Here is a 115,343-nt window from a genome sequence, read left to right on the forward strand (position 1 = left end):
GTCCGCCAGCCGGAGGGTCAGCGCCACGGCGTCCGGCGTCCTCCCGCTCGCCGACACGGCTTCGACGGCGCCGCCGAGCTGCCGGACCAGGCTCGCCTGGTGCGTGCCCTGGTCGAGCAGGACTCCGCTGGACGGTCCGGTGCCCCGACGCCAGCCGTCGCGCACCCACACGCCGTCGACGCGGTAGGCGCGGGTGGCCAGGATCGCCAGCACGGCACCGACTTCCCCGGCCTCCAGGGCCGCGCGGGCGTCGACCACGGCCCGCAGGTGCGGGTAGTTCTCGGCCACCGCGAGGACGAGCCCGCCGTCCGCCGCGGCCTCCACCATCCACCGCGCCTCCGCCAGGGTGGTGGCGACGGGCTTCTCCACCAGCACGTGGCAGCCGGCTTCCAGCGCCTCCAGCACGACCTCCGCGTGCAGGTGGTGCGGCACGCGGACGTCGACCGCGGTGGCGCCGGTCGCCCCGAGCGCTTCGGCCAGGGTCGCGAACGGCGCGGCCCCGGTCACCGCCGCGACCCGGCCCGCCCGGTCCGGGTCGGGGTCGACGACGGCGACCAGCGCGGGCGCTCCCGGTCCGCTGTAGACGGAACGGGCCACTATCTCGCCCATCGCGCCGCACCCCACCAGGGCGATCCCGGTCACGAGCCGCTCACCGCGAACCGGTCCGCCGGCAGGCCCGCGACGCCCGTCCGGACCGCGAAGACCTTGCCCGCGTGGGGTTCCGCCGCCGACCGCTCCGGCGTGAACCCCTCCCGCGAGGTCGTCACGAACAGCACCGACAGGTCCGGGCCGCCGAAGCAGCAACTGCTGACCTGCGTGGCGGGCACGTCGACCCGTGCCAGCACCTCACCGCTCGGGCTGAACCGCACCACCGCCGACCCGCCCCACAGCGCCACCCACAGGCACCCCTCCGCGTCCACGGCCATGCCGTCCGGCGCGCCGAGCGACGGGGCTATCCCGAACGCCGTCCTCCGGCCGACCAGTCGACCGTCCGGGTCGACCTCGACCAGGTCGACGCGCCGGGTGGGCGTGTCGACGTAGTGGAACGACTCCGGGTCGCGCCAGGCGATCCCGTTGGAGATCGTCACGTCGTCGAGCACGCGCTCCGCCCGGTCGCCGTCCAGCCGGTACAGCGACCCCGCTCCCGGCGTCCGGTCGTGGGCCATGCTGCCCGCCCACATCCGGCCGAGCGGGTCGCAGCACCCGTCGTTCATCCGGGTGCGCCCGCCGTTCGCCCGCTCGGGTTCGGCCAGCGCCCGCACGGAGCCGTCGACGCCGAGCCGGGCGAAGCCGAACTCGCTCGCGACGACCCAGCCGTCGTCCGGGGACGCGCACGGCACGACCGCGCCGACCGCCTGCCCCAGCCCGTGGGTGGCGATGACGTCGAGCCCGTCGGACGACCACCCGGCGCGGCGCACGAGACCCGCGTAGAGGTCCACCCACAGCAGTTCCTGGCGCACGTCGTCCCACAGCGGGCCCTCGGCGTGCTCGGCGCGGTCGTCGAGGACGGCTTCGGCCTGGTAGGTCGGCATCTCGTTCCTCCCCTGGGTGCTAGCCGCGCAGGCGCAGCGACGTGTACGAGTTGGCCGGGAACGTGTAGGTCAGCGTGGTGCCGCCGGTGAGCCGGGCGGTGGAGTCGTGCGGCACGACGTTGTCCGGGTTGCCCGCGGTGTTCACGCCGTTCGGCCGACCGTCCAAAGTGGTCACCGCGGCGGTGTCGGCGCGGAACCCGTCGAGGCGGACGGTGTAGGTCAGCGGCACGCCGGTGGCGTTGACCACGTCGATCGACAACTGCCTGCCGTCGGCGCTGGCCAAGGCTGTCGCGTTGACCAGCGCGTCACCGCCCGTGAGGTCCGCGCGGACCACGTCGGGCAGCCACGAGTCCGCCTTCATCCGGTGCACGTGGTACGGCGGCTGGCCCCAGACCTGGTTCTGGTTCAGGAAGAGCAGCCCCTGGTTCCAGCCGTTGTCGTTCTGCCCGTCCACCTGGAGCGCGTTGGCCGACGACACCACGTCCACCTTCGGTCTGCGCTGCAACGCGTTGATCGTGTACGCGTTCGCCAGCGCTCGGGCCAGGTCGTGCCGGTCGGCGTTCAGCTCGAACACCACCACGTGGTAGTCCGCGCCGGGGCTGATCCGGCCGAGCTGGTCGACGTAGCTGTCCAGGGCGCGGATCTGCGACTCGACGCCGTCGGTCTGCTGCGTCCACAGGTGGATGTCGAAGTCGACCACCGCGCCGTAGGCCTTCGACAGGTCCAGGATCTTCCGGTGCGCGGCCAGGGTGTTCACCTTGCCGCCGCCGGTGAAGTCGTACGGGTCGACGATCACGTCGCTGTAGGAGAAGTCGCCGACCACGAGCCGGATCGTCGGGTCGTAGGTCCAGACGACGTCCGCGAGCGCCTTGAACTTCCGCCAGTACTCCTCGTCGACGGCGTTCTCGTTGCCGAGCTGGATCCGGCGCACCGCGTAGGGCGCGGGGTGGCCGTCGGCGACGCGGCGCGCGCCCCACGTCGACCCCGCGGGCCCGTAGAGGTACTGGAGCAGGTCGGCCACGTCCTGCGGGGTCTCGTCGATGTTCAGCGACGGCACGGCCTCGATCCCCATCGCCTCGCCGAGCTGGAGGAACTCGAAGATCCCCCAGCCGTTGGACTCGTACGGGTACCAGAAGCCCTTGGTGACGGGCCGGTGCACGGGGTCGCCGATCATCGACTTCCAGCGGTACTCGGACACGTCGCCGCAGCCGCTGTTGGCGCAGCCGCCGAACCGGATGGCCCTCAACCCCTGCCGCACCATGGCGTCGACGACGTCCTTGCGCGCGTGCTGGCCCTGGAACCGGCCCCACGCACCGGGTTCGAGGAACACGTGGCCGATGTCCGCCGTGCCCGGCCGGGTCAGTTCGACGACGAGCCTGCCGTGCGCGTCGGCCGCGTTCGGGGTCAGCGTGAACGTGGAGGTGCGCCAGCCCGCGCCGGACGCGCGCACCTCGGTGCGGGCGTAGGTCTCGCTGCCGTCCGCGTTCTCCAGCGCCACGGCGACGGTCTGGTCGGTGCGCAGCACGATCGTTCCCTCGTAGGGCTTCCCGGCCACGAGACCGAGGCCCTGGCGGTTGAGCCCCCGGTTCTCCACGCCGACGCCGCCGCGCCCGGAGGCGAACCGGATCCGCTGGGACTGCTTCCCCTTGAACGGGGCCGAGGTGTCGAGGGAGTACTCACCCCGTGCGCCGCCCCTCGACGTCGCCCGCCACATCCCGCTCACGCCGGGGTCGTAGGCCGGTTCGGCGAACGCCTCGCCGAACACCATCTGGCTGTAGAGACCGCCGTAGATCTCGTGGTTGACGTCCTCCAGGCCCGCCGCGACGTGCGTGCGCGGCACCTGGCTGACGACCTGGTCCGCGTGCACGGTCAGCTCGCGGACCAAAGCGGTCGGCACGAGCTTCCACGTCTGCCCGGTCCGGCCGTTCGCCCGGCTCCAGAGCTGGGTCTCGGTCCCGGCCGCGGTCCGACCGTCCTTGGTGGACATCAGCCGCTCACCGGTCCCCCGGTTCGCGATGGTGGCGGTGCCGCCGCCCGCGTCGTCGATCCGCCACTGCTGGTCCGGGTAGCCGCCCAGGTAGTCCCACAGGTGCACAACGGCGCCGTCGCCGGAACCGCCGTTCACCGTGGACAGGGACTTGCCGTTGCCGTCGTTGACGATCCGGCGGAAGCCGTCGCCCAGGTCGACGATCCGCCACAACTGGCGGCGGTCACCCGCGTACGGGTCGATCGTCATCACCGGGTCGCCGCCGGACCCGGTGGCGCCGAGGACGTGACCGCTGGTGGCCTCGACGAGCGTGTAGGTGGTCTCCGGAGCGGCCGTCGCGACCGCCGCTCCGCTCACGACCAGCGCGGCCACGAGCGCCGCGATCAGGTGACGTGGCATGGACTTCCTCCCCCGGTTCACCGCCGGTCCCGTTCGGCCCCGCGGCCGCGCAGCCGGTCGGTCACCACGGCGACGGCGAGCACCGCGCCGAGCACGATCTGCTGGTAGTAGGGCGATACGTGCAGGATCACCAGGCCGTTGTTGATGAGGACGAGCAGGATCGCGCCGAACGCGACGCCGAGCACCCGGCCGACGCCACCCGCGAGGCCGACCCCGCCGATGACCGCCGCCGCGATGGCGTTCAACTCCCAGCCGGTGGCGATGCTGGGCTGGCCGACGGTCAGCCGGGCCGTCACCAGCACGCCGACGGCGGCGGCGCACGTGCTGCTCACGACGTAGGCGAGGACCACCCGGCGCCGGGTGCGGATGCCCGCCAGGCGCGCGGCCTCGGCGTTGCCGCCGACCGCGTAGAGCTGGCGGCCCTGGTAGGTGCGTTCGAGGAACAGCCAGGCCAGGACGCACGCGCCGAGGAACAGCAGGGTCGGCACGGGGACGCTCGCGATCCGGTACTGGGCAATGCTGGTGAACACCTCGCCGACGCCGTCGATGGGGAAGCCCTCGGTCAGCGCGAGAGCCGCACCGCGGGCCGCCACGAGCGTGACGAGCGTCGTCACGAACGGCGGGACGCCGAGCACCGTCACGGACAGGCCGTGCACGACGCCGATGGCCGCCCCGGTGACCAGGGCCAGCGCGATGGCGACCACGTCGGGGAGTCCGGCGTGGACGTTCAGCCACGCCGACCACACGCCGGACAGCGCCACCACCGACCCGACGGACAGGTCGATGCCGCCGGTGATGATGACGAAGCTGACGCCGAGCGCGAGCAGCCCGTACTGGGCCAGGTCGACGCCCATCGTCTGGAGGTTCGACACGCCCGCGAAGTTGCCGTTGGCCAGCGCGAACACCGCGAAGACCACCACGACGGCGCCGACGACGCCGATCTCCTTGCCGCGCAGGAAGGTACCGCCGAGCGCGACCCGCGGTGGCGGTGGTTCGGTCAGGGACGTGGTCACGGTGCCGCTCCTTCCGAGTTCGCCGCCGTCATCAGCGCGTGCTTGCTGTAGCCGGAGCGCGGGATCGTGGTGACGAGCCGTCCGCGCGCCAGCACGGCGGTGCGGTGGGCCAGCCGCATCAGCTCCTCCAGTTCGGAGGAGGCGATGACAACGGCCGTGCCGCGCGCGGCGAACGACTCGACGAGGTGGTAGATCTCGGCCTTGGCGCCGACGTCCACGCCGCGGGTGGGTTCGTCGAGCAGCAGCAGCCGGGGTTCGGTGGCGAACCAGCGGCCGAAGACCGCCCGCTGCTGGTTGCCGCCGGACAGCGTGCCGATGGGCTGTTCCTGGGTGGCGCAGCGGACCTTGACCGACTTCCGCACGTCCTCGGTGAACGTCCGCTCCGCGCGCGGGTCGAGCCAGGAGCGGCGGGCGAGTCGGGGCAGGGCGGCGAGGGAGATGTTCCAGCGGACCGGCGCGACCGGCAGCAGCGACTGCCGCTTGCGGTCCTCCGGCACCAGTCCGACGCCCGCACGCACCGCGTCCGCCGGGTGCCTCGGCGCGTAGGGCTGCCCGGCGAGGGTCATCGTGCCGCCGGTGGTGCGCGCCGCGCCCATCAGCGCGTGGACGAGGCGGCTGCGCCCGGACCCCATGAGCCCGGCGACGCCGAGGATCTCGCCGCGGCCGACGTCCAGGTCGAGCGGGCCGATCCCGGCCGCCTCCAGCCCGCGCACGGTGAGCACGGACCCGGCGCCCGGCCGCGGGGGATCGCCCTCCACCAGGACCTCGGCCTCGTCGCCCGCCATCGCGCGGATCATCGCCCCGGTCGTCGCCTCCTCGGGCGACAGGTCGGCCACGAGCCTGCCGTTGCGCATCACGAGCACCCGGTCGGCGATCTCGCGGACCTCGTCGAGCCGGTGCCCGATGAAGATCACCGCCCGGCCCTGCGCGGCGAGGTCCCTGGCGACGCGCAGCACCCGCCGCGACTCGACGGGCCCGAGCGCGGACGTGGGTTCGTCCAGCACCAGCACCCGCGGGTCGCGGCCGAGCGCCTTGGCGATCTCCACGAGCTGCTGCTGCGCGACCGACAGCCGCGAGACGGGCTGGTCGAGCAGGACGTCCGCGCCGATCAGGCCGAGCACCTCCGCGGCGGCGCGCTCGGTCGCGCGGCGGTCGAACACCACTCGGCCGGAGCCCGCCCGGCGGCCGAGCATCAGGTTCTCGGCCGTCGACATCTCCCCGACCAGCGGGAACTCCTGCGACACGGTCGCGACGCCGAGTTCCTGCGCGTGCGCCGGGTCGCCGTTGCGCAGCTCCCGGCCCGCGAGGTCCACCCGACCGGCGTCGGCCGCGGTGGCGCCCGTCAGCACGCGGACCAGGGTCGACTTGCCCGCCCCGTTCTCGCCGAGCAGCGCGACCACCTGCCCGGCGGCCAGTGACAGCCGGTCGACGCGCAGCACCTCGACGGTGCCGTAGGTCTTGCGCAGCCCGGTGGCCTCGACCAGCGCCGTCACGAGGTCACGCCCAGCTTCACCAGGTCGTCGAGGTAGGTGGTCAGGTTCTTCGCGGTGACCAGGCCGATGCCGGAGCTGAGCGTCGTGGCGCCGTCCTGGTCCTCCAGGTAGGGCTTGAGCAGCGCCGCCGTGGCGTCCTCGCCGAGCACCTTCAGGGCGGTGAGCAGGTACACGCCCAGGTATCCCTGCTGGTACGGGCGTTGCAGGACCATCGCCTGGATCGTGCCGTCGCGGACGAACTCCACGGTCTTGGGCTCGGCGTCGTCCGCGACGACCTTCACCTTCCCGGCCTTGCCCGCGGCCTTCACGGCCTGGCCCGCCGCGGGGCCGTCGTAGGACCACACGGTGTACATCCCGGTGAGGTCGGGATTCGCCTGGAGCGCGGTCTGCGCATTCGACAGCGCTTTCGACGGGTCGGCGTCGTCGTTGAGCGTGTCGACGATTTCGATTCCACTCCCCTCCAGCGCCTTGGTGAATCCGGCGATGCGCTGGATCGCATTCGCGGCGGTGAGGGAACCGGTCAGAATGGCGACCTTCCCCGATCCGCCGAGCAATTTCTTCATCGCTTCCCCTGCCTGCCGCCCAGCCTCGGTGTTCGGCGTGCCGAGGTACACCGTCGGCTTCGGCGTGCCGGACAGCGGCGAGTCGATCGCGACGACGCCGATGCCCTCGCCCTGCGCCGCTCCGACCGGTCCGCGCACGGCGGCCGGGTCGACCGCGGAGATCGTGTACCCGTCGACCTTGTCGGCCCGCAGGGTGTCCAGGATGGACAACTGGGTGTTGAGGTCGCCACCGGCCGGAGCCTGGAAGTTGGCCTGGACGCCCAACTTCCGCGCCGCGTTCTCCATCCCGGCGCGTCCCTCGGACCAGTACGCCGACGGGCTGTTGATCACCATGGCGACCCGCACGCCGCTGACGTCCTTGCCCTTCAGCGCGGTCTCGATCGCCCCGGCCAGCTCGCCGAGCTTCGCGTCGTTGAACGCGGTCGAGCCCTCCAGGTCGACCGGCGCGGCCCCGGTCCCGCCCGCCGCGTCGTCGGCGGCGGAGGTGCACCCCGCGAGGAGCAGGAACGACGCGGCGGTGATGGCCGTGGCGGTTGTGCGGACGCGACTCCAGATCATGTCGAACTCCTTTGTTGCACCATGCGCACACCCTTGTGCGAATTGAGCACGCTGGGGCGAACAGTGCGCGGGGCCCCGGTGGCAGTCAAGATTTTCGGGGTTATTCACCGCCCTTGTTGCGCCCTGTGCACATCACCATTCCGCGAAAGACCCATCAGGGTGGTTCCAGGTCGGTGTGCGCCACTGCCCGCCGCGCTCGTGGGCCTCCCGGACGGACGCCTCGTCGATCTCCACCCCCAGCCCCGGTCCCGTCGGGCGGTCCACGTACCCGTCGGTGAACGTGAAGACCTCCGGGTTCGCCACGTGGTCGAGCAGCTCGGCGGTGCGGTTGTAGTGGATGCCCAGCGACTGCTCCTGGATGAGGAAGTTGGGCGTCGCGAAGTCGACCTGGAGGCACGCGGCGAGCGCGAGCGGCCCGAGTGGGCAGTGCGGCGCGAGGACGGCATCGAACGTCTCGGCGAGCGCGGCGATGCGCCGGACCTCGGAGATCCCGCCCGCGTGGGCCAGGTCGGGCTGGACCACCCGCACCCCGGCCTGGAGGACGGGCAGGAAGTCCGTGCGGGAGAACAGCCGCTCGCCGGTGGCGATCGGGGTCGCGGTGGACTCCACGATCCGGCGCAGGTTGGTGTGGTTGTTGCCGGGCAGAACGGGTTCCTCGACGAACAGCGGTGCCAGCGGCTCCAGCGCCTCGATCAGCCGGGGCGCCGCGGCGGCGCCGACCCGGCCGTGGAAGTCGACGGCGAAGTCGCGCCCGTCGCCGAGTGCCACGCGGACCTGCTTCGCCCGCTCCACGACGGCCGTCACGTCGGCCGCGGTCGGGATGGGCGGGAACTGCGCGGTGGCGTTCATCTTCACCGCCGTCATCCCCGCTTCGCGCTGCGCGTCGGCCGCGGCGGCGACGTCGTGCGGGGAGTCGCCGCCGATCCAGCCGTACACCCGGACCCGGTCGCGCACGTGGCCGCCGAGCAGCTCGTGCACCGGCACGCCGTGCAGCCGCCCGACGATGTCCCACAACGCCTGGTCCAGGGCCGCGACCGCAGAGGACAGGACTCCTCCGCCGCGGTAGAAGCCGCTCTTGGTGAGGCGCTGCCAGTTGTCCTCGATCCGGCGCGGGTCGGCGCCCACGAGCTGTTCGGCCAGCGCCGCCACCGCGGCCCCGGTGACGTCGGCGTACCCCTCCAGCCCGCCCTCGCCCCACCCGCACACCCCGGCGTCGGTCGACACCTTCACGAACATCCACCGGGGAGCCACCTGGAACGACTCGACCTTCGTGATGCGCATACCAGCCCCTTCGCTAGAGTATGATTAATCATACTTAAACTGGAGGCGATGTGAACCCTCTCGGCTCGGGCCTGCACGCGCGGGTCGTCGACGCCCTCGGCAGCCGCATAGCCGACGGCGGCATCCCGCCCGGCTCGGTGCTGTCGACCGAGGCCGTCGAGCGGGACCACGGCGTGTCCCGGTCGGTGGTCCGCGAGGTCGTCCGCACGCTCACCGGGCTGGGCATGGTGGAGGCCAGGCAGCGCGTGGGCACGACCGTGCTCCCGGTGTCGTCGTGGGACCTGCTGGACCCGCGGGTGATCGCGTGGCGCGACAACGGCCCCGACGCCCTGCGCCAGCTCGACGAGCTGATCACGCTGAGGGAGGCGCTGGAGCCGGTGGCGGCCCAGCGCGCGGCGGCGAACGACGACGGCTCGACCGCGACGGCGCTGCGCGAGCACCTGGCGCTGATGGAGACCGCGTTCCGGGCGACCGACCCGCGCGGGTTCGCCGCCGCCGACACCGCGTTCCACGAGGCGCTGCTGCGCGGCGCGCGCAACGACGTGCTGAGCCAGCTCGTGCAGACCGTGCTCGCCACGCTGCACGCCCGGTACTCGGGCCACCGGCTGTTCAGCGACGACACCGCGGACTCCCTGCTGCGGCACCGCGACCTGGTCGACGCCGTCGAGAGCGGCGACCCGGCGCGGGCGGAAGCCGTGTCGCGGGCGCTCGTGCGGGCGGCACGGGTCGAGGTACTGGGCGAAGGGGAGCACTGACATGACGCCGTTCGACCTGACCGGCAAGCTCGCGCTGGTCACCGGCTCGCGGCGCGGCATCGGCCTCGCCATCGCCCGCGCCTACCTGGCCGCGGGCGCCCGCGTCGTCCTGAACAGCCCGGACGCCGGACGGCTGGCGCCCGTCGCCGCCGAACTGCGCGCGCTCGCGCCTCCGGAGACCGTGCTGACCAGCGCGTTCGACGTGACCGACGAGTCGGCCGTCGAGGAGGCGGTGGCCGCGCTGACCGCCGAGCACGGCTGCCCGGACATCCTGGTCAACAACGCGGGCATCCAGCTCCGCGGCCCGCTGACCGACCTCCCCCTCGCCGACTGGAAGCGCGTGGTGGACGTCGACCTGACCAGCGCGTTCATCGTGGGCCGCACGGTGGCGCGCGGCATGGTCGCCAGGGGCAGCGGCAAGATCATCAACATCTGCTCGGTGCAGAACCACCTGGTGCGGCCCACCACGGCGCCGTACGCGGCGGCCAAGAGCGGCCTTGGCGGGCTCACCCGCTCCATGTGCGCGGAGTGGGCGCGCGGCGGCCTCCAGGTCAACGGCCTCGCGCCGGGCTACCTCGACACCGACCTCAACGCGAGCCTCGTCGACGACCCCGAGTTCACGGCGTGGATCACCTCCCGCACCCCCGCCGGGCGCTGGGGCCGCGTCGAGGACGTCACCGGACCCGCCGTGTGGCTGGCCTCCGCCGCGTCGGACTTCGTGAACGGCCAGGTCGTGTACGTCGACGGCGGCCTGACGGCGGTGATCTGAGTGACGGCGACCCCGGTGGGCCGCGCCCTGACCGTGCTCGGTCCCGGACGGCTGGACCTCCGCGAGTGGCCGGAGGTCGAGCCGGGCCCCGGCGACGCCGTCGTCGACGTGGCGTACGGCGGGATCTGCGGCTCGGACGTCCACTACTGGCAGCGCGGCGAGGTCGGCGAGTCGGTGCTGCGCGACCCGATGGTGCTCGGCCACGAGGTGGTCGGCACGGTGCGCCGCGCCGCCGACGACGGCTCCGGGCCACCGGAGGGCACCCCCGTGGCGGTCCACCCGGCGCAGACGTGCGGGACCTGCCCGCACTGCCTCGGCGGCCTGTCCAACCTGTGCCCGGAGCTGCGCTACCTGGGCAGCGCGGCCCGCCGCCCGCACACCCAGGGCGGGTTCGCCGACCGGCTGGTCGTCCCCGGTGCTCGCCTCGTGCCGGTGCCGGACGGGCTCGACCTGCGCACCGCCGCGCTGGCCGAACCCGCGTCCGTGGCCCGGCACGCGCTGGCCCGTCTCGACGCCCTCGCGGGCCGCAGCGTGCTGGTCACGGGCGCGGGCCCGATCGGGCTGCTGACCGTGGCGCTGGCGCGGATCGGCGGAGCCGCCGAGATCGTCGTCACGGACCTGTTCGCGCGACCGCTGGAGGTCGCCCGGCAGGTCGGTGCCACCCTCACCGTCCCCGCCGGGGAGGACCTGCCGCAGGTCGACGTCGCCCTCGAGTCAGCGGGCTCCCCCGCCGCGCTGGCCGCCGCGCTGCGGGCGCTGCGGCCCGGCGGCACCCTCGTGCAGACCGGTCAGCTCCCCGCGACGGGCACCACGGCGCCGTTCCACCTCGCCGTGACGCGCGAACTCACCCTCACCGGCTCCAGCCGGTTCGCGGGCGGCCTGGCCGACACCCTCGCGACCATCGCCGCCCACCGGGCGCTCTTCGCCCCGGTCGTCTCGGCCGAGCACTCCCCCGACGACGCGGAGGCGGCCCTCGCCGTCGCGGCCGACCCGGCCACGACGAGCAAGGTCCTGCTGCGCTTCGGCTGACGCCAGACGCCCGGTCAGGTCTTGGGCGGCGTGCCGGAGAGGAAGTCGTCCAGCACGACCGGGGTGAGGCCGTCCTGCCGCGCGCGGGTGAGGAACGCCAGGTAGTCCTCGGCGAAGGTGGTGCGGAAGTGCATCAGCACGATGTCTCCCGCGTTCAGCTTGTCGCCCGCCTGGAACTGCACGACGCCGTCGTTGACGGACGCGGTCCACAGGACGATCGCGCTCATGCCGCAGTCGGCGGCGGCCCTGCGGGTGGTGAGGTCGTGGTTGCCGAACGGCGGCCGGAACAGGGTCGGGCGGGTGCCGAAGACCCCGGCGAGGAAGTCCGCGTTGCCGCAGATCTCCTGCTTCTGGGTCGCGTACGGCTTCCCGGAGAGGTTGGGGTGGGTCCCGGAGTGCGCCTGCACCGACACCTTCGCCTGCCCCTGGAACGGGGTGAAGTAGTCGCCGTGGCCGTCGACGTACTTGGTGTTGAGGAACAACGTCGGCCGCACTCCGGACAGGCGGACGAGGTCCAGCGCCTGCGGGTGGCGCACCGCGCCGTCGTCGATGGTGATGAACACGTACGGCTTGTCCGTCTCGATCCGCCGGACCACCGGGGCGAGCCCGTCGGTGGTCGGCGGCACCTGCGCCTGGGGCGTGCCGAACGGGTAGGGCTGGGTGAACACCGGCACCGTCACACCACCGGGGCCGGGCACGGCCGTCGGCGGGGTCGTGGTGGTGGTCGTCGTGGTCGTCCGCTCGACCGGCTGCGCCTCCGGGGTGACGGGCCGCTGGGCGCAGGCCACGAGCACCACGGACAGCACCGCCCCGAACAAGGGCATGAACTTGCGCACTGGGAAACCTTCTGCCGATCGTCCCCGGAGGGCTTCTACTGCGGTGGAACACGCACGGGACGTCCCGGCGGTTGCTCGTTGAGGTGTTCATCGCAATCCGGGCAATCGCCTGCCGGATCCGCGGACCGCTGCTAGGCCGTCGTGGCGATTGACACCGACACCCCCGAGCAGCACTCTGGGAGCGCTCCCAGTCGCCGACCTGTCACCGAGGACATCCGACGATGCGCACACGCCTGACGGTCCTGCCCGCCCTGGTGCTCCTCGCCGCACAGCTCGCCGTACCCCGAGCGGGAGCGGAGGCCGACCCCGGTGTGACCGTCGCGGTCAACGCCCGAGCCGGGCTGGAAACCGTCAGCGACACCGCCGTCGGCGCCAACCACGCCATCTGGGACACCACCCTCGGCACCCCCGAGGTCGCCGACCTGATGAAGGGCGCGGGCGTCCAGGCCCTGCGCTACCCCGGCGGCTCGTACTCCGACATCTACCACTGGCGCGACCACACCGCGCCCGGCGGCTACGTCGCCCCCAACACCGACTTCGACCACTTCATGGCGGGTGTCCGGCGCGCGGGGGCGAAGCCGATCGTCACCGCCAACTACGGCACCGGCACGCCGCAGGAGGCCGCCGACTGGGTGCGCTACGCCAACGTCGAGAAGCGGTATGGCGTGCGGTACTGGGAGATCGGCAACGAGCTGTACGGCAACGGCCACTACGGATCCGCGTGGGAGGCCGACGACCACCCGGAGAAGACCCCGGCGGAGTACGCGACCATCGTCAAGCAGTACGCCGAGGCGATGAAGGCCGTCGACCCGACGATCAAGGTCGGCGCCGTGCTGACCACTCCGGGCGACTGGCCGGACGGCATCGTGGCGGCGGGAGACGCGGGCACGTGGAACGAGGTCGTGCTGTCGATCGCGGGGCCGGTGGTCGACTTCGGGATCGTGCACTGGTACCCGACGGGGTCGACCGGCCCCGAATCGCTGTCCAAGACGAACCGGATCGCCGACTTCGTGCGGATGACCCGCGAGCAGGCCACCCGGTACGCGCACAAGGACCTGCCCATCGCGCTGACCGAGGTCAACACCTCGTACGGGATGAACACCCAGCCGGGTGCCCTGTTCGCGGCCGACGCCTTCGCGACCCTGCTGGAGAACGGGGTGTTCACCGTCGACTGGTGGAACGTCCACAACGGACCGACGAGCTTCTCCACGATCGCGGGGCAGCCCGACTACGCCGACTTCGGCCTGCTCTCCAGCGCCGGGTGCCTGGCCGACGGCACGATCTGCCAACCGGCCCTCAACACGCCGTTCGCGCCGTACCACGCGCTGGCGATGACGTCGCGGTTCGCCGGACCGGGTGACCAGCTCGTCCAGGCCGCCGCGTCCGACCCGCTGGTCAAGGTGCACGCCAGCCGCAAGCGCGACGGCGGGCTGGCGGTCCTGCTGGTCAACCAGGACCCGGACGCCGCCAAGCCGGTCACCCTGGACTACACCGGCTACACGCCCGCCGCGAGCGCGCGGGTCCTGAGCTACACCAACGGCGCCACGGGCATCACGACCACGACCGGCGGCAGCGCGACCGTGACGCTGCCGCCGTACTCGCTGACCACGCTCACCTTGCGCCCCAAGGCTTCCACCGCCGCGCCGAGCACGCCCGCGCGGCCCACCGCCGCGGCGGTCACCGACCGCGAGGCCACCCTCACCTGGACGCCGACCTCACCAGGGGTGAAGTACGAGGTGCACCGCCAGGTCGGCACGACCACCGAGCAGTGGGGCGAGACCACCGGGACGTCGTTCACCGTCCACAACCTCACCCCCGGCACGCGGTACACGGTCAACCTCATCGCCCGCGACAACGCGGGCCGCGTCTCCTGGTCCTCCCCGCCTGCCACCTTCACCACCACCACCCCGCCCACGTCGACCTGCGCGGTCACGTTCACCGACACCAACGACTGGGGCAACGGCTACGTGGGCGCCGTCGACATCACCAACACCGGCACCACCTCACTGGACACCTGGACCCTGGCCTTCACCTGGCCCACCACGTGGCAGCAGGTGACCAGCGGCTGGAACGCCACCTGGACCCAGACCGGCACCGCGGTCCAGGTCGCAGGCACCGCCCCCCTGGCTCCCGGCGCGACCGCGAACACCGGTTTCGTCGGCGCCTACCAGGGCCCCAACGCCCCGCCGACCACGTTCACCCTCAACGGCACCCTCTGCACCACGCGGTGACCGGGGCCGGGGGTCACCGCCGCACGACGTACCAGCCCGCGCGGTCGAAACCGTCGACCCGGCCGCCGTCCTCGATCAGCCCGGTCAGCACCGCCCGGACGGCCGCGCGCCAGCGTCGTGCCATCTCCGGATCGGTCGCGCGGAGCCGTTCGACGTCACGGGGCACGGCGACGAGCGAGGTCGTGCCGTCGAGCCGTCCGGGGACGGGGCCGCCGTCGGCGGCGATGTCCAGCGCCCGCACCGCTCCCGCCGTGATCTCGGCCGCGAGGTCGACGCCGGGGGGATCGCCCGCGCACGCGCGGACGACGGCCGGGTCGTGGAGCGGCCAGCGCACGAGGAGCCGGTCGGAGTCCTGGTCGCCGTTGATCGCGTCGGCCATCGGGCCGTAGAAGTTGGTGAGGTACTCGGTCGGGCGGGCGGCGAGCTTCACCAGGTTGAAGCAGGCGTTGCGCGCCACCAGCGGGTCGAAGGTCCAGACGATCTCGGCGAGGTCGCGCTCCACCGCCCACGCACGCTGGTGCAGCTTGAGCGCGAACCCGACCCCGCGACCCGCCGCGGCCGCCGAGACGCCCGCGATGTGGCTGTGCAGCGCGTGTCCCCCAGGGGCGTGGACGAACCCGACGCAGGCGCCGACCAGGCGGTCGACGTCGAAGGCGCCCGACACGTGGTTGCCCGCCTTGGTGAACGCGCGCAGTAGCTCGATCGTCACCGGCGGGTTCGCGGCCCGGCCCCAGATCGTGGCGAACAGGTCCACCACCTGGTTCAGCTCCGCGAGGTCGGCGAGGTCGCGGACCGACACCCCGGCGGCCCGCGCCGCGACGGCGGCGGCACGGGCCGGTTCCGCCACCGCCGCCCTCGTGCCGGTCACGACGTCCTCGTCAGGGGGCGGTCGTGCGCCACCAGCTCCTCGACCAGCGCGCGCAGCAGCGCGGTCCGGCCCACCAGCTCGTCGACCAGCACGTGCTCGTCGGCGGCGTGGGCACCGCCGCCGACCGCGCCGAGGCCGTCGAGGGTCGGGGTGCCGACGCCCGCGGTGAAGTTCCCGTCCGACGCGCCGCCGACGGACGCCGAGCCCGGCACGGGTAGTCCCAGGCGCTGCGCCGTCTCCCGCACCCGCTGGTGCAGCGCCGCCGACGCGACGGCCTCCAGCGGCGGCCGGTTCACCCCGCCCGCCACCTCGATCAGCGCGCCGGGCAGCACCGGCGACAGCGCGGTGATCGCCCGGTGGACGCGTTCCTGCTCCGCCGCCGTCCTGGCGCGCACGTCCACCGCGAACGACCCCGCGGCGGGGACCGTGTTGGTCGTGGTGCCGGCGCGGGCCGAGGTCGGCGTGACCGTGGTGCCCGCCTCCTGGTCGGCGAGCGCGCTCACGGCCAGCACCTGGTGCGCCAGCTCCAGCGTGGCGTTCACGCCCTTCTCGGGTTCGAGCCCGGCGTGCGCGGCCCGCCCGGTCACGCGCACCTCGTACAGCGAGACGCCCTTGCGCTCCGTCTTGAGGGCGCCGCCGTCGGCCGACGCCTCCAGCACCAGCGCCGCCACCGCCGACCTGGCCTCCTCCTCGATCAGCTCGCGGGAGCTGGGCGAGCCCAACTCCTCGTCACCGGTCACGAGCAGGGTGACGCCGTCGAGCCCGGCGGCAGCGTGGAACGCCATCACCAGCCCGGCCTTCATGTCGAAGCAGCCCGGCCCGCGCAGCACCCCGTCCTCGACGGTGAACGGGTGCGCGGCCAGCGAGCCGAGCGGCCACACGGTGTCGTGGTGGCCGAGGAGCAGCACCCGCGACGGCCCGGTACCGAGCCGCCAGCGCAGGTGCGTCCGGCCGTCCAGCACGATCCTCTCGGGCGTGACGCCGAGGCGCGCGGTGCCGACCCGCGCGACGACGTCCGCCGAGCGGGCCACGGCGGCCAGGTCGGAGGAGGGCGACTCGCACTCCACGAGGACGCGCAGGTCGGCGAGCAGCTCGCCCAGGACGTCCGCCATCAGGACGACACCCGCGGCGTCGCCCGCACCCCGAAGTGCACGTACCGCTCGCCGGTCGGCAGCTCGTAGAAGGTGACCGGCGCCCACGTCTCCGCCTCCGGCGGTTTGACCGCGAACAGCGCCGGACCGGCGGGGACCAGCGGGTGCTCCTCGACCGGGTCCGGCAGCAGCGCGGCGATCGGGCCGGTGATCGTCGTCCGCAGGATCGGGCCGTCGGGGCCGTCCTCCACCTCCATCCGCACCCCGGACCGCTCGTACACCCCGAGGTACGGGGTCGCGTCGACCTCCACCGGTTCCGCGGGCGGCGCGAACGGTCGCGGCATCGCGACGTCCGCCACCTCCGCGAAGATCTCCCGGTACAGGTCCTCGTAGAGGTCGCGGGTGTGGCCGCCGTTGGTGAGCAGCGCGACGGCGAGCCCCTGCTCGGGCAGCACCCGCAGGAACGCCGCCTGGCCGATGGTGTTGCCGTCGTGGCCGATCAGCCGGTGACCGTCCCAGCCGAACCGGATCCAGCCGAGCCCCCACGAGTCGCCGAGGACGAGCTTGTCCGGCAGGTCCGCCTGGTGGGCGGTCATGGCGGCGGCGCTCTCCGCGCTCAGCACCTGGGTGCCGTCGGCGGCCTGGCCGTCGAGCAGGTGCAGGCGGGCGAAGGCGAGGACGTCGGCGACCGTGGAGGTGACCAGCCCGGCCGGGCCGAGCGAGCGGGGCAGGCCCCAGGCACGGGCCGGGGCGAGTTCGCCGTCGCGCTCGTCGTGGCCCACCGCCGCGGCGAACAGCAGCGCCTCCTCCGGCAGCGTCACGGTGTGCTCGAGGCCGAGCGGGGTGAACAGCCGGTCGCGCATCGCCTGGTCCCAGGTCTTCCCGGTGACCTTCTCGATCACCCGGCCCAGCAGCGAGTACCCCGAGTTGCAGTAGGACCAGGTCGCGCCGACCGGGTGGTTCTGCCCGGCCTCGCCGAGCACGTCGACGTAGCGCTCCAGGCAGTCGTCGCCGCGGCCGGTGTCGGTGAACACGTCGCCGTCGATGCCGCTGGTGTGGGTCAGCAGGTGCCGGACCGTCACCGACTTGGTGATGTCGGGGTCGGCCAGCTTGAGCTCGGGCAGCACGTCGACGACGGGGGTGTCGAGGTCGAGCAGCCCCTCGTCGACCAGCGCCATCACCACGGTCGCCGTCCACACCTTGGTGATCGAGCCGATCTGGAACAGCGAGTCGGTGTCCACCGGGGCGCCCGTGCGGACGTTGAGCACGCCGTGCGCGACCTCGACCAGCTCGTCGGCGGTCCCGCCCGTGCCGAGGCGGAAGACGCCGAGTTGCGCGCCGGGCACCTTGTGCCGCTCGGCGAGCCTGGCCAGCCGCCGCTGCCAGTGAGCGGCGTCGATGGACGCCTTGCCCGCGCGGGCGGTGTGCTGCTCCAGCCAGTCGAGGACGCGGTGGTTGAAGTCGAGCCGCTGCGACGGCGGGCCGAGGAGGATGAACACGTGCGAGGCGTCCGGGTAGACGACCAGCCTGGTCGGGACGCCCTGCTCGCGCAGCGCGGTGTGCCACTGCTGGGCCTGGCCGACGGGGCAGGTCAGGTCGTCCGCGCCCGCGATCACCAGTGTGGGCGTGCGGACGTCGGTGACGCGGGTGATCGGTGACATGGCGGCGTAGTTCTCCGGGTCCTGCCACGGGGAACCGCCGAGCTCGTACGCGCTGAGGAAGCCGCTGTCGTCGCTGGTGCCGCCCATGCTCACCAGGTCGCTGACCGGGCCGCCCGCGACCGCGGCGGCGAACCGGTCGTCGTGGCCGGTCAGCCAGCACGTCATGAACCCGCCGTAGCTGTAGCCCGCGACCGCGAGCCGGGCCGGGTCGGCGAACCCCTCGGCGACGAGCTGGTCCAGCGGTTCGAGGAAGTCGTTCGCGTCCGCGACGCCCCAGGCGCCCTGGACGCCGTCGTAGAACGCCTCGCCGTACCCGTCGCTGCCGCGCGGGTTGACCAGCAGCACCGCCCAGCCGCGGTCGACCAGTTCCTGGTGGTAGAGGTGCACCTCGTCGGCGCTCCCGTTCCACGCGTTGTGCGGGCCGCCGTGCACGTCGAGCAGCACCGGCCGCGGGCCGTCGTGCGTGGGGTCGTGCATCAGCCACGCCTGCACGTCGGTGCCGTCGGAGATGGTGAACCACCGCTCCTCGCGGGGGTGCAGGTCCGGTGCCGCGCCGTGGTCGGTCAGCACGGTCTCCGCGCCGGTCCCCAGGTCCACGACGGCGATCTCGCCGAACGTCGAGGGGGTCGTGAGCGCGATGGCCGCGCGCCCGCCCGCCACCGACAGCCCGGACACGACCCGTCCGGCGCCGTCGACGACCGGGCGGGCGTCGCCGCCGTCGGTGGCCACCGACCACAGGTGCGTGCAGCCGCGGTCGCGGAGGCAGAACAGCACCCGGCCCTCGTGCTCCTGGGGCAGGCCGCCGGGGTAGGCGGTGCCACCGGGCATCACGTTGCGGTCCAGGGAGGCGGTCAGGTCGGTGACCTCGCCGCCGTCCAGGTCGACGCGGTGCAGGCGGGCGTGCCCGACCGGGTCTCCCGCCCAGCCGACCACGAGCAGCGCCGACCCGTCGGCGGTCCAGCCCGCGGTGCTCGCCACCCCGTCGGCGAACGCGACCGCGCGCGGCCGGGCGTGCGGCTCGTCCACACCGAGCAGGTGCACCGGGGTGCGGTGGCGCAGGTCGCCGTCGGCGCCCGCGCGGCGGGTGAAGGCGAGGGTCGTGCCGTCCGGCGACCAGGCCGGGGCGCCCGCGCTGTGCGGTCCGTCGGTGAGCTGCCGGACCGCGCGGCCCGCGAGGTCGAGGACGTGCACCTGGGTGCGGACCTGGCCGAACATCCCCTGGCCGTCGACCTGGTAGTCGAGGCCGTCGGACACCATCGGCCGTCGCGGGCCGCCGGACGTCGGGTCGACCGGCGCGGTGAACGCGAGCCTGCGGCCGTCCGGGGACCAGCGCGGCGCGCCCGCCCCGAGCGGCAGGTCCGTCACCAGTTCGGGCTCACCTCCCGCGGCGTCGAGCACGGCGACCTGCCCGGCGCGGAGGAACGCGAGCCGGGAGCCGTCCGGCGACCAGGCGGGCGCGGCGTCGTCCGGGCCGGAGCTGACACGGCGGGGTGTGCCGCCGTCGGTGGCCACGACCCACACCTGGTCGACGTTGCGGTCCTGCTCGACGTCGAGCGTCCGCAGCACGTAGGCGATCCCGGTGCCGTCGGGCGACAACACCGGTTGCGACGGGACCACGACGCCCGCCAGGTCCTCGATGCGCGTCCGTCGGCTCATGACTGGCTCCTTGGCGTGGTTCGTCCGGGTACGGCGGCGAGCAGTTCGCGCGTGTAGTCGTGGGCGGGCTCGGTGAGCACCCGCGCGGCGGGGCCCTGCTCCACGAGCCTGCCGTGCCGCATCACCGCGACGTGCGAGGCGACGTAGCGGACCACCGCGAGGTTGTGGGAGATGAACAGGATCGTGAGGCCCAGCTCGCGCTGGAGCTCGCGGACCAGGTTGAGGACGGCGCCCTGGACCGACACGTCCAGCGCGGAAGTGATCTCATCGGCGATGACCACGCGCGGGCGGGCGGCCAGCGCCCGCGCCAGCGCGACCCGCTGCCGCTGCCCGCCGGACAGCCGCGACGGGACGGAGCCCGCGCACACCGGGTCCAGGTGCACCAGCTCCAGCAGCCGTTCCACCTCCGCCCGGCGCTCGGCGCGCGAGCCGCCCGGCGGCATCGCCTCGGCCACGCTCTCGCCCGCCGTCATCCGCGGGTCGAGCGAGGAGTACGGGTCCTGGAAGACCATCTGGAGCGGACGGGGCCTGCCGCGGGTCGGCACCGGCGCGCCGCCGAGGGTGATCCGGCCACCGGACAGCGGGGCCAGGCCGACGGCGGCCCTGGCGAGCGTGGACTTGCCGGAACCAGACTCGCCGACGAGCCCCACCACCTCGCCCTCCGGCACGGTCAGGCTGACGCCGTCGACCGCGGTGGTCCGGCCGTAGCGAACGGTCACGTCGTCGAAGCGCAGGTCGCTCACAGGGACTCCACCGTTTCCACCAGGTCGTCGGTCTCGTGGACGCGCGGCAGCGGCTCGCCCGCGTGCCAGCACGCCACCCGGTGCCGCCCCGAGCCGTGCCGCTCCGGCTCGGCGGCCAGCGGCGGGTCCTCCGCCCGGCACCGGGCGTCGGCGAGCGGGCACCGGGCGGCGTAGGCGCAGCCGGGCGGCGCGTCGGCCGGGCTGACCGGGCGGCCGGGGATCGTCGCGAGCGGCTTGGTCAGGTCGGTGGCCATGTCGGGCACGGCCTCGACCAGCGCGCGGGTGTACGGGTGCCGGGCGGCGGTCGCCAGCGCGGCGGCGGGCAGGTCCTCGACGACCCGGCCCGCGTACATCACCAGCACCCGGTCGCAGACCTCCCCGACCACCGTGACGTCGTGGCTGATCAGCACCAGCGCCACGTCGTCGGCGTCCCGGATCGCGGCCAGCAGGTCGAGCACCTGCTGCTGCACGGTGACGTCGAGCGCGGTGGTCGGCTCGTCCGCGACGATCAGCGCGGGCTCGCCCATCAGCCCCATGCCGATCATCGCCCGCTGGCGCATGCCGCCGGAGAACTCGTGGGGGTACTGCCGGACGCGGGAGTCGGCGTCCGGGATGCGGACGGCGGTCAGCCGGTCCACCGCGCGGGCCATCGCCTCGCGGCGGGTCATCCCCTGGTGGTGCGTCGCGACCTCGGCCAACTGCGCCCCGATGCGGCGCGTGGGGTTGAACGAGGTCATCGGGTCCTGGAAGACCATGGCCAGCGAGGTGCCCAGCAGACGGCGGCGGACCGCCGTGTCCGGCGCCAGCAGGTCGTTGCCGAGCAGGTCGAGCCGCGAGGCGTCGACCCGGCCGTGATCCGCGATGAGCCGGGTGATCGCCAGCGCGGTCATGGACTTGCCGGAACCCGACTCGCCGACGATGCCGACGGCCTCGCCGCGGCGCACGTCGAAGGACACCCCGCGGACCAGCCGCACCGGACCGGACGGGCCGGGGAAGGTGACCTCGAGGTCGCGGACGTCGAGCACCACGTCCGGGGCGGACGTCCCGACGTGCTCGTCGTGGCTCGTCGGCTCCGGCCTCTTCGCCGCAGCCGTCCGGGTCGCCGCCGCGCGCAGGCCGATGCCGACAGGGACGCCGAGTCCCTTCGCGACCGACTCGCCGAAGAGGTTGAAGGCCAGGCCCGCGAGGAGGACGGCCGCGCCGGGTGCGAGCGCGGCGGACGCGTTCACGTAGATGGCGCTGATGCCGTCGTAGAGCAGGCGGCCCCAGTCGTAGGCGGGCGCCTGGACGCCGAGGCCGATGAAGGACAGGCCCGCGAAGGACAGCAGCGCGTTGCCCGCGCCGATGGTGGCGTTGACGACCAGCGGCTCGGCGATGTTCGGCAGCACGTGGCGGAACAGGACCCGGACCCGGCCCACGCCCGCGATCCTGGCCGCGGCGACGTAGTCGCGCGCCGCGACCCCCGCCACCAGCGTCTGGGTGAGGCGGGCGAACGAGGGGGCGCCCGCGAGTCCGATGGCGAGCACCGCGCCGGTCGCGCCGGTGCCGAAGATGACCGCGAAGAACAGGGCCAGCAGCAGTCCGGGGAAGGCGACGGCGGTGTTGACCGCGGCCGTCACCAGCCTGCCGCCGCGCCTGCCGAGCACGAACGGCGCCGACCCGAGCAACAGGCCCGCGCCCACCGCGATCACGATGGCGATCAGGGCCAGCAGGATCGACAGCCGGGCGGCGACGAGGACCCGCAGGAGGATGTCCCGACCGAGGTTGTCCGTCCCCGCCCAGTGCTCACCCGACGGCGGGGCCAGGATGTCGTTGGTGTCGACGACATCCGCCCCGCTCCCCCACAGGACCGGTCCGAAGCAGGCGAGGGCGAGCACCGCGACCACCAGCACGGTCGCCGTGAGGCCGAGCGGGGTGCGGACGACCCGCGACCAGCGTCCGTGCATCCGTCAGTCCTCCCGGATCGTCGAGCGGGGATCGAGCAGGGCGAGCGAGACGTCGACGACCAGGTTGGTGATCAGCACGCCCACGCCGTAGACGAGGACGATCGCCTGCACCACCGGGTAGTCCTTGGTGAGGATCGACTGGACGATCGTGCTGCCCAGTCCCGGCCAGGCGAAGACGTTCTCCACCAGGACGGTGCCCGCGACCATCGAGCTGAGCAGGAGCCCGCCCAGCGTCAGCGCCGCGGTCACGGCGTTCGGCAGCGCGTGTCCCAGGTAGACGGTCCGCGCCGGGAGCCGCTTGGCGCGCGCGGTGCGGACGAAGTCCGCCTCCAGCACGCCGACCATCTCGACGCGGACGATCCTGGCGAGGATCGCCGCGGGCCCGATCGCCAGCGAGAACACCGGGAGCAGGTACGCGGCGGCGGTCTCGTCGCCCGCCACCGGGAGCAGTTCGAGGCGGATCCCGAACACGTAGATCAGCGCGACGCCGATCAGGAAGTCCGGCACCGTCGCCACGACGACGCTGGTCGTGGTGAAGGCCAGCTCGGTGCGCCGCCCGTGGCCGCGCCGGGTCAGCACGCCCGTGGCGACGCCCAGCGGGATCGCCACCACCACGGCGGCCACGAAGGCCAGCAGCGCCAACGACAACGTGGCCGGGAGCCGCTGCGCGACGACGTCGGACACCGGGAGCTGGGACGAGATCGACGTCCCGAGGTCGCCGGTGAACAACCCCTCCAGGTAGCGCAGGTACTGGGTGAGGATCGGGTCGTTCAGCCCCAGCGCCTCCCGGCGCGCCTCGACCAGCGCCGTGGGCGCGGTGGGGCCGAGCGCGCCCCGGACCGGGTCACCCGGAATGAGGTGGATCATGGCGAAGGACGCCGTCACCAGCACCCAGAGCGAGACCAGCAGCCGCCCCAGGCGTCTGACCGCGAACCGCGCCCACGGTCGGGGCCGGGGCCCCGACCGCTCCGCGGGTGGGCTCGGGGCTGTCGACGTCACCGACATGTCCACCTTCCTCCGTCGCTACTTCGCCAGCACGCGGATGCTCGTGGGGATGAGCTGGCCCGGCACCTCGAACTCGGCGCCCTTGCCGAACATCCGCGCGAGCTTGGCGGCGAACGGCACGATGTCCGCCTTCTCGATCAGGCCGGATTCCGCCGCCAGCCAGGCCTCGCACCCGGCGACACCGGGGATCGCCATGGCCGCCGCGACCGCCTTCTCGTAGTCGGCGTCGGTGATGGCGGCGAAGTTGGTGCCCGCGGGGGCCGCCGGACCGGACAGGAACGGCACGAGCTGGTCCGGGCTGCTGACGTTGAGCGAGACCCAGGTGACGTCCCAGTCGCCCGCGCCGAAGATGGTGCTGGTCAACGTCGTCTCGTCCTGGCTGCGCGCGGTGGCCTCGACGCCGACCGCCTTCCACTGCTGCACGGCGAGTTCGGCCGCCGCGTCACCGGCGCTGCCGTTGTTGTTCTGGTACAGGAAGACCAGCGCCAGCGGCTTGCCGTCCTTGGCGCGCTTGCCGTCGCCGCCCGCCTTCCAGCCCGCCTCGTCGAGCAGGGCGGCCGCCGCCTTGACGTCACCCGCGGGCAGCGCCTTCGACACGGAGTCGCCGGGGCAGGCGACCGGCTCGTTCGCGGCCAGGGTGGTGGCCGCGGTGCCCTTGTCCGACGTGAGCACCTTCCGCAACTGCGGGAGGTCCAGCGCCTGCGTCAATGCCTTGCGCACCTTGGGATCGCTGGTGACCCGGCCCGCGGCGTGGTTGTACCACTGCTCCCCCACCAGTGCCGGGGTGTCGGCCGAGAACAGGCCCGCCTTCTCCAGCCGCTCCGCGTCCGGGCCGGCGATCTGGGCGCCGTTCAACCCACCGGACAGCAGCAGGTTCGCCGCGGTCGTCTCGTTCTGCACGACCTTGACCACGACGGTCTTCGGCAGGCCCTTGGTCGCGGTCGTGGCGCCGTTGGGGCCCCACGTGTAGCCCTCGCGGACCGTGTAGGTGTAGTGGTCGCCCGGCGCGGCCTCGGTGAGCTGGTACGGCCCGGTGCCCGCGGTGGCCGTCTTCAACGCCGAGCGGTCCGCCATTCCCTTGGGGCACACCATGGGCAGGTTCGCCAGTCCGTTGAGGACGAACGGCGCGGGCTGGGCGAGCGTGACCGTCACGGTGCCCTTCGCGTCGTCGCCGACCGAGGTGGCGCCCGGCGGGAAGAACGTGCCCAGGAAAGGACTCTTGTTGTTCGGGTCGGCGACGAAGTTGAGGTTCGCGGCCACGTCGGCGGCGGTCAGCTTCGCGCCGTCGGCGCAGGTGATGCCCTCGGCCAGCGTCAGCGTGACCGCGAGGTCCTTGGCCTCCCAGGTCTTGGCGAGCCCGGACTTGATCTCACCGGTCTTGCCGTCGACGCTGAGCAGCGGGTCGTAGGCGAACTGGGTGACGGTGAACAGCGTGCTGCCCGCGCCCATCTGCGGGTCGAGGCTGCCGGGGTCCGAGGAGACCCCGAGGGTGAAGGTCCCGCCGTCGACGACCTCGGCCTTGCCGCCACCGGTCGAGGCGCCCCCGCAGCCGGCGAGCGCGGCGGCGACCAGGCAGAGGGACAGGCCGTAGGTGCCTGCTGTGGTCCGCTTCATGGGAACTCCAATCGGTAGGTGCCCCGGTCTTCAGACCTGCCACGAGCCGATCCGCGGACGGCGTCGGGAACGGTTCGGTACGAAGCGGACGGGCTCTGTCGATCCACATCCGCAGACCGGATAGTCTGCGGAACGTGTCGGTGAAGGTGGTGAAACGTGCGTACCGCTATCGCTGCTATCCCGACGAAAAGCAAGCGGTGGAGTTGTTGCGGACCTTCGGCTGCGTCCGGCTGGTGTACAACCGGGCGTTGGATGCCCGCACCACCGCGTGGCGTCAGGAACAGCGGCGGGTCGACTATGAGGACACTTCGGCGTTGCTCACCGCGTGGAAGCGGACCGACGAGTTCGGATTCCTGAACGAGGTGTCGTCGGTGCCGTTGCAGCAGTGCTTGCGGCACCAGCAGAAGGCGTTCGCCAACTTCTTCGGCAAACGTGCCGCGTACCACAAGTTCAAGTCCCGCAAGAAGTCCCGAGCATCGGCGGAGTACACGCGATCCGGGTTCCGTTGGCGCGACGGTGAACTGACCCTGGCGAAGATGGATGCCCCGCTGGCGGTCGTGTGGTCGCGTCCGCTGCCCGAGGGCACCGAGCCCTCGACGGTGACGGTGTCGCGCGATCCGGCCGGGCGGTGGCACGTGTCGATCCTGGTCGAGGCCACTGTCCACCAGTACACGCCGCTGAAGGCGGTTGTCGGTGTCGACGCCGGACTGACCTGTCTGGTGGCCCTCTCGACCGGGGAGAAGATCACCAACCCGAGACACGAGGCACGGGAACGGGTCGCGTTGGCCCGTGCGCAACGGAACCTGGCACGAAAGGCCAAGGGCTCGAAAAACCGGGCCAAGGCCAGGGTGGGAGTCGCCCGCGTTCACGCCCGGATCGCGGACCGGCGGCGGGACGTGTTGCACAAGCTGACCACTCGACTCGTTCGTGAGAACCAAACGATCGTGATCGAGGACCTGGCAGTCCGCAACATGCTCGGCAATCGAGCGCTGGCCCGCGCGATCAGCGACGCGTCCTGGTCGGAGTTCCGATCCATGCTGACCTACAAGGCCGACTGGTACGGCCGCTCCGTGGTCGTGGTGGACCGGTGGTTTCCTTCCAGCAAGACGTGCTCGCGCTGCGGGCACGTGCTCGACACGTTGCCCTTGGGCGTGCGGGAGTGGACATGCCCCGGTTGTGGCGAGGTCCACGACCGGGATGTCAACGCCGCACGGAACATCCTGGCCGCCGGGCAGGCGGTCGTCGCCTGCGGAGACGGAGTCAGACCAAACCGGCGCTAGCAGTCGGTGGGGCATCTGTCGAAGACCTCCCTTCCGGGGAGAAGGAAACAGGAACTGTTCGCCGTGAGGCGGGCGGAGATCTCCCTGTCCAAGACGGGGAGAGGAAGTCAAGGCGGTTCCGATCCGTGCGTTCGGGTGGATTCGTTGGGAGGGGGTGTTAAGCGCCTGCGCGGCGCACCGCGCGGCCGAGGTGCAGGTACAGCGCGTGGCCGGTGCCGTCGTCGCCGAGGAAGGCGTGCGGCATGTGCATGCCGCGGTCGGCCTCGACCGGGATCAGCATGTCGTCGCGGTAGTGGACGAGTTCGGTCCGCTCGACCTTCCCGCCCATCTCCACGTAGAGGCCCTTGGGGATCTGCTCGATCCAGATCCGCTGGTCGGCGTCCTGGCTGACGGTCAGGTCGAACACCGACGCCGAGTACGTGCCGGTGAACCGCTCGGCGTCGATCGACTGCGGTTCCACGGGCGGCGCGGGGAGCGCGGGCAGCGCGACGTCGGTCAACTCGGCGAACACGTGGCCCACGATGTCGTGGTGGAGCGCCATCGCGTCGCCGCCGTTGGTCAGCAGCGCGACGACCAGCCCGGACTCGGGCACGATCCGCAGGAACGCGGCCTGGCCGATCGTGTTGCCGTCGTGGCCGATGATCGGGCCGTCCGGCGTGTCGAACCGCTCGAAGCCCAGCCCCCACGAGGTTCCCATGAGCCCCAACTCGGGCAGGTCCACCTCCCGCTCGTGCATCCGCGCGGCCGTCCCCGCGGCGAGCACCCGCGTGCCGTCCGCGGCCTGGCCGTCGTCGAGGTGCATGCGGGCGAACGCGACCAGGTCGCGGGGCCGCATCGCGAGCATCGAACCCGCCGGGGCGTTCGACCGCGCCATCGCCCACATCGGCGCGGGCACGTACCCCGCGCCCGGCTCCTGCTCGACGTGGCCCACGGCGGCGCGGAACATGATCGCCTCGTACGGGCCGGTCGCCGCGTGGGTGAGGCCCAGCGGCGTGATGAGGTGCTCGCGCAGGCACACGTCGTACGGCTTGCCGCGCACCACTTCCACGAGCCTGCCGAGCACGCAGTAGCCCGCGTTGTTGTAGGAGAACCGCTCGCCGGGCGGGAAGAGCTGCGGCACGTCGTGCAGCGTCGCGACGTACTTCTCGACGCAGTCGTCGCCGACCCCGGTGTCGATGAAGATGTCGCCCTCGAACCCGGCGGTGTGGTTGAGGAGCTGCCGCACGGTGATCCGCTCGGTGGCCGACTCGTCGGCGACGCGGAACTCGGGGAGGTAGGCGCGGACCGGCTCGTCCAGGTCGACCGAACCCTCGTCGACCAGTTGCAGGACCAGCGTGCTGGTCCAGAGCTTCGTGATCGAGCCGATCTGGAAGACGGAGTCGGTGGTCGCCTCGACCCCGGTCGCCCTGCTGAGCAGACCGGCGGCTCCGTCGACCACCTGGTCACCCTGCCGCACGGCCCACGCCGCGCCGGGAACGTCGTACTTCCGGAGCAGCGACGGAAGCCGCTCGTCAAGCCACGTGTGAACGTCGTGGAGGTTGCCCATGCACCGGAATGCTAGGAACGAAGCGGACCGCTGTGTTCGTCGTCACGACCGAGTAAACGGCCCCGGCTTGGTCGCGGACGACGAGTCGAGCGTCGGCAGGGCACCACGACGGCGCGCGGCGACCACGTCGGACCGCGTTCACCTCAGCGCGCTCTGCGCGGCACCGAGGACAGGACGCGGAGTTGCAGCATCGCGGCGAAGCGGGCCTCGGTGTCGGTGAGGTCGAGGTCGCCGATCTCCGCGAGGCGCCGGAGGCGGTAGCGGAAGGTGTTCGGGTGGACGTGGACGGCCGCGGAGGCGGCGATGACGTCGCCGAAGGCGTCGAGCCACGCGCTCAGGGTCTCCACGAGGTTGGCCGTGTGCTGCTCGTCGTAGGCGATCAGCTTGGCGATGGCGCCGGTGGGGCGGTCGCGCTGGGCGGCGGCCAGGTCGCGCAGCTCCAGCACGAGCGCTTCCACGTGGACGTCCGACAGGCAGGCGGTGCGGCGGGCGCCACCCGCGCGCAGGACGCGCAGGACGCGGTCGGCGTTGGCGCGGGCGGGCGGCAGGTCGGTGGTGTCGACGGCGACGGGGCTGACGGCGATGACGGCGCGGGTCCGGTCGCCGACGCGGTCGAGGAAGTCGGCGGCGACGCTGAGGGCCCGGTCGTCCCCGTCGGCGGTCGACGGCACGAGCCCGTAGGTGACGTCGCCGATCAGCGCGGTCGCGCAGCGGGGGTGCAGCGCGCTCAGGTGCATCGACAGCGCGTCGCCGAGCCGCTGGCGTTCGGTGGCCAGCGCGGCTTCGGTGGCCGTGGTCCCGCCGGGGTGCGTGGTGGCCATCGCGAGGACGACCACCGGGCGGCCCGCCAGGCCCAGGCGGTCCAGCGCGTCGCGGGCGCCGGGCCCGCCTTCGAGCGCGGTGCCGAGCAGGTCCGTGCGCAGCCTGCGCTCCACGTCGGCGCCCGCGCGGATGCGGAGCATGTGCAGCGCCACCAGCCTGGCCGCGTCGACCAGGGCCGTGGCGCGGTCGGTGCCGAGCGGTTCTCGCACGGCCGCCCAGATCGAGCCGAGCACCTCGTCCCCCGCGCGCACGGCCACGGCGACGCGCGGCAGCGACGACTCCGTCACCGGCTCGATGTACACCGGCTGGTCGGTGCTGTACAGGTCGTGGAACACGCCCCGCTCGACCAGCACGCGCGCGTACTTCTCCGGCACCTGGCGGCCGAGGATCGTCTCCACCCGGCCCGTGTCCGCCTCGTCCTGCCGACCGGAGAACGCCAGCACGCGCGACCCGCGGTCCTCGATCGTCACCGGCGCGTCGAGCAGGGCGCCGACCGCGTTGGCCAGCGCGAACAGGTCGCCGGACGGCATGCCGCCGAGCGTCTCCGGCCCCAGTCCGCCGATGTCGTCCTCGGCGAGCAGCGCCCGCAGCATCGCGGCGAGCTGCGCCCACGACGCCCCGCGGGTCAGCCCGAGCAGCGCCACGCCGGACTCGTCGACCGCCGCGAGCACCTCCTCCGACACCGGCACGGGCGCCCGCACCACGAGTCCCACGGCGGTTTGCCCGCCCGCCGCGCGCAGCAGGTCCGCGATGTCCTCGGACGACCCGAGCCCGACGCCCAGCACGAGCGCGTTCGGCGGTGGCGGCGCGTCGTCCAGCGGGTCGTGGATCGTGACGCCGCCGATGGCGCGCGCCCGGTCCGGATGGCCGTGGACGAGTTCCAGCAGCGTCGCGCCGAGGTCGTCGAGCACTCGGCCGAGGCCGGTGTGGGGTCGCGGGGTCACCCCACGAAACTAGGCCCATCCGCGCGGCGGGACTTCGTCCGCGCGGACGAAAACCTCTCTTTCACTCGTCGTGGTGGATGAATCACACGGGCAGCCACTCGGTGGAGGTGGTCACCTCCGCCAGTCGGTCGGGCAGCGGCTCCACGCCGAGGCCCGCCCCGGTGGGCACGGCGAGGTGGCCGTCGTCGAGCACGAACGGCGTGGTGATGTCCGTGCGGTAGAACCGGTCCGAGGCGGACGTGTCCCCCGGCAGGGTGAAACCGGGCAGCGCGGCGAGCGCCACGTTCGCGGCCCGGCCCAGCCCGGTCTCCAGCATCCCGCCGCACCACACCGGCACGCCGTGCGCCACGCACACGTCGTGGATCCGCCGGGCCTCCAGGTAACCGCCGACCCGGCCCGGCTTGATGTTCACGATCGCCGCCGCCCCCATGGTGATGGCGGCGGCGGCCGAGCGCGCCGAGGTGATCGACTCGTCGAGGCAGACCGGCGTGCTGATCACCTTCGCCAGTTCCGCGTGCCCGAGCAGGTCCTCCTCCTCCAGCGGCTGCTCGATCAGCAGCAGGTCGAACGCGTCGAGCCGGGCGAGGTGGCGCGCGTCGGCGACGGTGTAGGCGGTGTTCGCGTCGACCTGGAGCAGCACGTCGTCGCCGAACCGCTCGCGCACCGCGCGCACCGGCTCGACGTCCCACCCCGGCTCGATCTTCAGCTTGATCCGCACGTACCCCGCGTCGAGGTACCCGCCGACGGCGTCGAGCAGTTCACCGATGGAGTCCATGATGCCGACCGACACCCCGCACGGGACCCGGTCGCGGGTGGCGCCGAGTTCACGGGCCAGCGGCCGTCCCTCCGCGCGCAGCTCGGCGTCGAGGACGGCCATCTCCAGCGCCGCCTTCGCCATCCGGTGCCCGCGGAACGGCTCCAGCGCGGGAGCGACCGAGTTCGCGTCGAGCCGTCCTCGCGCGCCCAGGGCGGGGACCAGGAACCGGGTCAGCACGTCGGCGGCGGCGTCGACGTACTCGGACGAGTACAGCGGGTCCGACATCGCTACGCACTCGCCCCACCCCTCCGCCTCGTCGGTGACCGCGCGCAACAGCAGCACGTCCCGCGCGGTCTGGGTGCCGAACGACGTCCGGAACGGCGCCACCAGCGGCAGCCGGACCCGGCGCAGTTCCACTCCGGTCAGCTTCATGAGGTGCCTTCCCCGTTCGTCACGACGTACCAACCCGCCCGGTCGAACCCGGTGACCCGAGCCCCGCCCGCGAGCGCGGCGCCGAGAACCTCGCGCACCGCGACCCGCCACTCCTTCGCCGCGCCGGGATCGGCCGCGCGCAGCGCCTCGACGTCGCGCGGCACGGCCACCAGCAGCGTCCCGCCCTCCAGCGACCCCGGCACCGGCGCGCCGTGCGGCGACCGCCCGAGCGCGACGACCGCGCCCCGCGACCGCTCGGCCTCGGCGTCACCCGGACGGGGTCGGCCCGCGCAGGCGTCCACGACCGCCGCCGAGCCCAGGTCCCAGCGGAGCAGGATCCGGTCGGTGTCGTCACCGCCGTTGATGCCGTCGGTCATGTCGCCGTAGAAGTTCGCCAGGTACTCCGCGGGCAGGGCACCCAGCTTCGTGATGTTGAAGTGCGCGTTGCGCGCGACCAGCGGGTCGAAGGTCCACTCGACCTCCCCCATCCCGCGGTCCATCGCCCACGCGCGCTGGTGCAGCTTGAGCGCGAACCCGACGTGCCTGCCGAGCGCGCTCGACGCCACGCCCGCGACGTGGCTGTGCAGCACCCGCCCCGCGGGCGCGCCGAGGAATCCGACGCAGGCGCCCACGAGCGCGGGCCCGTCGTACGCGCCCGACACGTAGTTGCCCGCCTTGGACAGCGCGCGGAGCATCGCGGTCGTCACCGGGGGGTTGTCCGGGGACGGCCGCCAGATCCCGTCGAAGAGGCGGTAGACCGCTTCGAGTTCGGCCATCTCGGTCACGTCGCGCACCACGACGCCCGCCGCGGTGGCGGCGGTGACGTGGGCGCTCTCCTGGTCGTTCACAGGGACAATCGTCGCGATCACGTGGCTCTCCGTCATGGTCCGCGCGGACCAGCCGCGGCGTGCGAGTTGGTCGTGCCCGACCGCCTGGTCCACGTCAGTCCACCTTCGGGGTCGCGCGCACACCGAAGTGCAGGTACCGCTCGCCGGTCGGCAGCTCGTAGAACCAGACCGGCGCCCACGTGCGCACCTTCGGTGACCGCACCAGGAACAGGTCGTCCCGCACGGCCACCATCGGGTACTCCTCCGTCGTCTCGGGCACCAGGTCGGCCAGCGGGCCGGTGACGGTCGTGCGCAGCACGGGCCCGTCCAGCACCTCCAGCCGGGCGCCTGCCCGCTCGTACGTGCCCAGGTGCCGGGAGACGTCTACGGAGACGGGTTCGGCGGGTGGTTCCAGCGGCGCGGGCACGGCGAGGTCCGCGAGTTCCGCGAAGACCTCGCGGTACAGCTCCACGTACAGGTCGCGGGCGTTGCCGCCGTTGGTGAGCAGCACGACCGCCAGGCCCTCGTCCGGCAGCAGCCGGAGGAAGGCGTTCTGCCCGATCGTGGTGCCGTCGTGGCCGATCAGCCTGCGGTCGTCCCAGCCGAACCGGATCCAGCCGAGCCCCCACGAGTCGCCGAGGGTGAACTTCTCCGGCAGCTCCACCTGGTGCTCCGCCATCGCCGCGGCGCTCGATCCGGCCAGCACCCTCGTGCCGTCGGGCGCAAGACCGCCGGTGAGGTGCAGGCGGGCGAACCCGAGGACGTCCGCGGCGGTGGAGGTGATCAGCCCGGCGGGCCCGACCGACCGGGGCAGGCCCCACTGGGGCGCCGTCGTCAGCGTGCCGCCGTCGTCGACGTGCCCGACGGCCGTGCGGTGCAGCAGCGCCTCCTCGGGGAGCGTGACCGTGCGCCGCAGGCCGAGCGGGGCGAGGATCCGGTCGCGGAGCGCTTGGTCCCACGTGCCGCCGGTCAGCTCCTCGATCACGCGCCCGGCCAGCGAGAAACCGGAGTTGCAGTAGGACCAGGTGGCGCCGAGCGGGTGGTTCTGCGCCACCTCGCCCAGCAGCGCCACGTACTTCTCCAGGCAGTCGTCGCCGCGCCCGGTGTCGGTGAACACGTCGCCGTCGATGCCGCTGGTGTGGGTCAGCAGGTGCCGCATGGTCACGCTCTTGGTGACCTCGGGCTCGCCGAGCCGCAGTTCCGGCAGCACCTCGGAGATCGGCGCGTCCAGGTCGAGCAGGCCCTCGTCGACGAGCTGGAGGGCGAGCGTCGCCGTCCAGACCTTCGAGATCGACCCGATCTGGAACAGCGAGTCGGTGGTCGCCTCGACGCCGGTGCCGGTGTTCAGCACGCCGTGCGCGACCTCGACGAGCTCGTCCTCGCCCGGCCCGCTCCCCTGACCGAGCCGCAGGACGCCCAGCACGGCGCCGGGGACGTGGTGGCGTTCGGCCAGCGCGTCGAGCCTGCGCTGCCAGTGCGCCGCGTCGATCCGGGCGCGGCGCGGCCCGGCGGCGGCGCCCGCGTACCGCTCGACCCAGTCCACGACCCGCCGGTTGAAGTCGATCCGGTGCGACGGCGGGCCTTCGAGGATGAACAGGTGCGAGCCCTCCGGGTAGAGCACCAGCCTGGTCGGCACGCCCTGCTCCCGCAGCGCCGCGTGCCACTGCTGGGCCTGGCCGATCGGGCAGCGCACGTCGGCGGCGCCCTGCACGACCAGCGTCGGCGTGCGCACCCGGTCGACCCGCGAGAACGGCGACAGCGCCTCGTACCGGTCCCGGTCGGACCACGGCAGGGCTCCCAGCTCCAGCTCGGCCAGGAAGTGCCCGACGTCGGCCGTGCCCGCCATGCTGGTGAGGTCGCTGACCACACCGCCGGTCACCGCGGCGGCGAACCGGTCGTCGCGGCTGGTGAGGTAGCAGGTCATGAAGCCGCCGTAGCTGTACCCGGCCACGGCCAGCCGCCGCGGGTCGGCGACGCCTTCGGCGACGAGCTGGTCGAGGGGTTCGAGGAAGTCCTTCGCGTCCGCCTCGCCCCAGGCGCCGAGCGCCGCGGTGTAGAACTCCGAGCCGTAGCCGTCGCTGCCGCGCGGGTTGACGAGCAGCACGGTCCAGCCGAGCGCGGCCAGTTCCTGGTGGTAGAGGTGGGCTTCGTCGGCCGCGCCGTTCCACGCGTTGTGCGGGCCGCCGTGGACGTCCAGCAGCAGCGGGCCCGCGGTGGTCGTGTCGCCGATGAGCCACCCCTGCACGGTGGTGCCGTCGGAGATCGTGAACTCCCGCTCCACGCGGGGGAACAGGTCCACCTCGGTCAGGGTGCCGTGCGAGGTGCGCACGGACTCGGCGCCGGTGGCGAGGTCGAGGGTGACGACCTCGCCGAGGGAGTCCGGCGTGGCCAGCACGACGGCGACCGTCCCGCCCGCGGTGGACACGCCCGCGACCACCCGGCCCGCGCCGGTGAGCACCGGGACGGGCTCGCCGCCGTCGACGGGCACCGAGTACAGGTGGGTGCAGCCGCGGTCGCGGACGCAGAACAGCACGGCGCGGCCGTCGTCGACGAGTTGCGGCAGCGCACCGGGGTAGGCCGGGCCACCCGGCATGACGTTGCGGTCCAGCGGGCCGGCCAGGTCGACGGCCGCGGTGCCGTCCAGCGGCACGCGCAGCAGACCCGCGTGGCCCGCGAGCGACCCCTCCGTGCCGACGACGAGCAGCGCGTCGGCGTTCGCGGTCCAGATCGCCGGACCGCCGTACCCGTCCAGCAGGCCGACCGGCTCGGTGGTGCCGTCCGCGAGGTCCAGGACGTGGACCGGCGCCCGGAACACCAGGTCGCCGTCCGGCGCGGTGCTCGCCGAATACGCCAGCCTCGCCGAGTCCGGTGACCAGGCCGGGGCGCCCGCGTGCCAGTCGCCCGCGGTGACCTGCTCGGTCTTCCCGCTCGCCACGTCCAGGACGTGCAGGTGCTGCCGCATCGTGCGCAGCAGGCCCGCGCCGTCGGCCTGGTAGTCCAGCCGGTCGGCCACGACCGGCGCTCCGGCGCGCCGGGCGCGGGCCCGGTCGTCCTCGCCGTCCACGGCGTGCAGGTCGACGGGGGCGCCGAACGCGATCCGGGTCCCGTCCGGGCTCCACACCGGCGCGCCCGCGCCGAGCGGCAGCGACGTGACCCGCTCGGCCTCGCCGCCGTCCGCCGGGAGCAGCCACACCTGCGCGGGCCCGTCCTGCGCCCGCAGGAACGCGATCCGCGTCCCGTCCGGCGACCACGCGGGCGCGGAGTCCGCACGCCCCCTGGTGAGCCGACGGGGTTCCCCGGTGCGGGCGCCGACCGTCCACAGCGACCGGACGTTCCGGTCCGCGTCCGCGTCGACCGTGCGGAGCACGTAGGCGATCCGCTCGCCGTCCGGCGACAGCGCGGGCTGCTCCGGCACCGCGAACGAGGTCAGGTCGTCGATGCGCTGGCGTCGGGTCACCGGGGTCTCCTCGGGTGCGCGGAACGGGTCGGTCGGGCTCCACCGCGGCGCCCGACCTCCGATGCTGTCGGGCCGGGGCCGCCGGGAGTTCGTCCGCGCGGATGAATCGGACCGGCCCGCGCTGTCGGCCCGCACGGCCGAGGAGTGGCGAAGGGTCGGGCCTGCCGCCGTTCGGGTGAGGAACCGCGTCCTCAGCGGAGGCTGTAGCGGAGGTGGGTGACCGAGTGCGTGGGGCGGACGTCGACCTGGACGAGCCCGGTGTGCGGCACGCCGTCGAAGAGCCGTTCGCCCCGGCCGAGGAGGACCGGGACGAGGTGCAGGCGCAGTTCGTCGACCAGGCCCGCCGCCAGGTACTGGTTGGCCGTGGCCGCGCCGCCCGCGATCGACACGGCCCGCCCGCCCGCGGCCTCCCGCGCCCGGTCCAGCGCCTCGTCGACGCCGCCGGTGACGAAGTGGAAGGTCGTCCCGCCCTCCAGCGGGATCGGCTCGTGGGCGTGGTGGGTGAGCACGAACACCGGGCCGTGGTACGGCGGTTCCGCGCCCCACCAGCCCGTCCAGTCGGGGTCCCACGGGCCCTGGCCGGGTCCGGCGAACATGTTGCGGCCCATCACGAACGCGCCCGCGTCGACGACGGCCGCGTTCTCCCGCGCGTGCAGTTCGGGTTCGTCGAACTTCCACCGGTGCAGCAGGATCCCGCCTTCGCCCAGCGGTGTGTCGGGCCGCTGGTCGGGTCCGGCCAGGAAGCCGTCCAGGGAGATCGCCAGGTCGCAGTACACCGTGCTCATCGGTTCTCCCACTCTGCTCGACCCCCGAGAGGGCCTTCGGGGCCCGGTCAGGAGCGGAAGGGGTTGAGGTCCTTCAGCGAGTCCAGGAGCGGGGGCAGCCACCCGAGGACCGCGTCCCGGAGCGCGGGCACGAAGATGATCACCGCGATGACCAGCGCCACGTACGGCGCCACGCTTCCCCTGCGCTTCGACGCCACGCACACCCCCGGATCCGTCGTCCCGACCAGCATGGCACGGGACCCGCCGTCCCCGCCTCCGTCAGCTCCGGACGAGCGACCTCCGGACCAGGCTCTCGCCCGCGGCGACGACGGCGTCCTCGGACGGGCGCGGCCGCCACCCCAGCACGCGGCGAGCCTTCTCGTTGGAGATCTTCTTGGCGTGGCCGAGGTCGGGGACGACCGAGCGGAACTCCTTGGAGAACAGGGAGGCGATCCGCACCACGACGTCGGGCACGGACCGGCTGGGCACCCGCTTCGCGGCGTCGCCGAGGTGCGCCCTCAGCGCGGCCCCGATCTCCTTCATCGCCATCACCGGACCGCTGGAGAGGAGGAACCGCTGCCCCGCCGCGCCGGGCGCGGTCATGGCCAGCACGTGCGCGGTCGCCACGTCGCGCACGTCGACGATCGGGAACCACAGGTTCGGGTAGCCCGGCATGGCCCCGTCGAGGCTCCGCTGGACGATGTGGTTCGCGCCGGAGACCTCCCCGCCCATCACCGGCCCCATCACCGCGACGGGGAGGAGCGTGGTCAGCTCCATCGCGCCGCCCTCGGCCGCGACGAAGTCCCACGCGGCGCGCTCGGCGAGGATCTTGCTCCGGCCGTAGGCGTCGACGCCCGGCCCGTCGAGGACGGACCAGTCGTCCTCGGTGAACGTGCGGTCGGTGTGGGGGTGGCCGAAGCCGACGGCGTGGAACGCCGACGTGAGCACGACCCGCTTGACGCCCGCGTCGCGGGCCGCGCGCAGCACGCGCACCGCGCCGTCGCGGGCCGGGCCGATGACGTCGTCCTCGTCGGCGACGGGTCCGATGTGGACGGGCGACGCCACGTGCAGCACGTAGTCGCACCCGCTGACGGCGTCGGCCCACCCCTCGTCGCGGGTGAGGTCGGCGGTGGCGAAGCTCAGCGCGTCGCCGTTCACCATGCCCGCGTCGGTGAGCACGGCGCGCACCGCGCTCTCGCGCTCCGGTGACCGCACGGTGGTGCGCACGAGGTACCCCTGGTCGAGGAGGTGGAGGACGCAGTGCCCGGCGATGAAACCGGACCCGCCGGTGACGAGGACTCGCTGCTGGGTGGTGGTCATGTGGTCGCCCCGCTGATCGGTGTGGTGGTCTTGGTGCCGTCGACCACGATCCGGCCCGCGACCGGGCCGAACCAGCGCCCCCTCCAGCCCGGGGTCCGGCAGGGCCCCGGCACCGGGTCGTCCCCGCCCCTACCGTGGGCGCATGACCGAGGAGCCGAACCTGCTGGGCGCCTTCCTCCGCGCCCGCCGCGAACTCGTCACCCCCGAGGAAGCGGGCGTCCCCGTCCACGGCGTGCGGCGGGTACCGGGCCTGCGCCGCGAGGAGGTCGCCATGCTGGCGGGCATCAGCGCCGACTACTACCTGCGGCTGGAACGCGGCCGCGACCGCAAGCCGTCGGTGCAGGTGCTCGACTCGCTCGCCCGCGTCCTGCGCCTCGACGACGACACCAGGGCGTACCTGCTCGGTCTCGCCGCCGACCGGCCCCGCCGCGCCCGGCGCCCGCGCAGGGAGACCGTCCCGACCGGCGCGGCCAAGCTCGTGGCGCTGCTCCCGCTGCCCGCGTTCATCGAGGGCCGCTACTTCGACGTGCTCGCCGCGAACCCGCTGGCGACGGCCCTCTCACCGCGCCTGGTGACGGGCGGCAACCGGCTGCGGGACGTGTTCCTCGACCCGGCGGAGCAGGCCCTGTTCCCGGACTGGGAGAGGGCGTGCGCCGGGCTGCTCGCGGGCTTCCGCGAGGCGGTGGGCACCGACACCGACAACCCCCGCTTCATCGAACTCGTCGGCGAACTCTCCCTGGCCAGCCCGCTGTTCCGCAGGCTCTGGGCCCGTCACGACGTGCGCCACCGCGGCGGCGCGACGGTGCCCTTCACCCACCCGCAGGTGGGCGAACTCCTGCTGAACCGGGAGAAGCTCCTCATCAGCGGGACCGACGGCATCATGCTGGTCGTCTACCACCCCGACGCGGGCACGGACGCCGCGGACAAGCTCGCCCTCCTCGGCTCCGCCGCGCTGGAGCCCGCTCCCTCCCCCCGCCAGACGGCCGCCGAGCAGGGCCGACGCGCGCCCTGACCGTCGGCTTCCCGGTGGGGGTCAACGCCCCGCGGGCGGGAAGAGCACGTCCAGCACGTGGGTGAGGATGGCGGCGGACTCGGCGGTGGGGGCGACCGCGGCGCGCAGGGCGAGGCCGATGCCCAGCGCGCCCAGCAGCACGACCGCCCGTGGCAGCGGCATCGAGGGCTCCAGCCCCAGGCGCTCGGAGTGCGTGGTGAGCAGGGCGACGACCTGGTCGTCGTGCCGCTGCTGGACGGCGGCGACCCTGGCGGCCGTCTCTGGGTGCCGCGCCGTCGCCGCGAGCACCTCGGCGGCGACCGCGCTCCAGGTGGCCGCTTCCTCGTCCAGCAGGCCCGCGGGGAACAGGGCCGCGACCAGCTCGTCACGGGTGGTGGCGCGGGCGAGGGCTTCCCGCAGCCACCCGAGGTGGGCTTCGGCGTGACCGTCGACGATCGCCAGCCACAGGCCTTCCTTGCCGTCGAAGTGCTTGTACACGGCGCCGCGGGTGTACCCGGCGTCCGCCGCGATCTCCTCGACCGTCGCCGCCAGGAACCCCCGGCGCAGGAACACCTCCCGCCCGGCGCGCAGCAGGTCCTCGTGGGTGCGCCGCTGCTGCTCGGCGCGGGTCAGCCTGGCCATGCCCACCTTTTCAGTAACGGACTGTTTCTGGATACACGACGTTACTGTACGGTCGGGAGCATGGACTTCCTGGGGGCCGTGGCGACGCTCGCCTGCCTGCCCGTGAGCCTGGCCGTGTTCGCGTGGTTCGCCGCGCGGGCCCGCCGCCAGGGCGGTGGCCACTCGCTGATGGCGCCGTTCGAGGACATGTGGGATCCGGGTTCGCACCGGACGCACATCGAGGTCCAGGTCCGGCACGACCGGCGCGCCCCGGCCCCGGCACCCGGCGATCCCCCACCGCCGTGACGCCGCCTCACGGGGAGGCGGGTTCCAGCACGATCACCGGGATCTGCCGCTCGGTGTAGGTCGCGTAGTTCGCGTACGGCCGGTAGATCGCCACCAGCCGGTCCCACAGCGCCGCCCGCTCGTCGCCGTCGGCGACCCGCGGCTGGACCCGGCGCCGCTCGCCGCCGGGCAGTTCCACCTCGGTGGTCGCCATCGCCATCAGGTTGTGGAACCACGCCGGGTGCGCGTCCGTGCCGCCCTTCGACGCGACGACGACCAGGCGCGGCGCGTCGTCGAGGTAGATCAGCGGGTTGGTGCGCACCTGCCCGGTCTTGCGGCCGACGTGGTCGAGGAGCAGCACGGGCGCGCCCAGGAACGTGCCGCCCACCCGACCTCGGGTCTTGCGGAACAGGAACTTGTTGAACCGCGCGAACTGGCGCTGGAACTTCCAGTAGCGGGACGTCGACGGGGGTGGTTTCGGCATGCCGCAATGCTGGCAGAGTCCGCCAACTGTCGTCAACTGACAAAAGTCACCGCACGACTCTTGGCGCACGCTGCCGGCCACCCGTATCGTGGCCCCGTGGAGAAGCCCGGCCTGCGCGAGCGGAAGAAGCTGCGGACGCGCGAGGCGCTGACCGACGCGGCGTACGAGCTGTTCCACGCCAACGGCTTCGACGCCACCACCGTCGACCAGATCGCCGAGGCGGTCGAGGTGTCGTCGCGGACCTTCTTCCGGTACTTCACCTCGAAGGAGGACGTCGCGCTCTCGCTCGCGGACGAGCAGGTCACCGAGATGCTCGACGGGTTCGCCGCGCAGCCGGGTGACGTACCGGTGCTGACCGGCATGCGGCGGGCCGCGCTGGATGTCCTGCGGGCCCACGGACCCGGAGCGTCCACTTCGGACCAGGACCGGCACCGGCGGATGCGGGACCTGATCGCCGCCAGTCCGACGCTGATGGCCGCGTGCCTCGAACGGGGCGCCGCCCGGCTCGACGAGGTGGCCCGGCTCGTCGGCGTGCGGATGGGCGTCGACCCGGCGACCGACCCGCGCCCCCACCTGGTGGCGTCGGTCGTGCTGTGCGCGATCCAGACGGCGGTCTCCGCGTGGCGCGCCACCGACCGGGACGCGTCGGACTCCGAACTGGTCGGGCGGGCGTTCGACCTGCTGTCCGGCGGCCTCGACTACCCGGCGGCACGTCCCCAGCCCTGAGTGCCGCGATTCCTTTCCACACCAGCACTTCCCCGCACGACCACTCCCCAGGACACCCCTGCGCTTGCTAAGTGGCGGGCCCCGCCGTATCGTCGCGACCAGATAAACGGTGGACCCCGCCGTTTAAGCGACGAACCCTAGGAGCACTCGTGTCCGCACAGTCCGCGCCCGTACTGGTCACCGGCGCCACCGGCAGGCAGGGCGGCGCCACCGCCCGCGCCCTGCTCGCGGCGGGCGTCCCCGTCCGCGCCCTGGTGCGCGACCCGGAGAGCGACCGGGCCAAGGCCGTCGAAGCGCTCGGCGTCGAACTGGTCGCGGGCGACCTGCTCGACCGCGACTCCGTGGTCCGCGCCGCGAAGGGCGCCCGCGCCGTCTTCTCCATCCAGATGCCCGCCTTCACCGGGCAGGGCTTCGACCACGACGGGGAGATCGCCCAGGGCGTCAACCTCGTCCAGGGCGCGAAGGCCGCCGGGGTGGAGCAGTTCGTGCACACGTCCGTCACCGGCGCGGGCCAGCACACCGAGACCCCCGGTTGGGACGCGGGCCGCTGGAAGTCGCTGGAGCACACCCTCGGCGCCAAGGCCGCCATCCAGGACGAGGTCCGCGCGGCGGGCTTCGCCCGCTGGACGCTGCTCAAGCCGGGCTTCTTCATGGAGAACTTCCTGCCGTCACTGGCCTTCCTGTTCCCGCGCGGGGTCGAGGGAGGCCTGGTGAGCGTCCTGAAGCCCGAGACCCGCCTCGGGCTCGTCGCCGTGCACGACATCGGCGTGGCCGCCGCCGCGGCCGTCGCCGACCCCGAGCGGTTCGACCGCGTCGAACTGGAACTGGCGGGCGACCAACTGTCGATGGCCCGCATCGCCGAGGTGCTCTCCCGAGCGCTGGGCACCCCCGTGTCCGCGCCGGACATGACCGAGCAGGAGGCGCTCGACGCGGGCATGCCGGGGATGGGCGCCACGCACGAGTGGATGAACGTGGCCGAGCAGCCCGCCCGCCCGGAGTACGCCAGGGCGCTGGACATCCCGCTCACCAGCTTCGAGACCTGGGCGCGGGAGCACATGCGGGCCGGCGCCTGAGCCGACCCGCCGATCGGAGGACGACATGACCCCCGTCACCGCGAGGCTGGCGCGCTTCGAGCGCGACCACGCCACCGATCCGGGACCAGCGCTGGACTCCCTGACCGCCGACCTCGGGGCCGCGCGCGGCCCCCTGGTCGAGCGGGTGTCGCCCACCGAGGTCGACGTGACCTTCGTCCACGTCGCCGACGTGGCCGCGGTGTCGCTCCGCACCAAGCTGCTCCGCCTGCCCCAGCACCGGGAGGCCGAGCCGATGAGGCGGATCGCGGGCACCGACGTCTGGCACCTGACCGTGCGGGCCGACTCCGACACCGCCGTGGTGTACGGGTTCCTGCACGATCCGCCCGCCGAGTTCGGGTCCGCGGCCGAACTGCTGGCCGTGCACCTCGACGAGGACCGCGCGACCGCGCACCGACTGGCGCTCGAAGCGGCGAGCGCCGCCGACCCCCACAACCCCGACCGGATGCCGTGGGAGCTGGTGGTCGGCGCCGAGGACGTGGTCGACTCGGTGCTGGCGCTGCCCGACAGCCCGTTCACCCCGCTGCCCGACGGCGGTCCACCGACCGAGGTCGACGAGCACGAGTTCGACGGCAGGCGGGTCGGCGTCTACCAACCGGTGGGTGCCCGTCCGACCGACGTCCTGCCGCTGGTGGTCCTCCTCGACGGCGAGGTGGCCCTGCGCGGCGGCATCCACCGCAGGCTCGCCGCCGCCGTCGCGGACGGAACGCTCCCGCCGCTGCGCGTGGCGTTCTGGCACAACAGGACGCTGACCTCGCGCACGACGGAGTTCGCCTGCGACCCCGCGCTGGCCGAGGCCCTCGCCGACGGCCTGCTCCCGTTCCTCGGCGAGCGCTACGGCCTGCCACCGGAGCCGTCGAGGACGGTCGTCGCGGGGTTCAGCCTGGGCGGCCTGGCCGCCGGTCACGTCGCGCTGACGAGACCGGACGCCTTCGGTGCCGCGCTGCTCATGTCCGCCGCGCTCTGGTTCACCCCGGAGCCCGGCACCGAGCCGGACGGCTGGCTCGTCCGCCGGTACGCCGAGGCACCCACCCGTGACACCGCTTTCCACGTCACGGTGGGGCGGCTGGAGGACGTCCCGGTCGGCCTGCCCGGAACGGCGCCGGGCACCACGTGGGTCAGCGCCGCCCGGTCGTTCCGCGACACCCTGCGGGACAAGGGTTACGACGTGCGCGGCTACCGGGAGGTGCCGTCCGGCCACGACCTGGTCAACCTCCACCTGGCGGTGGTGGACGGCCTGGCGGCTCTCCTGGCGTGACCTCGGCCGGGGGCGTTCCACGACGCGGTGGAACGCCTCCGGTCAGCCGGGGTCCAGGACGCGCTTGAGGAAACGCCGCGTCCGCTCCTCCCGTGGATCGCCGATGACCCGGGCGCTCGGTCCCTTCTCGACGATGACACCGCCGTCCAGGAACAGCACCTGGTCGGCCACCTGCTCCGCGAAGCGGATCTCGTGGGTGACGATCACCGTCGTCCAGCCGTCCGCGGCCAGGTCCTTGATCACCGCCAGCACCTCGCCCACCAGCTCGGGGTCCAGCGCCGACGTCGGCTCGTCGAACAGCACCACGCGGGGCTTCAGCGCCAGCGCCCGCGCGATGCCGACGCGCTGCTGCTGCCCGCCGGAGAGCTGGAACGGGTAGGCGTCGCCGCGGTCGCCGAGCCTCACCTGGTCGAGCAGGGTCCTCGCGTCGGCCACGGCCTCCTCGCGGGGGCGCTTCTGCGCGACGACCGGGCCCTCGATGACGTTCTCCAGCACCGTGCGGTGCGGGAAGAGGTTGTGGGCCTGGAACACCATCCCGCTCTGCGCGCGCAGCAGGCCGCTCGCCCGGCGGCCCGCCTTGCCCGGTGGCAGCGCGGCGAAGTCGACCTCGACGTCGTCGATCCCGATCACGCCCCGGTCGGGCGTCTCCAGCACGTTGAGCGAGCGCAGCACCGTGGTCTTGCCGGACCCGGACGGTCCCAGCAGGACGGTGGAGGTCCCCTCGCGGGCCTCGAAGTCGATGCCGCGCAGCACCTTGTTGTCGCCGAAGGACTTCTCCAGCCCGCTCACCCGGACCCGTGCCCGCTCGGCGTTCCGCTCCGTCGTGTCAGTCATGTGGCCACGTACCTGTCCAGTCGGGTCTCCAGTCGTTTCTGCGCGGCGGAGAGCCCGACGCAGATCACCCAGTAGTACAGCCCGGCGAAGGCGTACAGGGCGAGGAACTCGTTGCTCTCGGCCGCCGCGAGCTGCGATTCGCGGAACAGTTCGGTGAGCAGCACCACCGAGCCCAGCGACGTGTCCTTCAGCAGCGAGAGCAGGGTGTTCGACAGCGGCGGCACGGCGGTCCTCGCCGCCTGCGGCAGCACGATCCGGCGCAGCGTGAGCGAGTAGCCGAGCCCGATCGTCGCCGCCGCCTCGAACTGACCCTTGGGCACCGCCAGGATCGCCGCGCGGACGACCTCGGCCGCGTAGCCCGCCACGTTGAGGCTGAACGCGATCACGGCCGCGGTGAACGGCGGGAACTTCAGCCCGATCTGCGGGAGCCCGTAGAAGACGATGAAGAGCTGGAGCAGGAGCGGCGTGCCGCGGATGATCGAGATGAACGCGCGGGCCAGTCCCGAGAGGATCCTGGAGGAGGAGATGCGCGCGAGCGCGACGACCAGTGCGAGGGCGAGGCCGATCGCGAAGCTCAGCAGGGTCAACGGGATCGTGACCTTGACCAGCCCGACGAGCATCGGCCACGCGGTGCTCCGCAGCACCTCCCACGTGCCGCGGTGGCCGCGCCCCTCGGACAGGTCGGCGCTCCCGCCGTCCGGCACGGAGACGTCGGCCTTGAAGTACTTCCGCGAGATCCCGGCGAGGGTGCCGTCCGCCTTGAGCGCCGTGATGGCCCGGTTCGCCTGGTCGACCAGCGCGCTGTCGTCCTTGCGGAAGGCCAGCACCTGCTCGCTGAGCTCCTCCCCCGCGTTCCCGGCGATCTCGACGTCGTCGGACCCGGTGCTGGCGAGGTAGTCGAGCACGGCGATGTTGTCGTTGACGATCGCGTCGACCCGTCCCTGCGCGAGCAGTTCCGCAGCCTGCGCGAACCCCTCGACGGCCTCGACGTTCGCGCCCGCGTCCCGCGCGACCTTCGCCCAGTTGCTGGTGCTCGACTGCGCGGTGGTCTTGCCCTTGAGGTCCGCCAACGTCTTGACGCCGTCGTCACCGGTGCGCCGCACGACCACGCCGTGGGAGTAGGTGTCGGTGTCGGACAGGCCGTACTTCGACCGGCGCTCGTCGTTGACCGAGACCTGGTTGGCGATGACGTCGATCCGGCGCGCGTCCAGCGCCGGGAAGATGGTGTCCCACTGCGTCTCGACGAACTCCAGCTTCCACCCGGCCTGGTCGGCGATGGCCTCGACCACCTCGATGTCGTAGCCGCCGAGCGCCTGCGTCCGGGGGTCGTGGAACGAGAACGGCGGGTAGGTCCCCTCGGTGCCGACCCGCACCACCGGCTGCCCGGTGTCCCGCGCGGACGCCGCGGCAACCTGCGAGGGCGCGACGAACACCACCAGCAGGAGCAGCACCACGCCCCTGAGCACACGTCGCATCAGCGACCCCTTCTCCAACCACGGCACCCGGAAGCCGGCACCGTGGGGGGAGAGTAGTGCGATCGGGAGGCGCGGGCCCGGTGATCCACTGTGCGGGACGGGAGCCGGGAAGTCGGGCCGAGTTCTTGGTGGTACCGGCCTCCACCGTGTAAAGGAGCCGGCGGCCACGACCAGCGCGATCACCTGGCAGGGCGCACGCCGTTCGGTCCACGGAGGACGGTCGAATCCGATCAGGTGTTACCGGAGGAGCGTCATTCCCCCGATTCGGCTACGGAAATCACCGACGCGCCCACCAAGCGGTGATCACCACTGGGCCGATCAGGTATTCCCGAACACTTTCGACATCACTTCCCACCACCCGCGAATTACCCACGAGCGCTGCGGTCGAGTGGCGTTCCACGTGCCCCGAAAGTGTCATTGCACCAACGGCGAGCCTTGATATCTTCGATCAAGCGACATCGACTCCGGGAATTCGCCACCGACCGCCGACCGAAATCCGGTTTCCCTCGCACGCCTATCGATTGGTGGCTCCACCCGTGACCGCGACCGAATCCGACACAGGGTCGGCTCGACTCCTGTCGAGCCTGAGCAGGGCCGCCGCGCGCACCCTCGCGACGACGACCAAGTCGGTCCCGCAGATGCAGGGCGTCTCGTCCCGCTGGCTGCTGAGGCTGCTCGCGTGGAAGGACGTCGACGGCGGCACGTACCGGGTCAACCGGCGGCTCAGCCACGCCGTCGGCGACGGGCGGGTGGCGTTCGAGAGGGCGGGGTCCGCGGTGCGGGTCGTGCCCGCGGAACTGGCGGAACTCCCGCCGCTGCGGGGGTACGCCGACGGCGGGGTCCTGCCGGAGTTGGCGCGGCGCTTCACCCAGCGGGAGTTCGGGCCGGGCGAGGTGCTCGCGGAGTTCGGGCACCGGGCCGCCGAGGTCGTCCTGATCGCGCACGGCAAGGTCGCGAGGTCCGGCCCCGGCGCGTACGGGGGCGAGGCGGCGCTCGGCGTGCTCAAGGACGGCGACCACTTCGGCGCGGAGGTGCTGCTCTCGGCCGACGCGATCTCGGAGTTCACCGTCAAGGCGATCACCGGGGGCACCGCGCTGGTGTTGGCCCGCCGGGACTTCGAGGAGGTGCTGCGGCGCTCCGAGTCGCTGCGGGCGTGGGTGCGGCGCGCCCCCGAGCCGGGCGCGGCGGTGAACGCCGTCGGCGAGTCCGAGGTCGCCGTGGCGTCCGGCCACACCGGGGAACCGTTGCTGCCCAGGGCTTTCGTCGACTACGACAGCTCGCCGCGCGAGTACGGGCTGAGCGTGGCGCAGACGGTGCTGCGGGTGCACACCCGCGTCGCGGACCTCTACAACCAGCCGATGGACCAGTACGAGCAGCAGCTCCGGCTCACCGTCGAGGCGCTGCGCGAGCGCCAGGAGCACGAGCTGGTCAACAACCCGGACTTCGGCCTGCTGCACAACGCGGACCCCGCCCAGCGCGTCCCGACCCGCTCCGGGCCGCCGACCCCGGCCGACTTCGACGCCCTGCTCTCCCTGGTGAGCAAGGAACCCGGCTTCTTCCTCGCCCACCCGCGCACGATCGCCGCGTTCTTCCGCGAGTGCACCAGGGCGGGCGTCTACCCGAACGACACCGGCGAAGACGGCCGAGACCGGCTGTCGTGGCGGGGTGTGCCGATCTACCCGTGCGGCAAGATCCCCGTCAGCGCGGGCCGCACCAGTTCCGTGCTGCTGATGCGCACCGGTGAGGAGAACCGGGGCGTCATCGGCCTGCGCCAGGTCGGGCTGCCGGACGAGTACGAGCCCGGCGTGTCCGTCCGCTTCACGGGCGTCTCCGACCGGGCGATCTCCTCCTACCTCGTCAGCACGTACTACTCCGCCGCCGTCCTGGTGCCGGACGCGCTGGCCGTGCTCGACGCCGCGGAGGTCAGCCGCGAGGACTAGCTCGCGGTTCCCGCCCCGCTGCGCGTTTTCCACACCCCCGAGGAAAGGATCCACTCCTGTGACCGCTGTCAGTGCCGCTCCCGCCGAAGTCCTCCGCACCGCCTACCAGAAGTCCGTCGCGTCCTACTGGAACGCCGAGCAGGACCCGGTGAACCTGCGGCTGGGCGACGTGGACGGGCTGTACCACCACCACTACGGGATCGGCGAGGTCGACCTGTCCGTGCTGGAGGGCCCGGAGGCCACTCGCGAGGCGCGGATCATCGCCGAGATGCACCGGCTGGAGACGGCGCAGGCGGACGTGCTGCTCGACCACCTCGGCGACATCCGGCCCCACGACAGGCTGCTCGACGCCGGGTGCGGCCGGGGTGGCAGCAGCATCATGGCCAACCAGCGGTTCGGCTGCGAGGTCGACGGGGTGTCGATCTCGCAGAAGCAGGTCGACTTCGCCAACGACCAGGCCTCGCGGCGGGGCGTGTCCGACAAGGTGCGCTACCACTTCCGCAACATGCTGGACACGGGGTTCGAGACCGGGTCGCGCCGGGCCATCTGGAACAACGAGAGCACGATGTACGTCGACCTGGTCGAGCTGTTCGCCGAGCACGCGCGCCAACTGGAGTTCGGCGGTCGGTACGTCACCATCACCGGCTGCTACAACGACGTGACCGGCGGCCGGTCCAAGGCCGTGGCCCAGATCGACCAGCACTACACGTGCAACATCCACCCGCGCAGCGCGTACTTCAAGGCCATGACGGCGAACGGCCTCGTGCCCATCTCCGTCGTCGACCTGACCGCGCAGACGATCCCGTACTGGGAGCTGCGGGCCAAGTCGTCGGTGGCCACCGGCGTCGAGGACCCGTTCCTCACCGCGTACCGCGAGGGCAGCTTCCACTACCTGCTCATCGCCGCCGACCGCGTCTGAGATCGTCGCGGCCGAGGCACTGGAGGAGCTGGAGTCATGCCGGACCCGCACCACACCCTGTCCACGTTCACCGGTCTGGGCACCTCGGCCGCGCGGTTCGCGGCCCGGCTCGGGAGCGACGCCGAACTCGGGTCGCGCCATCCCGAGACCGGGCCCGATCCCGCGTACGCGCTCCGGTCGTGGGGCGCCGGGACGGCGTCGCCGCTGTACTGCCCGCTGCCCGAGCGCGTCGACGACGTCCTCGGGAAGGAGGTCGACCGGCGGCTGGCCGACTGGGCGGTGGGGTGCGGGTTCTCCGAGGAGGAGGCCGAGCAGCTCGGGAGGGCGGAGTTCGGCAGGCTGGTCGTGCTCGCCCACCCGGACTGCGACGACCCGGACCGGCTGCTCATCTCGGCGAAGCTGAACGCCGCGTGGTGGGCGGCGGACGACCTCTACGCGGACGACACCGCGCTCGGGGCCGTCCCCGCGGAACTCCCCCAGCGCCTGGCGCTGGCGATGGCCGCCATGGACCGGCTGCCGGACGCGGGCGGGTTCAGCCACGACCTCGACGAGGCGCTGCGCGAGGACCGGGTGCTGGTCGCGCTGCGGTCGGGCGTTGACTACCTGGCGCGCTACGGCAGCCCCGCGCAGGTCCAGCGGGTCTGCTACTCCACGTTCGCGATGTTCGTGAGCTGGACCGCCTACGCGGCCTGGAAGCACAAGGACGAGCAGCCGCCCGCGTGGGAGTACCTCGCGGCCCGGCAGCACGACAGCTTCTACACGTCCATGACCCTCATCGACGTGCTCGGCGGCTACGAGCTGGACTCGAACGTCTACTACGAGCCGCACGTGCGGCGGGCGGCGATCCAGGCCGGGACGGCGGCCGTGCTCGTCAACGACCTGTTCTCGGTGACGAAGGACCTGGCGGACGAGAACCCGCCGGGCAACATGGTGTTGCAGATCGCGGCCGAGCGGGACTGCTCGATCGAGGAGGCGACCGAGGCCACGGTGGAACTCCACAACGGACTCGTCCGCGATTTCCAGGCCCTGCACCGGAAGCTCCAGGCGTCGCCCTCACCCCAGGTGCGGCGGTTCCTGCGGGGGCTGCGGGCGTGGATGGGCGGCGGCTTCGAGTGGCACTCCACCAGTCCGCGCTACCGGACCGGGGAGTGAGTCGAGGGGTGTGGCCCGGTCGATCGTCGACCGGGCCACACCGCTGTCAGGCGCTTTCCGCCGCGGCGGCGCGTCCGGTCTGCCTGCCGGTGAACAGGCAGCCGCCGAGGAACGTCCCCTCCAGCGCGCGGTACCCGTGCACACCGCCCCCGCCGAAGCCCGCGACCTCACCCGCCGCGTACAGGCCGGGGACCGGTTGTCCCGTGGCGCCGAGCACGCGCCCGGACAGGTCGGTCTGCAACCCGCCGAGGGTCTTGCGGGTGAGGATGTTCATCCGGATGGCGATGAGCGGGCCCGCCGACGGGTCGAGGATCTTGTGCAGCGAGGCCGTGCGCGCGAGCTGGTCACCGCTGTAGGCGAGCGAGTTGCGGATGCCCATGATCTGGACGTCCTTCGTGAACGGGTTGTCGACCTGCTGGTCGCGCGAGGTGATCTGCCTGCGCAGCGCGTCGGCGTTGACCAGGTTGCCGCCCGCGATCCTGTTCATGCCCGCGACGAGGTCCGGCAGGGAGTTCGCGACGACGAAGTCCTCGCCCCTGTCCATGAACGCCTTGACCGGCGGGGGTGTGCTGTTGAGCAACCGGCTCGCGAGGTAGCCGATGAGGTCCTTCCTGGTGAGTTCGGGGTTCTGCTCGGACCCGGAGAGCACGAACTCCTTGTCGATGATCTTCTTGTTCAGCACGAACCACGAGTACGGGTGTCCGGTGCGCTGGATCAGCTCCAGGGTGCCGAGCGTGTCGTAGCTCGGCAGACCGGGGTTGGGGAGGCGGCGGCCGGTGGCGTCGAACCACAGCGACGAGGGCGCGGCGAGCACGCGGATCCCGTGGCCGGGCCAGATGGGGGTGTGGTTGGCCAACCCCTCGGTGTAGTGCCACATCCGGTCGGGGTTGACCAGCCGGGCCCCGGCCAGCTCGCTGATGGCCAGCATGCGCCCGTCGACGTGCGCAGGCACGCCGGTGACCAGGCGGGTGGGCGGCGTGCCGAGCCGGGCGGGCCAGTTGCGCCGGACCAACTCCTGGTTGCCGCCGATGCCGCCCGAGGTGACGATGACCATCGGGGCGTACAGCTCGAAGTCACCGACCTTCGTGCGGGAACTCGGGGTGCCGCGCGCCGCGCTGCTGGGTTGCAGGACGCTGCCGCGCACGCCGGTGACGGCGCCGTTGGTGGTGATGAGCCCGTCGACCTGGTGGCGGAAGCGGAAGGTGACCAGGCCCCGCGCCACCGCGGCGCGCACGAGCTTCTCGAAGGGTTCCACCACACCGGGTCCGGTGCCGAGGGTCAGGTGGAAGCGGGGCACGGAGTTGCCGGGTCCGTCGGCGAACTGGCCGCCGCGTTCCGCCCAGCCGACGATGGGCACCCAGCTCACGCCGAGCCTCGCCAGCCACGCCCGCTTCTCCCCCGCGGCGAACTCCAGGTACTTGTCGGCCCACTTCGCGGCCCAGTGGTCGGCGCCCAGCGGGTTGTCGACGCCGCGGTCGAAGCCCGCCGTGTTGAACCAGTCGCCCCTGGCCAGGTCGAGGGAGTCCTTGATGCCCGCCAGCCGCTGCTCGGTGGAGTCGATGAAGAACAGCCCTCCCAACGACCAGAAGGCCTGACCGCCGAGGCTCGCCTCGGGTTCCTGGTCCAGCAGCAGGACCCGCCTGCCCGCGGCGGCCAGTTCGGAGGTGGCGACGAGCCCCGCGAGACCGGACCCGATGACGATCACGTCGGCGTCGACCCTCGGCGCGGCGGAGGCCTGCACCAGGCCGAGGGTGTTCATGGTGGTGGTCGCGGCGATGGCGCCTCCGGCCGCGAGGAGGTGGCGTCGGCTGATGTTCCTGCTGCGAGGTGAACTCATCGTTGAGCCCTTCAGTGGAACGGGAGGTGTGGCTGGTCGGCGGCGGCGACCGCGGGCTGGTCCGGACGGTTACTGTCGAGTAGTCACGTAACCAGTGAGGGCCCGGCCGGGGATAGGGTCGTGCCACCAATCGCCGTCGATCCCGTTGTGCCCCATCCACAACGACGTCCCGGAGGTGCCGTGCGGGATCACCGGATGACCGAGATCGCCCTGCGCGTCATGGGCGCGATGGCCGCCGACGACGGGGTGGTGGCGAGGGTCGTCGAGGCCGCGCGGGAGAACTCCCCCGAGGTCGCCCGCCTGCCGGAGGCGGAGAACCGCAGGCACATCGCGACCCTGCTCGCCGAGGGGGCGGCCCACCTCGAACGGGGGGACGGCGACTTCTCCGCCGCCCGAGCGCTGGGGGCCGACCGCGCGGCGCAGGGCGTCTCGATCGCGGGCCTGCTGCGCGGCGTGCACGCGGGCCGCGCCGAGGTGATCCGCGCGGGCGTGGAGTTCGCCCGCGCGACGGGTGTCGACGACACCTCGATCCTGGACTTCATCGTGGACGTGGACTCCTACGTCGCGGCGGTGGAGCGGCACATCATCAGCAGCTACCACACCGCCGAGTCGCGCCTGACCCGTGACCTGAACACCCAGGTGCTGCGCGGGCTGCTGGTCCAGGACAGCGCTCTCCCCGACCCCGTCGAACTGCACCGGGTCGGGCTCCACCTCGGCGGCCGGTACCACTGCGTGGTCTCCGAGGTGACCGACCCGAGCCACGCCAGGGCGTTGGAGCAACGCCTGCACGCCTTCGGCGGCGTCCACGGACTGGTCGAGGGACGGCTGGCGGGCGTCAGCCACCACCCGCCGTCCTGGCCGGACGACGACGCGCCGCTGCTCGTGGTCTCCCCCGCCCTGCCGGTGGCCGCGCTGCGCGGGATGTACCCGATGTGCTCGCAGGCCCTCTCCGTCGCGTCGGCCCGAGGAGCCCGCGGCGTCCACCGGCTCACCGACCTCGCGGCGGAGACCGCGCTGGCGTCCCACCCGGCGATGGCGGACACCCTGGCCGACGAGTTCCTGCACGCGCTCAACCCCAAGAGCGCCTTCCACCACGAACTGGTCGCGACCGCGCTGTGCTACCTCGACCACGGCCGCCGGATCGGCGCCACCGCGGCCGTGCTGCACCTGCACGCCAACACCGTCCGGTACCGCCTGGACCGCCTGGTCGAACTCGCGGCCGTCGACCTGGGCGACACCGCGCACCCCCACCGCTCCCACGTCCTCACCACCCTGCACACGTGGTGGGCGCTGCGCACCTGGATCGACCGCGGCACAACAGGTTCGTGACGGCAGCGCTCACGCCGACGGCGGTTCGCCCCACCGGCCGGTGTCGGCGAACCGCTCCAGCGCCGCCGCGGGCGCCGCCAGGTCCCAACCCCTGGCGGCGACCCAGCCGTCGTCGTAGTAGGTGTCCGCGTACGGGAGCCCGGAATCGCCCAGCACCATCACCACCGCCCCGCTCTCGCCGCGCTCGCGCATCCGCGACACGAGGTGGAACGCGCCGACCAGGCAGGCCCCGCTGGACGGTCCCGCCACCCACCCGGTGACGGCGCGCAGGTGGCGCGTCGCGGCGACGCTCGTCGCGTCGGGGACCGGGATCACCAGGTCGACCACCGAACCGTCGAACGGGGCCTCGATCCGCGGCCTGCCGATGCCCTCGACCTTGGAGGGCATGCCGGTGGCGTAGTCGTCGCACCCCGTCGCCCAGCCGGGGAAGTAGGCCGAGTTCTCCGAGTCCACCACGGCCGTGCGGGTCGGGCTCCCGGTCCGGCGGAGGTGGCGGCCGATCGCGCGCGAGGTGGCGCCGGTGCCCACGCCCGCCACGATCCACGCGGGCGCGGGTCCGCCGATCCGGTCGAGGTCGCGCAGGATCTCGGCGGCCAGGTTCTCGGGGCCGTCGCGGTCCACCGCCCCGCCGAGGTGCTCCAGGTGGTCCAAGTAATGGCCCCCGGTGTCCGCTGCCAGTCGTCGGGCCCGGTCGTACACGGCCAGCGGCGGGTCGACCGGGTGCCACCGCCCGCCCCGCTCCTCGATCCGCGCCAGCTTCGCCCTCCCGGTCCGCCGCGGGACCACCGCCGTGAACGGCAAACCCAGCAGCCGTGCGAAGTGCGCCTCCGCCACGGCCAGGTTCCCGCTGGTGGCCTCGACCAGCGGCGTGCCCTCGTCGATCAGCCCGCGGTGCAGCGCGTCGACGAGCAGGCCGCGGGCGAGCCCGTGCTTGAGGCTGCCGGTGGGGCGCGCCGACTCGTCCTTGACGAACAGGCCGACGGAATCGTCCCCCGGCAACGGGAACCGCCGCAGCGGCGTCGTCCCCTCCGCCTCACGCGTGGCGTCGAGCGTCTCGATCGCCGCTCGCGCCCAGTCGCTCACCGGTGTGCCGCGCACGGGTGCCTCCCATCGTGAGATCCCTACGCGCCACCATGCCGGCGCGCGGTCGGTGACCGAACTCCGTCACGCCGCGGGGCGGCCGAGGTGTCCCGTGCCCGGTTCCGGTAGCGCAGCGGCGATTCCCCCACCTCTCGCTTGAACGCGGTGCTGAAGGCGCTCTCCGACGCGTAGCCCAGTTCGACCGCCAGCGACCCGACCCGGACGTCGCGGTCCCGGAGCGCGCGCTGCGCCAGCAGCATCCGCCACCGGTTGAGGTAGGCCAGCGGCGGCACGCCCGCCGCGGCCCGGAAGCGCTCGGCGAACGTCGTCCGGGACATCGCCGCGGCGCGCGCCAACTCCTCCAGGCCCCAGGACTTCGCGGGGTCGGCGTGCATGAGGCCGAGCGCGGGCCGGACCCGCTCGTCGGTCAGCACCTGCAGCCACCCCGGCGGCAGTTCGGTCTGGTCGACGTGGGCGCGGAGCACTTCGAGCAGCAGGAGCTGGCAGTGCTGCCGGATCGCGAACGCGGAGCCCACGCGGTTCGCGGCCACCTCGTCGAACAGCCGGTGGATGCTGCCGCGCAGGTTGACCCCCGAGCGCGCCGCCGCCCGGACGTGCCCCAGCGGCGGGAGCGCTTGCAGCAGCAGTTCCTCGCCGATCGGGTTGAGCTCGACGCGCCCGCCGATCATGACGTCCTCCGGACCGTCGAGGCGGGTGACGGCGAAGTCCGCGTCCGGCACGACCACGCGGCGCGGTCCGTCACCGGTGCCGCCCTCGACGCGCAGCCACGACCGGTTGTTCAGGACGGCGACGTCGCCCGGTTCCAGGTCGACCGGCCCGTCGACGCCGTCGGTGGTCAGCCGGGCCCGCCCGGACACCATCGCGAAGAACTTCAGCCGCGTCTCGACGACCCCGCTCGACTCCCACGGGCCCCGCACCGACATCCCGCCGGACAGCACGCTGCGGACCTCGACGAGGTCGAACACCTCGGACAGATGATCGGCGGCCACGTCCGTACTCTCGCGCAAGAAATGCGGATCGTCAATTATTCAAAGTCCGGACGGCCGCGCTTAGCGTGGTGCCGTGACCCAGAAACAGCACCCCATCGGATCCGGTTTCACCGCCGCGTCGACGGCCGACGACGTCCTCGACGGAGTCGACCTGTCGGGCCGGGACGTCGTCGTCACCGGCGGCCACGTCGGACTCGGCCTGGAGACCACCCGCGCCCTCAGCGGGGCGGGCGCGTCCGTCACCGTGGGCTCGCGCGACCCGGAGCGCGCCGCCGCCGCGGTGGCCGGGATCGAGCGCGTCCGGGTCGAGCGGCTGGACCTCCTCGACCCGGAGTCGATCGACGCCTTCGCCGCCCGCTACCTCGACTCCGGCCGCCCGCTCCACGTCCTGCTCAACAACGCGGGCATCATGGGCGGCCCGCTGGTCCGCGACGAGCGCGGCTACGAGTCGCAGTTCGCGACCAACCACCTCGGCCACTTCCAGTTGACGCTGGCCCTGCTGCCCGCCCTGCGTGCCGCGCGCGGGGCGCGGGTCGTCAACCTGACGTCCGGCGGCCACCGGCTGTCCGACATCCGCTGGGACGACCCGCACTTCGCCACCGGCTACGAGCCCATGCTCGGTTACGGCCAGTCGAAGACCGCGAACGTCCTGTTCGCGGTCGAGTTGGACCGGCGCTGGGCCGCGGACGGGATCCGCGGTTACGCCGTGCACCCCGGCGTCATCGTCGGCACCGAACTGGGGCCGTCGCGGCCCGAGGACGGGCAGGCCGTGACGGGGGACCAGTTGCGGGCCATGGGGCTGGTCGACGACGACGGCCTGCCGATCATCGACCCGGAGCGCGGGCAGAAGACCGTGTGGCAGGGCATCGCCACGAGCGTGTTCGCCGCGACCAGCCCGCTGCTCGCCGACATCGGCGGCGTCTACCTGAAGGACAACGACGTCTCGCCGCTGGACACGCCGAGGGAGATCAACTTCGGCACCGAGCGGTACATCCCGGCCGACGTCGTGCCGCACGCCGTCGACCCCGAGTCCGCGCGGCGGCTCTGGGAGCTGAGCGAGCGCCTGCTCCGGGCCTGATGCCGCTGGTCCCGTCCGCCGCGACGACGGACGGGACCAGCGGTCCACCACCCCGCTTGCCAATTAGGGGCATATGCCCATACTCTGGCGACAGCACCCGAGAAGAAGGAAGAGAAGCCCATGTCGCAGCCGAAGAACGTCCTGGTCACCGCCGCCACCGGCAAGACCGGCGTCCACACGACCCGCCTCCTGCTCGAACGCGGCCACCACGTCCGAGCGCTCGTGCACCGCCTCGACGAGCGCTCGGCCCACCTGGCCGACCTGGGCGCGGAGGTGGCGGTGGGAGACCTGCTCGACCTCGCCTCGGTCACGTCGGCGACCCGCGGGATCGACACCGCCTACTTCGCCTACCCGATCGTGCCCGGCCTGGTGGACGCCACCGCGGTGTTCGCCGAGGCCACGGCCGACTCGGGCGTCCGGGCGATCGTCAACATGTCCCAGATCTCCGCACGGCGCGACGCGGTCAGCGACGCCGCGCGCCAGCACTGGATCGCGGAGCGGGTCCTCGACTGGTCCCCCGTGCCGACGACCCACCTGCGCCCGACGTTCTTCGCCGAGTGGCTGATCACCTTCCTGGACGACCGGGGTGTGCTCCGGCTCCCGTTCGCCGACGGCAGGCACGCCCCGATCGCCGCCGAGGACCAGGCGCACGTGATCGCCGCGATCCTGGAGGACCCCGAACCGCACGCGGGCGAGGTGTACCTCCTGCGCGGGCCGGTGGAGCTGAACCACACCGAGATCGCCGCGGAGCTGTCCGGCGCGCTCGGCAGGCCACTCTCCTACGAGCCGATCAGCCTGGACGAGTTCACCGCGACGCTGGAGGCGCGCGGGTTCGGCGCGCACACGGTCCAGCACCTGCGCAGCGTCGCGGTCGACTACCGGAACGGGATCTTCGCGGGCACCGACGACGTGGTCGCGACCGTCGGCGGGAAGGTGCCGATGACCGTCGCGGAGTACGCCGTCCGCAACGAGGAGTTCTTCGAGGACAAGGGGTCCTGGGCCTTCTGGTGATCGGACTGGCAAAAAGGGGAGTATGCCCGTATCGTTCGCGGGCGTACTCCCCTCCTTCGAGCGGACCAGAGAGCCGGGTGCGGTGATGCGCGTGTCAGGTGTGCCGGACTGCTACGTCACGTCCATGCGCAAGGCGTCGCGCAGGCTGACCCAGCTCTACGACGAGGCGATGGCGCCGTCCGGTCTGCGCTCGACCCAGTTCTCGATCCTCGCCGAGCTGAGCGAACCCACGCAGGGGCCGCCGACCATGGGCGAGCTGGCCGAGGTCCTGGTGCTCGACCGCTCCGGCCTCGGCCACTCGCTGCGGCCGCTGGAACGGGAGGGCCTGATCGAGTTCGAGGTCAACCCGGACGACCGCCGCAGCCGGATCGTCGTGCTCACGAAGGCGGGCCGGGACCGCTACCGGCAGGCCCACGAGCTGTGGCGGTCGGCGCAGGAGCGCTACCGCTCGGCCACCGGCGCCGCCGAGGCGGACGAGCTGCGCGACCGGCTCCAGGCCATCGCCCACGACGACCGGCTGGCCTGAGGTCCTCGGATCAGCCGAGCAGGACCGGGATCCTGGTGTGCCCGTTGGACAGGAACGAGTGCACCGGGGTCAACGCGGACACCGGTTCGGCCAGGGTCATTCCGGGGAAGCGGTCGAACAGCGCGGGCAGGGCGATCCGCGCCTCCAGGCGGGCCAGCGGGGCACCGAGGCAGTGGTGGACGCCGTGCCCGAAGGCGAGGTGCTGCTTCAGTTCGCGGGTGATGTCGAAGTCGTCCGCGCCGTCGCCGTAGTACTCGGGGTCGCGTCCGGCGGCGGCGTAGGCCGCGAGGACGGCGTCGCCCTTCGGGATCGTGCCGCCGCCCGCCAGCGCGATCTCCTCCACCGCGAAGCGGAGCGGCAGGTACGGCACCGGGGCCTGCCAGCGGAGGGTCTCCTCGATGACGTCGTTCCACGACCGCTGCCCGGTGAGCACCAGCTCCCGCTGGTCCGGGTGGGTGAGCAGGGCGGTGATCGCCTGGTCGAGGAGGTTCACCGTGGTCTCGTGGCCCGCGGTCAGCAGCAAGAGCAGGGTGTCGACGAGTTCCACCTCGTCGAGCGCGCCCTCCTGCGCCTCGATCAGCGCGCTGGTCAGGTCGTCTCCGGGCGAGCGCCGCTTCTCGGCGACCAGTTCGCCGAACGTGGTGTAGATCGTCGTGGTGTTCGCCATCGCCTCCTCGGGCGTGGCGGTCGTGTCGAACACGGTGTCCACCGCGCCGCGGATGGTCTTCCGCTTGTCCTCCGGCACGCCGAACAGCCGGCAGATCACCTCGACCGGCACCGGGTTGGCGTACAGCGACCGCAGGTCGACCGGCTCGCCGGGCGGAGCGGCGGCGATCGTGTCCAGCAGCCCGCCGACGATCCGCTCGATCACCGGCCGCATGGCCTCCGTGCGGCGGGCGGTGAACGCCCCGGCCACGATCGACCGCAGCCGCCGGTGGTCCTCGCCGTAGGCGGTGAACATGTTCCGCACCGAAACCCAGAGCCGGAGCGGCCAGTCCTCCGCGATCTCGCCGCCGGTCCACGCCGCCCAGTGCCGGGTGCCGTCCTTCGACACCCGCGGGTCCATGAGCAGCTCGCGCAGCAAGGTCGGGCTGGTCACCGCCCACACCCCGACACCGCCCGGCAGCTCCACCCGGACGACCTCCCCCAGCGCGCGGAGGCGCGCGCCCTCGGCTTGGACGTCACCGCCGGTGACGTCGAGGACGAACGGTCGCTGTGCCATGGCCGGGTTCCCCTCCCGCACGAACGGACTGCCCACCCCAGCGTGCACGTCCCGGCGGGAACCCGCGTCGACCGGATGACCGACAGCGTGCCGCCCTCCCGCCGTTTGTAGCATCGTGGAACGCCGATTCCACCCGGACCGGCACGTCGAGGCAGAACGGACCACGCATGGAGCCCGAGGAGTTCCGCGCCGCCGCGCACGCGCTGGTGGACTGGATCGCCGACTACCGCGAGCGCATCCCGGAGCTGCCGGTGCAGTCCCAGGTCAAGCCCGGTGACGTGGCGGGGCTGCTGCCGGTCTCGGCCCCGGCCGCGCCCGAGTCCTTCGACGCCGTCCTGCGCGACCTCGACCACGTGGTCGTGCCCGGCATCACGCAGGTGCAGCACCCGAACTACTACGGCTGGTTCCCGTCCAACGCGACACTGAGCTCCGTGCTCGGCGACTTCGCCACCGCGGGCCTCGGCGCGCTGGGCATCACCTGGCAGTCCGCGCCGTCGCTGACGGAGGTGGAGGAGGTCGTCGTCGCCTGGCTGCGCGAGCTGACCGGCGTCCCGGAGACCTGGTACGGCGTCATCCAGGACACCGCGTCGACCGCGTGCCTGGTGGCGCTGCTCGCCGCCCGCGAGCGGGCCACCGACTACTCCGAGACGCGCGGCGGCCTCCAGGCGGAACCCGCGCCGATGACCGTCTACACCACCGAGTACGCGCACTCGTCCATCCCCAAGGCGGTCGCGCTGGCCGGGTTCGGGATGGACAACCTCCGGGTGGTCGAGACCGACCCGTGGACGCGGGCCCTGCGTCCCGCGGCCCTCGCCGAGGCCATCGCGGCGGACGTCGCCGAGGGCCGCCGCCCGGTCGCCGTGGTCGTGAACATCGGCACGACCGGCACCACGGCCGTGGACCCGCTGGCCGAGATCGTCCCGATCGCCCGCGAGCACGGCATGTGGGTGCACGTCGACGCCGCGATGGCGGGCTCCGCGCTCCTGCTCCCCGAGCAGCGCGGCCTGGTCGACGGGCTGGAGGGCGCCGACTCGCTCACCTGGAACCCGCACAAGTGGATGGGCACGGTCCTCGACTGCTCGCTGATGTACGTCGCCGACCCGGAACACCTGGTGCGGGTCATGGCGACCGACCCGTCCTACCTCCGCTCCACAGTGGACGGTTCGGTGACCCAGTTCAAGGACTGGGGCATCCCGCTCGGCCGCCGCTTCCGCGCGCTCAAGCTGTGGTTCCAGCTCCGCCTCGACGGCGTGGAGGCGATCCGCGACCGGCTGCGCCGCGACCTCGCCAACGCCCGGTGGCTCGCCGACCAGGTCGAGGCGGCGCCGCGCTGGCGCGTGCTGGCACCGGTGTCGCTGCAAACCGTGGTGCTGCGCCACGAACCACCGGACGTGGTGTCACCGGACGGCGAGGTCCTCGACGGCGCCGCCCTCGACGCGCACACCCTCTCCTGGGTCGACGCGATCAACGACTCGGGCCGGGCGTTCATCACCCCCGCCAAGCTCGACGGCCGCTGGTCGGTCCGCGTGTCGATCGGCGCCGAACCCACCACGGCCGCCGACGTCGCGGCGCTGTGGGACCTGTTGCGCAGCACGGCCGAGCGCGGCTGACCCACCCGGTTCAGCGCTCGGGTGGGTGCACACGAACGGCTCCGGTCCGGTCGAGCGAACGTGCGAAGGGGCCATTAACGCTTCCCCGAGCCCGACGTATTCACCGATGGGCAATTCAGCCCGCGATTCCATTCGAGCTGTTCATCCGTGGAGGAGTGTGCAATGGGCGGTTTCATCAATGCCACAGCGGGAACGGGCAACGACGCGTCGGAGAGCGAGGTCCGATGTGGACGAGCGCTGGCGGGACTGCTGCCCCCGAAGCACACGGTGGTCCTCTTACCGCCGAGCGGGCACAGAGCCGCGATCGGGGGAAGCGGCTCGACGGCCGACTTCACCGTGTACACCGGGGGCAGCGAACTGAGCGTCGCCAAGCCGCTGCTGGAGGTCCAGGAGAACGAGAACTACTGGGGGACGATCGACGCGTACACCCCTGACCGGTACAACCCCGCGGGCTCGGTCAGCATGGTCAGCGACAAGCTGAACACCCAGGCCACCGCCGTCATCGTGGACCTGGTGAACATCACCAACGACAAGCAGCGCGCCGAGGTCGTCACGAAGATCATCGCCATGGTGGACAAGAGCTTCAAGGGCCGCATGGTCATCTTCCACTACCAGGGCACGAACCGCGTGTACAACCGGGTCGGCAGTTTCGAGGACACCAGGGACTCCTTCATCTGACGGAGGACGACGCCCGCGGGGACGTCACCCCTGTGAGCGGACGAGCCTGACGGTGTTCCAGGACACCGGTGGGAGCACGACGGTCAGGGTGTCGCCCGTGAGGTCGGTGGGCTGCGGGCGTGGGACGACGCGGTCGGGGTCGTGCTCGGTGTTGGTCGCGGAGGTGTCCGGGTCGGAGAGCGTCCACGACTCGGCCACCTCGACGGCGCCGAAGGCGAGGGACACCCGCAGTTCCACGGGTTCCGCGCGGTGGCGGTTCACCGCGAACACCACGACGTCGCCGGTGGCGGGGTCGTGGGTCGCCACGGCGTCGACCACCGGGACGTCGCCGTAGCGCGCCGTGGGGTAGGTGGGCGAGACGGCTTCCACCCGCAGCACCTGTCCCCCGGCCAGCCTGGAGGTCAGCGCGAACGGGTGGAAGGTCGTCTGCCGCCAGGCCGGGCCGCCCGGTTCGCTGCGGATCGGCGCGATGACGTTGACCAACTGCGCCTGGCACGCGGCGGCGACCCGGTCGCTGTGGCGCAGCAACGAGATCAGCAGGCTGCCCACCACGACGGCGTCGGTGACGTCGTACCGGTCCTCGATGACACGGGGCGCGACCTCCCACTCCACCGGCGGATCGGCCTGGAACCGCTTCTGGTACCAGACGTTCCACTCGTCGAACGACAGGCCGATCCGCTTGGGGCTCTTGAGCCGCGCGCCGACGGCGTCCGCCGTGGCCACGACCCGGTCGATGAAGTAGTCCATGTCCACCGCCGAGGCGAGGAAGCTGTCGACGTCGCCGTCGAGCACCTCGTAGTAGGCGTGGCAGGAGATGTGGTCGACCTGGTCGTAGGCCAGTTCCAGGACGGTCGCCTCCCACTCGCCGAAGGTGGGCATGGCCGAGTGGGAACTCCCGCAGGCGACGAGTTCGAGCCCCGGTTCGGCCTGGCGCAACGCCCTCGCCGTCTCGGCGGCGAGCCTGCCGTACTCGTGCGCGGTCTTGTGGCCGGTCTGCCACGGCCCGTCGAGCTCGTTGCCCAGGCACCACAGCGTCACGCCGTGCGGCGCCTCGGACCCGTTGGCGCGGCGCAGTTCCGACAGGTGCGTGCCGCCCTCGTGGTTCAGGTACTCGTGCACGTCGAGCGCTTCGGCGACGCCCCTGGTGCCGAGGTTCACCGCGTACATGACCTCGACGTCGGCCTTGCGCGCCCAGCGCACGAACTCGTCGACGCCGACCTCGTTGGTCTCGATGCTGTGCCACGCCAGGTCTCGGCGCACGGGACGGGACGCGGCCGGGCCGATCCCGTCCTCCCACCGGTAGCCGGACACGAAGTTGCCCCCCGGGTAGCGCACGAGCGAGACGCCGAGTTCCCGCGTCAGCGCGAGCACGTCGCCGCGGAAGCCGTCCTCGTCCGCCGTCGGGTGCCCCGGTTCGTAGATGCCCGTGTAGACGCAGCGGCCCATGTGCTCGACGAACGACCCGAAGATCCGCCGCCGCACGGGTGCGACCACGTGGTCGGGGTTGAGGACGAGTGACGCGTTGAGCACGGTTCCCCCGGAGGTGGTCGCGGTTTCGGTGGTGGGCAGGGACTACTTCAGGGCGCCCGCGCCGACCCCGCCCCGCCAGAAGCGCTGGAGCAGGACGAAGGCGGCGATCAGCGGGACGATCGCGAACAGCGCCCCCGTGACGACGAGGTTGAACAGCACCCTGGTGCCCGCCTCCTGCTGCGCGGTGTTGAACCACGTCGTCAGCCCCACGGTCAGCGGGTAGAGGTCGGTGTCGCTGAGCATCACCAGCGGCAGGAAGTAGTTGTTCCACGTCGCCACGAGCGTGAACAAGAAGACGGTGACGAGCGCCGGCCGGATCATCGGCACCACGATCTGCCAGAAGATCCGCAGTTCCCCCGCCCGGTCGACGCGGGCGGCGTCGATCAGCTCCACCGGCACGCTCTCGGTGACGTGCACGCGGACCAGGTACGCGCCGAACGGGCTGAGCAGCGACGGCAGGATGATCGCCCAGACGGTGTTGACGATCTCCAGCCGCGACAGGATCAGGTACGTGGGCAGCACCAGCGCCGTGGCGGGCACCATGATCATGCCGAGCAGCGCGGTCTCGAAGAACCGCTTGCCCCAGAAGGAGAAGCGGGCCAGGCCGTACCCCGCCGCCGCGGCGAGCGCCGTCGCGCCGACCGCGCTCACCCCGGAGTACAGCGCCGTGTTGGCCAGCCAGCGGCCGTAGGCGCCGTCGTCCTCGCGGAAGAGCTGGACCACGTTGTCCACGAGTTGCCCACGCCTGCGGAACCGGAGCCCACCGACACGTCGATGCCGTTGGCCACGGCGAGGTTCTTCGTCAGCGTGCTGGAGGAGCGGTCGAAGGCGAACCCGGTCTTCGGGTTGTCCCAGGCCGTGCTGCGCTCGATCCGGTGCCCGCCGGGGTTGTCGTTGTCCACGAAGCCGCTCGCCGCGTTGTCCCACGCCATGCCGTCGCGGACGGTGTGGTCGGCCGCGACGCCGTTGCCGCCGAGCTTGAACCCGTTGCCGTCACCAGTGAAGCCGGGCAGGTTCCAGCGGTTGAACCCGTTGCCCCAGCCGAGGGTGAGCTCGGTGAGGATCGGCGAGGAGAACATCCAGTAGTCGAGCCCGTCGTCGGAGTTGTTCCACAGCCTCGCGCCGCGCACGACGTTGCCCGCGCCGCTGCCCTCCTTGATGGCCAGGCCGTCCGCGCTCTCGCCGTTCTTGCGCGGGTCGCGGTTGCCGTAGGAGTCGAGGTCGACGACCAGGTTGCCGCTCGACGCGCCCTGGACGTGCAGTCCGGACTCGTAGTTGTCCCTGGTGACCAGCCGCTCGAAGACGCTGCCGTTGGTGTCCAGGGCGAACACCCCGTACGGGCCGTGGACGACCTCCAGCCCGACGATCCGCCAGTGGTCGCCCTCGACGTGGATGGCGCCGCGTTCAGCGCGCGGGATGCTCGACCCCACCGCGCCCGGTGTGTGCGGCATGTTCTCCCCGTCGACGACCACCCGCTCACCCCCGTGGTTGCGCAAGGTGATCGGCAGGCTCGACGTGCCGTCGCGCAGCAGCCGGACGTTGGTGTCGGGCGCGTAGGTGCCGCCGCGGAGGGAGATTGTGGTGCCGGGCCGGGCGAGGTCCACCGCCTTCTGGATCGTGCGCAGCGGCGCGGCGAGCGTGCCGGGGTTGGCGTCGTCACCGCCGGTGGCCACGTACAGGGCGTCGACCGGCGCGGGGGCCGCGTCGAGCGGCGGTGCCGCCAGGACGGAGGCCACGGCCAAGGCGGTTCCCGCGACGAGCAGCGTCGCCCTCATCGATTTCCTCCTGCGGTGGTGGGGTTGGGACGTGCGGAGCCGGGACCGCGGTCCCGGCTCCGACGGCCGCTACTTCTGGGTGATGTCGGACGGTTGGTAGAGGCAGTTCACGCCGTCGGCGCCGGAGCCGATCTTCGTCGGCTCGCTGCCCTTCGGGACGCCCTTGTACTTGTCGCAGATCGAGGTGCTGCCGTAGACGGTGATCCGGGAGAAGCGGGCGGTGTCGCCCCAGTTGGTGTTGATGCCCGCGAGCACCTTCGTGGACCGGGCGGTCACGCCGTCGAGCACGACGTGCCGCTGGTAGGAGTTGGTGCAGTTGCCGCAGGCCCGGTAGAGCTTGCCGGAGCTGTGGACCTGGAAGTTCCGGATGGTGACGGTGCCCGCGCCGTTGTGCTGGAAGACCTTGTCCGAAGCGGACTTCGCGCCGCCGCCGTCCACCAGGTAGGTGGCCGACGAGCTGGAGCTCAGGAAGGTCGCGGCGTCCTCGCCCACGTCGTTCCACCACACGTTGCGGATCGTGCAGGACCCCTCGCAGTGGATGCCGTCACCGGCGGGCGCGTCCAGGAAGACGTTCTGGATGGTGCCGCCGTTGGCCACGACGAACATCGGGTCCTGGCTCTCGCCCTGGCCACCGTCGCCGATGCCGTAGTAGCGCTTCATCCCGCCGTCGAAGAACGTGCCGACGTCCTTGGTCGTCGTCTGGTGCACGCTGCCGGTGTCGGACGGCCACGACCCGCTGCCGTCACCACCGCCGGGCGGCGGTGACGTGGTGGTGGTCGTGGTCGTCGTGGTGGTGGTGGTCGGGTTCGTCCCGCCACCGGACGGCGTGAACGTCCACTGCTTGGTGGAGGCGCTGTCGCAGGAGTTCGTCTGCACCAGCGCGCCCGCGGAGGTGGAGTTGTCCTTGAGGTTCATGCACTTGCCGCCGTTGGTGTCGACCACCCGGTAGGCGCTGCCGCTCTCGGTCAGCGACCAGGTCTGGCCCGCGGACCCGGTGCACGACTGGAGTTCGATCACCTTGCCCGCCGACGTCGAGGCGTCCCGGACACCGACGCACAGCCCACCCGCGGCCGACGCGATCCGGAACCCGCCGCTGACCGCCGTCAACGTCCACCTCTGGCCCGCGCACGCCGACTGCTGGAGCTGCGCACCCGCGTCCGCGCTCGGTGCGGCGAGGCAGAGCCCGCTGCCCGCGTTGGTCACCGCGTAGGTCCCGGCGCCGACGGCGGCCTGCGCCGTCGAGGCGATCGGCCAGGCCGCGACGGTGGCGACCAGCGCCGCGGCACTCGCCGCCGCGGCCAGACCGACGCGCCACCGCCGTGGCGCGCGCGTGGTCGGGGGTTGAACCGGTGTGCTCATGACGACTCCGACTTCCCTGGGATCAGCGGTGGACACGATTCGAAAGAGCACGGCGAAACGGCCTCTCCGACCGATTCAGCCCTGCGACCCGAGGAAAGGAGGCGGTCACCCGTGCCGAATCGGGAATTCACCGATCCGCCGTCGGACGACCGAGGCAGCGCCTCCGGGTTTTCCCTACGTCGCTGTACGGAAACCGCTCTCACGCCGAATGCTAGACACCGTTGAACTGGCCGGTCAACGGCAGTCGCGTTCGACGAAGTCCCACGTCAGGAACGTCGAACAGGATCGAATACCGAGGTCGGCTACCGTCGAATCGATCACCCGTCACGCCTTCTCGACCGGAAATAGACGCGAATGGTCATACTCGTGAACAGAATCCGCCCGCAAAAGGCCGACGGGCGGTCGCGCCGGACATCCGGTATTCGCGTCCGCCGAAGTCACCGGGCGAACACGACAGCTCCCGAATCCCGGAACTCGACGCGGCTACAGCCAGCGCAGCGCCGCGTCGACGCAGTCCTCCGGGCGGCTGTTGAACGCGATGGCCGCGTCGGGCGCGTGCCGCCGCACCAGGTTGACCACCTTCTCGAACACCTCGACCAGCGGCTCGTGCGTCCGGAGGCCGCCCCCGATCACCACGCAGCCGTACTCCGCGCCGGTCAACGCCTCCACGACCGCGGCCTCCAGGCCCTCGTCCACCGCGAGCAGGCACCAGTCCGCCTCGACGCCCCGCTCCTCGAACCGCGCCCGACCACGCGCCAGCGCCGCCCGCACCGGCTCCGGGTCCCACCCGTCGAGCTTGGCGGGGTCGAGCCCGACCACGAGCACCCGTGCCACCACCACGGCCACCTCCCGCTCGCGGAGCGCGCCACGACGGCGAGCACCAGCGGTCCACATGGTGCCGGCACCTCCGGTCGTCCTGCCCCTCACCACACCAAGACCACTCGGCTAGGTAGGTGGCGTTCCGGGGAGAGGCGACATGACCGTCACAGGCAAGGCGGCCGGTAGCCGTGCACGCGCAGGCCGCGGAACTCCAGCTCGTTGGCGGTCTTGCCGACGAACACGAACCCGCGCGCCTCGCGGAGCGCGGAGTCGAACGAGTACGTCGGCTTCCCGAGTTCCGGGAGGGTGGTCCACGCTTCCGGCCGGAAGCTGAAGAACCGGGTCACCGTTCGCCCGCCGGTGGACGGCACGAGCGTGAGCCACTTGTCGCCGCCGCTCCAGTGCGACGCGGGGCGCAACTGGAGGTACACGTCGTCGGTCGCGCTGTAGGTCAGCCGGAAACCCGCGGACCGGGACAGGTCGACCTGGGCCTCGAACTGGTTGGCGAGCCAGAGCACCACGACGTGCCACTCGGCGTTGAGGAACGACACCCTGGCCGTGTAGCCGGTCCTGCCGTGCCCTTCGCGGACTGGGGTGAGCAGGCTGCCGGTGGCGGGCACGGTGGCGCCTTCCCCACTGGCCAGCCACTGCTGGAACCGGTCGATCGACGGCGTCCGGCACTCACGGGAATACCCGCTGTCCGACCCGTGATCCCGTTGCGCACCAGCGGTTCCCGGCGCCATCACCAGGGACAGCGCCAGTCCCACGACCGCCAGCCCCGCCACGACGACCTTCCGCACCCGGCCCACCCGCTCTCACCGTCGACGGCCGACCAAGATCCACCGGGACGCTACCACCGACGCGCGGGGACGCACCGGAGGTTCACTGGTTTGGACCATTCCACCGGTGCTCACCCGCGACTGGTCAGCAGGTACCTCTCGTCGGAGGTGGGACCGCCCCACAGCCGAGGATCGTCCAGCGCGCGGACGAGGACTTCGGTCCTGTGCCGTCCCACGAGGTCGCGGCACCGGGCGGCGCTGATCCCGGAACCGGTCGACCAGAGCCCTTCGACCAGGACCAGCCGTCCGCCGGGGCGGAGCAGCCGCAGCCAGCGGGCCAGCGCGGCGTCCGGGTCGGGCAACGCCCACAGCACGTGCCGGGCGAACACGACGTCCACCGACGCGGGGTCGAACGGTGGATCCGCCGCGTCGCCCTGGCTCACCCGCGCCGACAGGCCCACCTTGGCCCTCGCCGCCGCGACCATCGCGTCGGACAGGTCCACGCCCCGCACGTCGTACCCCGCCCCGGCCAGCAGGGCCGTGACGCTCCCGGTCCCGCACCCCAGATCGGCGACCCGCGCGGGGACGGGCGGCATCTCGGGCAGCAGCACCTCTTCCCACGCGGCGCGAACGTCCGGATCGAGCAGCCCGTGATCCGGTTCCTCGTCGAAGCTCGCGGCTTGGGCGTCCCAGAACTTCCGCACGTCGCTCGTCACGTGCCCCAGTCTGCCGAACCCCGCTACGAGTGCGGTGTGCTGAGCGCCGGAACGGCGGCCTCCGCCGGGCGTTCGGCGCGGACCGCGGCGATGCCCGCGAGGATCAGCGCGCCGCCCACCAACTGCCACGGGGTAAGCGCTTCCCCCAGCAGGAGCCAGGCGAACACCGACGCGGACACGACCTCCAGCAGTCCGATGAACGACGCGAGCCTCGACCCGAGGATCCCGGACGCCGTGATCCCCGAGGCGTAGGCGAGCGCGGTGCCGACGACCGCGACGATGAGCAGCGGCACCCACCACGGCGCGGTGAGGTCGAAGAAGGGGACTGCGCCGAACGTGGCGGTGAACGGGAGCACGCCGAGCGCGCCGGTGAGCGCCACGACGGGCACGGCCAGCAGCATCCCGGCGCCCGCGAGCGCGACCGGGGGGAGGCCGTTGTTGGCGCGGGCGGCGATCGTGAAGTACACGGCGCACCCGATGGCGGCGCCGAAGGCGGCGATCAGGCCGATCGGGTCCACGGCCCGGATCGCGCCGGGGCCGATCACCAGCACCAGCCCGCCGACCGCGAGCACCGAGCCGACCAGGACGACCGGCGCGGGGACCCGCCTGCTGACCGCCCAGGTGAACCCGACCAGGATCAGGGGGGCGAGGAACTCGATGAGCAGCGCGGTCGCCACCGGGATGCGCTGGATCGCGGCGTAGTAGAGGACCTGGGTGATCGCCACGCCGACGACGCCCATGCCCAGCACCGGCCACCGCGCCTGCCAGAGCACGGCCCACCGGCCCCGCAGCGACACGACGACGAACGGCAGGAGCACGAGTCCGGCGACGAGCGCGCGGGCCGTGACGGCGGCGGCCGGGGACCAGCCCGCCTCCAGCAGCGGTTTGACGAACGCCCCGGACGTGCCGAACGAGATGAACGAGACCGCTGCCGCGATCAAGCCCGCGGACATCGGCGGAACCTTCATGCCTGCCTCCCCGATCCGAGCGCTGTCATGACCTAACCTGGATGTCACCCCTGACGCTAGGCCGGTCCAGGTAAGGAGTCAATTTGCGTTTCGCCCCTGACACGGAGGAGTCGCTGGCCGTCATCGTGGTGCTCTGCAACACCGACCCCGCGGCGTCGCGCAGCGGCACCGACGAGCTGGCCACCGTCGAGCAGCTCGCGGAACTCCTGGGCCGCTACCCGTACACCGGGCGCATCGACCACGACGAGGCGGAACTGCGCGACGTCCACCGCACGCGGGCCCTGCTGAGGCACGTGTGGACGCTCGACCGCGACGACGCCGTCGAGGCGGTCAACAAGATGCTGCGCGACGCCAAGGCCCTCCCCCACCTCGTGCGGCACGACTCGCTGGACTGGCACATGCACGCCACCGAGCCGGAGGCCCCGCTGGCCGAACGGCTCAGGGTGGAGGCCGCGCTGGCCTTCATCGACGTGATCCGGATGAACGAGATGGGCCGCCTGAGGATCTGCGAGGCCGACGACTGCGCCGGACTCGTCCTCGACCTGTCCCGCAACGGCCTCAAGCGGTTCTGCGGCGTGCGGTGCGGCAACCGGATGAACATGATCGCCTTCCGCGAGCGCCGCGCCGAGAACGGCTGACCCGACGGCACGACATGTGACCCAGGTCACGGCAACTGGATTACCCGATCCCGCGTGACCACTCCGGACGCAGATCGCGTCATCGAGTGGCGGTGCCGCGGGGGGTATTCGCGGCCCGCTTCCCAAGGGGGTCAACCATGAGATTCGCCGTGCTTTCGCTCGTCCTCACCTCGGTCTTCACGTTCGCCGCACCGGCGAACGCCGCGAACGAGGCAACCGCCGCGGACGAGGTGACCGCCCGCGCCGACCTCAACGGTGACGGCGTGCTCGACACGGTGGTCGCCCAGGCCATCGAGGGCAACCCGGACGAACAGCTCCTGGTCGCCACCATCAACGGCGTGCGGCTCGACGCCCGCGTGCCGCTCTACTCCCGCATCGGCGTCCCGCCGCTGCAAGTGGTCGACCTGAACGACGACGGCACCGACGAGGTCATGGTGACCGAAGCGCTGGGCGCCAACACCGTGACGGTCAGCACCTGGGGCCTCTACGGCGGCCTGCGCCCGGTGACCTGGCCGAACGGCGAGGTCATGAAGGTGTGGGAAGGCGGGGGCATCTCCAGCCTCTCCGCGTACGGGTGCGAGCAGGCGGGCGGCGGCCGCAGGCTCGTGCAGGTGTCGACGTCGGTCGACTGGAACACCCTCATCTACTCCGGCGACCGGATCACCTACTCCCTCGCCGGGAGCGTGGCGACCGAGACGTCCCGCGTCCCGGTCTCCGGGAAGCGGGACGACCCGGCCCTCCAGACCGACCCGGCCGCCTGCGCCTGACACGGGGTCGTCGCCCGGCCGTGGAGGGTCTCACCGAGCCCTCCACGGCCGGATCGTCTCCGTCCCCTGTGGACAACCGCGCTCGACCACTTGATCAAGCCGCACAACCTCACGCGCGTCCCGGACGTCCACTGTGCATGACCTCGACTACCGCGCGTTCCGCCGCGACCCTCACGATCCTCGGCACCGTGCTGGCGATGACGACCGCGCCCGCCAACGCCGCCGGTGAAGGCACCGTGGTGACCACGGTGCCGGAGGCGGACCGGGTCGCCGCGGTGTCCTACTGGACGCCGGAGCGCCTGGCGCTCCTCGGCTCGGACGACCGCCTGGCCCCAGCCGAGACCACCGCCACCGTCTGGGGTGGCGCGACGCCTCCCGGCGTGGGGCGGCTGTTCCTCACCTTCACGCCCGGCGGTGACGCGTCCTGCACGGCGACCGTGGTCCCCAGCTCCAGCAAGGACGTCGCGTTCACCGCGGGCCACTGCGTCAACGGCGGCCTGGACCGGTGGGACAACCCGATCAAGGTCTCCAACGTCGTGTTCGTGCCCGGCTACCACGACGGCGAGGGGCCGCACGGGGTGTTCCCGGTGCGGGCGTTCGCCTGGCCCGACACCTACCGGGGCCCGTCCAGCGCGCTGGACGACGACGCGGTGATCGCCGTCGACCCGGTGGGCGGGGCCCACGTCGCCGACGTCGCCGGAACGCAGGACATCTCGTTCGACCCGGTGGCGTCCCCCGTGGGCACGACGATCCTGGGCTACCCGGTGTCGCGGCTCGCCAGGGGCGAGTCCCTGGTGTCCTGCGCGCTGCCCTCCACCCTGAAGACCAACTCCGTGTACTCGTCGTGGCAGTCCTACTGCGACATGGCGGGCGGCTCCAGCGGCGGCCCGTGGCTCAGGGACTTCGACCCCGCCACCGGGAGGGGAACCCTCTTCTCCGTCACCAGCAGGGGAACCGTCAACGAGGACGGCACCACCGCCGACCTCAACGGCGCGGCTTTCACCGACGCCGTGCGGACCCTCCACCAGACCGCCGGGGACCTCTGACGGGTCACCGCCGCACCGCGACCCCGGCCAGGACCGCCGAGCCGTTCGGGGAGGCGAAGGTGACCGTGCGCGCGGACGCGCTGGAGTTCTCCGGGTGCCAGAGCGGAGTCCAGACCAATCCGGGGTCGACCACCTCGAAGTCGCCGAACAGCGCCGTGATCTCGGCGCGGCTCCGCCAGACCACCGGGTTGCCCGCGGCGTCGTAGAGCTGCTTGAGACGGGCGAGCCTGGCGTGCGCGTCGGGTGGGACGCCGTCGTCGGTGACGTGGGACAGGGCGAGGTAGGAGCCCACCGGGAGCAGGTCCCGGTAGCGGGCGACGACGGCGGGCCCGATGTCCCGATCCGTGACCGGGTCGGGCTGCTGGACGTGCAGCACCGCGATGAGCAGCAGGGCGATCGGCTGCCCGGTGTCGATGACGCCGGTGGCCAGCACCCGCCGCCAGAGGTCGTCCGGGTCGCGCAGGTCGGCCTGGACCGCCGCGTGGCGCTCGGGGTCGCCGTGGTCCTCCAGCAGGAGGCGGGAGTGGGCCACGGCGACGGGGTCGTGGTCGACGTACACGACCCGCGCCGCGCCCGGCGCCACCTCGTCGGCGACCTGGTGGGCGTGGCCCATGGTCGGCACCCCGGAGCCGATGTCGACGAACTGGCGGACGCCGCGGCTCACGACCAGGTGGCGCACCAGGCGGTGCAGGAACAGCCGGTTCGCCACCGCCATGTCGCGCGCGAGCGGGAACTCGGCCAGGACGCGGTCGCCGAACTCCCGGTCGACCGCCCAGTTGGTGCTGCCGCCGAGGAAGTAGTCGTACACCCGCGCGACGCTCGGCCGTTCCAGGTCCACGTCGCGCGGCGGGTATGCCCCGCCCTCCGGCACGGTCACGGTTCTCCTCCCATCGTGCCCTCCCCCTGCCCGGACGAAAGTAGCTCGCGGCGGTGCCGCCCCGACGCGGGTCACCCGGTCGGCCTCCCCGCCCTGAGCCGGACGAGGAGGTCCAGGAGGTGCTGCCAGGTGTCCTCCCGGCTGTGCGACACCGCGAGCAGCTCCTCGAACTTCCTCTCGTGCGCGGCCACCCGGTGCGCGTCGTCGAGGTACATCGCGTCCTCGGCGATCTCGACGTAGAGCCGGGGCCGTCGCCGGTCGGTCAGGGAGAACAGGGTGAAGTCCGGGACCATGTACCGCAGCGGCGCCGAGTGCGGCAGCACGTGCAGCCGCAGGGTCGGGAGCGCGTCGAGGAGCCGGACCAGGTGGTCGACCTGGTCCACCGCCACGGCCCCCGGCCCGCCGCGCCGGACGTTGGTCAGGGCGGACTCGCCGATCACGTAGGTGTGCTCGGCGTCGGGGTTGGACCGGAAGACGTCGCGCCGCTCCTCCCTGATGCGGATCAGCTCGGCGGTCCTCCTGACGTCCGGCGAGTCGAGCACGGCGACCATGTAGGCGTCGGACTGGAGGACTCCGGGGATCTGCCCCTGGCTCCAGGCCCGCACCCGCTCCGCCTCCTGCTCGTAGGTCAGGAAGCGGTGGAAGTAGCGGGGCGAGTTCGTCCCCCTCGGCCGTCGCGGGCGCTTGTCCGCGGAGTGGTCGGCGATCATCGCCCTGGTCACCTCCGAGGTGACGTCGAGCACCTCGATGATCTTCATCAGGTCGATGTACTCGACCCTGGACACACCCGACTCGATCTTCTGCACCTTCGACTGCGACCAGCCGAGCTTGTCCGCCAGCGCCGTCTGGCTGAGCGCGCCGCGTTCGGCCTTGATCCGGGCGCCCAGGCTGCGCCCCGCCTTCGTGGTGGCGGGCACGCGCCTCGGTGGGGAATCACGCGTCACGAGAACGCCTCCGTGCCGCGGGCAGGCGGTCCGACGGTCAGCGGCGGACCGTCCTCTCCCGACCGTCCACGCCGGACTCGACCGCTCGTCCGGTCAGCGGTCGAAGCGCCCGTCGTGCGCGGCCAGCAGGAAGCCCCGCCACCCCGTCGCGGGGAACACCAGCGGTCGTCCACCCGGCCGCTTGGTGTCGCGGACGCCGACGACCTCGACGGCCGCGGAGTTGACCTCGACGCAGTTGCCGCCGTCGGACCCGCAGTGGTGAGCCGTCCGCCACCCCACCACCGGCAGCCCCGATGTGCTTCCACCCTGTCGCGCGTTGATGTCCATGAGCACCCCCGAAGTGTTGTCGTGTTGATTCGTGCTTTCAATAGTGCGACAACGGCGTTCGGCGGGCAATAGATGGCGCCACCTGACTTGGCAGACCACGGGGGAATAATCACCTTATTAAGCGAAGCACATTCACGCGACCGACCGGTGGCGCTTTTCACATCGAGGCTCCCGAAAGCTGAAAGGGTGCCACGATCCGTGGAAATGGGGGCAACGGCGACCGAGTTCACCGAAGGCATGCATCCCTCCGAGATGTCGACGGGCGTGCGGAGGCCCGGACGCGCACCGGCTCCGGCAACGACCGAGGCCATGCCGGTGACCTGCGCGAACGGGGTGGAGCCGACCGAAAGGGCGGCCTACTCCCCGACTCCCGAAACCCTCGGCGCCCGCGACCGCCCACGCCGGCCGTGGCGACGTCCGCAGAGCCCCTGGTGCGCGACCACCAGCGCGACCAGCGGCGCCACTCCTCCAGCCCCGAACGCCGCGAACAGCGACAACGACGCCACCACGAGGAACGCGGCCACCACGACCACCACGACCGAGGAGTGCGCCATCGCGCACCAGTCGCCGCGAGCGGACGGTGCGGGCGCCGGGGTGACGGTGCGGTGGCGGCCGGACGCCGCCTGCCGGGGTCGCACCGAGCCGACTCCGGGTCGCGCCTCCCCGACTCTCCGACCAGCGCGCTTCACGAGCGCGCCGTCGCCGGGCCCGGCGAGGACGAGGGTGCGGCGGGCGACCGAGCCCTCGCTGTCATGCGGCTGGGGGGTGTCCGGACGTAAGATCACCATGTTGATTCCTCAATCGTGCTTGGGGGACAACGCTCTGGACGCGGCCCTCTGCTGACATCAGGGGGTCGCGTCTTTTTTGATTGATCGCGCACATTTCACGGCTGTCGGGATTGACCACCGGTCCGGCGTCCATGATGCACGACCGGGGATAACCCCGGCAACTCCCCGAGACCCCTTCCGCCGAACGGCGACCGGGCGACGATGAGCGGTCGACGCCCGTTCACCTCCGCTTATCACTCGACGATCGGGATAAACGCCTTGCCAAACCAACGTACCCGCGCCGACATCACCCGTTCAGGCCAACGAAGACGATCTTCGCAGGTCGACAGGAATGGCCTTCATACGAAAGTGTGAGTATCCGGCTCATCCGGGAATGAGTGACGGAACTATTGAAACGTGGATTAATCGCACTATTCCCCCTACCCGCGGACTTCGGCGTCGGTGATCGCCCTTGAGCGACCGCTCACCGAAAAGGCGGCGGGCCGCCACCTCACCCGTCCTCCTCCGGCCCGACCACCCGCGGGGCGGTCTTGGTCCGGGAGATGACCCAGGCCAGGATGTTCCGGGTGGTCAACGTGTCCGGGTGGTCCGGCCCCAGCACGCGTTCGCGGAGGGCGAGGATGTCGCGGTACTCCACCTCCGCGACGTCCAGGTCACCCCGGCTGCGGAGGGTCGAGGCCAGGTTGTTGCGGGTGAGCAGCGTGTGCGGGTGCTCGGGCCCGAAGACGCGCTGCTGGATCGCCAGCACGTCCCGGTACTCGACCTCGGCCGCCGCGAACTCCCCCCGCTTGTGGAACGTCGAGGCCAGGTGGTTCCGGGTCGTCAGCGTGTCGAGGTGCTCGGGGCCGAGCACGCTTTCCCGGAGGGCGAGGATGTCGCGGTACTCCGCTTCCGCCGTCGCCAGATCGCCTCGGAGGCGGAGCGTAGACGCCAGGTTGTCGCGGGTGGTGAGCGTATCCGGGTGCTCCGGGCCGAGAACGCGGAGGTGCACGGCGAGAATGTCCCGGTACTCCGCTTCCGCCGTCTCCGGATAACCCTGGTGGTGGAGCGTCCAGGCGAGATCGCTGCGGGTGGTGAGCGTATCCGGGTGCTCCGGCCCGAGTACCCGGAGGTGCACGGCGAGAATGTCCCGGTATTCCACTTCCGCGGTCGCCAGATAACCCTGGTGGTGGAGCGTCGTGGCCAGATCGCCGCGCGTTGTCAGCGTATCCGGGTGCTCCGGGCCGAGAACGCGGAGGTGGACCGCGAGAATGGCGCGGTACTCCGCTTCCGCCGCCGCCAGCTCACCCCGATCGCGCCGCATCCCGGCGAAGTTCCGCCGGGTGAGCAGCGTCTCCGGGTGCTCCGGCCCGAGCAGGTCCAGGCGGGTCGCCAGCGCCCGCCGGTAGAACTGCTCGGCCTGGAGGCCGAACCCGACGGCGGCGCAGAAGTCGGCGGCCCCGCTCTGGACCGAGGCGAGGTCGAGCGCCGAGCGCCGGTCCGCGTGGACCACGGCCGGGACGCCGTAGGAGAGCTGTGAGCAGTGCGGCAGCAGCAGTCGCCACAGCGGCCACTGCGCCGGGTCCGTGCCGTCGAGGTCGGCCACCACCCGCCGGATCATCGCCACCTGCGCCGCGGCGAAGTCGTCGCGGTGCTCGACGGTGTCCACCTGGTCGCGGTTGGCCTCCCGCACGAGCGGGTGCAGCGTGATCGTGTCCACCGCGTCGGCGCGGTGCTCGATCAGGCCGAAGCCGCCCAGGTCGCCGACCAGCGTGGTCAGGCTCTGGGCGGTGACGCCCTGGAACAGCGGTGACGCGCTGAGCGCCGACGCACCCAGCAGCGCGACGGGGATCGGGCTCGGGGCGAGCGTGCACAGCAGGCGCATCAGCGGCCTCGCCGCGAAGTGCCCGCGATTGGTCAGGAAGGCGAGCGACAGCTCCCAGGTGCGGGACAGCAGTTCCCGTTCGCCCAGCTCGGTGCCCGGTGCCGCCGCCGTCGTGGTGTCGCGGAAGCTCTCGTCCAGCGCCGTCCCGTACTCGGCGTAGCTGCGGGGCTGGGTCGAGCCGGGCAGCCTCGGCGTCGTGCTGATCGCGCCCAGGTAGTTGCCCGCCAGGCTCAGCGCCAGCGGCAGGCCGCCGAGCTTCGCGACCAGGTCCCTGGCGTTCCGCTCGGTGCCGACGCCCGGCGCCAGCTCGCGCAGCACGGCCGCCCCGTCCCGTTCCTCCAGCACGGTGACGGGGTGCAGCCGCGGCCGGTGCCCCCACACCGCCCGGCGACCGTCCCTGCTGGTCACCACCACCGCTCCCCCGGTCCGCGGGGTCCGCAGCCAGCCGCGGGCCGTCGACACGCGGTGGTCGTCCGCCACCAGCAGCCGCGCGTCGTCGGCGTTGTCGAGCACCAGCAGCCACGGCTCGCGGAAGCCGTCGAGCGCCTTCCACAGCAGGTCCGGTGCGGACGCCTGGCCCGACCAGGCCGCGCGCACCGAGTCGCGCGGGGCGCCCGCGCGGACGGCCACCTCCCGCAGCCCCTCGGTCACGCTGGTCCCGCTCGTCGCGTCCACCCACCACACGTGCACCCAGTCGCGCAGGCGCCGCGCCAGCTCCACCGCGACGGTGGTCTTCCCGTAGCCCCCGTTGCCGTGCAGCACCACCACCTGGTTGCCCTGCTTCACCACGACTTCCAGCTCGTCCAGCAGCGTGTCGCGGCCCCGGACGGTGTGCGCCACCTCGTCCGGGATCGTCAGCGATCCCAGTCCGGGGGCCTGGGCGGCGGAGGTGTGCACGTGGAGGTCACGGGCAGCCTGGTTGACGGTGGCCGCGTCGGTCGCGGAGCAGACCTGATGGGTCGATAACACCACCGGCTCTAAATTGATAAATTTACTCATCTTCAGTCCCCCATGGGCGTCAACGACCTGCCCGACCGCGCGAATTCCACAGGTAACCGCACCGGCGGGTCGTTCATCACCGCATCCGTGCGGGATCGCTATTTTCTTTACGAACAAATCGGCGCGCCCATTCCGCTCCGACCGGTGGACCATCGGGTCGGCCTATGCCACGGGTTCCCGTTGTCGGGAAATGCCCATTCCCCGACAGCGGGGACCGCGCTAGGCGTCCGGGTCGTCCTCGGGGGCCCTCATGGTGAGCAGGTCGTCGACGTACCTGCGCAGCAGCCGGTCCAGTTCGAACAGGTCGCGGTCGGTCCACCGCTCGAACACGGGCGCGGTGAGCCGGTGCCGGGCGGCGTCGAGCGCGTCCGTGACGCGGCGGCCCTCGGAGGTGATCAGCGCTTCCCTGACCCGCCGGTCCGCCGCGCTCGGGCGGCGTTCGACCAGGCCCAGCTCGGCCAATTTGGCGACCTGCCTGCTGACCGTGGTGTGGTCGCGCCCGGCCCGGTCGGCGAGTTCGACGACGCCGATGGGCTGGAACCGCTCGATGCCCACCAGCAGCGTGAACAGGGCGCGGTCGAGCGTCACCCCCGCCTCGGCGAGGAGGACGTCGTCGCGCTGCGGCAGGTTCATGAGGGCGATCAGGTCCACGACGGACTCGTGCAGGTGCCGCCGCGCCACCAGTCGACGTCTCGCGGTCATCCCGCCGCACCTGCCTCTCGGTCCGCCCAGGACGGGCGCGCTCATGTTAACGCGAGCGCGCCCCGGTCGATCACTCCACAAGTTCTGTGCATCGAGCACATATTTTTGCCCGGCGACCGACAGCCGAACCCGCAGCTCAAGGCCGAGTTTCCAGGCGAGTCAACGAAGAAACCGGGCCGCGGCACCGTTGACGGCCTCACCGCCGAGCCATAACGTGTGCATCATGCACACGATTGACGACACGGACCACACCGACGTGATCATCTCCGGGTCCGGGGCGGCGGGGCTGACCCTCGCCATCGACCTCGCCCGCAGGAACGTCGGGTTCCTGCTGATCGACAAGGCGCCGCACCCGTTCGAGGGCTCGCGCGGCAAGGGGATCCAGCCCCGCACCCAGGAGGTGTTCGAGGACCTCGGGCTGATCGACCGGGTCGTCGCCTCCGGCGGCCTGTACCCGTTCCAGCGCCACTACTCCGATGGCGGCGCGGTGGACGAACCCGTCATCGCCCCACCGCAGGCGACACCGGAGGAGCCGTACCAGATCCCGCTGATGGTCCCGCAGTTCCTCACCGAGCGGCGGATGCGCGACCGGCTCGCCGAACTCGGCCACGTCCCGCTGCACGGCCACGAACTCGTCGGCTTCGACCAGGACGACGACGGGGTGTCCGCCCGGATCGCGACCCCAATGGGCGAGCGGACCGTGCGGGCCCGGTACCTGGTCGGCACCGACGGCGGGTCGAGCTTCGTCCGCAAGGCGCTCGGCGTCGGGTTCCCCGGCAAGACCCTCGGCGTCCGGGCGGTCGTGGCCGATGTGCTGGTCGACGGCGTCACGTCCGACGCCTGGCACCGCTGGGACCTGACGTCGCTGTGCCCGTTGCGCGGCACGGACATGTTCCAGTTCCAGGGCCCGGTCCCGTTCGACGTCGACGTGGACCTGTCCGCCGCCGGGCTCACCGCGCTGCTGCGCGAGCGGACCGGGCGGGACGACCTCGTGGTCCGCGAGGTGCGCTGGGCGTCCGCGTTCGAGATGAACGCCCGGCTGGCCGACGGCTACCGGCGCGGGCGGGTGCTGCTGGCGGGCGACGCGGCGCACTGCCACCCGCCGACCGGGGGGCAGGGGCTGAACACGAGCGTCCAGGACGCCTACAACCTCGGCTGGAAGCTCGCCGCCGTGCTCGACGGCGCACCGGACTCGCTGCTGGACACCTACGAGGAGGAGCGCAGGCCCGTCGCCGAGGGTGTGCTCGGCCTGTCCGTGCGGCTGCTCGAAGCGGCCAAGGAGCGCGAGATCCGGCGCGGGCGCGAGGTGGGTCAGCTCGACCTCGGCTACCCGGACTCGTCCCTCACCGTCGCCGCCGCCGACCGCGACAAGGGCGTGCTGCCGGGCGACCGGGCGCCGGACGCGCCCGTGACCGGCGCGGGAGGCCTGGTCACCCGCCTGTTCACCCTGTTGCGGGGACCGCACTGGACCCTGCTCGGCCACGACGTCCACGCGTCCTCGGCGCCGGCCCCGCGCGCGGGTCTGCACGTCCACACCACCGGGCCGCGCGGTGACATCACCGACACCGACGACCACTTCCGGACCGCGTACGGCCTCTCGACCGACCAGTGGGTGCTGGTCCGTCCGGACGGGTACGTCGCCGCGGTGGTCGACACCGCCGGGCTCGCGCTCGTCGAGTCCTTCCTGGACGGTGTGGGCGTCCGCGCGCCGCGGTCCTGACAGGACGGTCGGGCTCAGCCCATCCACATGCCGCCGTTGACGTCGATCGTGGCGCCGGTGACGGAGTGGGCGGCGGGAGAGCACAGCCAGCCCACGGTCTCGGCGATCTCGGTGGGCGCGGTGATGTGGTCCAGCGGGATCGTCGCCCGCAGCGCCGACAGCTCGTCGTCGGAGAGGCGGTCGATCATCGGGGTCGCCACCGGACCGGGCGCCACGCAGTTCACCCGGACGCGGCGGTGGGCCTGGTCCTTGGCCAGGTGCCGGGTGAGGCCGATGATCCCCGCCTTCGCCACCGCGTACGCCGGGCCCGAGAGGCGGTTGCCGCCGTGCCGCCCGTTGACCGAGCTGAACAGCACCACCGAGCCCCCGTCGGCGAGCAGCGGCAGCGCGAGCTTCGCGACCACGACCGCGGAGGTCAGGTTGTCGTCGAGCACGCGGCGCCACTGGGCCAGGTCGAGGTCCTCGATGCCGCCGTGCCCGACGGACCCGGCCGCGTGCACCACGGCGTCCAGCCGTGGGACGTCGGAGAGCACCGCGGCGACGGAGTCGGGGTCGGCGGCGTCGTGGCCGAGCGCACGGTCCAGGACGACGACGTCGCCGCCCGCGGCGCGGAACCAGTCGGCGCACGCGGCGCCGATGCCGCCCGCGCCCCCGACGACGAGTGCTGTGTGGGTCATGCCCGTTTCTAACACGCCTGGTCACGGCACCGGTGGTGAGCAGGAGCACGGTTTGCCGAGGTGATCACCTACAATCCGCGTCCAGGTTGTTCGGACGGCGGAGGGGTGTGCGGTGAGCGGTGGGCCGGGCGCGCCGGAGGTCGAAGAGGGCGAGACCAGCAGCGGCATCGCCCGCGCGTTGCAGGTGGTCTTCGCGGTGGCCGAGTCCTCCGAGCCCGACGTGGGCGTGTCGGAACTGGCGCGCACGCTGGGCATGAGCAAGACCGTCGTGCACCGGGTGGTGCGCACGCTCGTCGCGACCGGGTTCTTCGTCGTGGACGAGCGGACCCGCCGCTACCGGCTCGGGCCGGGCGCGGTGAGCGTCGGCCTGGCGGCGCTGGCCCGCCTGGAGGTCCCGAAGGTCGCCCAGCCGCACATGGAGCGGCTGGTGGCGCGCACGGCGGAGACCGCCACGCTGTCCGCCCGGTACGGCGACCAGCGCATGTACCTCACCCAGGTGCTCTCCCCGCAGGAGATCAGGATGGCCGTCCAACTCGGCCACCTGTTCCCGCTGCACGTCGGCGGGTCGTCGAAGGCGATCCTGGCGTCGCTGACGCCCGCCGAGATCGACGCCTACCTCGACCGCGCGCTGACCGGCACGATGTCGGTCACCAGCCGCGAGGAACTGGTGGCCGAGCTGACGCGCATCCGCAGGCGCGGGTACACCGTCAGCCGGGGCGAGCGGCAGGTCGACGCGGGCTCGGTCGCCGCGCCGGTGTTCGACGCGACGGGCCGCGTCTACGGGTCGCTGTCGATCTGCGGGCCGGTCGCGCGGATCAGCGACGACAAGGTCGAGGAGTACGGAGCCCTGATCGTGGAGGCCGCCTCGGCGGTGTCCACCGGCCTGGGCTACCGCGGCCGCGACGCCTGACCTCGACCGCTTCAGCGGCGTCCACCGGCCTGATCCACCGCGGCCGTCACGCAGCGGTGTTCACCGGCCAGGGTCGCCGCGACCACCAACTCCCGCCCGCAGCCGTCGCGGCGGCGTCCACGAGTCCTGCCTACCGCGCCCACGACGCGTGACCGCGACCGTCCCCGCGGCGGTGTCGTCCGGCCCGGCCTACCACGCCCACGGCACCTGACCGTTCCGCCCAGCGGACCCGTTCACCCCTGCGCGTCCGATGTGGACGTTGCGCGCGCGTGTCCTGGTGTGACGTGCGATGGTCGAAGTTCACCCTGCGCGTTCGGTCCACTGCGGACCGCCCACCAGGGCGTCTCGTCTTGCTGAATTCGCCCCGAGGGTCCTTGACCCTGCACGTAAACGGTGCTTAGCATACCGCAATCCGGTACGGCGTTCCGCTAAGCGACACGGGCGGGACATCCAGGATTGGCGTGGAGGTCACCGAATGGCGAGCGAACCGCAGGCACCGACGACCCGGGACCCCTCCGGCACACGGCGGGAAACAGGCCCTCGGTGGTTGCTGTGGGTCACCACGCCGCTGATCCTGGCGGCGTTCATCGGCGGCTGGAAGCTCTACACGATCGTGTTCGACATCGGCGAGCTGATCCTCCCGCCGCCGGAGGACGTGTGGTTCGCGCTCATCGAGCTGCTCGGCCAGCCCATGATCTACCAGGCCACCTACGTCACGTTCTACGAGACGATGGTCGGCTTCCTCATCGCGGTCGTGTTCGGCGTGGCGCTGGGCATCGTGCTCGGCAAGGTGCGGTCGCTGGAGAGGGTGCTCTCGCCCTTCCTGGTCGCCACCCAGGTCGTCCCGAAGGTCGCCATCGTCCCGTTGCTGCTGCTGTGGTTCGGCTTCGGGCTGACGTCGAAGATCTTCATGGCCGCGATCATCTCGTTCTTCGTGATGACGCAGAACACCATCCTCGGCATCCGCTCCATCGAGCCGGGGCACCGCGACCTCATGCGGGTGATCCAGGCCCCGTGGTGGAAGCGCGTCATCTCGCTGGACATCCCGGCCGCGCTGCCCGCGGTGCTCACCGGCATCGAACTGGGCATCGTCTTCGCCATCACCGGCGCCATCGTCGGCGAGTACCTCGGCGGTGACGAGGGGCTGGGCGCGCTCGCGACGGTCATGCTCGCCAGCCTGCGCACCGACCAGCTCTTCGCCGTCGTGATCATCATGACGCTGCTCGGATTCCTGCTCTACGCCGTGGTGGCGGGCATCCGGCGATTCGCTATCCCCTGGCACGAATCGTCGGGGCGTGCCACCTCCCTCTAGCCGGAAACCAGGAGTAAGCACCATGGACAGACGTTCATTCCTCCGTGCAGGCGCGTTCGCGGTCACCACGGCCGCGGGAGGCACGTTCCTGATCGGCTGCGCACCCACCACCCGCAACTCCGCGTCGAACGCGACCGGGGACCCGAACCTCCCCGAAGTCGCCTTCGTGACGCCCTTCCAGCACATCATCAACTACATCGACGTGTACGTGGCCGTCCAGGAGGGCTTCTTCGAGCAGGAGGGCCTGCGGGTCAAGCCGATCGGCGGCACCGGCACGGCCAGCTCCGTCTCCCAGGTCACCGCGGGGCAGGGCATGTTCGGCAAGGCCGCGAGCGTGATCACCGCGCCGCTCATCCTCGACACCGGCGCCGAGATCATCACCGTCGGGCAGAACGACCAGGTCAGCCAGTACAGCGTCGCGTCGGACCCGGCCAAGCCGCTCAACAACCCGAGCGACTGGCAGGGCAAGACCATCGGCGTCATCTCCAAGGGCGGGTCGACCGAACTCCTGCTGGACGCCATGTCGGTGACCGCCGGACTCGATCCCGCGAACGTGCGCAAGGTGGTCACCGGCGCCGACGTCGGCTCGCTGGAGTTCCTGAAGCGGGGCGAGGTCGACGGGTTCATCACGTTCCTCGGTTCCGAGACCGCGCTCCGGCAGCGCGGCGTCGAGCTGAACTACCTCAACACCGACAAGTTCGCCAAGGTGCCGGGCGACTCGTACTTCGTGAAGAAGTCCGACGCGCAGTCCAAGGGCGAGGAGATCACCGGCTACCTGCGGGCGTGCCGCAAGGCCTACGAATTCACCGAGGACAAGGCGAACCTGGACAAGGTGCTGTCCGCGATGAGCGCGTTCAACACCGTCGAGGTGTCGGACAAGGAGTTGGCGCGGCTCAAGATCGAGGCGCAGGCCAAGCTCTGCAAGCCCGCCAACGGCAAGTACCTGTCGATCGACATGCCCGCGTGGGAGTCGGCGCTGGAGCTGATGCGCAAGTCCGGCATCGTCAAGGACAAGAACCGGCCGCTCTCCGACATCGTCACGTCCGAGTTCGTGGACAAGGTCTGACCCGGATGGCCGACCACATCGAGACGGACCTGCTGGTCGTCGGGGCGGGAACCGCCGGTCTGCCCACGGCGATCGAGGCCGCGAGGCACGGGCTGCGGGTGACCGTGGTCGAGCAGGCCGACCAGGCGGGCGGCACGCTCTGGCGCTCGTGGGCGCAGATGTCCGCCGGGGGCACCGCCCTCCAGCTCTCGCGCGGCATCCACGACACCCCCGAACTGCACTACGACGACGTCATGCGGATCAGCAAGCGGACCGCCGACACGACGCTGGTGCGGTTGGCCGTGGAACACGCCCCCGAGGCGGTCGACTGGCTCATGTCGGCGGGGTTCGACATGGACCCCGACGCCCCCGCGATCCTGTACTTCCACGAGCCGTACTCGGTCCCCCGCACGTACTGGGGCCGCAACGGCGGCCGGTCCGTCCTGGAGGTCCTCCTCCCCCGGCTCGAACGGGCCTGCGCGGACGGCGCGGTCACCCTGCTGCTCAACACCACGATGACGGCGCTGCGCACGGACGGCCCGAACCGGGTCGTCGGCGCGACGGTCACCGGACCGGACGGCGAGGTGACCGACATCGACGCGGCGACCGTCGTCCTCACCAGCGGCGGCTACTCCGGCAACGCCGAGCTGTTCCCGCGGCTCACCGAGGGGTCGCCGCTGGCGGGCCCCGGCGCGCCGACGTCGACCGGCAGCGGGCTGCTCGCCGCGGTGGAGGCTGGCGCGGGTGTGCGGGGCGGCGACAAGTTCCTGCCGACCTACGGCGGCGTCCTGCTCCGGGACAGTCCATCCAGGACGGTCCCGCTGGACGACTACCCGGCGCTGACACCGCAGTCGCGCCCGCCGTGGGAGATCCACGTCAACGCGCACGGCGAGCGGTTCGTCGCCGAGGACGCGGAGAGCGTGGACGTCCGGGAGAACGCCCTGCTCGCGCAGCCGGGCCTGCGGTTCTGGGTCGTCTACGACGACGCGGTACGGCGCAAGGCTCCCGCGCTGATGCCGGGCTGGTCGGCCGAGGACCTGGCGGCGGCGTTCGCCGACCACCCGTCCTTCACCACCGCGGACACGCTGGTGGGTCTGGCCGAGGCCGCGGGGATCGACGCGGTCGGCCTGGTGACGGCGGTCGCCGAGTACAACGCCGCCGTCGCGTCCGGCCACGACAGGTTCGGGCGCACCCACCTGCCGCTGCCCATCGAGCAGGGCCCGTTCCACGCCGTGCTGAACCACGGCACCACGCTCAAGAGCCCGGCGGGCCTCGTCGTCGACGGCGACCTGCGGGTCGTCGGGCGGGACGGCCCCTTCGCGAACCTGTTCGCCGCGGGCGAGGTGCTCGGCGGCAGCGCGCTGTCGGGCAAGTCGTTCGTCAGCGGCATGAGCGTGACCCCGGCCCTCGCCTTCGGCCGTCTGCTCGGCCGTCGCGCGGCGGGCGTCGACACCACAACCTGGAGGTCGTGATGTGGGATAGGTCCGATGTGGACTTCATCCAGAGCTCCGAAGTGCCGTGGCTGGCGGTGGCCGACGGCGAGTTCGGCGCCGCGAGCGGCGGTCGGAAGCGGCTGCTCAGCCGCGATCCCGGTGACGGGGCCGAAACGTCCGTCGTGCGGCTGGTGGACCGCCACCGCGGCGTGTTCGCCTCCGAGGTCGACCTGTTCGTGCTGTCCGGTTCGGGCACGCTGGACGGGAATCCGTTGGAGGTCAACGACTACGTCCACGTGCTCGCGGGCACCGCGGTCGACCTGGTCGCCGGGCCCCGTGGTCTGGTGCTGTACTGCGGCTTCTGGGGTCCGCCCGCGTTCGGCGCGGGCGAGGGCGGCGAACAGGCGACCGTGACCCGCACCGAACTGCTGAAGTGGAAGCCCGCCGAGTGGAGCGGTGACGTGAAGCTCGACCCCGGCGCGATGGCCAAGCCGTTGCGCGAGGACGACAGGGCGTTCATCTACCTCGCGGGCATGATGCCGGGCTGGCGTTCGGAAGCCGAGGAAGCGCACCCGGTGTACGAGGAGTCGTTCAAGATCTACGGCGACGTGCTGATGGGCGCGCGGGGCGTGATGCGCGAGGGCGCGTACTTCTTCCGCTCCCCCGACGTCTTCCACGGGCCGCTGTACTCGCGCGGCGGCACGATGTCGTTCATCCGGTCGGACAAGGCGACCACCACCGAGTACCGGGACCCGCCCGCGGGCGGCGCGTGGGACGAACTGGCGAGGCAGGCGTATGCCGACTGAAGCTGCGGGCAGCACCACCACGACGACCAGCCAGGAGAGGTCCATGAGCGAGGCGAACAGCGGTCCACCGGCTGTGGTGGGGTCCGGCGCGGCCATCTCGGTGCGCGGTGTCGGGAAGACCTACCAGGCGAGTGCGGGCCCGGTGCAGGCCCTGCTGCCGACGGACCTCGAGGTGGCGCCCGGCGAGTTCGTGGTGCTGCTCGGTCCTTCCGGCTGCGGGAAGACGACGCTGCTGCGGATGCTGGCCGGGTTGATCTCCCCCACCGAGGGCACGATCGGCATCGGCGACAAGCCGCTGTTCACCGGCCGCAACAGCACTCCCGACCGCGACGCGCTCGGCTCGCTGGGCTTCGTGTTCCAGGCGCCCAACCTGATGCCGTGGCGCAAGGTGTGGCGCAACATCGCGCTCCCGTTGGAGGGCAAGGGGACCACGCGCGCGGAACGCCGCGAGCGGGCCGCCGAGATGGCGGAGAAGGTGGGGCTCGCGGACTTCCTCGACCACTACCCCAAGGCGCTGTCCGGCGGCATGCAGCAGCGGGTGGCCATCGCCAGGGCGCTGATCCACCGGCCGTCCATCCTGCTGATGGACGAGCCGTTCGGCGCGCTCGACGCGATGACCCGCGACCAGATGAACCTGTTGCTGCAACAGCTCTGGCTCGACACCGGCAAGACGATCGTGCTCGTCACGCACTCCATCACCGAGGCGGTGTTCCTGGCCGACCGCGTGGTGCTGCTGTCCCAGCGCCCCGGTCGCGTGCAGGACGTCGTCGACGTCGAGTTCGCCCGGCCGCGCGACCTGGCCGTCACCGCCGAGCCGCACTTCGGCGAGCAGGTCGGCCACCTCCGCAAGCAGCTCGGCGGCCACCGGTGAACACGGTGCCGGAGGCACCAATGGGCTCGGTGCCGGAGGCACCAGCGGTCTCCGTGCCGGAGGCACCAGCGGTCTCCGTGCCGGAGGCACCAGCGGTCTCCGTGCCGGAGGCACCAGTGACAGCGGTGCCGGACACCCTGGCACTGGCCGAGTTCGTCGCCGACCTGTCCTACGAGGACCTCCCGGCCGAGGTCACGGCCAAGGTCGGCGCGCTGGTGCTGGACTTCCTCGGCGCCGCGGTCGGCGGGTCGACCACGCCGGAGGTCGTGGCGCTGGTGGACCTCATCCGGTGGCGGGGAGGCACGCCGGAGGCGACCGTGCTCGCTGCGGGGTTCTCCGCGCCGGTGGCGGACGCGGCGTTCTGCACGGGCGTGGCGGCGGACGTGCTGGAGCACCAGGACGGCTACCGGTTCGGCGGGTTCCACCCGTCGCACACCCTCCCGGCGCTGTTCGCCGTCGCCGAGCACGTCGACGCCGACCTGCGGTCGCTGCTGACCGCGGCTGCGGCCTCCTACGAGGTGGCGAACCGCATCGGCCGGGCCGTGCACCCGAGCGCCACGCGGGCGGGCTGGTTCCCGATCGCCGCGTCGTTCGGCGCGGCGGCGGGCTGCGCGAAGCTGCTCGGCCTGCCCGCCGCGCGGATCGCGGACGCCATCGGCGCGGCCTCGTTCTTCGCCCCCGCCGTGCTCATCGAGTCGATCTTCGTCGCGCCGTCGGCCAAACCGGCGTTCGCGGGCCAGATCGCCCGCGCGGGCGTCGAGGGGGCGCTCGCCGCGGCGGCGGGCCTGACGGGGTGGCGCGAGGTGGTCGAACACCCGCGCGGCCTGGTGTCGGTCCTGGGCGGCACGCCGGTCACCGACACGACGGCGACCGCGCTCGGTGTCGAGTGGACGGTCCTGGACGTGCACCAGAAGCGCTGGGCCGGGTGCAGGCACACCCACGGCGCGGCGCAGGCGGCACTGGAACTGGCCGTGGAGCACGACCTCGACCCCGACCGGGTCACCGCCGTCGACGTGGAGACCTACGACATCGCGCTGCTGCTGGTCGACCGGCCGGTCGACGACCGGCCGACCACGGTCGCGTGCACGCTGAGCCTGCCGTACACGGTGGGCGCGGCGCTGACCGACCGCGCGCTGGGCGGCGACCAGTACGCGACCGAGCGGCGCGAGGACCCGAGGGTGCTGCGGGTGGCCGACCTAGTGCGGTTGCGGCCCGCCGCGGACCTGGAGGCGCGCTACCCGGAGTTCACCGCGACCAGGGTCACGATCACCACCGACGACGGCCGGAGCCTCACCCGGCTGGTGGACGTGCCCGCCGGTGACAGCCGTGCCCCGCTGAGCACGGACGACCTGGTGGCGAAGTTCGGCGGCTACGTCGGTCCCGCGTTCGACACCGACACGGCCGACCGCGTCGCCACGGCGCTGCTCGCGCAGCCCGCGGACCTGCCCGTCCGCGTCCTGACCGGCCTGCTGGCCGTCACCCGAACCTAGGAGCAACGATGTCCGAGACGGACGTGCGGATCCACACCATCGTCCCCGAACCCGTGACCGCGGAGGCGTTCGCGCCGTTCGGCGAGGTGGTCTCGTTCGACACCACGCCGAAGCTGCCGATCAACCTGTACTCGGGCCTCAACGCGGTGCACGGCCCGGTGCTGCTGGAGGTCGACGAGGCGCCCGAGTTCATCCTGTTCCGGGTCGGCTACCGGGGCGGCGACATCCGCTACCTGGAGCGCCACCACGGCATGACGCAGACGTTCATCCCGCTGGGCGGGGTCCCGTACGTCTCGGTGGTCGCCAGGCCGGACGCGCCGCTGGTGGACGGGTTCCCGGACTTCGCCGAGGTGCGCGCGTTCCTGGTGCCCGGCGACGTGGTCCTCAACATCCACCGCGGCACCTGGCACGAGCCCCCGTTCCCGACCCAGGACGGGCAGAAGTTCTTCATCACCAGCACCCCCGGCGTGACCGGCGGCCTCCAGTCCTCAGTGGACGAGAACGGCGAGGTGCACAAGCTCGACGTCGACAAGCGCAACCCGTTGCACCGCACGGGCGCGCGCCTGCGGGTGGAGATGCCCTGATGGCCGCGCCGACCCTTCCCGACTCCGCGATCGGCGGCTCCGCGCGCAAGCGCGACGGCGCCGCGCTGCTGACCGGCCGAGCGCGGTTCGTCGACGACCACCAGCCGGACGGCGCGCTGCACGCGCACGTGGTGCGCAGCACCGTGGCGCACGGGCGGATCCTGTCGATCGACACGGCGGCGGCCGAGGCCGTGCCCGGTGTGGTGCTGGTGCTCACCGGGAAGCGGGCGGCGGAGTCGGCGGGGCCGGTGCCGTACTTCATCGACCCGGCGGCGCGCGGGGGCAACCGCACGGACATCCGCTGCCTCCAGGTGGACGAGGTGGTGTTCGTCGGCCAGCCGGTGGCGGCCGTGGTAGCCGCGACCCGCCAGCAGGCGCAGGAGGCGGCGGCGCTGGTGGCCGTCGAGTACGAGGTGCTGCCGCACGTGCTCGACGCGGAGGAGGCGCTGCTGCCCGACGCGCCGAGGCTGTACCCGGACTGGCCCGGCAACGTGGTGATGCACAACCGCTACGGCACCGGCGACACGGACGCGGCGCTGGCCGCCGCGGACGTCGTGGTGTCCGGGGAACTGCGGATCGGCCGCTCCACCACGTCCCCGATCGAGCCGCGCGGTTACCTCGCGTCGTGGAACGCGGCCGAGGGCAAGCTGACCGTGCACGCGTCCTGCCAGAACCCGCACCAGATGCGGTGGATGCTGGCGACCAGCCTCGGGCTCGACGAGGGCGACATCCGGATCGTCACCGCGAAGGTGGGTGGCAGCTTCGGCCTGAAGATGCAGGGCCACCCCGAGGAGACGCTCGTCGCGCTGCTGAGCATCCTCACCGGCTCGCCGGTCAAGTGGATCGAGGACCGGCGCGAGACGCTGATGGCGGGCGCGCGCCAGCAGGTGCACCGGTTCACCGTCGGCGCGACGGCCGACGGCCGGATCACCGCGCTGGTGAACAACATCGTGGCCGACGTCGGCGCGCTCACCGCGCAGGCGGGCTGGGCGATGCCGAACATGTCGGCGACCACGCTGCCCTCGGGCTACCTGGTGCCGGACTGCCGGATCGAGCTGGACATCGTCGTCACCAACAAGCCCCCGGTGAACGCCGCGCGCGGCTTCGGCAAGGACGCGGCGCACTTCGTGATGGAGCGCGCGGTCGACGTCGTCGCCCGCGAACTGGGTCTGGACCCGGCCGAGGTGCGCAGGCGCAACTTCATCCCCGCCGACCGGTTCCCCTACCGCACCTCGACGGGCCTCAACATCGACAGCGGCGACTTCGTCGGTCTGCTGGACAAGGTCTGCGACACGGTCGACTACGCCGGGATCCGCCGCCGCCAGGCCGAACTCCGCCCGCTCGGGCGGTACCTGGGCATCGGGCTGGGCTTCGAGCTGACGCCGGAGTCCTCCGACAGCCCCGGCACGTTCGTCTCCGGCTTCGACACCACGACGGTGCGGATGAGCGTCACGGGGATGGTGACCGTGCTGACCGGCGTCACCTCCCCCGGCGGTGGCAACGACACCGGCATCGCGCAGATCGTCGCCACCGAGATGGGCGTGCCGATCGAGTGGGTCGAACTGGTGCAGGGCGACACCGACCGCTGCCCCAACGGTTTCGGCAACTTCAGCGGGCGCAGCATGGTCGTCGGCGGCGGGTCCGCGACGCTGGCCGCGCGGGACGTCCGCGACAAGCTCGCCCTGCTGGGGTCCCGGATGCTGGCCGTGCCGGTCGACCGGGTCGAGGTCGCCGACGGCGTGGTGCGGGTCGTGGACGACCACGAGCGCGCGCTGGCCGTGCCCGACGTGGCGCGGGCGCTGCTCACCAGGGCGTTCGCCATCGCCGACGGCATCGAACCGGTGCTGGAGTCCACCAGGGCGTACAAGCCGGGCAACATCGACCACGTCCCCGACCAGTTCGGCCGCATCCAGCCGTACCCCACGTACTCCAGCAGCCTGCACGCCGTGGTGGTCGACGTGGACGTCGAGACCGGCAAGGTCGTGCTGCTCGACTACGTGATGGCGCACGACTGCGGCACCATGATCAACCCCGCGCTGGTCGAGGGGCAGGCACGCGGGGCCGTGGCCATGGGGCTCGGCAGCGCGCTGTCGGAGCAGTTGGTGTTCGGGGAGGACGGGGCGCTGCTCAGCGACCGGTTCAAGACCTACCTGCTGCCGCGCGCGGGTGACGTGCCGGAACTGCGGATGGTGCACCAGGTGACGCCGAGCCCGTTCACCATGCACGGCAACAAGGGCGCGGGCGAGGCCGGTGTCGGCGGCGCGCAGGCCGCGGTCGCGAACGCCGTGGAGGACGCGCTCGCCCCGTTCGGCGTGGCGGTGCGCGGGGTGCCGCTGACCCCGCCCGTGGTGCTGGGCCTGATCGACGAGGCGGCGGCCCGATGAGCCCGCGCGACCTGACCGGTGCCCCGACCGCGACCCCCGACGAGGTGACCCGATGACCCCGCGCTACTCGGCGCCCCGCGACCTCGCGGGCGTGACGGCCGCGCTGGCCGACGGCGACGGCGTGGTGGTGGGCGGCGGCACGATGGTCGTGCCGGACATGACCCACGGCCGCACCAGCGCGGCGGTCGTGGTCGACCTGTCGCGCGCCGGGCTCGCGGGCGTCACGGCGGGCGAGGACGGCGCGGTGGTCGGCGCGATGACCACCTACACCGACCTGATCACGTCCGACGTGCCGCTGCTGTCCACCGTGGCGTCGGGCATCACCGGCGGCCCGCAGATCCGCAACCGCGGCACGGCGGGCGGTTCGGCCTGCTACGCCAACCCCGCCTCCGACGTGCCCGCGTGCCTGGTCGCGCTCGGCGCGCGGATGCGGCTGGCAAGCGCGGGCGGTGCACGGGAGGTGCCCGCGGCGGAGTTCTTCCTCGGCGGGTTCCGCACCGCGCGCCGACCGGACGAGGTGCTGGAGGCGTTCGTGGTGCCACCGCTGGGAGGCGCCGCACTGGGCTACCTGAAGTTCAAGCTCGCGGAGGGCAGTTGGCCGATCGTCACGGCGGCGACCTTCGCCCCGACGGGAGGTCCTCTGCGGATCGTCGTCGGCGGTGCGGCGGCGACGCCGGTCGCGGTCGACGTTGACCGGCCGTCGGTGGGCTCCGACGACCCGGCGTGGCGCGAGCACGTGCGCGAGGCCGTGCACACCGCGCTGGACGCGGCCGAGCCGTGGACCGACGTGCTCGCCCCCGCCGCGTACCGGCGGCGCATCGCCCCGGTGATCGCCGCCCGTTCCGCGGGCCGTGCCCTGGAGGAGGACAGATGACCGCGATGAGGCTGACCGTCAACGGGGTCCAGCGCGAGATCGACGTCGACCCCCGCACCCTGCTGGTGCACGCGATCCGCGAGCAGGTCGGGCTGACCGGCACGCACGTCGGGTGCCTGACCGGGGACTGCGGCGCCTGCACGGTCGTGCTGGACGGGCGCACCGCGAAGTCCTGCTCGGTGCTCGCCCTGTCCGCCGACGGGTCGGCGGTCGACACCGTCGAATCGCTGGCCGACGGCGACGACCTGCACCCCGTGCAGCAGGCGTTCTGGGACGAGTTCGCGTTCCAGTGCGGCTTCTGCCTGCCGGGGATGCTGCTGACGGCGAAGGAGCTGCTGGAGTCCACACCGGACCCCGACGACGCGCAGGTGCTGGCCGCCCTCAACGGGAACCTGTGCCGCTGCACCGGGTACAACACCATCGTCTCCGCCGTCCGCAAGGCCTCCGGCTGCGCCACGACGTGCGTGAAGGAGTCACCGTGCCGGAAGAGCTGATGAACGCCGTGGCGCTGGTCGAGGACTACCTCGCCGCCATGGGCGCGGGCCGGGTCGACGACGCCCGGCGGCACCTGTCGCCGGACGCGACCCTGGTCTTCCCCGGCGGGAAGACCTACCGGACCCTCGCCGAGCTGGCCGAGGGCTCGGCGGGCCGGTACCGGTTCGTCGACAAGCACCGCGACGAGTACGACACGCTGTCCACTGTGGACGGCGAGGTGGTGTACTCGCTCGGCAGGCTGTTCGGCGAGAACATCCACGGCGTCGCCTTCGACGGCGTGCGGTACGTCGACCGGTTCCTGGTGCGCGACGGGCTGGTCGTCGAGCAGCGGGTGTGGAACGACCTGGCGGAGTCCGGCGTGCTGCTGGCGCGCACCGCCGAGGAGCTGGACGAGCGGTGGCGGGTCCCGTGACCGCGTACCCGAGGGTGTTCTCGCCCGTCGAGATCGGCGGGATCACCTTGCGCAACAGGGTGTTCGTGTCGGCGCACACGACGAACTTCGGTGTCGACTTCCTGCCGACGGACCGGCACGTGGCCTACCACGCCGAGCGGGCCCGCGGAGGGGTCGGGCTCATCGTCACGGAACCGCTGCGGGTGCACGGGACCAGCCTCGGGCGCGCGGGCGGCCTGTCCGCCGATCCCGCCGCGCTGCCGGGGCTGGCCCGGATCGTGGAGGCGGTGCGCGCGGAGGGCGCCGCCGTCTTCACCCAGATCACCCACGCGGGCAGGCACAGCGAGAACGTGTTCCGCCGTGCCGCCGCGTGGGGTCCCGCCGCGAGGCCGTGGGCCACGTCCGGCGCGGTGCCGCACGTGATGTCCAGGCGCGACATGGCCGAGGTGCGCGACGCGTACGCAGACGCGGCCCGGCTGGCGCGCTCGGCGGGGTTCCAGGGCGTGGAGGTCCACTTCGGCCACGGCCACCTGCCGCACCAGTTCCTCTCCCCCGCCGCCAACGACCGGACCGACGCCTACGGCGGGTCGGAGGAGAACCGCCTGCGGTTCCCCCTCGAAGTGCTGGACGCGGTGCTCGACGCCGTGGGCGGCGACCTCGCTGTCGGCGTGCGGATGAGCGCGGACGAGTTCGTCGAGGGCGGCCAGGACCTCGCCGCCGGACGGCGGCTCGCGCACCTGCTGGACACCACCCGGCCGCTCGCGTTCCTCAACGTCTCGGTGGCGTCGTACACGGTCCCGTCGATCGGCCACCACGTGGCGGACATGAGCGAGGGCCACACCCCGTACCTGGCGCAGACCCTCGCCGTGGCGGCGGAGTGCGCGTCCACCCCGGTGCTGGCCGCCTGCCGGTTCGTCGACCTCGACGACGCCGAACGCGGTCTGGCGGGCGGGCTGGCCGCGGTCGCGATGACCCGCGCGCACATCGCCGACCCGCACCTGCTGGCGAAGGCCGCGGCGGGCCGGGAGCGGGACATCCGTCCTTGCGTGTCGTGCAACTTCTGCATCGGCGAGATCGCGGGCCACCGGCCGATGACGTGCATGGTGAACCCCGCGGTCGGCAACGAGGAGCGCTGGCCGCAAACACCCGAGCCCGCCGCGCTGCCGAAGCGGGTGCTGGTGCTGGGCGGCGGCCCGGCGGGGCTGGAGACCGCGAAGGTCGCCGCCGAACGCGGGCACGAGGTCTCGCTGCGCGAGTCCGACGCCGAACTGGGCGGCCAGCTCCGGCTGGGCCGCCGGGGCGCGGGGCGGGGTCACCTCGACCGGCTCCGCGACCACCAGCAGCACCGGCTCGCCGCGCTCGGCGTCACCGTCCGCACGGGCGTGCCCGCCACCCCGGAGGACGTGTTCGCCGATCCGCCGGACGTCGTCGTGGTCGCCACCGGCGCCACCCGGCACGCCCGTGACGTGCCCGGCTGGGGCCTCGCGCTGACCGCGAAGGACGTGCTGCGCGGACGCCCCTGGGTGGGTCGCACGGTGGTGGTGCTCGACGGCGACGGCGGCTGGACCGCGTCGTCGGTCGCCGAGACCGCCGCCCGCGGCGGCGCGGCCGTGCACGTGGTGGCCCGCGCGGGCACACCGCTCTGGGGCGTGAGCGAGTACAGCCGGATGACGGCGGTGCAGCGGCTGCGCGGCCTCGGGGTGCAGCTCTGGACCTCGGCGGACGTCCGGTTCGCCGACGGGACCGCCACCGTGACCAGTTCGCTGGTCTCCACGACGACCGCCTTCGCCGTCACCGACGTGGTCGTGCTCGACCCGCCGCACGCCGAGGACGGCCTGGTCGCCCCGCTGCTCGACGCGGGGGTGCCGGTGCACGTCATCGGCGACGCCGTCGCCCCGCGCTCCCTGTTGGAAGCCATGGCCGAGGGGCACGCCCTCGGTCGCGCGCTCTAGAACGACCGGAGGACACCCATGGCCCGCAAGCTCGTCCTGCTCACCTACAACATCAAGCCGGGCGTCCCGCTGGAGGAGTACGAGGAGTACACCCGCTCCGTCGACTACCCGATCTTCCGCGCGCACCCCGGCGTCGTGGACTACTCCAACTACGTCGTGCGGCAGAACGCGCGCGGCGAGGAGTGGTTCAAGCACTTCGACCTCATGTTCGTGGAGGACCTCGACGCCTTCCACGCGGGCGGCGCGCTGCACCACGGCGACCCGACCGTCCTGGCGCACGCGGCGGGCTGGCGGGAGAAGTGGGGCGCCGACCCCGCCACCGGCTGGCGGACCGACGTGAACATCACCTACGCCGACGAGATCCAGGGGTGACGAGCCCGCCCGCCGACGACACCGCCGGGCGGGCCGTGGCGCTCGCCGTCCTGATCGGCGCGAGCTACATGTTCCCGCTCTACCTGACCGGGGCGGTGGGCGTCGCCGTCCGGACCGACCTCGGCCTGGACTCGACGGCGTTCGGCGCGGCGATCTCGGTGTTCTTCGCCGTGGGCGCGGTGCTCATGCCGGTGGGCGGTCGGATCGTCGACCGCACCGGGCCGGGGCCCGCCGTCCGGCTGGCGCTGGTGGGCGCGGCGACGTGCCTGGTCTCGGTGGCCGCGCTCGGTGGCACCTACGCCGGGCTGTGCGTCGCCATGGCGGTCGGCGGGGTCGGGTCCGCGGTCGCGGCCCCGGTCGGCGGGATGCTGATCGCCCGCGGGGTGCCGCCCGGTCGCCGGGCGCTGGCGTTCGCGCTGGAGCGCTCGTCCATCCCGGCGGCGACGCTGGTGGCGGGGATCTGCGTGCCGACGCTGGCGGCGGTGCTGCCGTGGCGGGCGGTGTTCCTCTGCGCCGCGGTGCTGGTGGCCCTCGTGCTGCTGCTGCCGGTGCCCCACGTGGGCCGGGCGGCGGTGACGTCGTCGGCCAGGACACCGCTGCGGCCGCTGGCGCCGCTGCTGCTGGTCGTCGGCATGTTCGTGCTGGGTTCGGCCGCCGCGACCGCGCTGAGCACGTTCCTGGTCGGCTACGGCGTATTCCTCGGCCTGTCCGCGGGCACCGCCGGGGTGGTGCTGGCCGTCATGAGCGCGGCGACGATCGGGGTGCGGATGCTGTCCGGCGTCGTCGGCGCCCGCGTGTCCGGCCGGGTCGTGGTGAGCGGGCTGCTGTTCCTCGGCGTGGCCGGGTTCCTGCTGCTCACCGTGCCGCTCCCGGTCGCCGCCCTGGTGGGCGCGGTGGTCGCCGGGGCGGCGGGCTGGGGCTGGACGGGGGTGCTGGGGCACGCCGTGGTGCGGGCCCACGCGGGCGCTCCCGGCGCGGCCACCGCGCTGGTCCAGGCGGGCGGGTGCGTCGGCGGCGTGGTGGGGCCGCTGCTGATGGGCGTGCTCGTCGAGCACGGCTCGTACGCGGTGGCGTGGGCGGCGATGGCGGCGCTGGTCGCCGTCGCCGGGGTCGCCGCGCTGGCCAACCGGCGGATCTTGGCGACCTCCGACGAAGAACCGGGTGTTGACCCCGACAAGGACACCGACCTAACCTCTGAGCGGACCAGCGTTCGCCTCAGCGGAACAGGGAACGCGACGAAAGGGGCCGCTGTGCAAGACGGACCGCTCACCGGAGTGCGGGTGCTGGACGTCTCCACGATCCTGGCCGGCCCGCTGTGCTGCCGGATCCTCGGCGACCACGGGGCCGAGGTCATCAAGGTCGAACACCCCGAGGCGGGTGACGGGATGCGGGGCCACGGGCAGGCCAAGGACGGCGTGCCGCTGTGGTGGAAGGAGATCTCCCGCAACAAGCGCGCGCTCGGCCTGAAGCTGTCCACACCGGACGGCGCCGACCTGCTGCTGCGGCTGGCCGCCACCGCCGACGTGCTGGTGGAGAACTTCCGCCCCGGCACCCTGGAGCGCTGGGGCATCGGGCCGGACCGGCTGCACGAGGTCAACCCCGGTCTGGTCGTCGTGCGGGTCACCGGCTTCGGCCAGACCGGTCCGTACGCCGGCCGCGCCGGGTTCGGCACGCTCGCCGAGGCGATGAGCGGCTTCGCGCACCTGACCGGCGAGGCGGGCGGGCCGCCCACGCTGCCCGCGTTCGGCCTGGCCGACAGCATCTGCGGGATGGCCGCCTCGACGGCCGCGATGACGGCCCTGTTCGCGCGGGAGCGCAACGGCGGTCGCGGCGACGTGGTCGACATCAACCTGCTGGAGCCGATCATGGCGGCGGTGGGCCCCGGCCCGACCGTCTACGACCAGCTCGGCGAGGTGGGCGAGCGGCACGGCAACCGCTCCACCCACAACTCGCCCCGCAACACCTACCGCACCAAGGACGGCCGCTGGGTGGCCGTGTCCAGCAGCGCGCAGAGCATCGCCGAGCGGGTCCTGCGGCTGGTCGGGCACCCGGAGGTGGTCGAGGAGCCGTGGTTCGCCACGGGGCTGGGCCGCGCCGGGCACGCCGACCTGATCGACGGGCACGTCGGCGGCTGGATCGCGGAGCGGACCGAGGCCGAGGTGACCGAGGCCTTCGAGGCGGCGGGCGCCGCCGTGGCCCCGATCTACTCCGCCCGCGACCTGGTGGAGGACGAGCACGTGCGCGAGACGGGGATGCTGACCAGCGTCCCCGACGACGACCTGGGGCCGGTGCTCATGCAGAACGTGCTGTGGCGCAGCGCCGGGGCTCCCGGCCGGATCAGGTTCACCGGCAGGGCGCTCGGCGCCGACACCGACGACATCCTCGCCGAACTCGGTGTGCACGCGCCCGAGGTGGCGCGCCTGCGAGCCGATCGGACCGTGGCGTGATGGGGGCGACTTTGACGACACCACAGGGAACGGCCGCGCTGCTGGCGGCCGTCGCGGGTGGACTGGCCGTGCACGACCTTGGCAGGCAGCTCGTCCAGGGGATGCCGCAGTCGCCCAACCACCCGCCGTACTGGCACGCGCTGCCCCGCAGGCACGGTGACGTGGTGCGGGCGGACGGCGGATCGGCGGCCAACGACCTGATCACCATGGGCACGCACGTGGGGACGCACATCGACGCGTTCGCCCACGTCTCCCACGACGGGAAGCTGTTCGACGGCTCCGACGCGGCGGAGGCGGGCCGCGGCGGCCGGTTCGCCGAACTGGGCGTGCACACGATCGAGCCGATGGTGCGCCGGGGCGTGCTGCTGGACGTGCCCGCAGCGCTGGGCGAGCCGACCGGCTGCCCGGCGGGCTACGAGATCACGGCCGACGACCTGGCCGCCGCCGAACGCCTCCAGGGCACGCCCGTGCGCCCCGGTGACGTCGTGCTGGTGCGCAGCGGCTGGGGCAGGCTGTTCGACGACCCCGACCGGACCGTCTACCAGGGCAAGGAGACCGGCGTACCCGGTGTGGGCGAGGCGGGAGCCCGGTGGCTCGCCGACCGCGGCGCGCACGCGGCGGGCGCCGACACGATCGCGTTCGAGCGGCTCGCCCCCGGCGGCGGCCACGCCTCGCTGCCCGCGCACCGCGTGCTGCTGGTGGAGCGCGGCGTGTACATCATCGAAACCCTGGTGCTGGACGGCATCGCCGCGGCGGGCGTGCACGAGTTCCTGTTCGTGCTGTCCCCGCTGCCGCTGTTCGGCGCCACCGGCTCCCCGGTCCGCCCGCTGGCGGTGGTGGGCGCGTGACGACGATCGCCTCCCCCACCGCGGCGCGGCGGCTCGCCTCCTTCGCCTCGACGGCGCTGGCCGACGGCGTGCCGGACGAGGTCGCCGCCAGCGTCCGACGACGGGTGCTCGACGTGCTCGGGCTGTGCGTCGCGGCCTACCGGCTGCCGACCAGCCACGCCATCGCGGCGCACGTCGCGGACCAGGGCGGCCGGGCCGAGGCGACCGCCATCGGCGTCGCCGCGCAGGTCCCCGCCGTGGGCGCCGCGTTCGTGAACGGCGTGCTGGCGCACTCGCTGGACTACGACGACACGCACCTGCCGTCCGTGCTGCACCCGAGCGCCAGCGTGGTGCCCGCCGCGCTGGCCGCCGCGCAGGCGTCCGGCGCGAGCGGCGCGGACGTCGTGGCCGCCGTCGCGGTCGGCCTGGAGATCACCGTCCGGCTCGGGATGGCGGGCTACGACAGCGAACTGGGCAACTCCGTCTACTTCGAACACGGTCAGCACGCCACGTCGATCTGCGGTGCGATGGGGTCCGCGGCGGCCGCCGCGCTGCTCTACGGGCTCGGCGAGGAGGGCGTGCTGAACGCGATGGGCGTCACGGCGTCGTTCGCCTCCGGGGTCATCGAGGCCAACCGGACCGGCGGCACGGTCAAGCGGCTGCACTGCGGCTGGGCCGCGCAGTCCGGCGTGACGGCGGCGCAGCTCGTCCGGCGCGGCTTCACCGGGCCGCCGACGGTGCTGGAGGGCAGGTTCGGGTTCTTCCAGTCGTTCCTGCGCGGCCAGGTCGACCTCGACCAGGTGACCGACGGGCTCGGCGAGGACTGGGCGGTGCCGGGCATCTTCTTCAAGCCCTACCCCGCCAACCACTTCACCCACACCGCGATCGACGCCGGGCTCCGGCTGCGCGCCGACGGCGCCCCGACCGACCCGGCCGACGTCGCCTCGATCGAGCTGCGCGTGCCGAACGCCGTCATCCGCACCATCGGTCAGCCCATCGAGACGAAGCGCGCCCCGGAAACCGGCTACCAGGCCCAGTTCAGCGGCCCATACGCCGTGGTGACCGGTCTGCTGGGCGGGTCGGGGCTCGGGGCGGGGCTGGCCGACTACAGCGACGACCTCGCCGCCGACCCGCTGCGCCGGGCGCTGATGTCCACTGTGGACGTCGTACCGGACGAGCGCTGCGACGCCATCTTCCCCCACCAGTTCCCGGCCGTCGTCACCGTGCGCGGCACCGACGGTCGCGAGTGGACGGCCGAGGTGCTCACCAACCGCGGCGGTCCGCAGCGCCCCCTCACCGACGCCGAACTGGCGGCGAAGTTCACCGACAACGTGGCCGACCGGCTACCGCCCGAGATCGCGGCCTCCGTCCGGGACCTCGTGCTGGGCCTGGAGGACGTCACCGACGTGGGCGAGCTGCTGCGCCCGCTGGCACTGGCCACCGACCACACCCCGACGACTGGAGACGATCACGATGTCCCTTGACCTACTCGTCACCAACGTCCGCGTCGTCCACCACGACCGGCCGGAAGCGGAACGCGCCGACATCGGTGTCGTGGACGGGCGGATCGTGCGCGTCGCCCCCGGCATCGACCCGGCCGAGGCGAAGACCGTCGTCGACGGCGGCGGCAGGCTCGCGTTCCCCGGCGTGGTCGACGCCCACCAGCACTGGGGCATCTACAACCCGCTGGGGGTCGACGCGGCCACCGAGAGCCGGGCGTGCGCCCAGGGCGGGGTCACCACCGCGCTCAACTACATGCGCACCGGCCAGTACTACCTGAACCGGGGCGGCGACTACGCCGACGTGTTCCCCGAGGTGCTCGCCGCCTCGGAGGGCAAGTCCTACGTGGACTACGCCTACCACCTCGCGCCGATGTCCCGCAGGCACATCGAGGAGATCCCGGACCTGGTCGCCGAGCACGGCGTGACCTCGTTCAAGGTGTTCATGTTCTACGGCAGCCACGGCCTGCACGGCCGGTCGGCGGACCAGAACTCGTTCCTGATGATCCCGGAGGGCGAGCGCTACGACTACGCGCACTTCGAGTTCGTCATGCGCGGCATCCAGGCCGCGCGCGAGCGGTTCCCGGAGCTGGCCGACGAGATCTCGCTGTCGCTGCACTGCGAGACCGCCGAGATCATGAGCGCCTACACCAAGCTCGTCGAGGAGGACGGCAGCCTCACCGGTCTCGCCGCCTACAGCGCGTCCCGGCCGCAGCACTCCGAGGGCCTGGCCGTGTCGATCGCGTCCTACCTGGCGCACGAGACCGGGCTGCCCACGATCAACCTGCTGCACCTGTCGTCGGCCAAGGCGATGGACGCGGCGCTGCGGATGGCGACCGCGTTCCCGCACATCCGGTTCCGCCGCGAGGTGACCGTCGGGCACCTGCTGGCCGACATCGACACCGCGTCCGGCATCGGCGCCAAGGTGAACCCGCCCATCCGGCCGCGCGAGGACGTCGAGGCGCTGTGGGGCCACGTGCTCGCGGGCGAGGTGGACTGGGTCGTCAGCGACCACGCGTGCTGCCGCGACGAGGACAAGTTCGGCGACCCGCGCGACGACGTGTTCGTGGCCAAGTCCGGGTTCGGCGGCGCCGAGTACCTGCTGCCCGGCCTGGTCACCGAGGGCGTGCGGCGCGGGCTGTCGCTGGGCGACATCGCGAAGCTCACCGCGTGGAACCCGGCCACCCGCTTCGGGCTGCGCACCAAGGGCGCCATCGGGGTCGGCTTCGACGCCGACTTCAGCCTCGTCGACCCGGCCGTCGACTGGACGGTCCGCGCGGCCGACTCCGAGTCGACGCAGGAGTACACGCCGTTCGAGGGCTTCTCGATGACCGCGGCGGTCACCGACACCTTCGTGCGGGGCCACCACGTCCTGGCCGCGGGCAAGGTCGTCGGCGACCCCGTCGGCCGCTACCTCAAGCGCCCCACCGGCGCATGACGCCCCGCAGCTACCTCTACGTGCCGGGCGACCAGCCCGACAAGCTGGCGGGCGCGGCGGGTCGGGGCGCCGACGCCCTGATCCTGGACCTGGAGGACGCCGTCTCGGCGCCCCGCAAGGACCTCGCCCGCCAGGTCGTCGCCGACCACCTGGCGGCGCCGGGGGTCAGCGCGTGGGTGCGGATCAACGCCGACACGGCGGCGGCCGACGTCGCCGCGATCGGCGGCGCGGCGGGCCTCGCGGGCGTCGTGGTCCCGAAGGCCGAACCGGAGTCGCTGGCCGAGGTCGACCGGCTGCTGGCGGCGTTCGACCGCTCCCCCGTGCCGGTGATCGCGATGCTGGAGACGGCACGGGGCATCCGGCAGCTCGACGCGGTCGCCGCGGCGCCGAGGGTGGTGCGGCTGGGACTGGGCGAGGCGGACCTGGCCGGGGAACTGGGCATCCGCCCCGACGAGTGGCGCACCGAGCTGTGGCCCATCAGGTCCCAGGTCGTCGTCGCCTCGGCGGCGGCACGCCTGACGGCACCCACGGGACCGGTCGACACCGACGCCCGCGGCACCGGCACGCTCCGCGCGACCACGACGCTGCTGCTCAACCAGGGCTTCCGGGCACGCACCGCCATCACGCCTGCCCAGGTGGCGGTGATCAACGCGGTGTTCACCCCCACACCGGAGGAGGTCGCCGCGGCCACCGGGGTCCTGAAACGCCTGGCGGACTCCGCGTCCGGCATCGCCGTCGACGACGACGGCAGGCTCATCGACGCCGCGGTGGCCCGCACGGCCCAGGAGGTGCTGAACCGCGCGGGCTGACACGGGCCCCGTCCGGGCCGCGTCACGGGGTGACGCGGCCCGGACGGGTGCCGGTGGTGGCGACCAGGCCCTCGTCGACGGACCCCGGCCACTGGCGCGCACGGGAGCTTGTCGGTGGTGCAGACGTCCGGTCCGGCTCTTGTCGTCGCAAGCACAAGCCCTGCCCCCTTGGCACGTCTGATGATTCCGGTCATGGCACGCCAGCGAATCCTCATCATCGGCGGGGGCATGGCAGGGGTCTCCCTCGGCAGCGAGCTCGCCGTCGACCACGACGTGGTCCTGCTGGAGGCCGAGTCGTCGCTCGCCGTTCACAGCACCGGTCGGTCGGCCGCGCTCTTCCTCGCGGACTACGGTCCGCCGCCCGTCCGCGAGCTGACGCGGCGCAGTGAACCGGAGTTCGCCCGGCTGTCGGCGCTGCCGGACGTGCCCCCGCTGCTGACGCCCCGCGGCGGGCTCTTCACCACGTGGGACGAGCCGAGTGCCGCGGCGTTGACGGCCGCCGTCGCGAGCAGCCCGTCCATGGTCGCGGTGACCGCCGACCGGGTCCGGGAGCTGTGCCCCGTGCTGCGGACCGACGAGCTGGCCGGGTGCGCGTTCGACGCGGACGTGCGGGACATCGACGTCGCCGCACTGCACGGCCACTACGCCGGGACGCTGCGCCGACGGGGCGGGCGGATCACGACCGGTGCCCGCGTGGTGGCGGCGGACAGGGTCGGGGCCGGGTGGGAGGTCCGCACCGCGGACGGTCGGACGTGGCACGCCGACGCGCTGGTGAACGCGGCGGGCGCGTGGGGCGACCAGGTCGCGGAACTCTGCGCCGGTGTCGGGCACAGGCTGTCGCCGCGGCGGCGCACGGTGGCCATCGCCCGCTCGCGCGTGCCGATCCCGGCCCAGTGGCCGGTCGTCGCGGACTTCGCGGAAGCCTGGTACTTCAAGCCCGAGAGCGGGGCGCTGCTGCTGTCGCCGGGCGACGAGACCGAGGTTCCGCCGGGGGACGTCGAGTCGGACCCCCTCGACGTCGCGCTGGTGCTGGAACGGGTCAACGCCGCGACGACGCTGGACCTGCGCAGCGTGCGGACGAGCTGGGCCGGGCTGCGGACCTTCGCCCCGGACCGGGCGCCGGTGGTCGGTCCGCACCCCGAGGAGCCGACGCTGTTCAGCTTCGTCGGCCAGGGCGGCTACGGGATCCAGATGGCGCCCGCGCTGGCCGGGGTCGGCGCGCGGCTCTTCCGAACGGGCACCCTGGACGACGCCGTGCTGGCCGCCGCCATCGACCCCGGCCGGGCGCGCACCGCGCTCGACCGCTGACCCCACCGAGGAGCGCGCATGACCACCGAACAGGCCCTCACCAGGGTGATCCGCGGCGGCCTCGTCCACGACGGCCTCGGCGGCGAGCCGCGCCGCGCCGACGTGGGGATCGCCGGGGACCGGATCGCGGCCGTCGGGGACGTCCCGGCCGCGGGGTGCCCCGAGGTCGACGCGACCGGGCTGGTCGTCGCACCGGGCCTGATCAACGTGCTCAGCCACGCCTGGCAGACGATCCAGCTCGACGGGAGCTGCCTGTCGGACCTGGTGCAGGGGGTGACGACGGAGGTGTTCGGCGAGGCGGTGTCCCTCGGCCCGTCGAGCCCGGCGCTGCTGGACGTCGTGCCCGTGCGCGAGGGCGCCCGGCTGGACTTCCCCCGGCTCTCCGACGGGCTCGACCACGTCGAAGCCCTCGGGACCAGCGTCAACGTCGCCTCGTTCCTCGGCGGGCAGAACCTGCGCGCGCTGGCGGCGGGCGCCGACGACCGGCCGCTGACCGACGACGAGCTGGACTCGCTGTGCGCGCTCGTCGACGAGGAGATGGCCGCCGGGGCGCTGGGCATCGCGACCGCGCTGATCTACGCGCCGGAGAACTACGCGACGACGGCGGAGCTGACCCGGTTGTGCGCCGTGGTGGGCAGGCACGACGGCCTCTACATCTCCCACCTGAGGTCGGAGGGCGACCGGTTCCTCGAAGCGCTCGACGAGCTGATCACCATCGGCCGGGACGCGGCGTGCCGGGCGCAGGTCTACCACCTGAAGGCGGCCGGAACACGGAACCACCACAAGATGCGGGTGGCGATCGAGGTGATCGAGTCGGTCCGCGCGACCGGCCAGCAGGTCGGCGCGGACATGTACCCGTACGTCGCCGCCTGCACCGACCTCGCGGCGGCGATCCCCCCTCGCCACCACGCGGGCGGAACGGCGGCGCTGCTGGCCCGGCTGTCCGACCCGGCCGTCCGCGCGGAGATCGTCGCGGAACTGGACTCCGCCGACGGCGACTTCGAGAACCTGTACTTCGGCGCCGAGCAGGGGCGGGGCATCGTTTTCCTGGCAGACCTCGCCGACGGCACTCCCGCCGCCGGTCGCACGCTGGTCGACGTGGCCGCGGCGCTCGGCGCCACCCACCCGGCGGCGGCGCTGCTGGACGTCGTGCGCGCCGAACCGAACCTCCAGGTCTGCTACTTCGTCATGTCCGAGGACGGCGTCCGGCTCGGCCTCGCCCAGCCGTGGGTGTCGATCTGCTCCGACGCGGAGGCCGTCGGACCGGGCTCGTCGTCCGACGACCTGACCCACCCGCGCGCCTACGGCAGCTTCGCCAGGGTCCTCGGCCACTACAGCCGCGACCTGGGCCTGTTCCCGCTCGCCGAGGCGATCCGCAAGATGACCTCGCTGCCCGCCGACGCGCTGCGGCTGACCGACCGCGGCCGGATCGCCCCCGGCGCGTTCGCCGACCTGATCGCGTTCGACCCAGCGGAGGTCCGCGACACCGCCCGCTACGACGACCCCCGCCGGTACGCGACCGGGATGGTCCACGTCCTGGTCAACGGCGAACCGGTGCTCGCGAACGGCGAAGCCCTCCCGGCCCGCCCCGGCAGGCGGCTGCGGCGCGGGCGCTGACCCGTCAGCCCCGGTCCGGCGGGTGCGCCTTGAGCCGGATGTCCACCATCAGCGCGAACCGGGTGTCCGCGTCGGTGAGGTCGAGCCCGAAGATCTCGTGCAGGCGGCGCAGCCGGTAGCGCAGGGTGTTGGTGTGCACGTTCAGGGCTTTCGACGCCACGGTCGGGTCGCCGAAGGACGACAGGTAGACGCGCAGCGTCCGGCCGTAGTCGGCGGCGTGCGCGACGTCGTGGTCGTCGATGTCGTCGAGCACGCTGCGCTGCCCGGCCCGCCTGGCCGACTCCAGGTCGGCCAGCCGCAGCACGCTGACCGCCAGCCCGACCTCCCCCACCTCCGCGCAGCCGTCGTGGGAGCGGGCGCCGCACAGGACCCGCACCACCTGGTCGGCCTCCTCCTTGGCCTCGTTGAGGTCGGCGAGCGTCGACACCGGACCGCTCATCCCGATGGTGACCAGGTCCGGGGAGTCCGGGCGCGCCGCGGTCCGGGCGGACAGCAGCAGGCCGCGCAGCTCCCGCAGGCTCACGACGGGATCAGCGGGTCCGGGCACCACCCCGTACACGGTGTCCTCGATGCGCGCGGTCGCGCCGACCGCGCGGGCGAGTGAGAGCTGGCGGACCAGCGCGGTCGCGCACTGGTCGAGCAGCCGGTCGTCGCGGCGGCCGTCCGCGCGGGTGGCCGTGACGGCCGCCAGCCGGTAGCCGGGACCGGTCATCCCCAGCCGGTGGCCCGTTTCCACCGCGGACTCCCCGCCTCGCAGGAGCAGCCCCATGGTCGCGGTCTGGTGCTGGTGCTGGAGGTCGGTGGTGAGCCGGTGGTGGGCCAGCCGGACGGCGATGTTCTGCGCCGCCTCGGCCAGCGCCGCCGTGCGCGGCGCGTCGAGCGGGGTGTCCGTGACGGCCCAGATCGAGCCGAGCAGCTCACCGTGCGCGCGCAGCGGGACCACCGTGCGGGAGCTGATGCCGGGTGTGGTCGAGACCAGGAAGAAGGGCTCGGTCTCGGTCAGCAGCCGCTTGACGACGCCGAGGCGGCGCACCTGCTTGAGGAAAGCGTCGGGCACCCGGTGGCCGAGGATCGTCGCGGACCTGGCCACGTCCGCCACCTCGTGCAGCGCGGAGTACGCGAGCAGCCGCGACTGGTTGTCCTCGATGGTGACCGGCGCGCAGAGCGCGTCGGCGAGCGCGTTGGCGACCACGAACAGGTCGCTGATCAACTCCGATCCGGACACCGAGTCGGCGCGGACCGGCGGCATCCGACCGGGCAACGACGCGGCGATGCTGTGCAGGTGCGACCAGTTGCACCCGCTGGGCACGACGAGCAGGGCCACGCCCGCGCTGAGCGCCTCCGCCAGCAGCGCCTGCCCCAGCGGGCCGTCGTGGCGCAGCAGCAGCGCCGCGGGCCCGGCCGCCGCCAGCCGCAGCGCCAACGGCGACGCCGCGGCCACGCCGACGGCGAGCACCAGGTCGCCGGACTCGAACGCGGGCACGTCCAGCGGGTCGTGGACGACCACCGACGTGAACTCGACGGCCAGGTCGGACGGCCCGACCGGCGCGGTGATCAGCTCGGGTCCGAGCCGCGTCACCAGGTCGCGCACGGATGGCACAGGCCCCTCCTCCCGGCCGCGGCGCGGCGCTTTGGCACGGAGCAAACCACCTCGGCGGGCGGCACGCTCATCCGGTCAGGGCGGTTGGTGGCGCTCCACCAAGCACCGCCGCCGGGGTTGCGCTCGCGCACGAGGACGGCGCCACCGCCCCGCGGATAGCTTGCCGACATGACCCGAACCGCTGGTGGGAGCGCCCGATGATCGACGAGCTGCGCGACGTCATCACGACCGAGCAGGCGCGGTTCGGCGTCCCCGGTGTCGCCGTCGCCGTGGTGCTGGACGGCGACGTGGTGCTGTGCGAGGGGTTCGGCCACGCCGACCTCGACACCGGTGAACCCGTCGGGGCGGGCACGCACTTCCCGATCGCGTCCGACACCAAGGCGTTCACCGCCGCCGTGACCTGCCTGCTCGCGGACGGCGGGCTGCTCGACCTGGACGCGCCGGTCCGCGAGGTGGTGCCGTGGTTCGCGATGCACGACCCGCACGCCACCGACCTCGTCACCCCGCGCGACCTGCTCAGCCACCGCACCGGACTCCCCCGCCACGACCTCGTGTGGTTCGGCGACACCCCGATGTCGTTGGAGGAGACCACCCGCGGGCTCCGGCACCTGCCGTCGAGCCGACCGGTGCGGACCGCCTGGGACTACAACAACCTGTGCTACATCGCCGCCGGGCACCTGACCGAGGTGGTGACCGGCACGCCGTGGCCCGACGCGGTGCGGTCGCTGCTGCTGACCCCGCTCGGCATGACCGGCACCGGGTTCGCGGTGCAGGACGAGGTGGTCGACCTGCTGGCGTTGCCCTACAAGGCGACCCGCGCGGGTTTCGCCCGGCAGGCGCTGCCCGCCCGGACGACCGCGCGCAAGGCCGGGCCCGCGGGCGGTCTCGTGTCCACCGCGGCCGACCTCGCCCGGTGGCTGCTGGCCCGGCTCGGCCACCGCCCCGACGTGCTGCCCGCGTCCGCCGTGGAGCAACTGCACCGCCCGGCGATGCTCGGCGGGATCACCACCGACCTCTTCGACGAGATCACCTCGCTCGGCTACGCGCTCGGCTGCCAGGTCGAGAGCTACCGCGGCACGCGGATCGTCCACCACGGCGGCAACACGCTCGGCTACTCCTCCGACGTGTGCGTGGTCCCCGCCTCGGGCATCGGCGTCGCCGTGCTCACCAACCTGGACAGCAGCTACCTGCGCCTGCCACTGGTGTACTCGATCATCGACGCGCTGCACGGGCACGCCGACGCCCACTGGGGCAAGAGGATCCACTCGGTGCAGACCGCCGTGCACACCGGTCACGACGAGGCCCGCGAGCACCACCGGGCCAGGGCGTCCGCCGCTCCCCCGTCGCGCCCGCTGACCGGGTTCACCGGCACCTACACCCACCCCGCCTACGGCGACCTCGTCATCCGCGCCGAGGGCGACGGGCTCGTCCCCGACTTCCACGACGCCGGGGACCGGGTGCGGCTGGACCACCGCGGCCACGACGCGTGGGACCTGGTGTTCGTCGAGGACGAGGTCACCTGCCCGCTCGTCTTCACCCAGGACCTGGACGGCGCCGTCACCGGGCTCGTCGTCGCGACCGAGCCCGCGGTCGGTCCGGCGATCTTCGACCGCCTGCCCGAGCCCGTGCCCGCCGACCTGCTGACCGCGATGGTCGGCACCTACCGGATGGGGCCGATGACGCTGGTGGTCCGCGGCCGGGGCGCCGGGCTCGTCGCGTCCTCCGCCGTCCTGGGTGACCTCGTCCTCACCGGTGCGGGCGGGACCGCGTTCCGCTGCCCCACCATGCCGGGTGTGGGCGTCACCGCGGAACTCGATCCGGACGGCGCCGTCGCCCGGATCGTCGTCGACACCGTCGGAATCTTCCTCCCGGAGGCGTGATGGACCAGCTCGCGTTGCAGGACCGGCTCACCGCTCTCGCCGACCGGCACCACGTCGTCGGGGCCGGCCTCGCCGTCGCCGTCGGCGACGACACCGCCGTGGCCGCGTCCGGTGTGCTGAACCTGCGGACCGGCGCGCCCGCCACCGCGGACAGCGTGTTCCAGATCGGCAGCATCACCAAGATCTGGACCACCACGCTGGCGATGCAGCTCGTGGACGAGGGGCTGCTCGACCTCGACGCGCCGCTCGTCACCTACCTGCCCGACTTCCGCGTCCTGGACGAGGAGACCACGGCGTCGGTGACGGCCCGCCACCTCCTCAACCACACCAGCGGCATCGCCGGGGACTTCTTCCCCTACACCGGCCGCGGCGACGACAACCTCTCCCGCTTCGTCACCGAGATGGCCGACCTCGCCGCGAGCCACCCGCTCGGCGCGACGATGAGCTACAGCAACGCCGGGTTCTCCCTGCTCGGCAGGCTCGTCGAGGTGCTGCGCGGGGCGACGTGGGACGAGGTGCTGCGCGAACACCTCCTCGACCCGCTCGGCCTGGACGCGGCGGGCACCCTCCCGGAGGAGGCGCTGCTGTGGGGCGCGGCCGTCGGCCACATCGGCGGCGAGGTCACGCCGCAGTGGGGGCTGCCCCGGTGCATCGGCCCCGCCGGGCTGATCCACGCCCGCGCGGCGGACCTGCTGGCGTTCGCCCGGCTCCACCTCGCCGACGGCGTCACCGCCACCGGGCGGCGGCTGCTGTCGGCCGACTCGGCGGCGGCCATGCGCCGCGCCGAGGTGGCGATCCCCGAGCCGTGGACGTCCGGCTCGCACGTCGGGCTCGGCTGGATGCTGTTCGACTGGGGCACGCCGGTGTACGGCCACGACGGGTCGACGCTCGGGCAGCACGCGTTCCTGCGGATCGTCCCCGGACCGGTGCCGGTGGTCGTCGCGCTGCTCACCACCGGTGGCGACGCCGAGCAGCTCTACCAGGACCTGTTCACCGAACTGCTGGCCGACCACGCGAACGTCACCGTGCCACCGCCTCCGCGGCCACCGGCGGAACCGCTGCCCGCCACGTCGGCCGACATCGCGGGCAGCTACGACCGGCCCTCCATGGCGTGCGTCGTGGAGGACCGCGCCGACGGTGCCGTGCTCATCGCCCGGCCCAGCGGTGTGGTCGCCACCTCGCTCGGCACGGACCAGCTCGAAGGCCCGCTGGTCCCCTTCGGGCCCGACGCGTTCCTCACCCGGTTCCCCGGCAGGCCGGGGTGGCTGCCGGTGGTGTTCTACCGGCTCGCGGACGGGACGCGCTACGTGCACGTCAGCGGCCTGGCCACAGCGCGCAAGGAGCCGTGATGACCTCGCTCGACCAGCGCTACCTGGCGACCGAGGGCGTCGTGCACATGACCGGTGTCCACGCGCTCGCCCGGCTGGCGCTGGACGTGCGGCGGGCCGACGAGCTGGCGGGCCACGACTCCGCGCTGTTCATCTCCGGCTACGAGGGCTCTCCCCTCGGTGGTTACGACCTCGAACTCCACAAGCACTCCGCGCTGCTCGACGAGCACCGCGTCGTCTTCCGCCCGGCGGTCAACGAGGAACTCGCCGCGACCGCCGTGGCGGGCACCCAGCTCGCCGCGACGATGGACGACAAGGTCGTCGAGGGCGTCACCGGCTTCTGGTACGGCAAGTCGCCCGGTGCCGACCGCGCCGCCGACGCGCTGCGGCACGCCAACCTGTGCGGCACCCACCACTCCGGCGGGGCCGTCGCGTTCGTCGGGGACGACCCCAGCGCGAAGTCCTCCACCGTTCCGGGGGCGTCGGAGATGCTGCTCGCCGACCTGGGTTTCCCGACGCTCTACCCGGCGGACCCGCAGGAGGTCCTCGACCTCGGCCTGCACGCGGTCGCGATGTCGCGCGCCAGCGGGCTGTGGACGGCGCTGAAGATCGTCACCAACGTGGCAGACGGCTCCGGCACGGTCGACGTCGATCCGGGGCGACTGACCCGCCGGATGCCCGGCACGGAGGTGGACGGGCGGCCGTTCGCGCACACGGTCACCGCGAAGCTGGCCGGACCCACCCTCCTGGCGCTCGAACGCAGCCGCAACGGGCCGCGACTGGAACTCGCCCTCCGCTACGCCGCGCTCAACCACCTGAACACCATCACCGGCGCCACCTCCGCCGCGCGGATCGGGATCGTGGCCGCGGGCAAGAGCTACGCCGACGTGCGCCAGGGCCTGCGAATGCTCGGACTGGACGAGGGCGAACTCGTCGCCCGCGGCATCAGGCTGCTGAAGCTCGGGATGATCCACCCGCTGGAGCCGACCGTCGTCACCCGGTTCGCCGACGGGCTCGCCGAGATCGTCGTCGTCGAGGAGAAGCGGTCCTTCATCGAGGCCGCGCTCAAGGACCTGCTGTACGGCAGGCCCGACGCGCCGGTCGTGACCGGCAAGAAGTCCCCGGACGGCGGTGAACTGCTGGCCGCGCAAGGGGAACTCGGCCCGGACGCCATCGCGACCGCGCTCGCCGCCCGGATTCTGGCCCACGGCGACGCGCCGACCGTCACGGCCTGGCGCGCCGCCCGGCGCCCGCCGTCGTCCCGCGTCCCGCTGCCGCTCGCGGTCCGCACGCCGTACTTCTGCTCGGGGTGCCCGCACAACAGCTCGACCAAGACGCCGGAGGGGTCGCTCGTGGGCGCGGGCATCGGCTGCCACGCCCTGGCGCTGCTGATGAGCCCGACCCTGGTCGGCGACATCACCGGGCTGACCCAGATGGGCGGCGAGGGCGCGCAGTGGCTGGGGATGGCGCCGTTCCTGTCACGCGGGCACCTGCTCCAGAACCTCGGCGACGGCACGTTCCACCACTCCGGCAGCCTCGCCGTGCGCGCGGCGGTCGCGGGCGGCGCGAACATCACCTACAAGCTGCTGTACAACTCCGCCGTCGCCATGACCGGCGGGCAGCGGGCCGAGGGGCAGATGTCCGTCGCCGACATCACCAGGGCGATGACCGCCGAGGGCGTGCGGAAGATCATCGTCACCACCGACGACCCCCGGTCCTACCGGCGGGTCCGCCTCCCGCGCGGCGTCCGGGTCTGGCACCGCGACCGGCTCGTCGAGGCGCAGGAGGAACTCGCCGCGGTCGACGGCGTCACGATGCTCATCCACGACCAGGAGTGCGCGACCGAGCTGCGCCGCAAGCGCAAGCGCGGCCTCGCCCCGGACCCGGCCGAGCGGGTGGTGGTCAACGAGCGGGTGTGCGAGGGCTGCGGCGACTGCGGTGTGCGGTCCAACTGCCTGTCGGTCCAGCCGGTCGACACCGAGTTCGGCCGCAAGACGCGGATCGACCAGTCCTCCTGCAACAAGGACTACTCCTGCCTCAAGGGCGACTGCCCGTCGTTCCTGACCGTCACACCCGGCAAGGCGGGACCGACCAGGCCGCCATCGTCCACTGTGGACGCGGACTCGCTGCCTCCCCCGGTCCTCCGCGGCACGACGGGACGGCACACCACCCGCGTCCTCGGCATCGGCGGGACCGGTGTCGTCACGGTCGCCCAGGTCCTCGGCACCGCCGCCGCGCACGCCGGTCTGCACGTCCAGGCGCTCGACCAGACCGGTCTCGCGCAGAAGGGCGGGGCCGTCGTGTCCGACGTGAAGATCGGCCGCGACGCGCTCGACGGCGCGAACAAGGCCGCCGCGGGCGAGGTCGACCTGTACCTCGGCGCCGACCTGCTCGTCGCCGCCGACCCGGCCCACCTGGGCGCGGCGGACCCCGGCCGCACCGTCGCCGTCGTGTCCACCGGGAAGGTGCCGACCGGCGGCATGGTGTCGGACAAGACCAAGGCGTACCCGGACCTCACCGCGCTCGTCGACCGCGTCCGGGAGGGCACCGACGCCGCGGCGAGCGTGTTCGTCGACGCCCGCGCCGCCTCGAACGCCCTGTTCGGCGGCGACCAGCACGCCACGCTGCTGCTGGTCGGCGCGGCCTACCAGTCCGGCGCGCTGCCGATCCCGGCCGAGTCGATCGAGCGGGCGATCGACCTCAACGGCGTCCAGGTCGCGAACAACGTCCAGGCGTTCCGCCGGGGCAGGCAGCTCGTGTCCGACCCCGACGCCTTCCACGCCGCCGTCGGACCGCGACCCGACCCGTCCCCACCGGTTTCCCCGGTGGCCCAAGGCGTCCTGGACGTCGTCGGCGCCGAGCCGGGCTCCGAACTGGCCCGGCTGCTCGCGATCCGCGTCCCCGACCTGATCGGCTACCAGAACGCCCGCTACGCCGCGGACTACGCCGAGTTCGTCGGGCGGGTGCGCCGCGCGGAGGCCGAGCGGGTCCCCGGCTCCACGGCGGTCACCGAGGCCGTCGCCCGCCACCTGCACAAGCTCATGGCGTACAAGGACGAGTACGAGGTCGCGCGGCTCTCGCTGCTGCCGGACGTGCTCGACTCCGTCCGGGCGCACTACGGGCCGGACGCCCGGATCTCCTACCGCCTGCACCCGCCGGTGCTGCGGGCGATGGGCATGCGCGACAAGATCAGCCTCGGGCCGTGGTTCACGCCCGTCCTCCGCCTGCTGGCGGCGCTGCGGCACGTCCGGGGCACGCCGTTCGACCTGTTCGGCTACGCCGGGGTCAGGAAGGTCGAACGCGGGCTCGTCACGGAGTACCGCGCGGCCGTCGAGGCGTCGCTCGCGACGTCGTCCCCGGAGAACGCCCACCACGTCGTCAGGATCGCGAACCTCCCCGACGTCATCCGGGGCTACGAGGCGATCAAGCTGACGACCGTGGAGGCGTACCGGCGGGAACTCGCCGACGCGCGCCGCGACCTCGTCACCCGGTAGCCGGGTCCTTGCGGGCCAGCAGGTGGACCTCGCGGAACTGCCGCCGGTCGTCGGGCTGGGGCTCGCGCACCATCCGGGCCACCTCGGCCAGCCCCGCCTCGCGCAGCAGCGCGGCGAGGTGGTCGGGCGACCACCGGTAGGCGGGCGCGACGGCGTGGTCGAAGACCTGCGTCGGGTGGGACGGCCCCTCGCTGGCCGAGAAGCCCAGCAGGAGGTGGCCGCCGGGCGCCAGCACGCGGTGGAACTCCGCCAGGATCGCCGGGACCTCCGGTGGCGGGGTGTGGATGATGGACCACCGCGAGAGCACGCCGTCCAGCGCGCCGTCGGCGGTGGTCAGCGCGGCCATCGTGCCCACGTCGAACCGCAGCCCCGGACAGGCCACCCGCGCCAGCTCGACCATCGCGGGAGAGGCGTCGACGCCGAACACCGCCAACCCCAGTTCGGCCAGCCGGGCCGTGACGTCGCCGGGTCCGCAGCCCACGTCCGCGACCCGACCGCCCGGTCCGACGACCTCGGCGAAGACGCCGAGCATCGCGCGGTCAAGGGGCCGGTCGCGCAGGGCGTCGCGGAACATCCGCGCGTAGGTCGGGGCAACGGCGTCGTAGGCCTCGCGGGTCGTGCTGAGGGCGTCGTGGTCGACCATGATCACGACTCTAGCCACCGCGCGCGGAGCTACCGGAGCAAGGTCGGTACCGCCGCGATGAGCGTTCGCGTGTAAGGGTTCCGCGGCTGTTCGGTGACCTGGACGGCGTCGCCGAACTCGACGACGGACCCGCCCGCCATCACCGCGATGTGGTCCGCCAGGTACCGCACCACCGCGAGGTTGTGCGAGATGAACAGGACGCTGACCCCGGTCTCGTCCTTGATGTCGCGCAGCAGGTTGAGCACGGCGCCCTGGACCGAGACGTCCAGTGCCGACGTGATCTCGTCCGCGATCAGCACCTCGGGGTCGGCGGCCAGCGCCCTGGCCAGCGCCACCCGCTGCCGCTGGCCGCCGGAGAGCTGCCGGGGCAGCAGGTGCTCGTGGTCGGGGTTCAACCGGACCAGGTCGAGCAGCCCGCCGACCGTGCGCCGCGCGTCGCGGAGCCTCCGGCCCGCGGCGATGCCCTCGGCGATCGAGTCGCCGACCGTCATCCGCGGGTCCAGCGACGAGTACGGGTCCTGGAAGACCATCTGGATGAGCGCGCCCCGGTCGCGGACGGCCCGGTCCTGCCGCTTCCCCGCCGACCTGATGACCTGCCCGTCGAGCAGGACCTCCCCGGAGCGCAGGGGCGCCAGCCCGACGACCGCGCGGGCCAGCGTCGACTTGCCCGACCCGGACTCGCCCACCAGCCCCACGACCGACCGGTCGTCGACGACCAGGTCGACGTGGTCGACCGCCGTCGTCGCGTGGGCCCCGGAACCGAAGCGCACGACCACGTCGCGCAGTTCGAGGACGCTCATCCCCGACCTCCCTCTCCCGCGGTGGAACGGGGGCCGCCGACGTCCGACGGCGGTTTCCAGCAGGCGACCCGGCGGTTCTCGCCGATCGCCACCAGCGGCGGTGCCTGCTCCGCGCAGCCGACGTCGGCCAGCGGGCACCTCGGCGCGAACGAGCAGCCGACGGGCAGGCGGTCCGGTTCGGGCGGCCGTCCGTCGATGGTGGCCAACGGCAGCCGCCGGTCCATCCCCATGTCGGGGATGCTCGCCACGAGGGCGCGGGTGTAGGGGTGCGCCGCGTCGTCGACCAGTGCCGAGACCGGCAGCTCCTCGATGATCTGCCCCGCGTACATCACCAGGACGCGCGACGCGATCCGCGACACGACCGCGATGTCGTGGCTGATGAACAGCAGCGCGGCGTTCCGCTGCCGGACGACGTCCCGCAGCAGCGCCAGCACGCCCTGCTGCACCGTCACGTCCAGCGCGGTCGTGGGTTCGTCGGCGATGATCAGGGACGGTTCGGCCATCAGGCTCATGCCGATCATCGCGCGCTGCCGCATGCCGCCCGAGAAGGTTCCGGGGTACTCGCGGGCGCGCCGCTCCGGCGAGGGGATGTCGACCGCGGCCAGCCGGTCGACGGCCCTGGCCGCGGCGGCGCGCCGGGACAGCCCCTGGTGCACCCGCGACACCTCGGCGAGCTGGAGGCCCACCCGGACGGCGGGGTTCAGCGCCGACATCGGGTCCTGGAAGACCGTGGCCAGCGAGGTGCCCAGCACCCGGTCGCGCTCGGCGCGGCCGAGCCGCCGGACGTCCCGGCCCGCCAGGTCGAGCCGGGTCGCCTCGACCACGCCGGGGTGGGGCACGAGCGCCCCCACGGCCGCCGCGGTGAGGCTCTTGCCCGAGCCGGACTCGCCGACCACGCCGACGACCTCGCCCGCGCGCACCTCGAACGAGACGCCGCGCACCGGCCTGGTGCCCCGGTCGGGGAACGTGACCGTCAGGTCCTCCACCCGGAGCACGACGTCGCCCGCCGGGCCGGTGTCCTCCGCGACCGGCGCCACCGGTGCCGTGACGACCCGCCGCGCCGTTCCGCGACGGCGGGAGCGGCCGGACACCACCTGCGTGGC

Annotated in this window: 97 protein-coding genes (2 of these 97 cut by a window edge); 47 read left to right on the plus strand and 50 right to left on the minus strand. The window is 72.8% G+C overall.

Annotation, left to right across the window (positions count from 1 at the left end; all coding sequences use genetic code 11):
• From NZH93_RS02100 to dgoD, 7 genes are all read right to left on the minus strand, one after another.
• Nucleotides 1-642, minus strand: partial view of a Gfo/Idh/MocA family protein gene (locus NZH93_RS02100; protein WP_259621141.1) — the 5' portion only. It extends 342 nt beyond the left edge of the window; the window shows 642 of its 984 coding nt (coding positions 1-642); its start codon is at nucleotides 640-642; its stop codon lies beyond the left edge, outside the window.
• Nucleotides 639-1,532, minus strand: a complete 894-nt coding sequence (locus tag NZH93_RS02105) for an SMP-30/gluconolactonase/LRE family protein (RefSeq protein ID WP_259621142.1) — start codon at nucleotides 1,530-1,532, stop codon at nucleotides 639-641. The genes NZH93_RS02100 and NZH93_RS02105 overlap by 4 nt, the downstream gene beginning before the upstream one ends.
• Nucleotides 1,533-1,551: 19 nt before the next feature.
• Nucleotides 1,552-3,918, minus strand: a complete 2,367-nt coding sequence (locus NZH93_RS02110; protein ID WP_259621143.1) for an alpha-L-arabinofuranosidase family protein — start codon at nucleotides 3,916-3,918, stop codon at nucleotides 1,552-1,554.
• 17 nt (nucleotides 3,919-3,935) lie between these two features.
• Nucleotides 3,936-4,931 (minus strand): ABC transporter permease, encoded by a 996-nt coding sequence (locus NZH93_RS02115; RefSeq protein ID WP_259621144.1) that lies wholly within the window; start codon nucleotides 4,929-4,931, stop codon nucleotides 3,936-3,938.
• Nucleotides 4,928-6,424, minus strand: a complete 1,497-nt coding sequence (locus tag NZH93_RS02120; protein ID WP_259621145.1) for a sugar ABC transporter ATP-binding protein — start codon at nucleotides 6,422-6,424, stop codon at nucleotides 4,928-4,930. Before NZH93_RS02120 ends, NZH93_RS02115 begins: the two co-directional genes overlap by 4 nt.
• Nucleotides 6,421-7,545 (minus strand): substrate-binding domain-containing protein, encoded by a 1,125-nt coding sequence (locus tag NZH93_RS02125; protein WP_259621146.1) that lies wholly within the window; start codon nucleotides 7,543-7,545, stop codon nucleotides 6,421-6,423. Before NZH93_RS02125 ends, NZH93_RS02120 begins: the two co-directional genes overlap by 4 nt.
• Nucleotides 7,546-7,677: 132 nt before the next feature.
• On the minus strand, nucleotides 7,678-8,826 hold the full coding sequence (dgoD, locus tag NZH93_RS02130) for a galactonate dehydratase (protein WP_259621147.1): 1,149 nt from the start codon (nucleotides 8,824-8,826) through the stop codon (nucleotides 7,678-7,680).
• Nucleotides 8,827-8,876: 50 nt separating this feature from the next.
• Between dgoD and NZH93_RS02135 the strand changes: the two genes are divergently transcribed.
• Genes NZH93_RS02135 through NZH93_RS02145 form a run of 3 tightly spaced genes read left to right on the plus strand, consistent with a single transcriptional unit; the run spans nucleotide 8,877 to nucleotide 11,379 of the window.
• A complete protein-coding gene (locus NZH93_RS02135) occupies nucleotides 8,877-9,581 on the plus strand; it encodes a FadR/GntR family transcriptional regulator (RefSeq protein WP_259621148.1) in 705 nt (234 codons plus the stop codon).
• Between the two features lies 1 nt (nucleotide 9,582).
• A complete protein-coding gene (locus NZH93_RS02140; RefSeq protein ID WP_259621149.1) occupies nucleotides 9,583-10,350 on the plus strand; it encodes an SDR family oxidoreductase in 768 nt (255 codons plus the stop codon).
• Nucleotides 10,351-11,379, plus strand: a complete 1,029-nt coding sequence (locus tag NZH93_RS02145) for an alcohol dehydrogenase catalytic domain-containing protein (protein WP_259621150.1) — start codon at nucleotides 10,351-10,353, stop codon at nucleotides 11,377-11,379.
• A gap of 14 nt (nucleotides 11,380-11,393) precedes the next feature.
• Here the strand turns inward: NZH93_RS02145 and NZH93_RS02150 are convergent, their stop codons facing one another.
• Nucleotides 11,394-12,215 (minus strand): polysaccharide deacetylase family protein, encoded by an 822-nt coding sequence (locus NZH93_RS02150; RefSeq protein WP_259621151.1) that lies wholly within the window; start codon nucleotides 12,213-12,215, stop codon nucleotides 11,394-11,396.
• 221 nt (nucleotides 12,216-12,436) lie between these two features.
• On the opposite strand from NZH93_RS02150, the gene NZH93_RS02155 reads away from it, so the two are divergent.
• Complete coding sequence (locus NZH93_RS02155) at nucleotides 12,437-14,446, plus strand: cellulose binding domain-containing protein (RefSeq protein ID WP_259621152.1); 2,010 nt, start codon at nucleotides 12,437-12,439, stop codon at nucleotides 14,444-14,446.
• A 13-nt stretch (nucleotides 14,447-14,459) separates the two neighbouring features.
• Here the strand turns inward: NZH93_RS02155 and NZH93_RS02160 are convergent, their stop codons facing one another.
• The 7 genes from NZH93_RS02160 to NZH93_RS02190 are packed head-to-tail and all read right to left on the minus strand — an operon-like array spanning nucleotide 14,460 to nucleotide 25,030.
• A complete protein-coding gene (locus NZH93_RS02160) occupies nucleotides 14,460-15,314 on the minus strand; it encodes a GNAT family N-acetyltransferase (protein ID WP_259621153.1) in 855 nt (284 codons plus the stop codon).
• The gene (locus NZH93_RS02165) at nucleotides 15,311-16,426 is read right to left on the minus strand and encodes a M20 family metallopeptidase (RefSeq protein WP_259621154.1); all 1,116 of its coding nucleotides are present in this window, start codon (nucleotides 16,424-16,426) and stop codon (nucleotides 15,311-15,313) included. The genes NZH93_RS02160 and NZH93_RS02165 overlap by 4 nt, the downstream gene beginning before the upstream one ends.
• Nucleotides 16,426-19,722, minus strand: coding sequence for a serine hydrolase (locus NZH93_RS02170; protein WP_259621155.1), 3,297 nt, complete (start codon nucleotides 19,720-19,722; stop codon nucleotides 16,426-16,428). The genes NZH93_RS02165 and NZH93_RS02170 overlap by 1 nt, the downstream gene beginning before the upstream one ends.
• Nucleotides 19,719-20,465, minus strand: a complete 747-nt coding sequence (locus tag NZH93_RS02175) for an ABC transporter ATP-binding protein (protein ID WP_372506457.1) — start codon at nucleotides 20,463-20,465, stop codon at nucleotides 19,719-19,721. Before NZH93_RS02175 ends, NZH93_RS02170 begins: the two co-directional genes overlap by 4 nt.
• Nucleotides 20,462-22,411, minus strand: coding sequence for a dipeptide/oligopeptide/nickel ABC transporter permease/ATP-binding protein (locus NZH93_RS02180; RefSeq protein WP_259621156.1), 1,950 nt, complete (start codon nucleotides 22,409-22,411; stop codon nucleotides 20,462-20,464). Before NZH93_RS02180 ends, NZH93_RS02175 begins: the two co-directional genes overlap by 4 nt.
• A gap of 3 nt (nucleotides 22,412-22,414) precedes the next feature.
• Complete coding sequence (locus NZH93_RS02185; protein WP_259621157.1) at nucleotides 22,415-23,410, minus strand: ABC transporter permease; 996 nt, start codon at nucleotides 23,408-23,410, stop codon at nucleotides 22,415-22,417.
• Between the two features lie 24 nt (nucleotides 23,411-23,434).
• The gene (locus NZH93_RS02190; protein WP_259621158.1) at nucleotides 23,435-25,030 is read right to left on the minus strand and encodes an ABC transporter substrate-binding protein; all 1,596 of its coding nucleotides are present in this window, start codon (nucleotides 25,028-25,030) and stop codon (nucleotides 23,435-23,437) included.
• Nucleotides 25,031-25,164: 134 nt separating this feature from the next.
• Between NZH93_RS02190 and NZH93_RS02195 the strand changes: the two genes are divergently transcribed.
• Nucleotides 25,165-26,310 (plus strand): RNA-guided endonuclease InsQ/TnpB family protein, encoded by a 1,146-nt coding sequence (locus tag NZH93_RS02195; protein WP_259621159.1) that lies wholly within the window; start codon nucleotides 25,165-25,167, stop codon nucleotides 26,308-26,310.
• 157 nt (nucleotides 26,311-26,467) lie between these two features.
• Here the strand turns inward: NZH93_RS02195 and NZH93_RS02200 are convergent, their stop codons facing one another.
• From NZH93_RS02200 to NZH93_RS02235, 8 genes are all read right to left on the minus strand, one after another.
• Complete coding sequence (locus NZH93_RS02200; RefSeq protein ID WP_259621160.1) at nucleotides 26,468-27,856, minus strand: serine hydrolase domain-containing protein; 1,389 nt, start codon at nucleotides 27,854-27,856, stop codon at nucleotides 26,468-26,470.
• A gap of 143 nt (nucleotides 27,857-27,999) precedes the next feature.
• Entirely contained in the window at nucleotides 28,000-29,622 is a 1,623-nt protein-coding gene (locus NZH93_RS02205) for a PucR family transcriptional regulator (RefSeq protein WP_259621161.1), read from the minus strand.
• Between the two features lie 82 nt (nucleotides 29,623-29,704).
• Nucleotides 29,705-30,811, minus strand: coding sequence for an o-succinylbenzoate synthase (gene menC / locus NZH93_RS02210; RefSeq protein ID WP_259621162.1), 1,107 nt, complete (start codon nucleotides 30,809-30,811; stop codon nucleotides 29,705-29,707).
• A complete protein-coding gene (locus NZH93_RS02215) occupies nucleotides 30,808-31,659 on the minus strand; it encodes a GNAT family N-acetyltransferase (protein WP_259621163.1) in 852 nt (283 codons plus the stop codon). Before NZH93_RS02215 ends, menC begins: the two co-directional genes overlap by 4 nt.
• 94 nt (nucleotides 31,660-31,753) lie before the next feature.
• The gene (locus tag NZH93_RS02220; protein ID WP_259621164.1) at nucleotides 31,754-35,095 is read right to left on the minus strand and encodes a serine hydrolase; all 3,342 of its coding nucleotides are present in this window, start codon (nucleotides 35,093-35,095) and stop codon (nucleotides 31,754-31,756) included.
• Nucleotides 35,096-35,286: 191 nt separating this feature from the next.
• Nucleotides 35,287-35,880 (minus strand): dihydrofolate reductase family protein, encoded by a 594-nt coding sequence (locus tag NZH93_RS02225; protein ID WP_259621165.1) that lies wholly within the window; start codon nucleotides 35,878-35,880, stop codon nucleotides 35,287-35,289.
• A gap of 47 nt (nucleotides 35,881-35,927) precedes the next feature.
• Nucleotides 35,928-36,110, minus strand: a complete 183-nt coding sequence (locus NZH93_RS02230) for a hypothetical protein (protein ID WP_259621166.1) — start codon at nucleotides 36,108-36,110, stop codon at nucleotides 35,928-35,930.
• Between the two features lie 28 nt (nucleotides 36,111-36,138).
• Nucleotides 36,139-37,179, minus strand: coding sequence for an SDR family oxidoreductase (locus NZH93_RS02235; RefSeq protein WP_259621167.1), 1,041 nt, complete (start codon nucleotides 37,177-37,179; stop codon nucleotides 36,139-36,141).
• A gap of 142 nt (nucleotides 37,180-37,321) precedes the next feature.
• Here NZH93_RS02235 and NZH93_RS02240 point away from each other — a divergent pair, with 142 nt between their 5' ends.
• Complete coding sequence (locus NZH93_RS02240; protein WP_259621168.1) at nucleotides 37,322-38,191, plus strand: helix-turn-helix domain-containing protein; 870 nt, start codon at nucleotides 37,322-37,324, stop codon at nucleotides 38,189-38,191.
• Between the two features lie 21 nt (nucleotides 38,192-38,212).
• Here the strand turns inward: NZH93_RS02240 and NZH93_RS02245 are convergent, their stop codons facing one another.
• Entirely contained in the window at nucleotides 38,213-38,812 is a 600-nt protein-coding gene (locus NZH93_RS02245; RefSeq protein ID WP_259621169.1) for a TetR/AcrR family transcriptional regulator, read from the minus strand.
• A gap of 60 nt (nucleotides 38,813-38,872) precedes the next feature.
• Here NZH93_RS02245 and NZH93_RS02250 point away from each other — a divergent pair, with 60 nt between their 5' ends.
• A complete protein-coding gene (locus NZH93_RS02250; protein WP_259621170.1) occupies nucleotides 38,873-39,097 on the plus strand; it encodes a hypothetical protein in 225 nt (74 codons plus the stop codon).
• A gap of 7 nt (nucleotides 39,098-39,104) precedes the next feature.
• Here the strand turns inward: NZH93_RS02250 and NZH93_RS02255 are convergent, their stop codons facing one another.
• Nucleotides 39,105-39,560 (minus strand): nitroreductase/quinone reductase family protein, encoded by a 456-nt coding sequence (locus NZH93_RS02255; RefSeq protein ID WP_259621171.1) that lies wholly within the window; start codon nucleotides 39,558-39,560, stop codon nucleotides 39,105-39,107.
• A 96-nt stretch (nucleotides 39,561-39,656) separates the two neighbouring features.
• Here NZH93_RS02255 and NZH93_RS02260 point away from each other — a divergent pair, with 96 nt between their 5' ends.
• From NZH93_RS02260 to NZH93_RS02270, 3 genes are all read left to right on the plus strand, one after another.
• Entirely contained in the window at nucleotides 39,657-40,286 is a 630-nt protein-coding gene (locus NZH93_RS02260; RefSeq protein ID WP_259621172.1) for a TetR family transcriptional regulator, read from the plus strand.
• Nucleotides 40,287-40,435: 149 nt separating this feature from the next.
• On the plus strand, nucleotides 40,436-41,359 hold the full coding sequence (locus tag NZH93_RS02265; protein ID WP_259621173.1) for an NmrA/HSCARG family protein: 924 nt from the start codon (nucleotides 40,436-40,438) through the stop codon (nucleotides 41,357-41,359).
• A gap of 25 nt (nucleotides 41,360-41,384) precedes the next feature.
• On the plus strand, nucleotides 41,385-42,635 hold the full coding sequence (locus tag NZH93_RS02270; RefSeq protein ID WP_259621174.1) for an alpha/beta hydrolase-fold protein: 1,251 nt from the start codon (nucleotides 41,385-41,387) through the stop codon (nucleotides 42,633-42,635).
• Between the two features lie 42 nt (nucleotides 42,636-42,677).
• Here the strand turns inward: NZH93_RS02270 and NZH93_RS02275 are convergent, their stop codons facing one another.
• Together NZH93_RS02275 and NZH93_RS02280 are read right to left on the minus strand one after the other, a co-directional pair.
• Nucleotides 42,678-43,469 (minus strand): amino acid ABC transporter ATP-binding protein, encoded by a 792-nt coding sequence (locus NZH93_RS02275; RefSeq protein WP_259621175.1) that lies wholly within the window; start codon nucleotides 43,467-43,469, stop codon nucleotides 42,678-42,680.
• On the minus strand, nucleotides 43,466-44,944 hold the full coding sequence (locus NZH93_RS02280) for an ABC transporter substrate-binding protein/permease (RefSeq protein WP_259621176.1): 1,479 nt from the start codon (nucleotides 44,942-44,944) through the stop codon (nucleotides 43,466-43,468). Before NZH93_RS02280 ends, NZH93_RS02275 begins: the two co-directional genes overlap by 4 nt.
• A 536-nt stretch (nucleotides 44,945-45,480) precedes the next feature.
• Here NZH93_RS02280 and NZH93_RS02285 point away from each other — a divergent pair.
• Genes NZH93_RS02285 through NZH93_RS02295 form a run of 3 tightly spaced genes read left to right on the plus strand, consistent with a single transcriptional unit; the run spans nucleotide 45,481 to nucleotide 48,955 of the window.
• Nucleotides 45,481-46,884 carry a family 2B encapsulin nanocompartment shell protein gene (locus NZH93_RS02285; protein WP_259621177.1) on the plus strand — a complete coding sequence of 468 codons (1,404 nt, stop codon included), beginning with the start codon at nucleotides 45,481-45,483 and terminating at the stop codon, nucleotides 46,882-46,884.
• 58 nt (nucleotides 46,885-46,942) lie between these two features.
• Nucleotides 46,943-47,803: a geranyl diphosphate 2-C-methyltransferase gene (locus NZH93_RS02290; RefSeq protein ID WP_259621178.1), complete on the plus strand. Its 861-nt coding sequence runs from the start codon at nucleotides 46,943-46,945 to the stop codon at nucleotides 47,801-47,803.
• Between the two features lie 36 nt (nucleotides 47,804-47,839).
• Nucleotides 47,840-48,955 carry a family 2 encapsulin nanocompartment cargo protein terpene cyclase gene (locus NZH93_RS02295; RefSeq protein ID WP_259621179.1) on the plus strand — a complete coding sequence of 372 codons (1,116 nt, stop codon included), beginning with the start codon at nucleotides 47,840-47,842 and terminating at the stop codon, nucleotides 48,953-48,955.
• A 46-nt stretch (nucleotides 48,956-49,001) separates the two neighbouring features.
• Here NZH93_RS02295 and NZH93_RS02300 read toward each other — a convergent pair whose 3' ends face one another.
• Nucleotides 49,002-50,714, minus strand: a complete 1,713-nt coding sequence (locus tag NZH93_RS02300; RefSeq protein WP_259621435.1) for an FAD-binding dehydrogenase — start codon at nucleotides 50,712-50,714, stop codon at nucleotides 49,002-49,004.
• A 273-nt stretch (nucleotides 50,715-50,987) separates the two neighbouring features.
• Here NZH93_RS02300 and NZH93_RS02305 point away from each other — a divergent pair, with 273 nt between their 5' ends.
• Nucleotides 50,988-52,121, plus strand: a complete 1,134-nt coding sequence (locus NZH93_RS02305; RefSeq protein ID WP_259621180.1) for an RsbRD N-terminal domain-containing protein — start codon at nucleotides 50,988-50,990, stop codon at nucleotides 52,119-52,121.
• 9 nt (nucleotides 52,122-52,130) lie between these two features.
• On the opposite strand, the gene NZH93_RS02310 is transcribed toward NZH93_RS02305, so the two are convergent.
• Nucleotides 52,131-53,219, minus strand: a complete 1,089-nt coding sequence (locus tag NZH93_RS02310) for a PLP-dependent cysteine synthase family protein (protein WP_259621181.1) — start codon at nucleotides 53,217-53,219, stop codon at nucleotides 52,131-52,133.
• A gap of 23 nt (nucleotides 53,220-53,242) precedes the next feature.
• A complete protein-coding gene (locus NZH93_RS02315) occupies nucleotides 53,243-54,211 on the minus strand; it encodes an AraC family transcriptional regulator (protein WP_259621182.1) in 969 nt (322 codons plus the stop codon).
• 73 nt (nucleotides 54,212-54,284) lie between these two features.
• Between NZH93_RS02315 and NZH93_RS02320 the strand changes: the two genes are divergently transcribed.
• The 3 genes from NZH93_RS02320 (at nucleotide 54,285) to NZH93_RS02330 (ending at nucleotide 56,826) form a co-directional block, all read left to right on the plus strand.
• A complete protein-coding gene (locus tag NZH93_RS02320; protein ID WP_259621183.1) occupies nucleotides 54,285-55,289 on the plus strand; it encodes an SDR family NAD(P)-dependent oxidoreductase in 1,005 nt (334 codons plus the stop codon).
• A 120-nt stretch (nucleotides 55,290-55,409) separates the two neighbouring features.
• A complete protein-coding gene (locus NZH93_RS02325; RefSeq protein WP_259621184.1) occupies nucleotides 55,410-56,300 on the plus strand; it encodes an NmrA family NAD(P)-binding protein in 891 nt (296 codons plus the stop codon).
• An 85-nt stretch (nucleotides 56,301-56,385) separates the two neighbouring features.
• The gene (locus NZH93_RS02330; protein WP_259621185.1) at nucleotides 56,386-56,826 is read left to right on the plus strand and encodes a MarR family winged helix-turn-helix transcriptional regulator; all 441 of its coding nucleotides are present in this window, start codon (nucleotides 56,386-56,388) and stop codon (nucleotides 56,824-56,826) included.
• A gap of 10 nt (nucleotides 56,827-56,836) precedes the next feature.
• Here the strand turns inward: NZH93_RS02330 and NZH93_RS02335 are convergent, their stop codons facing one another.
• A complete protein-coding gene (locus NZH93_RS02335; protein ID WP_259621186.1) occupies nucleotides 56,837-58,048 on the minus strand; it encodes a cytochrome P450 family protein in 1,212 nt (403 codons plus the stop codon).
• Between the two features lie 167 nt (nucleotides 58,049-58,215).
• On the opposite strand from NZH93_RS02335, the gene NZH93_RS02340 reads away from it, so the two are divergent.
• Nucleotides 58,216-59,658, plus strand: a complete 1,443-nt coding sequence (locus NZH93_RS02340; protein WP_259621187.1) for a pyridoxal phosphate-dependent decarboxylase family protein — start codon at nucleotides 58,216-58,218, stop codon at nucleotides 59,656-59,658.
• A gap of 162 nt (nucleotides 59,659-59,820) precedes the next feature.
• Complete coding sequence (locus NZH93_RS02345) at nucleotides 59,821-60,336, plus strand: hypothetical protein (RefSeq protein WP_259621188.1); 516 nt, start codon at nucleotides 59,821-59,823, stop codon at nucleotides 60,334-60,336.
• 24 nt (nucleotides 60,337-60,360) lie between these two features.
• On the opposite strand, the gene arfA is transcribed toward NZH93_RS02345, so the two are convergent.
• The 8 genes from arfA to NZH93_RS02385 all read right to left on the minus strand — a co-directional run bounded on the left by arfA (nucleotide 60,361) and on the right by NZH93_RS02385 (nucleotide 68,282).
• Complete coding sequence (gene arfA / locus NZH93_RS02350) at nucleotides 60,361-61,866, minus strand: arabinosylfuranosidase ArfA (RefSeq protein WP_259621189.1); 1,506 nt, start codon at nucleotides 61,864-61,866, stop codon at nucleotides 60,361-60,363.
• A 42-nt stretch (nucleotides 61,867-61,908) separates the two neighbouring features.
• Nucleotides 61,909-62,598 (minus strand): carbohydrate ABC transporter permease, encoded by a 690-nt coding sequence (locus NZH93_RS02355; RefSeq protein ID WP_259621190.1) that lies wholly within the window; start codon nucleotides 62,596-62,598, stop codon nucleotides 61,909-61,911.
• A complete protein-coding gene (locus tag NZH93_RS02360) occupies nucleotides 62,514-63,641 on the minus strand; it encodes a right-handed parallel beta-helix repeat-containing protein (protein ID WP_259621191.1) in 1,128 nt (375 codons plus the stop codon). Before NZH93_RS02360 ends, NZH93_RS02355 begins: the two co-directional genes overlap by 85 nt.
• A 69-nt stretch (nucleotides 63,642-63,710) precedes the next feature.
• Entirely contained in the window at nucleotides 63,711-65,000 is a 1,290-nt protein-coding gene (locus NZH93_RS02365) for a pectate lyase (protein WP_259621192.1), read from the minus strand.
• Between the two features lie 483 nt (nucleotides 65,001-65,483).
• Entirely contained in the window at nucleotides 65,484-65,894 is a 411-nt protein-coding gene (locus tag NZH93_RS02370; RefSeq protein WP_259621193.1) for a hypothetical protein, read from the minus strand.
• Nucleotides 65,895-65,983: 89 nt separating this feature from the next.
• Nucleotides 65,984-66,562 carry a hypothetical protein gene (locus tag NZH93_RS02375; RefSeq protein WP_259621436.1) on the minus strand — a complete coding sequence of 193 codons (579 nt, stop codon included), beginning with the start codon at nucleotides 66,560-66,562 and terminating at the stop codon, nucleotides 65,984-65,986.
• A 167-nt stretch (nucleotides 66,563-66,729) separates the two neighbouring features.
• Nucleotides 66,730-67,314 carry a class I SAM-dependent methyltransferase gene (locus tag NZH93_RS02380; protein WP_259621194.1) on the minus strand — a complete coding sequence of 195 codons (585 nt, stop codon included), beginning with the start codon at nucleotides 67,312-67,314 and terminating at the stop codon, nucleotides 66,730-66,732.
• A 23-nt stretch (nucleotides 67,315-67,337) separates the two neighbouring features.
• Complete coding sequence (locus NZH93_RS02385; RefSeq protein WP_259621195.1) at nucleotides 67,338-68,282, minus strand: EamA family transporter; 945 nt, start codon at nucleotides 68,280-68,282, stop codon at nucleotides 67,338-67,340.
• Nucleotides 68,283-68,365: 83 nt separating this feature from the next.
• On the opposite strand from NZH93_RS02385, the gene NZH93_RS02390 reads away from it, so the two are divergent.
• From NZH93_RS02390 to NZH93_RS02400, 3 genes are all read left to right on the plus strand, one after another.
• Nucleotides 68,366-68,920, plus strand: coding sequence for a CGNR zinc finger domain-containing protein (locus NZH93_RS02390; RefSeq protein ID WP_259621196.1), 555 nt, complete (start codon nucleotides 68,366-68,368; stop codon nucleotides 68,918-68,920).
• A gap of 137 nt (nucleotides 68,921-69,057) precedes the next feature.
• Nucleotides 69,058-69,687 (plus strand): hypothetical protein, encoded by a 630-nt coding sequence (locus tag NZH93_RS02395; RefSeq protein ID WP_259621197.1) that lies wholly within the window; start codon nucleotides 69,058-69,060, stop codon nucleotides 69,685-69,687.
• A gap of 137 nt (nucleotides 69,688-69,824) precedes the next feature.
• Complete coding sequence (locus NZH93_RS02400; protein ID WP_259621198.1) at nucleotides 69,825-70,733, plus strand: trypsin-like serine peptidase; 909 nt, start codon at nucleotides 69,825-69,827, stop codon at nucleotides 70,731-70,733.
• 4 nt (nucleotides 70,734-70,737) lie between these two features.
• On the opposite strand, the gene NZH93_RS02405 is transcribed toward NZH93_RS02400, so the two are convergent.
• From NZH93_RS02405 to NZH93_RS02430, 6 genes are all read right to left on the minus strand, one after another.
• The gene (locus NZH93_RS02405) at nucleotides 70,738-71,610 is read right to left on the minus strand and encodes an SAM-dependent methyltransferase (RefSeq protein WP_259621199.1); all 873 of its coding nucleotides are present in this window, start codon (nucleotides 71,608-71,610) and stop codon (nucleotides 70,738-70,740) included.
• 71 nt (nucleotides 71,611-71,681) lie between these two features.
• Entirely contained in the window at nucleotides 71,682-72,554 is an 873-nt protein-coding gene (locus NZH93_RS02410; RefSeq protein WP_259621200.1) for a helix-turn-helix domain-containing protein, read from the minus strand.
• Nucleotides 72,555-72,647: 93 nt separating this feature from the next.
• Nucleotides 72,648-72,881: a DUF397 domain-containing protein gene (locus tag NZH93_RS02415; protein ID WP_259621201.1), complete on the minus strand. Its 234-nt coding sequence runs from the start codon at nucleotides 72,879-72,881 to the stop codon at nucleotides 72,648-72,650.
• A gap of 356 nt (nucleotides 72,882-73,237) precedes the next feature.
• Nucleotides 73,238-73,669, minus strand: a complete 432-nt coding sequence (locus tag NZH93_RS02420) for a hypothetical protein (RefSeq protein WP_259621202.1) — start codon at nucleotides 73,667-73,669, stop codon at nucleotides 73,238-73,240.
• A 490-nt stretch (nucleotides 73,670-74,159) separates the two neighbouring features.
• Entirely contained in the window at nucleotides 74,160-76,502 is a 2,343-nt protein-coding gene (fxsT, locus tag NZH93_RS02425; RefSeq protein ID WP_259621203.1) for an FxSxx-COOH system tetratricopeptide repeat protein, read from the minus strand.
• Between the two features lie 249 nt (nucleotides 76,503-76,751).
• The gene (locus NZH93_RS02430) at nucleotides 76,752-77,234 is read right to left on the minus strand and encodes a MarR family winged helix-turn-helix transcriptional regulator (protein WP_259621204.1); all 483 of its coding nucleotides are present in this window, start codon (nucleotides 77,232-77,234) and stop codon (nucleotides 76,752-76,754) included.
• A 223-nt stretch (nucleotides 77,235-77,457) separates the two neighbouring features.
• On the opposite strand from NZH93_RS02430, the gene NZH93_RS02435 reads away from it, so the two are divergent.
• Nucleotides 77,458-78,954 carry an FAD-dependent oxidoreductase gene (locus NZH93_RS02435; RefSeq protein WP_259621205.1) on the plus strand — a complete coding sequence of 499 codons (1,497 nt, stop codon included), beginning with the start codon at nucleotides 77,458-77,460 and terminating at the stop codon, nucleotides 78,952-78,954.
• A 14-nt stretch (nucleotides 78,955-78,968) separates the two neighbouring features.
• Here NZH93_RS02435 and NZH93_RS02440 read toward each other — a convergent pair whose 3' ends face one another.
• On the minus strand, nucleotides 78,969-79,631 hold the full coding sequence (locus tag NZH93_RS02440) for an SDR family NAD(P)-dependent oxidoreductase (protein ID WP_259621206.1): 663 nt from the start codon (nucleotides 79,629-79,631) through the stop codon (nucleotides 78,969-78,971).
• Between the two features lie 112 nt (nucleotides 79,632-79,743).
• Here NZH93_RS02440 and NZH93_RS02445 point away from each other — a divergent pair, with 112 nt between their 5' ends.
• The 21 genes from NZH93_RS02445 (at nucleotide 79,744) to NZH93_RS02550 (ending at nucleotide 104,495) form a co-directional block, all read left to right on the plus strand.
• Nucleotides 79,744-80,541 (plus strand): IclR family transcriptional regulator, encoded by a 798-nt coding sequence (locus NZH93_RS02445; protein WP_259621207.1) that lies wholly within the window; start codon nucleotides 79,744-79,746, stop codon nucleotides 80,539-80,541.
• Between the two features lie 547 nt (nucleotides 80,542-81,088).
• Complete coding sequence (locus NZH93_RS02450) at nucleotides 81,089-81,853, plus strand: ABC transporter permease (protein WP_259621208.1); 765 nt, start codon at nucleotides 81,089-81,091, stop codon at nucleotides 81,851-81,853.
• Nucleotides 81,854-81,875: 22 nt separating this feature from the next.
• A complete protein-coding gene (locus NZH93_RS02455; protein WP_259621209.1) occupies nucleotides 81,876-82,919 on the plus strand; it encodes an ABC transporter substrate-binding protein in 1,044 nt (347 codons plus the stop codon).
• Between the two features lie 5 nt (nucleotides 82,920-82,924).
• Nucleotides 82,925-84,370 (plus strand): FAD-dependent oxidoreductase, encoded by a 1,446-nt coding sequence (locus NZH93_RS02460; RefSeq protein ID WP_259621210.1) that lies wholly within the window; start codon nucleotides 82,925-82,927, stop codon nucleotides 84,368-84,370.
• Entirely contained in the window at nucleotides 84,370-85,137 is a 768-nt protein-coding gene (locus tag NZH93_RS02465; protein WP_259621211.1) for a DUF4437 domain-containing protein, read from the plus strand. Before NZH93_RS02460 ends, NZH93_RS02465 begins: the two co-directional genes overlap by 1 nt.
• Entirely contained in the window at nucleotides 85,127-86,008 is an 882-nt protein-coding gene (locus NZH93_RS02470) for an ABC transporter ATP-binding protein (protein ID WP_259621212.1), read from the plus strand. The genes NZH93_RS02465 and NZH93_RS02470 overlap by 11 nt, the downstream gene beginning before the upstream one ends.
• Nucleotides 86,009-86,124: 116 nt before the next feature.
• Nucleotides 86,125-87,498 carry an MmgE/PrpD family protein gene (locus NZH93_RS02475; RefSeq protein WP_259621213.1) on the plus strand — a complete coding sequence of 458 codons (1,374 nt, stop codon included), beginning with the start codon at nucleotides 86,125-86,127 and terminating at the stop codon, nucleotides 87,496-87,498.
• 8 nt (nucleotides 87,499-87,506) lie between these two features.
• Nucleotides 87,507-88,082 carry an ureidoglycolate lyase gene (locus NZH93_RS02480; protein ID WP_259621214.1) on the plus strand — a complete coding sequence of 192 codons (576 nt, stop codon included), beginning with the start codon at nucleotides 87,507-87,509 and terminating at the stop codon, nucleotides 88,080-88,082.
• Nucleotides 88,082-90,466, plus strand: a complete 2,385-nt coding sequence (locus NZH93_RS02485; protein WP_259621215.1) for a xanthine dehydrogenase family protein molybdopterin-binding subunit — start codon at nucleotides 88,082-88,084, stop codon at nucleotides 90,464-90,466. Before NZH93_RS02480 ends, NZH93_RS02485 begins: the two co-directional genes overlap by 1 nt.
• Before the next feature lie 52 nt (nucleotides 90,467-90,518).
• Complete coding sequence (locus tag NZH93_RS02490) at nucleotides 90,519-91,340, plus strand: FAD binding domain-containing protein (protein WP_259621216.1); 822 nt, start codon at nucleotides 90,519-90,521, stop codon at nucleotides 91,338-91,340.
• Entirely contained in the window at nucleotides 91,337-91,834 is a 498-nt protein-coding gene (locus tag NZH93_RS02495; RefSeq protein WP_259621217.1) for a (2Fe-2S)-binding protein, read from the plus strand. The genes NZH93_RS02490 and NZH93_RS02495 overlap by 4 nt, the downstream gene beginning before the upstream one ends.
• Nucleotides 91,819-92,247: a nuclear transport factor 2 family protein gene (locus NZH93_RS02500; protein WP_259621218.1), complete on the plus strand. Its 429-nt coding sequence runs from the start codon at nucleotides 91,819-91,821 to the stop codon at nucleotides 92,245-92,247. The genes NZH93_RS02495 and NZH93_RS02500 overlap by 16 nt, the downstream gene beginning before the upstream one ends.
• Entirely contained in the window at nucleotides 92,232-94,178 is a 1,947-nt protein-coding gene (locus NZH93_RS50475; RefSeq protein ID WP_259621219.1) for an oxidoreductase, read from the plus strand. Before NZH93_RS02500 ends, NZH93_RS50475 begins: the two co-directional genes overlap by 16 nt.
• 18 nt (nucleotides 94,179-94,196) lie before the next feature.
• Entirely contained in the window at nucleotides 94,197-94,550 is a 354-nt protein-coding gene (locus NZH93_RS02510) for a RedY/HapK family protein (RefSeq protein WP_259621220.1), read from the plus strand.
• Entirely contained in the window at nucleotides 94,547-96,997 is a 2,451-nt protein-coding gene (locus tag NZH93_RS50480; RefSeq protein ID WP_308214156.1) for an MFS transporter, read from the plus strand. The genes NZH93_RS02510 and NZH93_RS50480 overlap by 4 nt, the downstream gene beginning before the upstream one ends.
• Nucleotides 96,997-97,845 (plus strand): cyclase family protein, encoded by an 849-nt coding sequence (locus NZH93_RS02525; protein WP_259621221.1) that lies wholly within the window; start codon nucleotides 96,997-96,999, stop codon nucleotides 97,843-97,845. Before NZH93_RS50480 ends, NZH93_RS02525 begins: the two co-directional genes overlap by 1 nt.
• A complete protein-coding gene (locus NZH93_RS50485; protein WP_259621222.1) occupies nucleotides 97,842-99,308 on the plus strand; it encodes an MmgE/PrpD family protein in 1,467 nt (488 codons plus the stop codon). The genes NZH93_RS02525 and NZH93_RS50485 overlap by 4 nt, the downstream gene beginning before the upstream one ends.
• The gene (locus tag NZH93_RS02535; protein ID WP_259621223.1) at nucleotides 99,298-100,761 is read left to right on the plus strand and encodes a dihydroorotase; all 1,464 of its coding nucleotides are present in this window, start codon (nucleotides 99,298-99,300) and stop codon (nucleotides 100,759-100,761) included. The genes NZH93_RS50485 and NZH93_RS02535 overlap by 11 nt, the downstream gene beginning before the upstream one ends.
• Nucleotides 100,758-101,570: an HpcH/HpaI aldolase/citrate lyase family protein gene (locus NZH93_RS02540; protein WP_259621224.1), complete on the plus strand. Its 813-nt coding sequence runs from the start codon at nucleotides 100,758-100,760 to the stop codon at nucleotides 101,568-101,570. The genes NZH93_RS02535 and NZH93_RS02540 overlap by 4 nt, the downstream gene beginning before the upstream one ends.
• Before the next feature lie 192 nt (nucleotides 101,571-101,762).
• Nucleotides 101,763-102,878, plus strand: coding sequence for an NAD(P)/FAD-dependent oxidoreductase (locus NZH93_RS02545; protein WP_259621225.1), 1,116 nt, complete (start codon nucleotides 101,763-101,765; stop codon nucleotides 102,876-102,878).
• A gap of 18 nt (nucleotides 102,879-102,896) precedes the next feature.
• On the plus strand, nucleotides 102,897-104,495 hold the full coding sequence (locus NZH93_RS02550; RefSeq protein WP_259621226.1) for an N-acyl-D-amino-acid deacylase family protein: 1,599 nt from the start codon (nucleotides 102,897-102,899) through the stop codon (nucleotides 104,493-104,495).
• A 4-nt stretch (nucleotides 104,496-104,499) separates the two neighbouring features.
• Here NZH93_RS02550 and NZH93_RS50490 read toward each other — a convergent pair whose 3' ends face one another.
• The gene (locus NZH93_RS50490) at nucleotides 104,500-106,095 is read right to left on the minus strand and encodes a PucR family transcriptional regulator (RefSeq protein ID WP_259621227.1); all 1,596 of its coding nucleotides are present in this window, start codon (nucleotides 106,093-106,095) and stop codon (nucleotides 104,500-104,502) included.
• Nucleotides 106,096-106,292: 197 nt separating this feature from the next.
• Between NZH93_RS50490 and NZH93_RS02560 the strand changes: the two genes are divergently transcribed.
• The 3 genes from NZH93_RS02560 to NZH93_RS02570 are packed head-to-tail and all read left to right on the plus strand — an operon-like array spanning nucleotide 106,293 to nucleotide 112,797.
• Nucleotides 106,293-107,975: a serine hydrolase gene (locus NZH93_RS02560; protein WP_259621228.1), complete on the plus strand. Its 1,683-nt coding sequence runs from the start codon at nucleotides 106,293-106,295 to the stop codon at nucleotides 107,973-107,975.
• Complete coding sequence (locus NZH93_RS02565; RefSeq protein ID WP_259621229.1) at nucleotides 107,975-109,324, plus strand: serine hydrolase domain-containing protein; 1,350 nt, start codon at nucleotides 107,975-107,977, stop codon at nucleotides 109,322-109,324. The genes NZH93_RS02560 and NZH93_RS02565 overlap by 1 nt, the downstream gene beginning before the upstream one ends.
• Nucleotides 109,324-112,797 (plus strand): indolepyruvate ferredoxin oxidoreductase family protein, encoded by a 3,474-nt coding sequence (locus tag NZH93_RS02570; RefSeq protein WP_259621230.1) that lies wholly within the window; start codon nucleotides 109,324-109,326, stop codon nucleotides 112,795-112,797. Before NZH93_RS02565 ends, NZH93_RS02570 begins: the two co-directional genes overlap by 1 nt.
• On the opposite strand, the gene NZH93_RS02575 is transcribed toward NZH93_RS02570, so the two are convergent.
• The 3 genes in view from NZH93_RS02575 to NZH93_RS02585 are tightly spaced (at most 29 nt apart) and all read right to left on the minus strand, a layout consistent with a single transcriptional unit that may run on beyond the window.
• A complete protein-coding gene (locus NZH93_RS02575; protein ID WP_259621231.1) occupies nucleotides 112,787-113,440 on the minus strand; it encodes a class I SAM-dependent methyltransferase in 654 nt (217 codons plus the stop codon). The two genes, NZH93_RS02570 and NZH93_RS02575, sit on opposite strands and share 11 nt — an antisense overlap.
• Nucleotides 113,441-113,469: 29 nt before the next feature.
• Complete coding sequence (locus NZH93_RS02580) at nucleotides 113,470-114,240, minus strand: ATP-binding cassette domain-containing protein (RefSeq protein WP_308214157.1); 771 nt, start codon at nucleotides 114,238-114,240, stop codon at nucleotides 113,470-113,472.
• On the minus strand, nucleotides 114,237-115,343 hold the 3' portion of the coding sequence (locus tag NZH93_RS02585) for a dipeptide/oligopeptide/nickel ABC transporter permease/ATP-binding protein (protein WP_259621232.1). The gene runs 804 nt beyond the window's last position; the window shows 1,107 of its 1,911 coding nt (coding positions 805-1,911); its start codon lies off the right edge, out of view — the gene reads right to left on this strand; the stop codon is at nucleotides 114,237-114,239. The genes NZH93_RS02580 and NZH93_RS02585 overlap by 4 nt, the downstream gene beginning before the upstream one ends.

The sequence above is a fragment of the Umezawaea endophytica genome (genome assembly GCF_025061645.1).
Lineage (GTDB): Bacteria > Actinomycetota > Actinomycetes > Mycobacteriales > Pseudonocardiaceae > Umezawaea > Umezawaea endophytica.

Excerpts from the sequence above, each read along its gene's own strand:
- NZH93_RS02280 (WP_259621176.1), bottom strand. The coding sequence starts at position 44,944 with ATGCGACGTGTGCTCAGGGGCGTGGTGCTGCTCCTGCTGGTGGTGTTC.
- NZH93_RS02385 (WP_259621195.1), bottom strand. The coding sequence starts at position 68,282 with ATGAAGGTTCCGCCGATGTCCGCGGGCTTGATCGCGGCAGCGGTCTCG.
- NZH93_RS02170 (WP_259621155.1), bottom strand. The coding sequence starts at position 19,722 with ATGAGCCGACGGACGCGCATCGAGGACCTGGCGGGCGTCGTGGTCCCG.
- NZH93_RS02535 (WP_259621223.1), top strand. The coding sequence starts at position 99,298 with ATGTCCCTTGACCTACTCGTCACCAACGTCCGCGTCGTCCACCACGAC.
- NZH93_RS02375 (WP_259621436.1), bottom strand. The coding sequence starts at position 66,562 with ATGGCGCCGGGAACCGCTGGTGCGCAACGGGATCACGGGTCGGACAGC.
- NZH93_RS02395 (WP_259621197.1), top strand. The coding sequence starts at position 69,058 with ATGAGATTCGCCGTGCTTTCGCTCGTCCTCACCTCGGTCTTCACGTTC.
- NZH93_RS02330 (WP_259621185.1), top strand. The coding sequence starts at position 56,386 with ATGCGCGTGTCAGGTGTGCCGGACTGCTACGTCACGTCCATGCGCAAG.
- NZH93_RS02465 (WP_259621211.1), top strand. The coding sequence starts at position 84,370 with ATGTGGGATAGGTCCGATGTGGACTTCATCCAGAGCTCCGAAGTGCCG.
- NZH93_RS02480 (WP_259621214.1), top strand. The coding sequence starts at position 87,507 with ATGTCCGAGACGGACGTGCGGATCCACACCATCGTCCCCGAACCCGTG.
- NZH93_RS02140 (WP_259621149.1), top strand. The coding sequence starts at position 9,583 with ATGACGCCGTTCGACCTGACCGGCAAGCTCGCGCTGGTCACCGGCTCG.
- NZH93_RS02125 (WP_259621146.1), bottom strand. The coding sequence starts at position 7,545 with ATGATCTGGAGTCGCGTCCGCACAACCGCCACGGCCATCACCGCCGCG.
- NZH93_RS02525 (WP_259621221.1), top strand. The coding sequence starts at position 96,997 with ATGGGGGCGACTTTGACGACACCACAGGGAACGGCCGCGCTGCTGGCG.
- NZH93_RS02245 (WP_259621169.1), bottom strand. The coding sequence starts at position 38,812 with ATGGCCAGGCTGACCCGCGCCGAGCAGCAGCGGCGCACCCACGAGGAC.
- NZH93_RS02295 (WP_259621179.1), top strand. The coding sequence starts at position 47,840 with ATGCCGGACCCGCACCACACCCTGTCCACGTTCACCGGTCTGGGCACC.
- NZH93_RS02545 (WP_259621225.1), top strand. The coding sequence starts at position 101,763 with ATGGCACGCCAGCGAATCCTCATCATCGGCGGGGGCATGGCAGGGGTC.
- NZH93_RS02270 (WP_259621174.1), top strand. The coding sequence starts at position 41,385 with ATGACCCCCGTCACCGCGAGGCTGGCGCGCTTCGAGCGCGACCACGCC.
- NZH93_RS02225 (WP_259621165.1), bottom strand. The coding sequence starts at position 35,880 with ATGAGCACGGTGTACTGCGACCTGGCGATCTCCCTGGACGGCTTCCTG.
- NZH93_RS02105 (WP_259621142.1), bottom strand. The coding sequence starts at position 1,532 with ATGCCGACCTACCAGGCCGAAGCCGTCCTCGACGACCGCGCCGAGCAC.
- NZH93_RS02240 (WP_259621168.1), top strand. The coding sequence starts at position 37,322 with ATGACCGAGGAGCCGAACCTGCTGGGCGCCTTCCTCCGCGCCCGCCGC.
- NZH93_RS02200 (WP_259621160.1), bottom strand. The coding sequence starts at position 27,856 with ATGGGCAACCTCCACGACGTTCACACGTGGCTTGACGAGCGGCTTCCG.
- NZH93_RS02180 (WP_259621156.1), bottom strand. The coding sequence starts at position 22,411 with ATGCACGGACGCTGGTCGCGGGTCGTCCGCACCCCGCTCGGCCTCACG.
- NZH93_RS02580 (WP_308214157.1), bottom strand. The coding sequence starts at position 114,240 with ATGAGCGTCCTCGAACTGCGCGACGTGGTCGTGCGCTTCGGTTCCGGG.
- NZH93_RS02165 (WP_259621154.1), bottom strand. The coding sequence starts at position 16,426 with ATGGCGGACGTCCTGGGCGAGCTGCTCGCCGACCTGCGCGTCCTCGTG.
- NZH93_RS02565 (WP_259621229.1), top strand. The coding sequence starts at position 107,975 with ATGGACCAGCTCGCGTTGCAGGACCGGCTCACCGCTCTCGCCGACCGG.
- NZH93_RS02305 (WP_259621180.1), top strand. The coding sequence starts at position 50,988 with ATGACCGAGATCGCCCTGCGCGTCATGGGCGCGATGGCCGCCGACGAC.
- NZH93_RS02370 (WP_259621193.1), bottom strand. The coding sequence starts at position 65,894 with ATGTGGACCGCTGGTGCTCGCCGTCGTGGCGCGCTCCGCGAGCGGGAG.
- NZH93_RS02335 (WP_259621186.1), bottom strand. The coding sequence starts at position 58,048 with ATGGCACAGCGACCGTTCGTCCTCGACGTCACCGGCGGTGACGTCCAA.
- dgoD (WP_259621147.1), bottom strand. The coding sequence starts at position 8,826 with ATGCGCATCACGAAGGTCGAGTCGTTCCAGGTGGCTCCCCGGTGGATG.
- NZH93_RS02435 (WP_259621205.1), top strand. The coding sequence starts at position 77,458 with ATGCACACGATTGACGACACGGACCACACCGACGTGATCATCTCCGGG.
- NZH93_RS02455 (WP_259621209.1), top strand. The coding sequence starts at position 81,876 with ATGGACAGACGTTCATTCCTCCGTGCAGGCGCGTTCGCGGTCACCACG.
- NZH93_RS02470 (WP_259621212.1), top strand. The coding sequence starts at position 85,127 with ATGCCGACTGAAGCTGCGGGCAGCACCACCACGACGACCAGCCAGGAG.
- NZH93_RS02230 (WP_259621166.1), bottom strand. The coding sequence starts at position 36,110 with ATGCTGGTCGGGACGACGGATCCGGGGGTGTGCGTGGCGTCGAAGCGC.
- NZH93_RS02540 (WP_259621224.1), top strand. The coding sequence starts at position 100,758 with ATGACGCCCCGCAGCTACCTCTACGTGCCGGGCGACCAGCCCGACAAG.
- NZH93_RS02275 (WP_259621175.1), bottom strand. The coding sequence starts at position 43,469 with ATGACTGACACGACGGAGCGGAACGCCGAGCGGGCACGGGTCCGGGTG.
- NZH93_RS02560 (WP_259621228.1), top strand. The coding sequence starts at position 106,293 with ATGATCGACGAGCTGCGCGACGTCATCACGACCGAGCAGGCGCGGTTC.
- NZH93_RS02430 (WP_259621204.1), bottom strand. The coding sequence starts at position 77,234 with ATGACCGCGAGACGTCGACTGGTGGCGCGGCGGCACCTGCACGAGTCC.
- NZH93_RS02155 (WP_259621152.1), top strand. The coding sequence starts at position 12,437 with ATGCGCACACGCCTGACGGTCCTGCCCGCCCTGGTGCTCCTCGCCGCA.
- menC (WP_259621162.1), bottom strand. The coding sequence starts at position 30,811 with ATGAAGCTGACCGGAGTGGAACTGCGCCGGGTCCGGCTGCCGCTGGTG.
- NZH93_RS02415 (WP_259621201.1), bottom strand. The coding sequence starts at position 72,881 with ATGGACATCAACGCGCGACAGGGTGGAAGCACATCGGGGCTGCCGGTG.
- NZH93_RS02340 (WP_259621187.1), top strand. The coding sequence starts at position 58,216 with ATGGAGCCCGAGGAGTTCCGCGCCGCCGCGCACGCGCTGGTGGACTGG.
- NZH93_RS02420 (WP_259621202.1), bottom strand. The coding sequence starts at position 73,669 with ATGGTGATCTTACGTCCGGACACCCCCCAGCCGCATGACAGCGAGGGC.
- NZH93_RS02550 (WP_259621226.1), top strand. The coding sequence starts at position 102,897 with ATGACCACCGAACAGGCCCTCACCAGGGTGATCCGCGGCGGCCTCGTC.
- NZH93_RS02570 (WP_259621230.1), top strand. The coding sequence starts at position 109,324 with ATGACCTCGCTCGACCAGCGCTACCTGGCGACCGAGGGCGTCGTGCAC.
- NZH93_RS02495 (WP_259621217.1), top strand. The coding sequence starts at position 91,337 with ATGACCGCGATGAGGCTGACCGTCAACGGGGTCCAGCGCGAGATCGAC.
- NZH93_RS02300 (WP_259621435.1), bottom strand. The coding sequence starts at position 50,714 with ATGAACACCCTCGGCCTGGTGCAGGCCTCCGCCGCGCCGAGGGTCGAC.
- NZH93_RS02485 (WP_259621215.1), top strand. The coding sequence starts at position 88,082 with ATGGCCGCGCCGACCCTTCCCGACTCCGCGATCGGCGGCTCCGCGCGC.
- NZH93_RS02325 (WP_259621184.1), top strand. The coding sequence starts at position 55,410 with ATGTCGCAGCCGAAGAACGTCCTGGTCACCGCCGCCACCGGCAAGACC.
- NZH93_RS02490 (WP_259621216.1), top strand. The coding sequence starts at position 90,519 with ATGACCCCGCGCTACTCGGCGCCCCGCGACCTCGCGGGCGTGACGGCC.
- NZH93_RS02190 (WP_259621158.1), bottom strand. The coding sequence starts at position 25,030 with ATGAAGCGGACCACAGCAGGCACCTACGGCCTGTCCCTCTGCCTGGTC.
- NZH93_RS02360 (WP_259621191.1), bottom strand. The coding sequence starts at position 63,641 with ATGAGGGCGACGCTGCTCGTCGCGGGAACCGCCTTGGCCGTGGCCTCC.
- NZH93_RS02365 (WP_259621192.1), bottom strand. The coding sequence starts at position 65,000 with ATGAGCACACCGGTTCAACCCCCGACCACGCGCGCGCCACGGCGGTGG.
- NZH93_RS02345 (WP_259621188.1), top strand. The coding sequence starts at position 59,821 with ATGGGCGGTTTCATCAATGCCACAGCGGGAACGGGCAACGACGCGTCG.
- NZH93_RS02235 (WP_259621167.1), bottom strand. The coding sequence starts at position 37,179 with ATGACCACCACCCAGCAGCGAGTCCTCGTCACCGGCGGGTCCGGTTTC.
- NZH93_RS02250 (WP_259621170.1), top strand. The coding sequence starts at position 38,873 with ATGGACTTCCTGGGGGCCGTGGCGACGCTCGCCTGCCTGCCCGTGAGC.
- NZH93_RS02255 (WP_259621171.1), bottom strand. The coding sequence starts at position 39,560 with ATGCCGAAACCACCCCCGTCGACGTCCCGCTACTGGAAGTTCCAGCGC.
- NZH93_RS02110 (WP_259621143.1), bottom strand. The coding sequence starts at position 3,918 with ATGCCACGTCACCTGATCGCGGCGCTCGTGGCCGCGCTGGTCGTGAGC.
- NZH93_RS02575 (WP_259621231.1), bottom strand. The coding sequence starts at position 113,440 with ATGGTCGACCACGACGCCCTCAGCACGACCCGCGAGGCCTACGACGCC.
- NZH93_RS02400 (WP_259621198.1), top strand. The coding sequence starts at position 69,825 with ATGACCTCGACTACCGCGCGTTCCGCCGCGACCCTCACGATCCTCGGC.
- NZH93_RS02460 (WP_259621210.1), top strand. The coding sequence starts at position 82,925 with ATGGCCGACCACATCGAGACGGACCTGCTGGTCGTCGGGGCGGGAACC.
- NZH93_RS02510 (WP_259621220.1), top strand. The coding sequence starts at position 94,197 with ATGGCCCGCAAGCTCGTCCTGCTCACCTACAACATCAAGCCGGGCGTC.
- NZH93_RS02440 (WP_259621206.1), bottom strand. The coding sequence starts at position 79,631 with ATGACCCACACAGCACTCGTCGTCGGGGGCGCGGGCGGCATCGGCGCC.